This is a genomic window from Pseudomonas sp. FBCC-B35 (assembly GCF_059133755.1).
The window spans coordinates 4,475,515-4,587,528 of the sequence record NZ_CP101439.1; the positions used below are offsets into that span (position 1 = coordinate 4,475,515).

Consider the following 112,014-nt stretch of genomic DNA (forward strand, 5'->3'; position numbering starts at 1 on the left):
GCGCCCACCCGGCCTTTGCCTGGGTCGCCAGCCCGGCGCTGCTCAAGCGCATGGGGGAAAACCTCGACTGGCCAGCCCTGCAACCGGTGCGCAAGGTGTTCTCGTCGGGCGGTGAGTTGCCCGCCGATGCGGCCGAGCGCCTGCACCAGCGTCTCGGCCAATGGCCGGCAGAGATCCTCGGCAGCTCGGAGACCGGCGGGATCGCCTGGCGCCAGGGGCAGCCCTTGTGGCAGCCGTTTGCCGGTGTACAGGTCAGCCAGAATGAACAGGGCGCGCTGTGCATCGCCTCGCCCTACCTCCCTGCGGGGCATGTGGAGCACAGCGCCGACGCTGTCGAATTCTCATCAGATGGGCGCTTTCGCTTGCTGGGGCGACTGGATCGGATCGTCAAACTCGAAGAAAAGCGCATTTCGCTGCCCATGCTCGAACAGGCCTTGTGCACGCATCCATGGGTGTCTGAAGCACGCCTTGGCATGATCGAAAACGGCCGGGCCAGCCTCGGCGCCCTGCTGGTGCCGACCCCCGCAGGCTTGCACGCCCTGCGCAACCAGGGGCGGCGGGCCTTGGTCGAGGCCCTGCGCAGCCACCTGGCAGGCCACTGCGAGGCGCTGGCACTGCCCCGCCGCTGGCGCTTGGTGCAGCACTTGCCGCTCAACAGCCAGGGCAAGCTGACCCAGGTTGCGCTGCAGGCATTGCTGCTGGCGCCTCGCAGCATGGCACCGCATGTGCTGGAGCAGCATCGCGAAGGTGACGAACTCCAGCTCAAGCTCGGCGTGCCCCTGGACCTTGCCTGTTTCCCGGGGCATTTTCCCCGCACGCCCGTGTTGCCCGGTGTGGTCCAGATCGACTGGGCCGTCGCGCTGGCCGCTGAGCTGACCGAGTCGCCGCTGCGCTTTGCAGGCATGGAGGTGCTCAAGTTCCAGCAGTTGGTGCGGCCCGGCGATGAGCTGGCGCTGAGCCTTCGCCTGGACAAGGCCCGCGGTAAGCTTTACTTCGCCTTCGCCTGTGCCGGTCAACCGTGCTCGAGCGGCCGGGTTCTGTTGGAGAACGCCTGTGCATAAGCCCTGCGCGGTGATCCCGGTTTACAACCATGAACAGGCCGTTCCGGCGGTCGTGGACGACTTGCTGCGCGCGGGCCTGCCCTGCGTGCTGGTCGACGATGCCAGCGACGCAGGCTGCGCGCAGGTGCTCGCCCGGCTGGCCCAACAGACGAACGTGTTTCTGGTCACCCTGCCTGTCAACCAGGGCAAGGGCGGTGCAGTCATGGCCGGCCTGCGTGAGGCAGCGAGACTGGGCTTCAGTCATGCGTTGCAGGTCGATGCCGACGGCCAGCACGACCTGGGCGATGTGCAGACGTTTCTGGAACACTCCCGTCATGCCCCCCAGGCACTGGTGTGCGGTTATCCACAGTACGACGCCAGTGTGCCCAAAGGGCGGCTGTACGCGCGCTACCTAACCCACGTCTGGGTGTGGATCAACAGCCTGTCGCTGCAGATTCCCGACTCCATGTGCGGGTTTCGGGTCTATCCGCTGCCAGCCACGCTGGCCCTGATCGACACCGTGCGACTTGGCAAGCGCATGGACTTCGACCCGGAAATTCTCGTGCGCCTGGCCTGGCGCAACCAACCAATGCGCTGGCTGCCGACGCGGGTACATTATCCACAGGATGGCCTGTCGCATTTTCGCCTGGTCCACGACAACGCACTGATTTCCAAGATGCACGCCAAGCTGTTCTTCGGCATGCTGGTGCGCGCACCGGCGATCCTCTGGCGTCGGTGGCGGTCATGAGCGAACCGTCGCAGCACTGGGCCGACCACCAGGAGCGGGGCAGCTTCTGGCTGATGAAGCTGACCGCCGCCCTGGTACGGTTGCTAGGCCGCCGCGTGCTCAGCCCATTGATCCACTTGATCGTCGCCTACTTCTTCCTGTTCGGCCGCCGTGCCCGCCGCAGCGCGTGGCAGTACCAGCAACGCTTGCGCCAGTGGAACGCCGGGCAGACGCCTGCCCCTGGCTCATGGCAGGTCTTTCGTCAGTTCATGGCCTTTGCCGAGGCCCTGCTGGACAAGCTTGACGTGTGGAACGGCAAGCTGCGCATCGAGGATATCGAAATCCACGACCCTGCCGGCCTGCGTCAGCAACTGCGCGGCGCACGCGGGCAGATGCTGGTGGGCGCCCACCTGGGCAACCTGGAAGTCTGCCGGGCCCTGGCCGAAATCGGCGAGCAGGTGACCATGAACGTGCTGGTGCACACCCGCCATGCCGAGCGCTTCAACCGCTTGCTGGGCGAGGCGGGCGCCACCAACCTGCGGCTCATCCAGGTCAGCGAGCTGGACCCTGCGGTGATGCTGCAACTGTCCGAGCGCCTGGAGCGCGGTGAATGGCTGGCCATCGCGGGTGATCGCGTGCCGCTGCATGGCGGGCGTACCGTCGAGGTGGACTTCCTGGGCCACCGCGCCGCCTTCCCGCAGGGCCCCTGGTTGCTGGCGGGCATGCTCGAATGCCCGCTCAACCTGCTGTTCTGCCTCAAGCACGACGGCCGCTACCACGTCACCCTCGAGCCCTTTGCCGAACGCCTGCAATGGCGACGCGGCCAGCGCGATGAAGTCATCGCCCAGTGGGCCGCCCGCTACGCCGATCGCCTGGGGCACTACTGCACGCGCGCGCCCCTGCAGTGGTTCAATTTCTACCCTTTCTGGAAGACCGATGACGATGCAAGCGCATGAACCTGTCACGTTCGGCGAATCGCCGCTGGCTATCGAAGACGTCGTGGCGCTGGCCGAAGGCCGTGCCACGGCACACCTGCAGGGCGATGCCGCCTACCGCGAGCGCATTGCCCGCGGGGCGCGCTTTCTCGACACCCTGCTCGACAAGGAAGGGGTGATCTACGGCGTGACCACCGGCTACGGCGACTCCTGTGTCGTGGCCGTGCCGCTGGAACACGTCGAGGCGCTGCCACGCCACCTCTACACCTTCCACGGTTGCGGCCTCGGCAAGCTGCTGGACGCCTCGGCCACACGCGCAGTGTTGGCTGCACGCCTGCGTTCGCTCAGCCACGGGGTATCCGGTGTTCGCCTGGAACTGCTCGAGCGCCTGCGCGACTTCATTGCCCACGATGTCCTGCCGCTGATCCCCGAAGAGGGTTCGGTAGGCGCCAGTGGTGACCTCACCCCGCTGTCCTACGTGGCCGCGACGCTCTCGGGCGAGCGCGAGGTGATGTTCCAGGGCCAGCGCCGCCTCAGCGCCGACGTGCACCGCGAACTGGGCTGGCAGCCCCTGGTGCTCAGGCCCAAGGAAGCCCTGGCCCTGATGAACGGCACGGCAGTGATGACCGGCCTTGCGTGCCTGGCGTTTGCCCGCGCCGATTATCTTCTGCACTTGGCAACCCGCATCACCGCACTGAACGTGGTTGCCCTGCAAGGCAACCCCGAGCATTTCGACGAACGCCTGTTCGCCGCCAAGCCACACCCTGGCCAGGCGCAGGTCGCCGCCTGGCTGCGCCAGGACTTGGCGATCGACGCACCCCTGCCGCCCTTGCACCGCCTGCAGGACCGCTATTCGCTGCGCTGCGCGCCGCACGTCCTGGGGGTACTGGCCGACAGCCTGGGCTGGTTGCGTGGTTTCATCGAGACCGAGCTCAACAGTGCCAACGACAACCCGATCATCGACGGTGATGCCGAGCGCGTGCTGCACGGTGGGCATTTCTATGGCGGGCACATCGCCTTTGCCATGGACAGCCTGAAAACCCTCGTCGCCAACGTGGCCGACCTGCTCGACCGACAACTCGCGCTGGCGGTGGATGTGCGTTACAACCACGGCCTGCCGAGCAACCTGTCGGGCGCACCGGCCGAGCGCGCCATGATCAACCACGGTTTCAAGGCTGTGCAGATCGGGGCCAGCGCCTGGACTGCCGAAGCGCTCAAGCAGACCATGCCCGCCAGCGTGTTTTCGCGCTCCACCGAATGCCACAACCAGGACAAGGTGAGCATGGGCACCATTGCCGCCCGCGATGCCCTGCGGGTCCTGGAGCTGACCGAGCAAGTCGCCGCCGCTGCGTTGCTGGCCGCCAACCAGGGCGTCTGGCTGCGCAGCCAGCAGCCCCAGGCACACGCGCTGCCCCCTGCGCTGGCGCAGATGCACGAGGCGTTGTTGCAGGAGTTCGCGCCGGTCATCGAAGACCGGGCGCTGGAAGGCGAGCTGCGCCACTGCCTGGTGCGCATCGGCCAACGTCACTGGAGGCTGCATGCGTAATCCTGGCGTTTTCCACGTCGACACCGAAGTCATCGTGCCGTTTTTCGATGTCGACAGCATGCATGTGGTCTGGCATGGCCATTATGTGAAGTACCTGGAAGTGGCGCGGTGCGCCCTGCTCGACCGCCTGGCGCACAACTATGTGCAGATGCAGGCCAGCGGCTATGCATGGCCGGTGATCGACCTGCAGCTGCGCTACATGCGCGGCGCCACGTTCGGTCAGCGCCTGGTGGTGCGGGCCAGCCTGGTGGAATGGGAAAACCGCCTGAAGCTGCATTACCTGATCAGCGACGCCGTGACCGGTGAGCGCATGACCCGTGCCAGTACGGTTCAGGTGGCCGTGCACATCGACAGCGGCGAAATGCAGCTGGTCTCGCCGCAGGTCATGCTCGACGCCGTGCAGCAGGTGTTGTCATGAGTGCTGCGCTAAGACGGCTGGCCTGCGTGCTGGCAACGTTGGCGGTGCTGATCGTCAGCCCCTTGAGCGCAGCCTTTGACCTGGACGCCCTGCAACACCAGCTCAGCGCACCTGCGGTGGTCAAGGGCCCCTTCATTCAGGAAAAACACCTGCGTGCCCTGCCCCAGCCCTTGCTGAGCGAAGGTGAGTTCGTGCTTGCCCGTGATCATGGCCTGCTCTGGATGCTGCATACGCCACTGCGTCAGGACTACCGGATCGATGCCCATGGCATTGCCCGGCGCGACCCGAGCGGCTGGCAAGTGCTGCCGAGCCGCAGCGCCGGTGCGCAGCAAAACCAGCTGTTCTTTGCCGTGCTGCAAGGTGACAGCACTGGGCTGCAGCGTGATTTCGAACTGGCCTTGAGCGGCGATTCAACCCAGTGGCAACTGCGTCTGACCCCACGCTCGTTGCTGCTCAAGCAAATCTTCAGCCGCATCGATATCAGCGGCGGGCGTTTTGTGCAGCGCATCGAGCTGAGCGAGACCCAAGGCGACAGCACCGTGTTGCGCCTGCCTGAAAGCACCGGCGCTGCCGAGCTGAGCGACATGGAGCGCAGTGACTTTGCCGACTGAACGCCAGTTGCCGCGCCTGTTCGTCTGCCTGCTGCTGATCATGCTGGCCGTGGCCGGCTGGCAGTGGCACCGCGGCGCGCCCTTGTCCGCCGACTTGATGGCGCTGGTACCCGGAGCGACCCAGGATCCGCTGGTGCAACAGGCCGAGCAGCGGATGCAGGAACCGCTGAACCGCGAGTTGCTGCTTCTGGTCGGCCACGCTCAGCGTCAACAGGCAGTGGCGCTGGCACAACGGTTGGCGGAACAGTGGCAGGCCACTGGCCTGTTCGAAAAGGTGCAGTGGAGCCTGGACACCGACCTGCAGGCAGTGCGTGATCAGTTGCTCAAAGGTCGCCTGGCCATGCTGCCGTCATCTGACCGGCAACAATTGCAGCAGGAGCCGGACGCCTTCGTGGCGCAGCGCGTCCAGAGCCTGGTCGATCCCTTCGCAGGGTTCAGCCTCGTGCCAGGCCAGGATGACTGGCTAGGCCTGACCGGGCGTATCCAGAATGCCCAGCCCAAGCCCGCGAACGTGGAACTGGACACCGCCAGCGGTGCCTTGATTGCCCAGGCCGAAGGGGATTACTGGGTGCTGGTGCGCGCGCGCACCCTGGGCAATGCCTTCGACATGCACCTGCCCCTGCAGGTCGCGGACTTGCTGGCCCAGGCGCGTGTGCAGGCAAGCGCTGTCGATGCGCAGTTGCTGGCCGCCAGCGGCCTGCTGCACGCGGCCGCCGGCCAGCAGCAAGCCAGCCGGGAGATCACCTGGGTAGGCGGCGGGGCAACGCTGGGCATCTTGCTGTTGCTATTGCTGGCCCTGCGCAGCGTGCGTGCGCTGCTGGCGTTCCTACCCGTGCTGGTCGGCATGCTGTTCGGTTCAGTGGTGTGCGTGGCGGTGTTCGGCCAGATGCACGTCATGACCCTGGTGCTGGGCTCCAGCCTGATCGGCGTCGCGATCGACTACCCACTGCACTACCTGACCAAGAGCTGGAGCCTCAAGCCCTGGCAAAGCTGGACGGCCGTGCGCCTGACCCTGCCAGGCATGAGCCTGAGCCTGGCCACCAGTTGCATCGGCTACCTAGCATTGGCCTTCACCCCGTTCCCGGCGCTGACCCAGATTGCCGTTTTCTCCGCCGCTGGCCTGTTGGGCGCCTACCTCAGTGCGGTGTGCCTGGTCCCGGCCCTGCTGAGCAAGGCGCAGCTGCAACCTGCCGATTGGCCAATGCGTATCGCGCAGGCGCTCACCCGCTGGCGTGAGGCATTGCTGCGCAAAGTGCCGAGCGCAGCGCTGTTGGCCCTGCTGCTGTTGTTCTGCGCCAGCGGCCTCTGGCACCTGCAGACCCACAACGACATCCGCCAATGGGTGGGCACGCCGCCGCAACTGTTGCAGCAAGCCCAGGCAGTGGCACGCATCACCGGTTACCAGCCCACCAGCCAGTTCTACCTGGTGCGGGCTGCCGACCAGCAGCAATTGCTCGAACGCACCCAACAGCTTGGGGCCAAGCTCGATGAGTTGGTCGCGCTGGGCAAACTCAAGGGCTACCTGAGCCTCGGACAGCTGGTCGCAACCCCTGCCGAGCAAGCACAGGTGCGCGAGGCCCTGGCCACGCTAACGGCGCATTGGCAGCCGCTGGTGGCGCTCGGCGTTCCCCAGGCGGCCTTGGCCGCTGAAGTCGCGCAACTGCGCGCACTGCCACTGCAGCGTATCGACGACGTGCTGGCAGGCCCGTTGGGCGAGGCATGGCGGCCCTTGTGGCTGGGCAGCACAGGTGACGGCGTGGCTGGCATCGTCAGCCTGCAAGGTTTGTCTGACGCCGCCCTGTTGCAGTTGCAGGCGCAGGGCCTGCCCGGTGTACAGCTGGTTGATCGTCTTGGCGAGCTGAACCAGTTGTTCGCCGCCACCCAGGTCAGCGCAGCGGAACTCAAACTGCTTTCGTGTGCGTTGATTCTGATGCTGCTGGCAGTGCCTTTCGGGTTGCGGGGTTCTTTGCGCATCGTTGCCCTGCCGCTGTTGGCTGCTCTGTGCAGCCTGGCGAGCCTCGGCTGGCTGGGCGAGCCGTTGACACTGTTCAGCCTGTTCGGATTGCTGCTGGTGACGGCCATCAGCGTCGACTACGCCATCCTCATGCATGAGCGCATCGGCGGCGCCGCGGTGAGCCTGCTCGGAACCTTGCTGGCTGCGTTGACCACATGGCTGTCGTTCGGCCTGCTGGCCCTGTCCAGTACGCCGGCAGTCAGCAACTTCGGCATGGCGGTAAGCCTGGGGCTGGTGTTCAGCTTCCTGCTGGCGCCTTGGGCAGCGCCTCGCGAGGGAGCGCACGACCGCTCATGATGATCGCCGTCTTCTGGGCGCTGGCGCTGGCGCTCTTCACCCTGGCCAGCAGGCTGGGCAAGCGCCTCGGGCTGATCCCGATCGTCAGCCATCTGTTGCTGGCAACACTGGTACTCCCTGCCTTGATGGGTCTGTGGGTAACGCCGCACTGGCAATTGGAGGGCACTGCGTTAATTGCACCAGCATGGGTAAAAGCCCTCTACGGCGGCAGTTTCGCCTTGTTGCTCGGTCATATCCTGATCGACGTGCTGGCGCTGCGCCCGGACCGACAGGCGGTGAAACTTGCCGTGCCCAGCTTCCTGCTGCCGTTCCTCTGCGGTATCGCCTGCGCGATCTGGGTGATAGGCCTGAGCGGGGTCGGTGCACTGGCACTGGGCCTGCTGTTCGCAATCACCGCCATACCGGTGCTCTACCTCTATCTCCAGGCAATCGACTATCCCCCGGCGGCCAGCCGGCGGTTGTTGCAGGCTGCCATCTTGATCGACCTGGCGTGCTGGCTATTGCTAGGTGTGGGCCAAGGCAGCCTCGATCCCGGCACACTGGCCGTGCCGCTGTTGGCGGCGCTGCTGCCATGGCCGTTGCACGCGCTGGGTCTGCGCGCGCCTTCGCTGTATGGCGCGTTGTTCCTGGTGCTGCTGTTCATTGCCGAACACTACAAGCTCAACGCACTGATCCTGGGGGTTGGCTATCTGGCGTGCCTGGCCTGGCTCAAGGTCGCGGCGGCATTGCCACTGCCAGAGGGGTACAACCGCCGCGTGCAACAGGGCCTGGCGGTCCCCATGATCCTGACCTACGGCGTGGTGCAGATCGATGCCCACCAGGCCCTGGGGCAGTTGGACGCGTGGCAGCTGGTCGCCTTGCTGGTGCTTCCGATCGCCAGCAAGTTGCTGGGCAACTGGCTGGGCCTGTGCTGGGCTGCTGCGTCGCCCGGCGCTGCCGGCAAATGGCGCGAAAGCCTGCTGCTGAACATTCGCGGCCTCAGTGAAATCGTTTTTCTCAACCTGCTGCTGTCCCAGCAGTTGATTACCCCAGCGGTGTACTTCGCGCTCATGCTGATGAGCCTGGTCGCCACTCTGATGCCGGCGCTGGCCGGCCTTCATCGCCTTCCGCTCAACACAGAACCCATGGCAAGGAGCCCGCATGCCAACCCTTGAAACCCAACAACGCCAGGTCCTGGTCATCGGCGCCGGGCCTTCCGGTGCCATCGCGGCGGCCTTGCTCAAGCGCAGCGGGCACGACGTGCTGGTGATCGAGCGTCAGCGCTTCCCGCGCTTTTCCATCGGCGAAAGCCTGCTGGCGCACTGCCTGGACTTCGTCGAAGAGGCGGGCATGCTGGATGCCGTGCAGGCGGCAGGTTTCCAATACAAGAATGGTGCTGCCTTCGCATGGGGCGACGAATACACCGCCTTCGACTTCGGGCAGACCTTCACGCCAGGCAAGACCAGCACCTTCCAGGTGCAGCGTGCTCGCTTCGACCAGATACTGGCCGACCAGGCCCAAGCGCAGGGCGTGGAGATCCGCTACGAGCATGAGGTGGTCAGCGCCGACATGGGCGGGCTACAGCCACAGGTGCGTGTGCGCCGGCCTGATGCCAGCGAGTACGTGCTCCAGGCACAGTTCGTCCTGGATGCCAGTGGCTATGGCCGCGTGCTGCCGCGTCTGCTGGACCTTGAAGCCCCGTCCGCCTTCCCAGTGCGCAAGGCGGTCTTCACGCACATCGAAGACCGCATCGACCACCCCGGCTTCGACCGCGACAAGATCCTCATCACCACCCACCCCGAGCACCGTGACATCTGGTTCTGGACCATCCCCTTCAGTGATGGCCGCACCTCGTTGGGGGTAGTGGCTGCCGCTGAGCGCTTTGCCACTGCCCCTGACGACCTCGATGCGTGCCTGAAGCACTTCGTGGCGCAAGCGCCCGCCCTGGCCAAGGTGCTGGCCAATGCAGTCTGGGACACCCCGGCTCGCACCATCGGCGGCTACTCGGCCAACGTGAAAGCCCTGCATGGGCCGGGTTATGCGCTGCTGGGCAATGCCGCAGAGTTCCTCGACCCGGTGTTCTCCTCCGGGGTCACCATCGCCATGCGCTCTGCCAGCATGGCTGCAGGCCTGCTGCATCGCCAACTGCAAGGGGAGGCAGTGGACTGGCAGAGCGCATTTGCCGAGCCGCTGCAGCGTGGCGTCGACACCTTCCGTGTCTACGTGGAGGGCTGGTACGACGGCAGCTTCCAGGATGTGATCTATCACCCCGGCAGCTCACCGGAGATTCGCGCCATGATCAGCTCCATACTGGCCGGGTATGCCTGGGATACACGTAACCCGTTCGTCGCCGAGCCTCGGCGCCGGCTGCGTACCCTGGCTGAACTGTGCGCAAGGGACACCCCATGACCCAGCGCCCGTTCCTGAGCGAGACTTACGTGGAAGAAACCCGCATCGGGTTTCGCTTCCTGAGCAGCCACACCTGGCAGCATCACGTGCTGCGGGTGGCGATCGATGACCTCGCCCGACTCTTCGCAGGCGCCCTTCCCCAGGCGCCGGTTCTGCTCGATGCCGGCTGCGGGCAGGGCAAGTCGTTCAAACACCTGCAACGGGTATTCGCCCCCTCCAGGCTGCTGGGCACCGACGCCGATCCGCACAGCCTCGACCTCAGCGCAGCCGAGGCCAAGCGGCTGGGCATCGAGGTGGAATTGTCTGGCGGTGACTGCGCCAGCCTGCCCTACCCCGATGCCAGCATCGATGTGCTGTTCTGCCATCAGACCTTTCATCACCTGGTCGAACAGGAAAAGGCCCTGGCCGAGTTCTACCGCGTACTCAGACCGGGCGGCTACCTGCTGTTCGCAGAATCCACCCAAGCCTATATCGATACCTGGGTGATTCGCTGGTTCTTCCGTCACCCCATGCACGTGCAGAAAAGTGCCGAAGGTTATCTGCACATGCTGCGCATGCAGGGGTTCGCGTTCGGGTCCGACAACGTGTCCTATCCCTACCTGTGGTGGAGCAGGGCCAAGGACTTCGGCCTGCTGGAGCGTCTGGGCCTGCGCAAGCCACCTCCCGTTGGCGAACGCGATGAAACGCTGGTCAATGTCGTGGCTCGCAAGCCCTTGGAGCACGCATGAAAACCTGGATGGCGCTAGTCCTTTGCCTGATGCTCGGTGCCTGCGCCGCCAGGGCCCCGCTGCCCGCATCCCCCCCGGCGCTTGCCCTGCCGCAGCAACTGCATGTGGAGCGTACCCAGGCCGGTCAGCGCCAGGACTGGCTGCTGGTGATCCAGGACGAGGGTGGCCGCCTGCGCTGGTCGCTGCTCGACCTGCTGGGTATTCCCCAGGCGCGACAAGTGCTGGACGGCCAGCAGTGGCAGGCCGACGGCTTGCTGCCACCCGACCCGGCGGCCCGCGAGTTGTTCGCCGCCGTGCTGTTCGCCCTCACGCCACAGGACCAGTTGGCCCGGTCGTATCCCCAGGCCCGGCAGGAGCAGGGGCAGCGTTGGCTGGGCAAGCGCTGGCGAGTGACCTACCGCACGGCCCACGCCTTCGACTTGCACTTGGACCAAGGCCTGCGCTATGTAGTCGACCCCCTGCCCCGTGAGCACACACCATGACCGCCTACCTCAATGCCCTGGGCCTGATCTGCGCCCTTGGCCATGGCCAGGCCGAGGTCGCCGCACGCCTGTTCGCCGGCGACTGCTCAGGAATGCGGCCGGCCGCAGGCTGGATCCCCGAGCGCCAGCCTCCGGTGGGAGCCGTGATGCAGCCACTGCCAGCCGTCCCCTTGCCGGAGCAGCACAGTCGCAACAACCAGCTGCTGTACGCCGCCGCGTTGCAGATCGAGCCCGCCCTGCGCCAGGCGATCGCACAATACGGCGCCCACCGTGTTGGGGTGGTCCTGGGCACCAGCACTTCGGGCATCGCCGAAGGCAGTGCCGCCATTGGCCACTTCCTGGCGGGCGGCCACTTCCCGGCCGATTATCACTATGACCAGCAAGTGTTGAGCGCGCCGGCCGACTTTCTCGCCGACTGGCTGCAACTCGGCGGCCCGGCCTATGTGATTTCAACCGCGTGTACCTCCAGCGGCCGAGCACTGCTGAGCGCTCGGCGCCTGCTGGACCTGGGCGTGTGCGATGCAATGCTGTGCGGCGGCGTGGATAGCCTCTGTCACCTCACGCTCAATGGGTTCAGCGCTCTGGAAGCGATCAGCGAGCACCGCTGCAATCCGCTCTCGGCCAACCGCGACGGCATCAATATCGGCGAGGCCGCCGCCTTGTTCTTGATGACCCGCACACCCGAAGCGCAAGGCGAGCGCATCGCCTTGCTCGGCGCGGGCGCCAGTTCCGACGCGCACCACATCTCCGCGCCCGACCCAACTGGCGCCGGTGCCTTGCAGTGCATGGGCAAAGCGCTGGACAATGCGGGGCTTGAGCCCGCGCACATCCATTACCTGAACCTGCACGGCACCGCCACGCCCCATAACGACGCCATGGAAAGCCTGGCCGTCGATACCCTGTTCGGCGCCGGCCTGCCCTGCTCATCCAGCAAGCCGATGACGGGCCACACCCTGGGCGCTGCCGGTGCGCTCGAGGCAGCGTTCTGCTGGCTGAGCCTGAGCAGGCACAACCCGTTGGGTTTGCTGCCGCCGCACGTGTGGGACGGTCAGCCCGACCCTGCCCTGCCTGAGCTGACCCTGGTCGACGGCAGCCAGCGCCTGGCAACCCATGGCCCACGCCGACTGATGAGCAACTCGTTCGCCTTCGGCGGCAACAACGTCAGCCTGATTCTTGGAGACACCGCATGATCACCTGGCCCCTGGCCGAGCTGCTGCCCCATGCTGGCGACATGATCCTGATCGATCACATCGAGCATTGTGACGAGGAGCAGATCAGCACCCGCACCACCGTACGGCCCGGCGCACTGTTCAATCGCGCCGATGGCAGCCTGCCGGCCTGGTTCGGCATCGAATTGATGGCCCAGAGCGTGGCCGCCTATGCCGGCTGTCGGGCACGGCGCAATGGGCAAGCCGTCGAGCTGGGTTTCCTGCTCGGTGCCCGCAAGTACTCGTGCGATGTCGAGTCTTTTCCGGCCGGCGCCCAATTGCATGTGCACGCCCAGCGTTCGCTCGAAGACGAGAACGGCATGGGCGTTTTCGAATGTCACCTGCGCGGCCCCGGCATCCACGCCACCGCCCGCCTGAATGTGTACCGCCCGCCGCAAGCGGCCAGCTACCTGGCCGAAGCGGGCCCTGAGGAGCCCCTGTCATGACTGATACCATTCTGGTGACCGGTTCGAGCCGTGGAATCGGCCGCGCCATCGCCCTGCGCTTGGCCCGCTCGGGCTACGACCTGGTGCTGCATTGCCGCAGCGGCCGGGCCGACGCCGACGCGGTGGCCGATCAAGTGCGCGCGTTGGGGCAGCAGGCGCGGGTATTGCAGTTCGACATCGGCGAACGTGCCGCCTGCCGCACAGCGCTCGAAGCCGACGTGGAGGCCCACGGCGCCTATTACGGCGTGGTGTGCAATGCCGGCCTGACCCGCGACGGTGCTTTCCCGGCGCTGACCGACGAGGATTGGGACCAGGTGCTGCGGACCAACCTGGACGGTTTCTACAATGTGCTGCAGCCGCTGACGATGCCCATGATCCGCCGCCGTGCGCCGGGTCGCATCGTCTGCATCACCTCGGTTTCGGGGCTCATCGGCAACCGCGGGCAGGTCAACTACAGCGCTTCGAAGGCGGGTCTGATCGGGGCGGCCAAGGCCCTGGCAATCGAATTGGGCAAGCGGCGCATCACCGTCAACTGCGTAGCGCCCGGGCTGATCGACACCGCCATGCTCGACGAACATGTGCCGGTAGACGAACTGATGAAGATGATCCCTGCCGGGCGCATGGGCACCGCTGAAGAGGTAGCGGGCGCCGTCAACTTCCTCATGTCGCCGGAGGCCAGCTACATTACCCGCCAGGTGCTGGCGGTCAACGGGGGGCTGTGCTGATGCGTCGCGTGGTCGTCACCGGCATGGCCGGCATCACCTCGCTGGGCAACGACTGGGCAACCATTGCCGGTCATTTCGCCAGCCAACGCAGTGGTATCCGCCGCATGGACGAGTGGGACCGCTTCGAGGAAATGAACACGCGCCTGGCAGGGCCCATCGATGATTTCAAGGTCCCGGCGCACTGGACGCGCAAGCAGCTTCGCAGCATGGGCCGGGTGTCCCGCCTGGCCGTTGGCGCCGCCGAACAGGCCCTTGCCGATGCAGGCCTGCTCGGCGACCCGAGCATTCGCGATGGCCGCATGGGCGTGGCCTGCGGCTCGTCCACCGGCAGCACCGACGAGATCAAGGCGTTCGGCAACATGCTGCTCAACTCGGTGGCCGACGGGCTCAATGCCAACTCCTATGTGCGCATGATGCCGCACACGACCGCCGCCAACATCAGCATTTTCTTCGGCCTGACCGGGCGCCTGATCCCCACGTCCAGTGCCTGCACCAGCGGCAGCCAAGGCATCGGTTATGCCTACGAAGCCATCAAGTACGGCCGCTTGCCGATGATGCTGGCCGGCGGTGCCGAAGAGCTGTGCCCGACCGAGGCCATGGTCTTCGATGCGCTCTATGCCACCAGCCTCAAGAACGACACACCGCACCTCAGCCCGCGCCCCTACGACTGCGGCAGGGATGGCCTGGTGATCGGCGAAGGTGCCGGCATGCTGGTGCTCGAAGCGCTTGAGCATGCACAGGCGCGGGGCGCGAAGATTCATGCCGAGATCATCGGTTTCGGCAGCAATGCCGACGGTCAGCACACGACCCGGCCTGAACAGTCGACCATGCGCAGGGCCATGGAGCTGGCGCTCGAAGACGCAGGCCTGGCCCCGGAGGCGATTGGCTATGTGAACGGCCATGGCACCGCCACCGAGCAAGGCGACATCGCCGAAACCCTGGCCACCAGCGGCCTGTTCGGCCCACGCATGCCCATCAGTTCGCAGAAGAGCTTCCTGGGCCATACGCTGGGGGCGTGCGGTGCACTGGAGTCCTGGTTCAGCATCGAGATGATGAACAGCGACCGCTATGTGCACACGCTGAACCTGGACGCGGTAGACCCTCGCTGCGGCGAACTGGATTACCTGCGGGGTGAGTTTCACCATATGAACCATGGGTTTGTGATGAACAACAATTTTGCCTTTGGCGGGGTCAACACATCGCTGATCTTCCGCCGCTGGCCCTGACCCTCGATAGGAGCGCAAGGAATGTCCTCACTGCTACGCGCCGCTGCACTAGGGCTGGTACTGGCCGGCATTGCCGGCTGTACCTCCAAACCGGTGCTCAACCCCTCGGAACAATTGGCTGCTGCCACCCCTTACACCCAGCAGCAGGTCCAGCAGGCGATCCTCAATGCCATCGTCGAGCGTGGCTGGACGGCCCGGTCGGTCGGCGCTTCGGTCATTCAGGCTGACATCACCGTGCGCAATACCTTCTACGCCGCCGTGGACATCCACTACAGCGCCAGCCAGTTCCGCATCGATTATCGCGACAGCCGCGAACTGGGGTATGACGGCGGCAAGATCCACCGTAACTACAACCGCTGGGTCTACAACCTGGACCGCAGCATCGTGCGCCAGCTCAACGCACTGTCCGCCGATCAGCTTCTGCAACGCAGCAACGCCTCATCCAACCACTGACCAAGGAAGAACCCGATGCGCTTGAAAACCCTGACCGCCGCTACCGCCCTGCTGCTGGCTGCCCTGCCCGGCCTGAGCCAGGCCCGCGACACGGCGTTGTACCTGCCGTTCGAAAAGGTGGTGCAGCAGATGCTTGCCGAGAAGAAGCTCGATGGCTCGGTCAAATTCTACCTGGCCGGCGTAAAGCCGCGCGGCAAGGTCACCGTGATCAGCCCTAACTCGGTCACCAACAAGAAAACCAACGCCTTCAACAAGAGTGACGAGGCTGCCTGCGAGTGGGCCCTGCAGTCCGCGTTGCTGACCTTGCAGGACGCTGCCCGCAAGGCCAACGCCAATGCGGTGACGAACATCGCCAGCTACTACAAGCGCAACGAACGCAAGGACGCTTCCACTTACGAATGCCACGCCGGTGCAGTGATTGCCGGTGTTGCACTCAAGGGTGACCTGGCCCGCGTCAACTGATGATCCGCTCTGCTCACCGGTCAGGTTTCACCCCTGAACCTGCCCGGTGAGCAGCTCGGCAAACGCCTGAGCCATCGCTGACCTGCGGGACTGGCGCTGTACCAGCCAGACCGCCGACGTGGCCTGCTCGTCCAGCAAGGTGCGGTACACCACGCCCTCAATGCGCATGCGCTGATAGGACGCCGGCAGCACAGACACCCCAAGCCCCGCCGACACCAGGCCGATGATGGTCATGGCCTCCCCTGCCTCCTGCGCAAAGTGGGGACTGAAACCCGCCTGGCGCGCCAGCTCCAGTAACTGCGCGTACAAACCACTGCCGTAGCTACGCGGAAAGAACACGAAGGGCTCGTGGGCCAACGCTGCCAGGTGCACACCCTGTTCGGCGCCGTTGGCCAGCGCATGAGAGGCGTTGATCACTGCCACCAAGGGCTCACGAAACAGCTCGGTCGCCACCAGGCCGTCTGCCAGCGGCATGGGCCGCATTAGCCCCACTTCGATGGACTCGTCGAATACGCCCTGCGCCACTTCGCGGCTGCTCATTTCCATGAGGTTCAGGTGCACGGCAGGAAAGCGCTGCCGGAATGCATGAATCGCCTTGGGAATTTTCGATGTGAACGGTGCCGAGGAGGTGAAGCCGATCTTCATCTCACCCAGTTCGCCCAACTGTGCGCGCCGGGCGACATCAGCGGCCTTTTCGACCTGCGCCAACACCTGGCGAGCCTCTTCCAGAAACAGTCGCCCGGCCTCGCTGAGCTCGACACGGCGGTTGGTCCGCTCGAACAGCCGCGCCCCGAGTTCTTGCTCGAGCGCCAGAATCTGCTGGCTAAGCGGCGGCTGCGAAATGCCCAGGTGCTGAGCCGCCCGGCCGAAGTGCAATTCTTCGGCAACCGCGACGAAATAGCGTAAATGGCGCAGCTCCATCACCCACCCCTCATAGGTCGTGAAACGTCTTAATTAGGTCGAACAATATATTGGACCTAATTATTAGCCAGCTATATGATTTTTTCACTGCCTCTGAGGTACTTGCCTGTGAAAACCGCTGTAGCCCTTGTAGCGACCAAACCCGAACCCGAGCCCATGACCTCGAACGACGCCTGGATCGAAAAAGGCACGCCGGCCTTCATGAGAACGGTGCTGGCGCTGTTCAGCGGCGGCTTCGCTACCTTTGCCCTGCTTTACTGCGTCCAACCGATGATGCCCTTGCTGTCGAAGGAGTTCGGCATCAACGCTGCACAGAGCAGCCTGGTGCTTTCGGTTTCGACCGGCATGCTGGCGCTCGGTCTGCTGGTCACAGGCCCGATTTCCGACCGCATCGGCCGCAAGCCGGTAATGGTGGCGGCGCTGGGCTGCGCGGCCTTGTCCACGATAGCCAGCGCGGTAATGCCGACCTGGGAGCTGGTCCTGGCAACCCGGGCACTGGTCGGGTTGTCGTTGAGCGGGCTGGCGGCGGTGGCCATGACCTACCTCAGTGAAGAAATCCACCCACAGCACATCGGCCTGGCCATGGGCCTGTACATCGGCGGCAATGCCATCGGCGGCATGTGCGGACGCCTGATCACTGGCGTGCTGATCGATTTCGTCAGCTGGCACGCGGCACTGCTCACCTTGGGAAGCCTGGCGTTGCTGGCGGCGATCGTGTTCTGGAAGGCATTGCCCGAGTCGCGCAACTTCCAGCCCCAGACCCTGAACCCACGCACGCTGGTCAACGGGTTCCTCATGCACTTCAAGGACGCCGGCTTGCCCTGGCTGTTCCTCGAAGCCTTCCTGCTCATGGGCGCCTTCGTCACTCTGTTCAACTACATCGGCTACCGCTTGCTGGCCGAGCCTTATCACATGAACCAAGCCCTGGTGGGTTTGCTGTCGGTCGTCTACCTGTCCGGCATCTACAGTTCGGCCCAGGTGGGCGCACTGGCTGACAGGCTGGGGCGGCGCAAGGTGTTCTGGGCCAGCATCGTGGTCATGGGCGGCGGCTTGCTCATGACCCTGACCCAGCCGCTGTCACTGATCATCCTGGGCATGCTCGTCTTCACCTTCGGCTTCTTCGGGGCTCACTCGGTGGCCAGCAGCTGGATCGGGCGCCGGGCGCTGAAAGCCAAGGGCCAGGCCTCTTCGCTGTATCTGTTCTGCTATTACGCCGGTTCAAGCGTGGCGGGCACGGCGGGCGGGGTGTTCTGGCATCATTGGGGCTGGAATGGTATTGGCCTGTTCATTGGGAGCTTGCTGGCGGTGGCCCTGATGGTGGCGTTGCGCCTGAGCACCTTGGCGCCAAAGGCCGCCTGAAGGCTGGGGGCAGGCCGGTTCACGGCGCGGCGGACTCGCCAAGAACCGGCCTGCCTGCGACAGGAGTGCTGGATCAGTTGATGATCTCGACACGGTCCACGTCCACCTCGCGGCTCATCAAGTGTTTCTCGACTTCACCAGTGAGCTTGACCTTGGTCTTGTCATTGAATGGCGTGGCTGGCAGGTCCTCGTCATCGATCTCGACCGTGATGGTGCCGGTGCTGTCCTTGAATTCGTATTTGTCATCGTTGTCGAGCTTGCGGGTTACGTAGCCCTGCAAGACCACCGGGGTATCGTCTGCGGCCTCGCTGGCAGCGGCCACGGTGGAAATCGACTGCGCGCCAGGGCCGGTGTAGCCACCTGAAGCCAATGCAGCGGTGCTGAACAGGGGGGCAAGGATCAGGGCAAGATAGCGTGCTTTCATGGGGGCGGGTCCTATCTGTGTTGGAGTAGGACCAGCCTAGCGAGCACCGCTGAATTGAAACTTAATGCGACAGCCTTGCTGCATTCAGCCCCAGTCGGGCCATGCAGCGTAATGCGCTGTCACAACCGGTTCACTGGTGATACTGCGCCGACAGCTCGTGCACGGCATTGATGAAGGCGCCCGCGTTTTCAGGGTCGACCTCCGGCGTGATGCCGTGGCCCAGGTTGAACACATGGCCGCTGCCATGGCCGTAGCTGGCCAGGATGCGCGCCACTTCCGCACGAATGGCCTGCGGCCGGGCATACAGGACGGTCGGGTCCATATTGCCCTGCAAGGCGACCTTGTCACCTACCCGGCGACGGGCATCGCCGATGTCGCAGGTCCAGTCCAGCCCCAGGGCATCGGCCCCGGCATCGGCAATGCTTTCCAGCCACAGGCCACCGTTCTTGGTGAACAGGATGACGGGGACTTTGCGCCCGTCATGTTCGCGAATCAGGCCGCTGACGATTCTGCGCATATAGGCCAGGGAGAATTCCTGATAGGCCGCCGACGACAGGTTGCCGCCCCAGGTATCGAAGATCTGCACGGCCTGGGCTCCGGCCAGGATCTGCCCATTGAGGTACGTGGTTACCGACTGCGCCAGTTTGTCCAGCAAGAGGTGCAGTGCCTGTGGGTTGTCGTAGGCCATGGCCTTGGTCTTGCGGAAATCCTTGGAGGAGCCGCCTTCGACCATGTAGGTGGCCAGGGTCCAGGGGCTGCCGGAGAAGCCGATCAGAGGCACGCGGCCATTGAGTTCGCGGCGGATGGTACTGACCGCGTCCATCACATAGCCCAGGTCTTTCTGCGCGTCGGGAACAGGCAGCGCCTCGATGTCGGCCGGGGTGCTGACCACCTTCCGAAAACGCGGACCTTCACCGGTTTCGAAATACAGGCCCAGGCCCATGGCGTCCGGGATGGTGAGGATGTCCGAGAACAGGATCGCCGCATCCAGCGGGTAACGGTCCAGCGGCTGCAGGGTCACTTCGCAGGCGAACTGCGGGTTCTTGCACAGGCTCATGAAGTCGCCGGCCTTGGCGCGGCTGGCGCGGTACTCCGGAAGATAGCGGCCGGCCTGGCGCATCATCCATACCGGGGTGACGTCAACGGGTTGCTTGAGCAGAGCACGCAGGAAACGGTCGTTCTTCAGGGCAGTCATGTCGGCATCCGGAAAAATAGTGGGGGCATTTTCTCAGACACCGACACAAAAGGCACGGTCGGGGCCATGCGTTTTGTTTTTTGCGTGCTTCAGGTCAAGCATTCCTGGGCAAGCCCGGGCGTCTGCCCCAGGCAAATGAGGCCGCCCAGCGACCCCACCTTACCTGCCAGGGCGCTTAGACTTCCAGGTAGTCCAGAATGCCTTCTGCAGCGGTACGCCCTTCGAAAATCGCGGTCACGACCAGGTCCGACCCGCGCACCATGTCGCCACCGGCGAACACTTTTGGGTTGCTGGTCTGATGCTTGAACCTGCTCTTCTCCGGCGCCACGACACGGCCCTGGCTGTCGAGCTGGATATCGTGCTGCTCGAACCAGGAGGCGGGGCTGGGGCGGAAGCCGAACGCGATCACCACCGCATCGGCCGGCAGGATCTCTTCAGAACCCGGGATTGGCTCCGGGCTGCGGCGCCCGCGCGCATCAGGCTCGCCCAGACGGGTCTCGACCACCTTCACGCCCTCCACCTTGTCCTCGCCAACGATGGCGATGGGCTGGCGGTTGTAGAGGAACTTCACCCCTTCTTCCTTGGCGTTCTTCACTTCCTTGCGCGAACCCGGCATGTTGGCTTCGTCGCGGCGGTAGGCACAGGTCACCGTCTGGGCACCCTGGCGAATCGAGGTACGGTTGCAGTCCATGGCCGTGTCGCCACCGCCCAGGACCACGACTTTCTTGCCCTTCATGTCGACGAAATCTTCAGGCGACTTCTCGAAGCCCAGGTTGCGGTTGACGTTGGCGATCAGGAAATCGAGGGCATCGTGCACCCCTGGCAGGTCTTCGCCAGGGAAGCCGCCTTTCATGTAGGTATAGGTACCCATACCCATGAAGACCGCGTCGTACTCGGCCAGCAACTGTTCCATGGTCACGTCCGTGCCCACGTCAGTGTTGAGGCGGAACTCGATACCCATGCCGGTGAAGACTTCGCGGCGATTGCTGAGCACGCTCTTTTCGAGCTTGAACTCAGGGATACCGAAGGTCAGCAAGCCGCCGATTTCAGGATTCTTGTCGAACACCACGGGCGTCACGCCAGCGCGCACCAGCACGTCTGCGCAGCCCAGACCAGCCGGGCCGGCACCGATGATGGCCACGCGCTTGCCGGTAGGCTTGACCCTGGACATGTCCGGGCGCCAGCCCATGGCGAAGGCCGTGTCGGTGATGTACTTCTCCACCGAGCCGATGGTCACGGCGCCGAAACCGTCGTTCAGGGTGCAGGCGCCTTCACACAGACGGTCCTGTGGGCATACGCGCCCACAGACTTCGGGCAAGGTGTTGGTCTGGTGCGACAGCTCGGCGGCCGCCAGGATGTTGCCCTCGGACACCAGCTTCAACCAGTTGGGGATGAAGTTGTGCACAGGGCACTTCCACTCGCAATACGGGTTACCGCAGCCCAGGCAACGGTGCGCCTGTTCAACGGACTGCTGCGGCTTGAAGGGTTCGTAGATTTCCACGAACTCTTTCTTGCGCTGGCGCAGCAATTTTTTCTTCGGGTCCTTGCGGCCCACTTCGATGAACTGGAAGTCGTTGTTCAGACGTTCAGCCATTTTTCAAAACCTCTTAACAGCAGCCGCACGCTACACGCTGCAAGCCGCAAGACGATCACTTGAGCCGGGCAAACCCTGGGCTGCTCCGGTCGAGCGCCCAGGGTTGGTCACGTGCAGCTGTTTACTGCGGGTTGGCGCGGGTGCTGGACAGCAGTTGCTTGAGGTTGGCGGCCTTGGGCTTGACCAACCAGAAACGTCGTACGTAGTCGTCCAGGTTTTCGGAGAGCTCGCGCCCCCACTCGCTGCCGGTTTCATCCACATACTCGGCAAGAACCCGCGCCAGGTGGCTGCGGTAAGCCTCCATCGCTTCACCACTGATGCGCTGGATTTCCACCAGTTCGTGGTTGAGCTTGTCGACGAAGCTGTTGTCCATGTCGAGCACGTAGGCGAAGCCGCCCGTCATGCCAGAGCCGAAGTTGTAACCGGTCTTGCCCAGGACGCAGACGAAGCCGCCGGTCATGTACTCACAGCAGTGATCACCAGTGCCCTCTACCACGGCGTGGGCACCAGAGTTGCGAACAGCGAAGCGCTCGCCCGCCGTACCGGCAGCGAACAGCCTGCCACCGGTGGCGCCGTACAGGCAGGTGTTGCCGACGATTGCGCTGTGCTGGGTTTCGAACGGGCTGCCGGCCGGCGGCACGATGGTGACCTTGCCACCGGTCATGCCTTTACCGACGTAGTCGTTGGCATCACCCTCGAGGTACAGGTTCAGGCCACCGGCGTTCCAGACGCCGAAGCTCTGGCCTGCGGTGCCTTTGAAACGGAACGTGATCGGCGTACCGGCCATGCCCTGGTTGCCGTACAACCGCGCGATCTCACCGGACACACGCGCACCGATGGAACGGTCGCAGTTGCAGATGTCGAGCGCGAACTCGCCACCGGCCTGGTCACGCACCGCCGGCATGGCCATTTCGACCATCTTCTCGGCAAGCTCGCCCTTGTCGAAAGGCGGGTTCCTGTCCACCTCACAGAACTGCGGCTTGTCGGCCGCAATGTGCGAGCTGCCCAACAGCGGGGTCAGGTCCAGGTGGTGCTGACGCTCGGTGTCGCCCGGCAGCACTTCGAGCAGGTCGGTGCGCCCGATCAGCTCCCCAAGGCTGCGTACGCCTAGCCTTGCCAGCCACTCACGGGTTTCCTCGGCAACGAAGGTAAAGAAGTTGACGACCATGTCGACCGTGCCGATGTAGTGATCCTTGCGCAGCTTGTCGTTCTGGGTAGCCACGCCGGTTGCGCAGTTGTTCAGGTGACAGATACGCAGGTACTTGCAACCCAGCGCGATCATTGGCGCAGTGCCGAAGCCGAAGCTCTCGGCCCCCAGGATGGCCGCCTTGATGACGTCCAGGCCGGTTTTCAGGCCGCCGTCGGTCTGCACCCGCACCTTGCCGCGTAAATCGTTGCCACGCAGGGTCTGATGAGTCTCGGCCAGGCCCAGTTCCCATGGCGCGCCCGCATACTTGATCGAGGTCAGTGGCGACGCACCCGTGCCGCCGTCGTAGCCCGAGATGGTGATGAGGTCGGCATAGGCCTTGGCCACGCCAGCGGCGATGGTACCGACACCCGCCTCGGCCACCAGCTTGACCGAAACCAGCGCCTGCGGATTGACCTGCTTGAGGTCATAGATCAGCTGCGCCAAGTCTTCAATCGAGTAGATGTCGTGGTGCGGTGGAGGCGAGATCAGCGTCACGCCCGGTACGGCGTAGCGCAGCTTGGCGATCAGGCCGTTGACCTTGCCGCCGGGCAGCTGACCGCCCTCGCCGGGCTTGGCGCCCTGGGCCACCTTGATCTGCAAGACTTCGGCATTGACCAGGTATTCAGGGGTCACGCCAAAGCGGCCGGTTGCCACCTGCTTGATCTTGGAACTCTTGAGGGTGCCATAGCGCGCCGGGTCTTCTCCGCCTTCGCCGGAGTTGGAGCGCGCGCCCAGGCGGTTCATCGCCTCGGCCAAGGCTTCGTGAGCTTCTGGAGACAGCGCACCCAGCGAGATACCGGCAGAGTCGAAGCGCTTGAGGATGGCGTCGAGCGGTTCGATCTGCTCCAGCGGCAACGGCTGGTCAGCCACTTTGACCTTCAACAGGTCGCGGATCATCGACACCGGGCGCTGGTCGACCAGTGTGGTGTATTCCTTGAACTTGGCGAAGTCGCCCTGCTGCACGGCGGCCTGCAGGGTGTTGACCACGTCGGGGTTGTAGGCGTGGTATTCGCCACCATGGACGAACTTCAGCAAGCCACCTTGCTGAATCGGCTTGCGTACGCTCCAGGCCTCGGCAGCCAACAGCTTCTGGTCACTTTCCAGATCGACGAAGCGCGCACCCTTGATACGGCTCGACACACCCTTGAAGCTCAGCCCGACCACTTCCTCGGCAAGACCGATGGCTTCGAACAACTGAGCGCCCCGGTAGGAGGCGACCGTGGAGATGCCCATCTTCGACAGGATCTTGAGCAGGCCTTTGGAGATGCCCTTGCGGTAGTACTTGAACACCTCGTCCAGATCGCCCAGCACTTCGCCAGTGCGGATCAGGTCGGCCAGCACTTCATAGGCCAGGTACGGGTACACCGCCGAAGCCCCGAAGCCCAGCAGCACGGCGAAGTGGTGCGGGTCACGGGCGGTGGCGGTTTCCACCAGGATGTTGCTGTCGCAACGCAGGCCTTGCTCGGTCAAGCGGTGATGCACTGCACCTACGGCCAGCGAAGCATGTACCGGCAGCTTGCCAGGGGCGATGTGGCGGTCGCTGAGTACCAGTTGCGTCTTGCCCGCGCGCACGGCTTCTTCTGCCTGGTCGGCGATGTTGCGGATAGCCGCTTCCAGCCCAACGGCCTCTTCGTAGTTCAGGTCGATCAGCTGGCGCTCGAAGCCGTCACGCTCCAGGTTCATCAGCGAGCGCCACTTGGCCGGCGAGATGACGGGCGAGCTCAGGATGACGCGCGAGGCATGCTCCGGCGACTCCTGGAAAATGTTGCGCTCGGCGCCTAGGCAGATCTCAAGCGACATCACGATCGCTTCGCGCAGCGGGTCGATCGGCGGGTTGGTGACCTGGGCGAACTGCTGGCGGAAGAAATCGTATGGCGAGCGCACGCGCTGCGACAGCACGGCCATCGGCGTGTCGTCCCCCATCGAACCGACCGCTTCCTGGCCCTGTTCACCCAAGGGGCGCAGCACTTGGTCACGCTCCTCGAAAGTGACCTGGAACATCTTCATGTACTGCTTGAGCTGGTCAGCGTCGTAGCTGGCCACACCCTGGTCGTCGGTCAGGGTCGCCTGAATCCGCGTGGCGTGCTGACGCAGCCAGCGCTTGTACGGGTGGCGGGACTTGAGACGGTCATCGATGGCATCGGTGTCGAGGATCTGTCCGGTTTCGGTGTCCACCGCCAGGATCTGCCCGGGTCCGACGCGGCCTTTGGCCAGTACTTCATCGGGCTGATAGCCCCACACCCCGATTTCCGAGGCAATGGTGATGTAGCCGTTGGTGGTGGTGACCCAACGCGCCGGACGCAGCCCATTGCGATCGAGCAGGCACACTGCGTGGCGACCTTCGGTCATCACGATGCCGGCCGGGCCGTCCCAGGGTTCCATGTGCATGGAGTTGTATTCATAGAAGGCGCGCAGGTCGGCATCCATGGTCTCGACGTTCTGCCAGGCTGGCGGCACCAGCATGCGCACGCCACGGAACAGATCGATACCGCCGGTCACCATCAGTTCGAGCATGTTGTCCATGCTCGACGAGTCTGAGCCGACGCGGTTGACCAGCGGGCCGAGCTCCTCGAGATCGGGGATCTGGTCATTGGCGAACTTGGTACGCCGGGCCATGGCCCAGTTGCGGTTACCTGTGATGGTATTGATTTCGCCGTTATGGGCAAGGAAGCGGAAGGGCTGCGCCAGCGGCCACTTCGGCAGGGTGTTGGTGGAGAAGCGCTGGTGGAACACGCAAATCGCGGTTTGCAGGCGCTCGTCGCTCAGGTCCGGGTAAAACGCAGCCAGGTCCCGCGGCATCATCAAGCCTTTGTAGATGATGGTCTTGTGCGAGAAGCTGCAAATGTAGTGGTCGGCGTCATGGGCATTGGCTACCGACGAACGGCGGCGGGCGCTGAACAGCTTGATGGCCAATTCCTGGTCGCTCAGGCCGTCGCCGCCGATGAACACCTGCTCGATTTGCGGCAAGCGTTCCAGGGCTAGGCGACCCAGCACGCTGGTGTCGATCGGCACCTTGCGCCAGCCCACCAGTTGCAGGCCGGCCGCGCGGATTTCACGGTCCATGTTGGCGCGGGCCGCTTCTGCCTTTATCGGATCCTGGTTGAAGAACACCATGCCGACGGCGTACTGCCTGGGCAGTTCGACGGCAAAATGTTCCTGGGCCATGGCACGCAGGAACTGATCGGGCTTCTGCATCAACAGCCCGCAACCGTCGCCGGTCTTGCCGTCGGCGTTGATACCGCCGCGGTGCGTCATGCAGGTCAATGCCTGCATGGCGGTTTGCAGAAGGTGGTGGCTGGGCTCGCCCGTCATATGGGCGATCAGGCCGAAACCACAGTTGTCCTTGAATTCTTCGGGATGGTACAGACCTGTTTTCATAGACACATTCTCACCAGGTTCACCCCTCAACGGAGGCAAATCTCTTTTTTAACAACCACTTACCATCCACGCCGATCAAACGCCAGCTTTTTTGCGGTGGCCATGGAAAACCATTGTTGCACAGCGACAGCGACACTCACAAATTTTCATGTCTCACCATTGAAAATTTATGTCGCATTTTTGAATGTATTGATGCCGCCAACCATGTGGCAACTTCGCTGGACTCTGAAGCGATTCAGCCAGGACTGCATGGGCGGCTTGTGGCCGGCAGCCCGGGACAGAAAAGCCTGCCGCGCTCAGGCGCAGCAGGCTAGACGAAAACCAGAATTCGCTTGGCTACAGGGCAGCGGGGTGGTGCTGCCCGGAAGGTATCAGCGGGCCGAAGCCAGCTCTTGTTGGACGCTGGCGACGGTACGTGGCCAAGGTTTACCAGCCTGGACCTTCGCTGGCAAGTTCTTGATGGCAGCCACAGCTGCATCGCGGTTGGCGAAGTTACCGTAAGTGACCACGTAAAGCGGTTTGCCCTGCAGGGACTTGCGGAAGTAGCGATAGTCGCCACCTTGGGCTTTCACGAAGGCCTGGGCGGATGCTTCGGAGCTGGTCCCCAGAATCTGCACCACGTAGTTGCCCGGCTTCTGACCGGTGTACCAGCTGCTGTTGCCGCTGCCACCTGACGCTGGTTTTTCAGCAGCTTTCTCGGCGACCTTGGGCGCGGGCTTGGCCACCGCCACCTGGGTAGGTGCAGGCTCAGGCTTGGCCGGCGTGGTTTGCTTGGGCTGTTGCGTGACCACCGGCTTGGGCGTGGAGGTCACCGGCTGGGCAGGCGCCGGCGCTGGGCCAGCAGACACGCCCTGTGGCGGTGCGATGGTGGTTACCGTGGGTGGCGGGTTGCCCGGTTGCAACGCGGTATCACCCGCCGGGCTGCCCTCTTCGCCCTCGCCCATGCCTGCGGCCTGGGCCAACGGTTCACGCATGACCGGTTGCGACTGCCCGCCCAGCGGCAGGGGCTTGGGCTGGGACGAGCCGGAGAACTCGATTGCCGCGCCGGAATTGCCGTCGCCAAGGGGCAACTGGGCCTGGGCTGCGGGTGCATCTTCAGGGGCCTTGTCGCCCTTGCGGGGCATCAACACCGCCGCGGCCACGGCGACGACGACCACGGCGGATAGCGCGAGTACGTGTTTTTTAGGCATCTTGAACCCCATGGCTGGTCGCTTTGCCGTCGAGCGGCTGGCGATCATGGCTTCGATCAGAGTGTCACGGGCAACCTGGTTGATAGTGCCAGGCCACCCATCGGCATTTTCATGGATATCGGCGATCTGCTCCCGGCTGAACACCTCGATACCCCGGCCGGCACCCACCAGGCGCTGTTCGAGATACTCGCGGGTTTCCTCCTCGCTGTACGGCGCAAGTTCGATGATGTGGAAGCGTTCTTCCTCGATATTCAACTCATCGAGCCCTGCGATCAGCGATGGCTCACCGAACAGGAATACATGCGGACGCCCTTCGGGAACGCCTGCCGCCAATTCCAGCAACGCTTGGAGTGCCGACTCGTCCAGTTGTTCCGCATCGTCCACCAGCAGATACACTTCCTGGCCAGTCAGGGCCAGTTGCACCATCTTGGACAGGATGCTCTGGACCTGCGGCTCGGCCACATCCAGGTACTGCGCAATCTGGCCGAGGATACTGGCAGCATCGCCGGCACTGCGGGCCGAAACCACGACGCTCTGCACCGACTGCTTGTTGGTGCTGGCCGCCAGCGCCTGGCGCAGCAAGGTCTTGCCGCTGCCCAGAGGCCCGGTGACCACCAGCATCAGGTGGCTGTAGCGAGCCAGGTGGTGCAGCTGCGCCAGAACCGGCTTGCGCTGGGCGGGAAAGAACTTGAAGCCCGGTACCCGCGGTGCGAACGGGTCATGGCTCAGTTGGTAATGGTCGAGAAAGGCCTCATCGGCGTGCAAACTGGTCATTGCGCTGTCACAACCTCAAAGCTGGGCCACGATCGCGCGGTAATCCGCCGACAGCGTGGCCTGGAGAATCTCATAGGGATAGTCGTCGGTGACCACGGCCTCGCCTAGCTGGCGCAACAGCACCAGGCGCAGACGGCCGTCCAGCACCTTCTTGTCGACCGCCATGTGTTCCATGAAATGCGCTGGGGTCATTTCCTGCGGGGGCACCACCGGCAAGCCTGCCTCCAGCAGCAAGCCAATGCCGCGGTCGCGTTCGGCCTGCGTGATCCAGCCCAGACGCATGGACATTTCCAGCGCCATGGCCGTACCTGCTGCCACGGCTTCGCCATGTAGCCAGACGCCATAGCCCATATGGGTTTCGATGGCATGGCCGAAGGTATGGCCAAGATTGAGCGTGGCGCGAACACCCGACTCGCGCTCGTCAGCCCCTACGACGGCTGCCTTCGCCGCGCACGAGCGGCGGATGGCTTCGGTCAACGCGACGGCGTCGAGGCTGCGCAGCGCCGGCATATTTTCTTCGAGCCAGGCCATGAAAGGTTTGTCACAGATCAAACCGTACTTGATGACTTCGGCCAACCCGGCAGACAGCTCACGCGCTGGCAGGGTCCCGAGGGTCGTGGTGTCGATCACCACGGCGTTGGGCTGGTAGAACGCCCCGACCATGTTCTTGCCCAGTGGGTGATTGATGCCGGTCTTGCCGCCGACCGACGAATCCACCTGCGACAGCAGGGTGGTGGGTACCTGGATGAAATCCACACCGCGCTGATAGCACGCCGCAGCAAAACCGGCCATGTCGCCGATCACGCCGCCACCGAGCGCTACAACGGTGGTGCGCCGATCGTGGCGGGCCGTCAGCAGGCCATCGAAGATCAGCTGCAACGTTTCCCAGTTCTTGTGGGCCTCACCGTCGGGCAGGACCACCGGCAGTACGCTGTAAGCCCCCAGAGTCTTGCTCAGGCGCTCCAGATAGAGCGGCGCCACGGTCTCGTTGGAAACGATGGCAACCTGACGGCCAGCGATATGCGGCGTCAGCCACTCAGGCTGGTCCAGCAGGCCTTCGCCAATGTAGATCGGGTAGCTGCGCTCGCCCAGGTCGACCTTCAGTGTCTGCATGTATCCCCACAATGAGCTGGTGCACGGCGCCTTCGGCAGGCAAGCCACGCGGTATCGTTGAGCCTCGCCTCGGCGCAGGAGGCCGAGAATAGTCCCGGGTTAACGGGGCGGCAACTGCTGCAGGCGCTCGAGAATGTCGATCACCACCATTCGCGGTGGCCGCTCGTCGGTTTGCACCACCAGGTCGGCAATTTCACGGTAGAGCGGGTCTCGGGTTTCGAGCAAGGCGCGCAGGGTCGCCTCCGGGTTGGCGGTACGCAGCAATGGCCGGTTGCGATCCCGAGCGGTGCGGCCGACCTGCTGCTCGACCGAGGCATGCAGGTAGATCACCCGCCCGCCCTGGTGCAGCGCGCGGCGATTGGCCTCGCGCATGACCGCCCCGCCACCGGTGGCAACGACCACGCCATCAAGGCTGCACAATTCGGCAATCATGGCCTGCTCGCGGTCACGGAAACCCGGTTCGCCTTCCTTGTCGAAGATCCACGGAATGTTGGCACCGCACCTCAGTTCGATTTCCTTGTCGGAATCCCTGAATGGCAGGCGCAGCTCTTTGGCCAATAGGCGCCCGATGGTGCTTTTACCAGCACCCATGGGCCCCACAAGTATCAAATTTCGCACAGAATCAACGACTCACGGCAATCGTCTGGTCACTCATGATACGCGGAGTCAGGAAGACCAGCAGCTCGGATTTTTTCTCTTGTAGTACATCGCGTCGAAACAGCCGTCCAACATACGGCAGATCGCCAAAAAATGGCACCTTGTCCACTACATTGTTTTGCGTGGTGGAGTAGACGCCACCGATCACGATAGTCTGCCCGTTCTCGACCCTGACCTTGGCATTGACCTCGTTCTTGCGAATGGGCGGGACGTCATTGAGGGCATTGACGTAGTCAGGTTCGTCCTTGGTCACTCTCACGGTCATGACGACACTGTCATCCGGCGTGATCTGCGGCGTCACCTCCAGTGAAAGCGAGGCTTCGCGAAACGACACGGTTGTCGCGCCGTTCTTGTTGGACTGCTGGTAAGGCACCTCGGTACCTTTGAGTATCCGCGCCGTCTCCTTGTCGGCGGTCACTACCTTGGGCTGGGAGATGATCTCGCCCTCACCGCTCTTTTCCATGGCACTGAGCTCAAGGTCAAGGAGCACGTCGCCGCGCAACAGACCAACGCCAAGGCTGCCGCCGCCCCGCTCGACGCCCAGGTCAACGAACAGGTCCTTGCCCGCTCTCGGTGCGGCGCTGTACAGGTCGCCGCCCCATCTCACCCCCAGGCCTTTCTGGTAGTCGACGTTGGCCTCCACGATACGGGCCTCGATCGCTACCTGACGCACGGGCACATCCAATTGGGCGATCAGTTGCCGAATCTCGGCGAGTCGATTCGCCGGCTGGTGGACCACCAGCGTGTTGGTGCGCTCATCCACGCCCAGGCTGCCCCTGCCGGCAAGAATGCCGTCCTCAGACAGGCTCGCCAGTAACAGCTCGGACAAATCGGCGGCCTTGGCGTAGTGGATACGCATCAGTTCCCGACGCATGGGTTGTGATTGCGTGTCGAGTGGGTTCGAGGTGCCCTCGAACGACTGCGCGCTCAGGGTAGAAAGCGGTGCGATCAGCAGCACGTTGCCTTCGTGGCGTCGACCCAGGCCCTTGCTGCGCAATACCAGGTCGATCGCTTGATCCCAAGGCACATCTTCCAGTCGCAAGGTGACGCTCCCTTGTACGTCGTCGCTGGCGACCAGGTTGATGCCGGCATGATCGGCAAGCACCTGCAGCACGGCGCGTACCTCGACATCCTGAAAATTCAGTGACAGCCGCTTACCCTGGTAAGGGGCCGCCATTGCCGTCAACGGCAGCAGCAGGGTTGCCAATAGCCATTTCCATGTCTTGCTCATCCAGGACCAGGGCCTCCTTGCCCACAGGTGTTGCCATAGAGATAAACGCAACGCGCTCGTGCCATGCACCGTCCATGAACCAGTGTTCGCGGATTTCCACTTGAACCGAATCGATATGCGTAACGACCCCTTGATCGCGCCCGACCCGGTCGCCCAGCCGCACCCGATGAACCTTACCGGCCGCCATTAACAGCGCTTCGTTAGCCTGTGCCCGTGACAGGCTGCCAACCATGCGCACCTGGGACAGCGGCACGCTTGCCAGCCCGCGATCAGGCAGCCGGTCCTGCTGCGGCCTGAACGGATCGACCTGTGGTGCCGCCGCGGGCACGCTTGCCGGCAGCTGGGCCAATGTCTGTGGTTGCAGCGTCGGGACAGTTGCCTGAAAGGCATCGACCTGCAGCCGTAGCTGCACCATGCCAGGCTGCCCGGCGACAGGCTCCAGGCTCATGTCGCCAGTGCGCAGCAGCCGAGCTTGGCCAAGCCACTCCAATAACCATTGCCGCACGCCGGCATACTCGCCTTTGACCCGCAGCTCCAGCGGCACCTGTTGGTACTCACCATGGGGTTGCGCCTCTTGCACCCGCAGCAGCTCGATGAGCAAGCCGTGGGCACGGCCCAACGCCGAGATGTGGTCCACCAGGTCGCTCATGTCCTGGCCGGCGGCCATGTTCCACAGGGCCACCTGCAGGCGTTGCTCAGCCCCTGCCACCGAGGCGCGCAGGCTGTCGAGCGTTGCGCGTTCTCCATTCAAAGCCGATTGCTGCTCATCCAGTGCCTGGGACTTGGCCTGCTCCTGGTCCATTTGCTGCAGCGCTGCGGGCAGGCGTATCGCGCAGCCCAAGGCGAACAGGCAAACGGCCAGCAGCACTGGCGCCATGCGCTTGGCCCGCACGGACTGCCCGAGCAGCGCCGCTCGATCCAAGTGCGCCTGCAGTTTCATGACCAGGACGCAGCGACGCGTGCCGTCAGCAGGAACTGATCGGCACGGGGCAGGCTTTTGATGTGCTTGAGTTGCAGGTCGATCAACATGCCAGAGCGACCCAGGTCCCGCATGAACTGGGCGATCACGGCGCCAGAGGGAGCGAGGCCCGTAATCTGCAGGTGGCTGGCTTCGAGTTGCAGGCCCAACAACTGCACAGTGGTCGGCAGGGCGCGCTCAAGGTCCGTGAACAGCCCCTCCAGGATGCGCTGTTCAGCGCGCAGCGTCTCAAACCGGGCAAGCTGACTCGACGACGTGGCGTACTGGTCCTGTAGCTGCGCCCTCGACGCTGTCGGCTCATTCAGGGCCGCCAATGCCGCCGCACGCTGCCTGTTATCGGTCGTCTGCAACTGGGCCCGTTGACGCGCCAGCTGATCGACCATCGTCACGGCGCACAGGGCCGCCAAGGCGCTTGCCAGCAGCTGGTTGCGAAAGCGCCGAATGGCCGCTTGCCGCTGCCGCTCGCGCCAAGGAAGCAGGTTGAACCTGATCATGCCCGTAACCCACCTGCCGCCAGCGTGCTGGCAAGCAGCATGGGGCCACCGAGACACTCGAGCCCGCCGGGTGCGGGTAACGGCCGGCAACGCACGTTGAGCCGTTCGCTCATCGCGTGCAGGTGCCGAGGGGTCATGCAGGCGCCGCTGGACACCCACAGGTCCGCCGGCAGGCCCTGCGACACGAGCGCCAAGACGACCTGCTCTGGCAGCTCACCCGACAACATGGGTTCAGTCGACGTCCACGCCCATCGTTGGCAGACGCCTTGGCGCTGCCAACGATGCAGGGCGATGTTTTGCAGATCGATCCGCAACACGGCGGATTGATCCGAACAGGCAGGTGGTAACAGCCGGGTAAGGGCAATCGTATCGACCTCGACGGCTTCAAGTTGCAGCCCCGCGTGCCTCGCCACCGATTGCACCAGTGCCAGCGTGCTCTGCCGGCAAGCCGCCACCATCACGTCGACACTGTTCGGCTCATCAGAACAGGGACCCAGCACATGGAAATCCATGGCCAGGTCATCCAGCGCAAAAGGCAGTAGCCGCTCGGCTTCGGCGAGCAACTGCGCTTCGATCTGCTCCTCGCACGCCTGACGCGGCACGCGGCACGGCTTGCAGATCACCTGGTCGGCTGCCAGCGCCATGGCCACTCGCTGCTGGCATACACCGTGACGCTCGAAGGCACGGCGCAGCGCCGCTGCAGCATGTGCTGGCTGAACCATCCAGGTGGTGTCGGCTGGCTGCTGATAGGGTTCCTGTGCCTGGCACAGCACCTCAAAGCGCCGCTTGCGCTTGCGCAACTGAACCACCCGCACCGCATTCTCGACGATTTCAATCCCTGTAAATGAACCGGCATCCTTGCTGAAGCGTCCAAGCATCGCGGCCTCCCTTGCGCTCGATGCTGCCTGGGGCACCCCCTGGACCTGGCCGCCGCCAGACGACGAGCAGCCCGGGCGGTAACCCCGGCGTGGCGAAAAATGCTTATAATGCCCGGCGTTTTCCGGCCCGCCGGGCCTGCGTGCAACCCATTCACAACCTGGACACCGAAAAGCCTTGATACGTCTGCTTAAGTTCTTCTGGTGGTCTTCCGTCGCAGCCATCTGCGCGCTCGTACTCGGTGTGAGCGGCGCGTTTCTGTATCTTAGCCCCAACCTGCCTTCGGTCGATTCGCTCAGAAGCATCCAGTTGCAGATCCCCCTCAAGGTGTTCAGCAGCGACGGCAAGCTGATCGCGGAATTTGGCGAAATGCGCCGCTCCCCGATCCGCTTCTCGGAGATTCCGCCACAGTTCATTCAGGCACTTCTGTCGGCCGAGGACGACAATTTCCTCAACCACTATGGCGTCGACCCCAGCAGCCTGATGCGCGCGGCCACACAGTTGGTCAAGACCGGCCACATCCAGACCGGCGGCAGCACCATCACCATGCAGGTGGCGAAGAACTTCTTCCTGACCAGCGAACGCAGTTTCTCGCGCAAGACCAACGAGATCCTGCTGGCACTGCAGATCGAGCGCGAGCTGACCAAGGACGAAATTCTCGAGCTGTACGTGAACAAGATCTACCTGGGCAACCGTGCGTACGGCATTGATGCCGCCGCCCAGGTTTACTACGGCAAGTCGATCCGTGACGTGAGCCTGGCGCAGATGGCGATGATCGCGGGCCTGCCAAAGGCGCCGTCACGCTTCAACCCGCTGGCCAACCCGGTCCGCGCCAAGGAGCGCCGTGACTGGATCCTGGGCCGCATGTACAAGCTCGGCAAGATCGACGAGGCAAGCTACCAGGCCGCCCTGGCCGAGCCGCTGAACGCCCGCTATCACGTGCCCACCCCTGAGGTGAATGCGCCCTTCGTCGCCGAAATGGCCCGTGCCGAAATGGTCGGCCGCTACGGCAGCGACGCCTACACCGAAGGCTTGCGTGTGACTACCACCGTGCCTAGCGACACGCAGGAAATCGCCAACAAGGCGGTCCTCAAAGGGTTGACCGACTACGACCAACGCCATGGCTACCGCGGCCCCGAGGCACGCTTCCCAGGCCGCACCATGGCAGCCTGGACTCACGAACTGGCCAGGCAGCGCACACTGGGGGGGCTGGAACCGGCAATCGTTACCCGCGTCGAGAAGACCGGCCTCCAGGTGTTGACCCGCAATGGCAAGGAACAAACCGTAGCCTGGGACACGATGAAGTGGGCGCGTCCGTTCATCAACACCAATGCCCAAGGCCGTGCGCCCCAGTCGCCGGCAGACGTTGCCCAAGTCGGCGACCTGGTGCGCCTGCAGCGGCTGGATGACGGGTCGTTCAAATTCAGCCAGGTGCCCAGCGCCCAGAGCGCGCTCGTCACCCTGGACCCTACCAGCGGCGCCATCCGCGCACTGGTCGGCGGTTTCTCGTTCGAGCAGAGCAACTATAACCGTGCCATGCAGGCCAAGCGCCAGCCCGGTTCGAGTTTCAAGCCTTTCATCTACAGCGCAGCGCTCGACAGCGGCTACACCGCCTCCAGCCTGGTCAATGACGCACCCATCGTGTTCGTCGACGAATCGGTGGACAAGGTCTGGCGCCCCAAGAACGATACCAATACGTTCCTCGGCCCGATTCGTATGCGCGAAGCCCTGTACAAGTCGCGCAACCTGGTTTCGATCCGACTGCTGCAGGCCATGGGCATCGACCGCACCATCGACTACATCGCCAAGTTCGGTTTCAACAAGCAGGACCTGCCACGCAACCTGTCGCTGGCACTGGGTACTGCCACACTGACACCGATGGAGATCGCCACCGGCTGGAGTACGTTCGCCAATGGCGGCTACAAGATCTCGCCGTACCTGATCGACCGTATCGAGAGCCGCAATGGCGAGACGCTGTTCACGGCCAATCCGCCACGCGTTCCTCAAGGTTCGGAAGACAATGCCGGGCTGGCCGCTCCCGAGCAGCCCATCAGCACTGGTCAAGTGCCGGGTGAGCCCTCCACTTCGCTCGATCAGGCGCCCGCACCACAAGCCCCGGCAGTGGCCGAGCGCATCATCGACGGCCGTACCACCTATATCCTCACCAGCATGCTGCAGGACGTCATCAAACGCGGTACGGGCCGCCGAGCGCTGGCACTGGGACGCACCGACCTTGCGGGCAAAACCGGTACCACCAACGAATCGAAGGATGCCTGGTTCTCGGGCTACAACGCCGATTACGTGACCACGGTGTGGGTTGGTTTCGATCAGCCCGAAACCCTGGGTCGTCGGGAATACGGTGGCACTGCCGCACTGCCGATCTGGATGGGCTTCATGGGCCCGGCTCTCCAAGGCCGGCCTGAGCACCCGCCCGCGCAGCCTGAAGGCATCCTGAGCCTGAGGGTCGATCCCGTCAGTGGCCGTGCTGCCTCGGCAAGCACGCCCAATGCCTATTTCGAGCTGTTCAAGGCAGAGGACTCGCCACCGTCGGTGGACGAACTGGGTAACGGGACTGCACCGGGTAGCCCGCTTCCAGCCGATGAAGCAACGCCAATGGATCTCTTCTGAGACCTGACCGGTACCCTGACAGGGCTGCAAGGCGGCCCTGGCATTACGGCTCGATGCCGGCGAATTCCCGCTGCCCCTTTGTTCTACAGCCATGAAAAAACCCGGCTGTCATGGCTTGATACTGTCTTGATATCGTTGGGCCGCTTCGCGGCCCTACGTAAACAGCATCAGGCCATGACAGCCGGGTTTGTTGGTGCAGAACGACGATCAGCCGTTGAACACGTCATCAACGTTCTTGAGCGGGTAATGCTTCGGGTACGGCAGCGTAGCGACGCCCGACTCGATAGCAGCCTTGGCCACGGCGTCGGAGACGACAGTAATCAGGCGTGCATCCAGCGGCTTGGGAATGATGTACTCACGACCGAATTCCAGGCCGTCCACGCCGTAGGCTTCGCATACTTCCTTGGGAACCGGCTGCTTGGCCAGGTCTTTCAGCGCGATGGCAGCGGCGATTTTCATTTCTTCGTTGATACGCTTGGCTCGAACGTCCAGCGCGCCGCGGAAGATGAACGGGAAGCCCAGCACGTTGTTGACCTGGTTCGGATAGTCGGAACGACCCGTCGCCATGATCACGTCGTCGCGCGTGGCGTGTGCCAACTCAGGGGCGATCTCAGGATCGGGGTTCGAGCAGGCAAACACGATCGGGTTGGCGGCCATCGACTTCAAGCCTTCAGCGCTCAACAGGTTTGGACCGGACAGGCCCACGAACACGTCAGCGCCTTCAAGGGCATCGGCCAGCGTACGCTTGTCGGTGGCGTGCGCGAACTGTGCCTTGTACTGGTTCAGGTCGTCACGGCCAGCGTGGATGACGCCGCTGCGGTCGATCATGAAGATGTTCTCGACCTTCGCACCCATGCTGACCAGCAGCTTCATGCAGGAAATGGCCGCTGCACCTGCGCCCAGGCAGACGATCTTGGCGTCTTCGAGGGTTTTGCCGGCGATTTCCAAGGCGTTGATCATACCGGCGGCCGTTACGATGGCGGTGCCGTGCTGGTCATCGTGGAAGACCGGAATGTCGCACTGCTCGATCAGGGTGCGTTCGATCTCGAAGCACTCTGGCGCCTTGATGTCTTCGAGGTTGATGCCACCGAAGGTGATCGAAATACGGCGCACGGTATCGATGAAGGCCTGCGGGCTCTCGGACTCGACTTCGATGTCGAACACGTCGATACCGGCGAAACGCTTGAACAGAACACCCTTGCCTTCCATGACAGGCTTGGACGCCAGCGGACCCAGATCGCCAAGACCGAGAATGGCAGTACCATCGGAAATCACTGCAACCAGGTTGCCTTTGCCGGTGTACTTGTAGGCCAGCTCCGGATCACGACCGATCTCGCGCACAGGCTCTGCCACACCTGGGCTGTAGGCCAGGGCGAGGTCACGGGCGGTGGCGGTGGGCTTGGAGAGCTCGACGCTCAGTTTCCCTGGGCGAGGGTGAGCGTGATATTCGAGAGCGGCGGTTTTCAGGTCTGACATGTTGGGCATTCCGCTATTGGCTGTTCTGACGGACCGCCGAGGATACGCAAAGAGTCCAGCCGTCACAAGACTGGCCGGTCACTCGTGTCAAGGCCTCTAGCCTAAGACTTTATGCTACAACCCACGGGGCATGCAGGCTTCAGTGTGTACAATCTGGTGTAGAAATGTCTACATCTTTTATCTTTGCAGGCGGTCGAGCATGCTGACGTCTGTAAGGGTCATCTGCCAGCGTCGCTGACCCGGCGCGTAGGGCACTTTACGTGAATGGCTGCGAATCCAACCCCTGGCCTCGACCTTTTGCCCTTTGAGGTTATCGAAGAAACCCGCGGGCAATGCACGGCGCAGACGAGCGGGTATGTGCAGCGTCATGGCGCTGTCGAGGGTCAATCGAACCCCCGTACGACTGCGTTCGATGGCGGTGACGCGGCCTGACACCAGCGCAAAACCTGGTTTACGCACTGCATGGGCAGGCATCACCGGTGAGCGTTTCCACACACCGACAGCCGCCCGGCGCGCGACTGACTCGGCGCGCTGCTGGCAACCGCTCAGCTCAGTATTGGGTGCAATGGCAATACGGTATGCAAGCCCTTCGCTGAGCAGCTGCGCCTCAAGATTATGCCCTTCACGGCTGTACAAGTTGGCCAGGCTGCGACCGTACCGGTCTTTGCCCTCCTTGCCGCGTACCAAGCCAACGCGCCCGTCACTGGCTTTGATCAATGCTTGCAGGCGTTTGCGGGCAGCCTGGGCAAGAGGCTCATCCGCTTGTCCCTTGCGGCCGATTTCGGGGGCATTGATCCCGATCAGACGCACACTGCGGCCATCGACCAAGCGCACGGTGTCACCATCGACCACATGCCGTACGGCCACCCATTGAGCACGTGACGGCGCCGGGCAGAAAGCCTGCGCCTGGGATACCCAACAAGCGAGCATAAAAAAAGCGCCCACAAGGGGCGCTTTTTTCTGCAACGCTGCGAAACCCGAAGGGTTCGCCATGCGCATCAGCCTTTCTTGGCACCGAACATGCCAAAGCGATCGGCGAACTTCTGTACGCGGCCGCCGGTGTCCAGGACTTTCTGCTTACCGGTGTAGAAAGGGTGGCACAGGTTGCAAACGTCGATCGACAGGGTATCGCCCAGGGTCGAACGGGTTTCGAATTTGTTGCCGCAGCTGCAGGTGACAGCAACTGCTTCGTAGTTCGGATGGATATCAGCTTTCATGGTCACTTCCTCGAGCTGCGTGCCGCCATCCAACACCAATTGTTGAATACCGCACGTAATTAGGCGGCAAATAATACCAGAGCATGGCGCCAGCGCAAGTTGTCGCTTGTACCGACCGTCGTCTGCTAGGCTCGCCAGTTCTGAAACGCCCCCCGAGACCATTAGCGTGCCCGACGTCATCCTGCGCCTTGCCCTGCCCTCCCCGCTGCGCCGCCTGTTCGACTACAAGGCGCCGGTCGGCATGGCGAACCAGACATGGGTGCCAGGCATGCGCCTGCGCGTACCGTTCGGGCGGCGCGAGATGATCGGTGTTCTGGTAGAAGTGTGTGCCGAAAGCGAGGTGCCGGCTGACAAACTCAAGCCAGCCAGCGCCCTGCTCGACCCGGTATCGCCCATTCCGGCGTCGCTGTTCAAGCTGTGCCTATGGACCGCCCAGTACTATCAGCACAGCCTGGGCGACACCTTGAGCTGGGCGCTTCCTACCCTGCTGCGTCAGGGTGAACCTGCCGAGATGCGCCAGGAACGTTTCTGGCATGCAGCGCCGGGCGCTCGCCTTGAAGACCCACGCATCGCACGCGCCCCTCGCCAGCGTGATGCGCTCAAGACCCTGGCTCAGCACCCGCATGGGGTGGCCCACAGCGTGCTGTCGAAGCTCAACCTCAACAAGGACAGCCTTGACCTGCTGCTGGCCAAGGAGCTGGTGTGCGTGGAAATACGCCGCCAACGCCCGGCTGAACGGTGTGAGCACTGGCTGGCGCAGTCGGAGTTGCCACTGAACGAAGAACAGCGTGATGCCTTCGATGCCGTGCTCGGCGGCTTCGGGCAGTTTGGCGCTTTTCTGCTGGCGGGCGTTACAGGAAGCGGCAAGACCGAGGTTTACCTGCAACTGATCCGCGAAACGCTCGAGGCAGGCAAGCAGGCCCTGGTACTGATCCCGGAGATCAACCTGGGGCCACAGACACTGGCGCGTTTCGAGCAGCGCTTCAACGCCCGCATTGCCCTCGTGCACTCGAACGTCAGCGACCGTGAGCGCCTCGATGCCTGGTTGGCCGCGCGTGACGGCGAGGCAGACATCATCATCGGCACCCGCTCGGCGTTGTTCACGCCAATGAAGAACCCAGGCCTGATCATCATCGACGAGGAACACGACGGCTCCTATAAACAGCAGGAGGGCTTGCGCTACCACGCCAGGGATCTGGCGCTGGTGCGCGCGCACCAGGAGAACGTGCCGATCGTGCTTGGCTCGGCCACCCCGTCCCTGGAAACCCTGCACAACGCAGTGAGCGGCCGCTACCGCCTGCTGCACATGACCCAACGCGCAGGCGGTGCACGCGCACCACGCATGTTGCGCCTGGACGTGAAAAGCCTGCCGCTGGACAGCGGCATCAGCGGCCCCTTGCAGCAGGCCATTGGCCAGACCCTGGAGGCGGGACAACAGGTACTGGTGTTCCTCAATCGCCGTGGCTTCGCCCCAACCCTGCTGTGCCACGATTGCGGCTGGCTGTCCGAATGCCCGCGGTGCGATGCGCGCATGACGGTTCACCAGCGCTCCGGCGTGCTGCGTTGCCACCACTGCGGCTACGACGAGCGGCTGCCGCATCACTGCCCTCAATGCAAGCACGTGGACCTGCGCCCTGTCGGGGCCGGCACCGAGCGCGCCGAAGAGCGCCTGAAGGTGTTGTTCCCGGACTATCCCGTGCTGCGCGTGGACCGCGACAGCACTTCGCGCAAGGACGCGATGCACCAACTGTTCACAACCATTCAGCGCGGCCAGCCAAGCCTGCTGGTCGGCACGCAGATGCTCGCCAAAGGGCACCACTTCCCCCGGGTGACGCTGGTTGCCATTCTCGATGCCGATGGCGGTCTGTTTTCCGGTGACTTCCGCGCCAGTGAACGCATGGCCCAGCTGATCGTGCAGGTCGCAGGCCGTGCAGGACGGGCGGAAGAACCCGGCAAGGTCATCATCCAGACGCACTTGGCTGACCACCCTCTGCTGGTTCAACTGACCGAGCAGGGCTATTTTGCCTTTGCCAAGCAGGCGCTCGACGAACGCCGCGCCGCCGGTTTGCCGCCTTTTTCGCACTTGGCCCTGTTGCGCGCCGAAGCGCACAAGCCGGGGCAGGCCGAGGCGTTTCTGGATGAAGCCTGCACGGCAGCCGAGCGCCTGATGGCGCAGCAGCACCTGCCCGGCATCGAGCTGCTTGGCCCGGTACCCGCCCCCATGGAGCGCCGAGCCGGGCGTTTTCGCGCTCAGTTGCTGCTGCAGGCCAGCACCCGCGCGCCCTTGCACCGCCTCATCAGCGCCTGGCTGCTGGTGCTGGAGCAACTGCCGAGCGGGCGCCAGGTGCGCTGGTCGGTAGACGTCGACCCGGTGGATCTTTACTGAGGGCGGTTTCAAGCGCCAAGCCGCGAACGGCAAGGCTGCGGGCGGGCCCAACGGCGGTTTTCAGACGGCTCCATGCCTGGGCACATGCCTGCCAAGGTTGGCAACGCGCGCCCAGCCACGGATAATGCTCAGTTTTTCCACCAGCGCATCCAGGCGCCCGCCGCGCTTGCGGTCGAAAAGAGATTCCTATGAAAGACACCATTCGCCAGCTGATCCAGCAAGCCCTCACCCAACTCGTCAACGACGGTGTGTTGCCTGACGGGCTGTCGCCGGCGATCCAGGTGGAAAACGCCAGGGACAAGACCCACGGCGATTTCGCCAGCAACATTGCCATGATGCTGGCCAAGCCGGCCGGCATGAAGCCACGTGACCTGGCCGAAAAACTGATCCAGGCCCTGCCGGCCAGCGCCGACATCAGCAAGGTCGAGATCGCAGGTCCGGGCTTTCTGAACTTCTTCCAGAACACCGCCGCGTTGGCGGCCCGCCTGGACGCAGCGCTTGACGATCCCCGGCTTGGCGCGCGCAAGGCTGGCCCAGCGCAGACAGTGGTGGTCGACCTGTCGGCGCCCAACCTGGCCAAGGAAATGCACGTCGGCCACCTGCGCTCGACCATCATCGGCGACAGCGTGGCGCGGGTGCTCGAGTTCCTGGGGGATCAAGTGATCCGCCAGAACCATGTAGGCGACTGGGGTACCCAGTTCGGCATGCTGCTGGCCTACCTTGAAGAGAACCCGATCACCAGCGACGAACTCTCCGACCTGGAAAACTTCTACCGTGCGGCCAAGAAGCGCTTCGACGAATCCGAAGCCTTCGCCACGCGCGCGCGGGGGCTGGTGGTCAAGCTGCAGGCGGGCGACCCGGACTGCCTGGCCTTGTGGACACGGTTCAAGGACATCTCGCTGTCGCACTGCCAGAAGACCTACGAACTGCTCAACGTCAAGCTGACCATGGCCGACGTGATGGGCGAAAGCGCCTACAACGATGACCTGGCCAATGTCGTTGCCGAACTCAAGGCCAAAGGCCTGCTGGTCGAAGACCAGGGTGCTCAGTGCGTGTTCCTGGAAGAATTCAAGAACAGCGAGGGCGAACCGCTCCCCGTGATCGTGCAGAAGGCCGATGGTGGCTACCTGTACGCAACCACGGACCTTGCCGCGGTGCGCTACCGCAGCAACGTACTCAAGGCAGATCGCGCCCTGTATTTCGTCGACCAACGCCAGGCGCTGCACTTCAACCAGGTGTTCGAGGTCGCTCGCCGCGCCGGCTTCCTGGGCCACCCCATGCAGATGGAGCACATGGGCTTCGGCACCATGAACGGCGCCGACGGTCGCCCGTTCAAGACGCGTGACGGCGGCACGGTCAAGTTGATCGACCTGCTCAACGAAGCCAAGGACCGTGCGTATGCGCTGGTGAAGGAAAAAAACCCAAGCCTGCCCGAAGAGGACCTGCGTCGCATCGGCGAGGTGGTGGGCATTGGTGCGGTGAAATATGCCGACCTGTCCAAGCACCGTACCAGCGACTACAGCTTCAACTTCGAGCTGATGCTCAACTTCGAAGGCAACACTGCCCCCTACCTGCTTTACGCCTACACCCGCGTGGCCGGTGTGTTCCGCAAGCTGGGCAAGGGCTTTGACGAAGTCGAAGGCACTATCGTGCTGCAAGCGCCTCATGAGCAGGACCTGGCCGCGCGCCTGGCCCAGTTTGGAGAAATTCTCAATAACGTAGCCGACAAGGGTACGCCGCACGTCTTGTGCAGCTACCTGTACGACCTGGCAGGCCTGTTCTCCAGCTTCTACGAAAATTGCCCGATCCTGGCTGCCGAGACGCCCGAGCAGCAACAAAGCCGCCTGCGTCTGGCAGCCCTGACCGGGCGCACCCTCAAGCAAGGTCTGCAACTGCTCGGCCTGGAAACCCTGGAGCGCATGTAAGGTGGCTGCCAAGAAGAAACCTGCTCCCAAACGTGGCGCCAGTCGCCAGACGGCGCCCGCCAAGCAGCCCATGCCCGGCTGGGTATGGCTTGCAGTCGGCCTGACCATCGGTGCGTTCATCGTGTTCCTGATGAAGCTCGAACCCGGTGGCGGCGATATCAAGCGCACCAAGCCCGAGCAGCAGAAAACCGAAAAGACGGTCGAAGCCGGGAAGTCGACCCAGGCCACACCGCAACAGCCGGTAAAGCCCAAGTACGATTTCTACACCTTGCTGCCGGAGTCGGAAGTCATCGTGCCGCCTGAGGCCGTGCCCGAGAAAACGCCACCTGTGCCAGCCCAGCCCGTCACCCCAGTGACCCCGGCAGAGGCCGCCAAGATCGACACCGCACGCGCCCAGGCTGCATTGCTGGGCCAGACGCCACCGCCTGCCCCTCCGGTGATCAAGCCGGCGGCAACCACGCAGTTCTTCCTGCAGGCAGGCTCATTCCGCAAGCAGGCCGATGCGGACAAGGTGCGCGCGCAGATCATCCTGCTGGGGCAGAGCGTGAAAGTTGAGTCCGGTACGGTGAAGGACGAAACCTGGTATCGGGTACTGGTCGGGCCGTTCAGCAACCGCGAGCAGTTGACCGTGGCCCAGAAGCAACTGGCAGGCGCAGGCTTCAGTAACCTGCTGCTGCAACAGCGTCAGACCCGCCAATAGCCTTGGTGCAGCGCGGTTGGCGCGGCCTGTCCAGGCCGCGCCAGAGGGTCTGACGGTCAGCGCTGGCCGGCATTGCGCTCGGACACCTGCCCGTTCAATGTCCAGAAGTCGTACAAGACGCCCACCAAGAACAACCCGCCCGTGCAGAAGTAGATGATGGCGGTGATCCACTTGCCTTGGTAAAGGCGGTGCAGGCCGAAGATGCCCAGGAACGTCAGCAGTATCCAGGCGATGTTGTAGTCGATGCGGCCAGAGTGGAAACGCAGGTCGGCTTCGCGGTCCATGGCCGGGATCAGGAGCAGGTCGATGAGCCAGCCAATGCCCAGCAGCCCGAAGGTGAAGAACCAGATTGTCCCGGTGATGGGCTTGCCGTAGTAGAAACGGTGCGAGCCGGTGAAGCCGAAGATCCACAGCAAATAGCCGATCACCTTGCTGTGGGTGTCATGGAAGGGCGCGCCCTGTTGATAAGTATTCATGCATGGCCCTCGTGGGTTGCTGATTAAATTTTCTAAAAAAAGTTGTGACTTTTTCCGCCAAGGCCGACGGATGGTAAGCGAGAATCGACCAACGGATCAGAATTTGAACAAAAAGCTGTTATAAAGTTGCGCGCCCAACACACAACTATTCATAAGAGCTTCATCTATGCCGCCTTTGATCAAGACATGGCTGACCCTCTGCCTACTATTGCCCCTGGCCGCCCACGCCACCAACCGTGAGCAACGTCTTCCCAACGGCTTTACCGGCTACACCACCAACGCTTCGGTAAAGCGCACGCCTATCAAGCAGACCACCCTGCACGCCCGTCCTGGCAACGCTGCCAGCACCACGCGTGGCAAGACGGTGGCAGCCGCGTCGAGCAAGCAAAGCAGCGATGTGCTCGATCGTGCCGTTAACATGCTCGGCACCCCTTATGTTTGGGGCGGCACCAGCCCGAAAAAAGGGTTCGATTGCAGCGGCCTTGTTCGCTACGCCTTCAACGACGTGGCCGAGGTCAACCTGCCTCGCACCTCCAGCGCCATGGCCAGCGGTCACGGTACCAAGGTCGCCAAGGGCGACCTCAAGCCGGGCGACCTGATCTTCTTCAACATCAAGAGCCGCCGCGTCAACCATGTTGCCATCTACCTGGGCAATGACCGCTTCATTCATGCGCCGCGTCGCGGCAAGCGGGTGAGCATCGATAACCTGAGCAAGCCCTACTGGCAGAAACACTACGTGGTCGCCAAACGCGTACTGCCCAAGGAAAAGCAACAGCTAAGCCTGGCCAAGCGCTAATCGAACCTCATCCCAATCTCGTGCGCCGCCGCTCACTTGCCCACCTTGGGTAATGGGCGGCGGCACGGGTTGCATCACTCGGCGAGCAGCCCGCCCGCTTGAAGTTGCTTCATGGCCCCGGCCAGGGTTTGCATGCCCTCTGCCGCGCCGGTCTGCATCACCGAATGAAGCTGGGCCATGCGCCCTTCGCGGATCAGGTTGCGGGCCGCATCGTTCACCACCAGCACTTCTCGCGCCGCGACCCTGCCCCCGCCCCGCCGGCCGACCAGCACTTGCGCCACAACCACTCGTAGCGAGTCCGCCAGCATCGCGCGCACCCAAGGCTTTTCCTGCGCTGGGAATACCTCCACCACCCGGTCGACAGTGTTCACCGCTGACCGTGTATGAACGGTTGCCAGTACCAGATGACCCGTTTCGGCGGCACGCAGTGCAAGACGAATGGTCTCCAGGTCCCTCAACTCGCCCAGCACGATCACGTCGGGGTCCTGGCGCAATGCGCTAAAGCTGCAGCAATCGCGGCCGATTTCGCGCTGGTTGACCACACCTTGATGGCTGGCATGGACGACCTCGATCGGATCCTCGAGGGTGACGATGTGCAGCGCACGCTCGCGGCCCATCTGATCGAGCAGGGCTGCCAATGTGCTCGTCTTGCCACTGCCCGTCGGCCCGCCTATGAGGACCAGACCGTCACGGTATCGGCCAGTGGTTCGGATGATCTCGCCCAGGCCGAGCGCCTCAGCGCAGGCGATGCGCGCGGGGATCAAGCGGACAGTGAGCGCGGGGCCGTTCATCTGCCTGAACAGGTTCACGCGAAACCGCCCGAGCGCGGGGAGCTCCAGTGCCACGTCCAGGTCGTGACCGGCAGCCCACTGTCGATACGGGTCGGCATCGAGCAACGATTCCATGCTTCGCATCAATTCATCCGGCGTTGCCATCGGTACCGGCAGGCGTTGCAGCACGCCATCCACGCGCATCGCCGGCGCCTGACCTGCAGCCAGGTGCATGTCACTGGCACCTGCCTTCAAGGCAAGCGCCAGCAGGTCTGTCACCTCCATGAGACTCCCCATCTGCCTTCAACCAGGTAAAATGCGGCGAACCTTCAGTTGCCGGCGTCGATCTATGTCCACCCTAGCAGACAACCTTTCCTCGATTCGCGACCGCATCACGCGGGGCGCCCAGGCTGCCGGGCGTGATCCCGCCGACGTCCGGCTGCTGGCTGTCAGCAAAACCAAGCCGGCCGCCGCCATACGCGAACTCCATGCCGCGGGCGTGCATGATTTCGGGGAAAACTACCTACAAGAGGCGCTGACGAAACAACAGCAACTCATCGACCTGCCTCTGACCTGGCACTTCATTGGCCCGATTCAGTCGAACAAGACCAAGGCCATTGCCGAGCATTTCGACTGGGTGCACTCCGTGGATCGCCTGAAAATCGCCCAACGCCTTTCAGAACAGCGCCCAGCTGGCCTGGCGCCGCTCAACATCTGCCTGCAGGTGAACGTCAGCGGTGAAGCCAGCAAGGCCGGTTGCGCACCCGCGCAACTGCCCGCCCTGGTGACGGCCGTGGCTGCCCTGCCTAACCTGCGTTTGCGGGGGCTGATGGCAATCCCCGAACCTACCGATGATCGCAACGACCAGGAAGCCGCCTTCGCCCAGTTGCGTCAGCTACAGGACGCGCTAGGGCTGGGCCTGGACACCCTGTCAATGGGCATGAGCCATGACCTGGAAGCTGCAATTGCTCAAGGCGCGACCTGGGCCCGTATCGGCACCGCCCTGTTTGGTGCCCGCGACTACGGCAACGCTTGATGACATGCTTAACTCACTTTTCCTAACAAGGACCTGACATGAGCAAGACACGTATTGCCTTTATCGGCGCCGGCAACATGGCCGCAAGCCTGATCGGTGGTCTGCGTGCCCAGGGCGTGGAGGCGTCGCACATCCGCGCCAGCGACCCCGGTGCCGAAACCCGTACCCGCCTTCAGGCCGAACAGGGCATCGAAACCTTCGAGCACAACGCACAGGCCATCGAAGGCGCCGATGTAATCGTGCTGGCGGTCAAGCCGCAGGTGATGAAGACCGTGTGCCAGGCCTTGCGCGCCGACCTGAAGGACGGCCAGCTGATCGTGTCCATCGCTGCAGGTATCACCTGCGCCAGCCTGCAGAGCTGGGTGGGCAGCCGCCCAGTGGTGCGTTGCATGCCGAACACGCCGTCGCTGCTGCGCCAGGGTGTCAGTGGCCTGTACGCCACAGCCGAAGTCACGGCCGAGCAGCGCCAGCAGGCCGAGCAACTGTTGTCGGCGGTAGGGACGGCGCTCTGGCTCGAACAGGAACAACAACTGGATGCAGTGACCGCCGTCTCCGGTAGCGGCCCTGCGTATTTCTTCCTGCTGATCGAGGCCATGACGGCGGCTGGCGAAAAACTCGGCCTGCCCCGTGAGACCGCCACCGAGTTGACCTTGCACACGGCGCTGGGCGCCGCCCGCATGGCGGTTGCCAGCGATGTGGATGCCGCCGAATTGCGCCGCCGCGTGACCTCACCTGCCGGCACCACCGAAGCCGCCATCAAATCGTTCCAGGCCAGTGGCTTCGAGGCCATCGTGGAGCAGGCGCTGCGGGCTGCAGCCACGCGCTCTGCAGAACTGGCCGAGCAACTGGGCAAATAAGGAGTTTCAGATGAATGCACTGTCCGGCGCCGCGATCTTCGTGGTGCAAACCCTGGTCAGCCTGTACCTGGTGATCGTCCTGCTGCGCTTTGTGCTGCAACTGGTCAAGGCCAACTTCTACAACCCGCTCAGCCAGTTCACGGTGCGAGCGACCCAGCCGCTGCTCAAGCCGATCCGCCGAATCGTACCCAGCATCGCCGGGCTGGATACCTCGTCGCTGCTGTTGGCCGTGGTCATACAGGCCTTGCTGATGGGGTTCGTGCTGATGGTGACCTACGGTACCTTCGGTGATGTGCTGCACCTGCTGTTGTGGGCCATCATCGGTATCACCTCGCTGTTCCTGAAAATCTTCTGGGTGGCCATGATCGTCATGGTGATCGTTTCCTGGATAGCGCCCAACAGCCACAACCCGGCGGCCGAGCTTGCGTATCAGATCAGCGAGCCGGTGCTGGCGCCGTTCCGCCGTATCGTGCCGAACCTTGGGGGTTTGGATATTTCGCCGATCTTCGCGTTCCTGGCCATCCAGGTCATCCAGTCGTTCGTCATGCCGCCATTGGCCGCCTACGCTGGCATGCCGCAAGAGCTGTGGCGGATGATCTGACCCGACAGCACCCCGGCGACAAGCCTTCGCTTGCCGCTGGGGGTGGTGCTCTTTAGACTTACGCCTCCGTCAAGCGTGAGCAGGGTCGATGTCCACTGTCTTTCCCGAAGATTCCGTCGGTCTGGTCATACCCCAGACCGCCCGGTTCGACGAGCCGCTGGCTCTGGCCTGCGGCCGTTCACTGAACCGCTATGAGCTGGTCTACGAGACCTATGGCACGCTGAACGCCAGCGCGAGCAATGCGGTACTGATTTGCCATGCCCTGTCTGGGCATCACCATGCCGCGGGTTACCACGCTGCCACTGACCGCAAGCCGGGTTGGTGGGACAGCTGCATCGGCCCAGGCAAGCCCATCGACACCAATCGCTTCTTCGTGGTCAGCCTGAACAACCTGGGTGGCTGCAATGGCAGCACCGGGCCGAGCAGCATCAACCCGGCCACTGGCAAGGCCTATGGCGCCGACTTCCCGATCCTGACCGTCGAAGACTGGGTTCACAGCCAGGTCCGCCTGGCAGAGCGCCTGGGCATCGCGCAGTGGGCAGCCGTGGTGGGTGGTAGCTTGGGCGGCATGCAGGCGCTGCAGTGGACCATCAGCTATCCCGAACGCGTGCGCCATTGTGTCGATATCGCCTCGGCGCCCAAGCTGTCCGCGCAGAACATCGCATTCAACGAGGTGGCGCGCCAGGCCATTCTCACCGACCCCGAGTTCCATGGCGGCTCGTTCCAGGACCAGGGCGTCATTCCCAAGCGGGGCCTGATGCTGGCACGCATGGTCGGGCATATCACCTACCTGTCGGATGACTCGATGGGTGAGAAATTCGGCCGCGAGCTCAAGAGTGACAAGCTCAACTACGACTTCCACAGCGTGGAATTCCAGGTCGAAAGCTACCTGCGCTATCAAGGCGAAGAATTCTCCGGGCGCTTCGATGCCAACACGTACCTGCTGATGACCAAGGCCCTGGACTACTTCGACCCGGCTGCGGCTCACAACGGCGATCTGGCCGCGACCCTGGCCCACGTCAAGGCCAGCTACTGCATCATGTCGTTCACTACCGACTGGCGCTTCTCGCCGGCCCGTTCGCGGGAAATCGTCGATGCCCTGATGGCGGCGCGCAAGGACGTCTGCTACCTGGAAATCGACTCGCCCTACGGCCACGATGCCTTCCTGATTCCCACGCCTCGCTACATGCAGGGTTTCTCGAACTACATGAACCGCATTGCCATCTGAGGACAGCATGAGAGCCGATCTGGAAATCATCCACGACTGGATTCCCGCCGGCAGCCGGGTACTGGACCTGGGCTGTGGTACCGGCGAGCTGCTGGCTTCGCTGCGCGACCGCAAGCAGGTCACCGGCTACGGCCTGGAGATCGACGGGGACAACATCGCCGCCTGCGTGGCCAAGGGCGTGAACGTCATCGAGCAGGACCTGGACAAAGGCCTGGGCAATTTCGCCAGCGACAGTTTCGATGTGGTGATCATGACCCAGGCCTTGCAGGCGGTGGAGTACCCCGACCGCATCCTGGACGAAATGCTGCGCGTCGGTCGCCAGTGCATCATCACCTTCCCCAACTTCGGTCACTGGCGCTGCCGGTGGTACCTCGCGACCAAAGGCCGCATGCCCGTCTCGGACTTCATGCCGTACACCTGGTACAACACCCCCAACATCCACTTCTGCACCTTCGCCGATTTCGAAGAGCTGGTTCACGAGCGCAAGGCCAAGGTGCTGGACCGGCTGGCGGTGGACCATATGCACCGCAACGGCCTGGGCGGCCGGCTGTGGCCCAACCTGCTTGGCGAAATCGGTATCTACCGCGTCAGCAGCCCCGGCCTGCAGGCACATCAAGTCGCGGTCTGACCCAGGAGAATCTGCGCCATGCGTCGCCTTGCCCTGCTTTTGATCGGCCTGTGTCTGGCGTTGCCAGTACTGGCAGCCGATACTGCACGCGCTGCTCGCAAAGAAGTATTTGGCGATATCACGGTGCACTACGGCGCGTTCACCTCGAGCATGCTCACCCCGCAGGTCGCAGCGGCCACGGGGCTGGTCCGCAGCCGTCACCAGGGCGTGCTGAGCCTTACCGTACTCAGAGACGGCAAGCCGATTACGGCCGTGGTCAGCGGCGCGGTCAAGGACCTGACCGGGCGCAAGCAGCCCCTGGCCTTCAAGCAGGTGACCGACCACGGCACCGCGTCGTACGTCGCCCAATTCACGATCGAACAACCTGAGACCGTCGTCTTCGAGCTAGGCGTCCAAGCCGGTGGTGTCAGTCACTCCTTCAGCTTCAACCAGGACGTTTTCCCAGGCGAATGATGAATTTCCAGCAACTCGTATTGGCCAGCCATAACGCCGGCAAACTCAAGGAACTGCAGGCGATGCTCGGTCAATCCGTGCAATTGCGATCGATCGGCGAATTCAGCCAGGTCGAGCCGGAAGAAACCGGTCTGTCGTTCGTCGAGAACGCCATCTTGAAGGCCCGCAATGCCGCGCGTATTTCCGGGCTCCCCGCCTTGGCGGACGATTCTGGTCTGGCCGTGGACTGCCTGGGCGGTGCACCGGGCATCTACTCGGCGCGTTATGCCGATGGCCAGGGCGATGCCGCCAACAACGCCAAGTTGCTCGACGCGCTGAAGAACGTGCCGCAGGCCGAGCGCACTGCGCAGTTCGTCTGCGTCTTGGCGCTGGTGCGTCACGCCGATGATCCGCTGCCAATCCTGTGCGAAGGCCTGTGGCAGGGCAGCATCCTGTTCAAGGCGAGCGGCGAACATGGTTTTGGTTACGACCCGCTGTTCTGGGTGCCAGAACGTGATTGCTCAAGCGCCGACCTGACCCCGGCTGACAAGAACCAGATCAGCCACCGTGCCCGCGCCATGGCGCTACTGCGTCAACGTCTGGGCCTGGCATGACCCTGACGTCGCCGCTCATCCAGGCACCCGGCATCAGCCAGCTGCCGCCGTTGGCGTTGTACATCCATATCCCGTGGTGCGTGCGCAAATGCCCCTACTGCGACTTCAATTCCCATGCCGCCGGGCCTGAACTGCCCGAAACGGCCTACGTGGCGGCGCTGCTGACCGACCTTGATCAGGAACTGGCCGCAGTCCAGGGCCGCATCATCACCTCGATCTTCTTCGGTGGTGGCACACCCAGCCTGTTCAGCGCCGATGCCCTGGGCCGGTTGCTGCGCGGCGTCGAGCAACGCATCCCGTTCGCTTCGGACATCGAGATCACCCTGGAAGCCAACCCGGGAACGTTCGAACAGGACAAGTTCAAGGCCTATCGCCAGACCGGCATCAACCGCCTGTCCATTGGCGTGCAGAGTTTCCAACCGGCCAAGCTGCAAGCGCTGGGCCGCATCCATAACGGCGAGGAGGCGATCCGCGCCGCTGGCATGGCAAGGGCCGCAGGCTTCGACAACTTCAACATGGACCTGATGCACGGCTTGCCCGACCAAACGATGGACGACGCCCTGGGCGATCTGCGTCAGGCAATTGAGCTTGGGCCCACGCACCTGTCCTGGTATCAGCTGACGGTAGAACCCAACACCGTATTCTGGAACCAGCCGCCCGAGCTGCCTGAGGACGATATCCTCTGGGACATTCAGGAGGCCGGCCAAGGCCTGATGGCGGCCAACGGGTTTGGCCAGTACGAGGTGTCTGCCTACGCCCAGCCCGAGCGCGCTGCTCGCCACAACCTCAACTACTGGCGCTTCGGGGACTTCATCGGTATCGGTGCCGGCGCCCATGGCAAGCTCACCTACGCCGACGGGCGCATCGTACGCACCTGGAAAACCCGGTTGCCCAAGGACTACCTGAACCTGGCCAAGCCGTTCAAGGCCGGCGAAAAACAGTTGCCCGATGACGAATTGCCCTTCGAGTTCCTGATGAACGCGCTGCGCCTGACCCAGGGTGTGGAAGCGCAGCTGTTCACCGAGCGCACGGGATTGCCGCTCGCACGGCTGGCCCAAGCCCGTCGCCTTGCAGAACAAAGAGGGCTTTTGCAGGTCGAACCGGATCGACTGGTGGCAACGCCCAGGGGCCAACTGTTCCTCAATGACTTGCTGCAGTATTTCTTGACCTAAGGATGACCCATGGATTTGGTACTCGACCTGCTCGCGACGATTTCCCGCTGGAGCCGCAGCAACTTGTCGGAGATTTCTCTGGCGTTGGTAGGCTGTCTGCTGGTGCTGTTCGGGACGGACATCAAGGCCTGGGCTGAACAGCGCCTGGGAGGGCTGACAGGGGCCCTGCGGGTACCGCTGATGGCATTGCTGGTGATGATCGGCAGCGGCGCGGCCTTGATCTACGCCACACCTTGGGTCCTGAAGGGGCTGAGCCAGTTCAACAACTATGCGTTGGCGCCTGTGCTGCTGGTGGTCTTGGCGCTGATCGGTGTGGTAGCGGATCGTCGCGGCTGAAGCTGTAGCAGTCCAGGCGCCTTATGCGCAACGCTTCAGCGTAAGGCCGCCTAGCGGCTCAGCAACCAAAAAAACCGCCCTTTCGAGGCGGTTTTTTGTCTATCAGCACAGCGTACGGTTCATCGCCTCACGCGGTCTTTTCGAATTTCAGGTCCCACACACCATGGCCCAAGCGCTCGCCGCGGCGTTCGAACTTGGTGATCGGCCGCTCGCTTGGGCGCGGCACGTAGGTACCGTCCGCTGCCTGGTTACGATAGCCAGGGGCTGCATTCATCACTTCCAGCATGTACTCGGCATAGGGTTCCCAGTCCGTGGCCATGTGGAACACGCCGCCTGGCTTGAGCTTGCGCCGGACCAACTCGGCGAACTCCAGCTGGACGATGCGACGCTTGTGGTGACGCGCCTTGTGCCAAGGGTCGGGGAAGAACAGCATCAGGCGGTCGAGGCTGTCGTCGGCCACGCAACGATTCAACACTTCGATGGCATCGCAGTCATATACCCGCAGGTTGGTCAGCCCTTGGGTGAGCACGCCGTTGAGCAGTGCTCCTACGCCTGGGCGATGGACCTCGACACCGATGAAGTCCTGCTCAGGTGCAGCGGCCGCCATTTCCAACAGGGAGTGACCCATGCCGAAGCCGATTTCCAGCGTGCGCGGTGCCGAGCGGCCGAAGACCTGGTCATAGTCGACCGGGCTGTCCGCCAGCGGCAGGACGTACAGCGGCCCACCCTGGTCCAGGCCGCGCTGCTGGCCTTCGGTCATGCGCCCGGCACGCATCACGAAGCTCTTGATGCGGCGGTGCGGGCGGGCGTCGCCGTCGGCGGCGTTCGGCAGATCTTGTGAATCAGTCATCAGGGGCTCTTACTTGATCAGACCATCCAGCGGCGAAGAGGCGCTGGCATAGAGTTTCTTGGGCATGCGACCGGCCAGGTATGCCATGCGACCCGCCACGATGGCGTGCTTCATGGCCTCGGCCATCAGTACCGGTTGCTGGGCGTGGGCGATGGCCGAGTTCATCAGTACCGCCTCGCAGCCCATTTCCATTGCGATGGTGGCGTCGGAGGCAGTGCCTACGCCAGCATCCACCAGTACCGGTACCTTGGATTCTTCGAGGATGATCTGCAGGTTGTAAGGATTGCAGATGCCAAGCCCCGTACCGATCAGGCCAGCCAGGGGCATGACGGCGATACAGCCGGCTTCGGCCAGCTGGCGGGCGATGATCGGGTCGTCGCTGGTGTAGACCATCACGTCGAAGCCATCCTTGACGAGCACTTCGGCGGCCTTGAGGGTTTCGATCACGTTGGGGAACAGGGTTTTCTGGTCGGCCAGCACTTCCAGCTTGACCAGGTTGTGCCCATCGAGCAGCTCCCTGGCCAGACGGCAGGTGCGCACCGCCTCGACGGCGTCATAGCAGCCGGCAGTATTGGGCAGAATGGTGTAGCGGTCCGGCGGCAGTACGTCCAGCAGGTTCGGCTCGCCCGGGTTCTGACCAATGTTCGTGCGGCGCACCGCGACAGTCACGATCTCGGCACCCGAGGCCTCGATGGCCTGGCGGGTTTGCTCCATGTCACGGTACTTGCCGGTGCCTACCAGCAGGCGCGACTGGAAGGTGCGCCCGGCCAGGGTGAAGGGCTTGTCGCTGCGAACGTTGCTCATCGTTGTTCCTCGGGAAAAGGTTGCTGGGCCTGCGGTTGGGTTGCCGACAGCGGTCAGCCGCCACCGATGGCGTGCACCACTTCGACCTGGTCGCCATCGCTCAGCGCGGTGGTGTCATGCTGACTGCGCGGCACGATGTCCTGATTCAGCTCAACCGCCACGCGGCGGCCAGCCAGCTCAAGGCGTGCCAGTAGCCCGGCGACGCTTTCGCCAGCAGGCAATTCGTAGGGTTCACCGTTCAGTTGGATACGCATGCTCACGGCCACCATTGTTCTTTGGGGCCCGCATTCTAGCGCCGAAAGGCCGCGCAACCCAAGGCCACCGCACGCCATTAGTCGTTAATGTGGACTGGGCGGTCAGCCCAGTCGCCATGCGGCGAGCCCTAGGCAGAGCCACCCTGCCAGGAAGCACAGGCCGCCGATGGGCGTGATCATGCCCAGCTTGCTGATGCCCGTCAGTGTCAGCAGGTACAGGCTGCCGGAGAACAGCACGATACCCAGCACGAACAGATAACCGGCCCAACCCACCAGCCGGCCAGGCAGATGGACCGCCAGCAATGCCACGCCAAACAGCGCCAGCGCGTGAACCAGTTGGTAGGTGACTCCGGTGTGGAAAATAGCCAGGTAGTCAGCGCTGAGTCGATTTTTCAGGCCGTGGGCTGCAAAGGCGCCCAGGGCCACGCCGGTAAAACCGAAAAAAGCGGCAAGCATCAGGAAGCTGCGAAGCATGGGACGACTCCTCGAATCGGGTCTGTATAATGGCCCTTCCCCAACGTCCGGCCAAGCCACCCTATGCTGCGAAACCTTCTCCGACGTCTTCTGCGCGCTCTGCTCTGGTTTGCCGCCGTGAGTATCGTGCTGGTCCTGGTGTTTCGCTGGGTACCTCCGCCCGGCACGGCGTTGATGCTCGAGCGCAAGGTGCAATCGTGGGTAAGCGGCGAACCGATTGACCTGCAGCGCGAATGGGTGAGTTGGGACCATATCTCCGATGACCTCAAGGTGGCTGTCATTGCCGGTGAAGACCAGAAATTCGCCAGCCACTGGGGCTTCGACATACCCGCCATCCAGGCAGCCCTGGCCTTCAACGAGCGTGGCGGTAACGTGCGCGGCGCCAGCACCCTGACCCAACAGGTGGCCAAGAACCTGTTCCTGTGGCCAGGGCGTAGCTGGCTGCGCAAGGGTCTGGAAGCATGGTTCACTGGCTTGATGGAACTGTTCTGGACCAAGCAGCGCATTCTCGAGGTCTACCTCAACAGTGCCGAGTGGGGCCAAGGGGTATTCGGTGCCCAGGCAGCCGCTCGCTATCACTTTGGCGTGGAAGCCAGTCAACTCAGCCGGCAGCAAGCCGCACAACTGGCCGCCGTGCTGCCCAGCCCCCTCAAGTGGAATGCTGGCAAGCCAAGCACCTACGTGGCCAGCCGCGCGAGCTGGATTCGCCGCCAGATGAGCCAGCTGGGCGGGCCCAGCTACCTGATGCAACTGGACACATCACGCAGGCCCTGAGCCTGTCACCGCATACAGAGCAGGCATGAAAAAGCCGCTGTCCCCTTGCAGGGCAGCGGCTTTTTGTCGAACAGAGAACGATCAGGCAGCGATCAAGGCCTTGACCTTGTTCATCGCGTTCTTCTCCAGCTGGCGAATACGCTCGGCCGACACGCTGTATTTCTCGGCCAGCTCATGCAGGGTGGCTTTCTCTTCGGCCAACCAGCGCTGGTACAGAATATCCCGGCTACGGTCATCCAGGCCCTGCAGGGCTTCATGAAGGTTGCTGGTGGAGTTGTCGCTCCAGTCTGCGTCTTCAAGTTGTACCGCCGGGTCGTAACGGTGGTCTTCCAGGTAATGCGCTGGCGACTGGAAGGCACTGTCGTCGTCGGCTTCGGCCGCCGGATCGAACGCCATGTCGTGACCGCTCAGACGGCTTTCCATCTCGCGTACTTCACGAGGCTCGACCCCCAGGCTTTCGGCAACCCGATGCACTTCGTCGTTGTTCAACCAGGCCAGACGCTTTTTCTGGCTGCGCAGGTTGAAGAACAGCTTGCGCTGGGCCTTGGTGGTCGCCACCTTGACGATGCGCCAGTTGCGCAGGATGAACTCGTGGATTTCGGCCTTGATCCAGTGCACGGCGAACGACACCAGGCGTACGCCCATTTCCGGGTTGAATCGCTTGACGGCCTTCATCAGGCCGACGTTGCCTTCCTGGATCAGGTCGGCCTGGGCCAGCCCATAACCGGCATAGCTGCGGGCGATGTGCACGACGAACCGCAGGTGGGCCATTACCATTTGCCGAGCAGCTTCGAGGTCCTGCTCGTAATAGAGACGCTCAGCCAGATCCCGCTCCTGCTCGACAGTCAGCAGCGGGATGCTGTTGACCGTATGCACGTAGGACTCCAGGTTTGCACCGGGTACCAGGGCATACGCAGGTTGCAACGATGTGGTCATTAAAGAACCTCCGACTTACTGAACTCGCGCTTTTCAGGCGCTGCCTACATAGACCTGGGGCCCAGGTACAAGTTCCAACGGGCGCGCCCAGGCCAATGCTGGCAAATAAAAACTATCGCGGCGCCAGGTCGTTCAAGTGGCGGGCGACTGCAATCCATGCACCGATATACCCCAACAGCACCGCTCCGATCAAGAGCGAAAGACCATCGGAGGCCGGTACGCCACCCAAGGCAAAATCGCTGCCATACAGACCAGAAAGGCTCACCACGGCCTCGTTCAGCCACCCTAGGCCAAACGCCAGGATAGCCCAGGCCAACAGGCCCGCACCCAGGCCGTACAAGGCCCCCATGTACAGGAAAGGCCGGCGTACGTAGGCATCGGTGCCCCCCACCAGCTTGATCACCTCGATCTCGACACGGCGGTTCTCGATATGTAGACGAATTGTGTTACCAATTACTAAGAGCAGCGCGGAAATCAGCATGACGGCCAGCCCGAATACGAACCGGTCCCCAAGCTTGAGGATGGCCGCCAGTCGCTCGACCCATACCAGGTCCAGCTGCGCCACATCGACGCGCGGCAACTCGGACAGGCGCTGACGCAGCGCTTCCAGAGCCGGCTTGTCGACTTCGGTCGGGGTCACCACGACCACGCCGGGCAGTGGGTTGTCGGGCAACTCTCGCAGCGCCTCGCCGAGGCCCGATTGCTGCTGGAACTCCTGCAGTGCCTGCTCGCGACTCACATACTGCGCCTCTGCTACGCCCGGCATGCCCTTGATTTCATCGCGCAACGCCTCGCCGTCACGGCTGTTGGCATCGAGCTTGAGGTACAGGGAGATTTGCGCGGCGCGCTGCCAGGACCCGCCCAATTGCTCGACGTTCTTGAGCAGCAATGACAGCCCCATGGGCATGCTCAGCGCCACGGCCATCACCATGCAGGTGAAGAAGCTGCCAATGGGTTGCTTGCCCAGTCGCCGCAAGCTGTCCGCCAGGCTGGCGCGATGGCTTTCAAGCCAGGCGTGCATAAGGGTACGCAGGTCCGGGCCGTCATCGTCGGCGCCTGCACCACGCTTCTTGGCAGGCTGGGGGTCGGCAGGCTTGGGCGCAACGCGCTCGGAAACTTTTGGTGAACGTGTAGTGCTCATTGTCCGGCCTCCCCGTCGCCGATCAAACGGCCGCGCTGCAAGGTCAACATGCGGTGACGCATGCGCGCGATCAGTGCCAGGTCATGGCTGGCAATCAAGACGGTTGTGCCCAGTCGGTTGATGTCTTCGAAAACACCCATGATCTCTGCGGCCAGGCGCGGGTCGAGGTTGCCGGTTGGCTCGTCGGCCAGCAGCAAGGCTGGCTGGTGCACGATGGCGCGGGCGATACCCACGCGCTGCTGTTGGCCGGTCGACAAGTCGGCAGGGTACAACTCGCCTTTGTCGACCAGAGACACCCGCTCCAGCGCCGAGTCCACGCGCTTGGCGATCTCGGCCTTGGACAAGCCCAGTATCTGCAGGGGCAAGGCAATGTTGTTGAAGACCGTGCGGTCGAACAGCAACTGGTGGTTCTGGAACACCACGCCTATCTGGCGGCGCAGGAACGGGATCTGCGAATTGCTGATCTGACCCAGGTCCTGCCCGGCCAGCATCAGTTTGCCGCTGGTGGGACGCTCCATGGCCAGCAGCAGGCGCAGCAGCGTACTTTTACCTGCACCCGAATGCCCGGTGACGAACAGGAATTCGCCCCGACGCGCCCGGAAACTCAGCTCGTGCAGCCCCACGTGGCCGTTGGGGTAGCGCTTGGCAACCTGTTCGAATCGAATCATGGTCAGTCTCGCTCGGCGAACAGGGCCTTGACGAACGGCTCGGCTTCAAAGGTGCGCAGGTCATCGATCCCCTCACCGACACCGATGAACCGGATAGGCAGCTTGAATTGCTTGGCCAGGGCGAAGATGACACCACCCTTGGCGGTACCGTCGAGCTTGGTGAGCGCAAGACCGGTCAGCTCCACGCTCTGGTGGAAATACTTGGCCTGGCTGATGGCGTTCTGGCCGGTACCGGCGTCGAGCACCAGCAGCACTTCGTGCGGCGCATCGGGATCGAGCTTGCCGATGACGCGGCGGACCTTCTTCAGCTCCTCCATCAGGTTGTCCTTGGTGTGCAGGCGCCCGGCAGTGTCGGCGATCAGCACATCCACGCCCCTGGCCTTGGCTGCCTGCACCGCGTCGAAGATCACCGAGGCGGAGTCGGCGCCAGTGTGCTGCGCGATCACCGGGATGCGGTTACGCTCACCCCACACCTGCAACTGCTCGACCGCTGCGGCCCGGAAGGTATCGCCTGCAGCCAGCATCACTTTCTTGCCTTCCATCTGCAGCTTCTTGGCCAGCTTGCCGATGGTGGTGGTCTTGCCGGCGCCATTGACGCCTACCACCAGGATCACATAAGGCTTGTTCTGCGCCGCCACGACCATCGGCTGCTCGACAGGCCTGAGCAACGCGGCCAGCTCTTCCTGCAAGGACTTGTACAGCGCGTCGGCGTCGGCCAGCTGCTTGCGGGCCACCTTCTGCGTCAGGTTCTGAACGATGGTGGACGTGGCCTCCACGCCGACGTCGGCGGTCAGCAGGCGGGTCTCGATCTCGTCGAGCAAATCGTCATCGATGACTTTCTTGCCCAGGAACAGGCTGGCCATGCCTTCGCCAATGCTGGCGCTGGTCTTGGACAACCCCTGCTTGAGGCGGGCGAAAAAGCCTGCTTTCACAGGCTCGGACTGAGCGGCTTCGACGGACGGGGCAGCCTCGGCCTCGATGTGCAAATCGACCTTGGCCGGCTCTGCAACGGGCTGGACTGCCGGCGCAGGCGCCGGGCGATCCGGAATCACTGGTGGCGCCTTGGCTTGCAGATCGGGCACCAGCGCCACGGGTTCTTCTGCAACCGGCAGCACCAGGTTGCTCACGGGGGCAGGAACTTCCACTTCAGGCACAGCAGCAGGCGTTGGTGCAGGTGCAGGTGCAGGCACGTGTGGTGCAGGGTCGGCGACCGGCGCGGGTGCCACGGGCACAGCGACCTCGGGCAAGGGCGCAGGCGTCACCTGAACTGGGGGTGTCGGCTCCGCAGTCGGCGCTACGGCCGGGGCAGCTTGCTCGGCCAGCGGTGCAGGCCCATCCGTTTGATCGGGTGTCGCTGGCGCGGGCGCTTGGACAGCAGGGGATTTTTCCGTCGGCACGTCCGCTTGCGCAGGTGGCTGCGGCTTCTTGCGGAACCAGCCGAACAGGCCTTTCTTCTCGCCAGCCTCGGCCGGCGCTTTTTTGTCGTCGTTGGAACCAAACATGGAAGACGGCTATCTCAGGGTAGCGATGGCCCGCTAGGGCGCATCAGGAATTCTTTCTACGCAGAACAGACTATCTAGAAGCCGGCTGGTTCATGCGCAACGTTTTGTCTTGATGTCCTGCAGGCCAGAACGGCGACAGGCATGGTCGCCAGGCAACCGGATCAGTATCCTAGCACCTCCTGGCCTGCCGACGCTAAACCCAGCGGGCCGCCGAACAGGTTAAACACCGTATGAATGCTCTAGCCCGCCGCGCCGCTGGCCTGTTGCTCGGCACGCTGTGCCTCCCGCTTGCGGCCTTCGCCGCCGATGTGCAACCCACTCACGAATTCATCCTGGATAACGGCCTCAAAGTGGTCGTGCGCGAAGACCATCGCGCCCCGGTGGTGGTCTCGCAGATCTGGTACAAGGTCGGCTCCAGCTACGAGACGCCTGGCCAGACCGGCCTTTCGCATGCGCTCGAGCACATGATGTTCAAGGGCAGTGCCAAGGTCGGCCCTGGCGAAGCCTCGCGCATCCTGCGGGATCTGGGCGCCGAAGAGAACGCGTTCACCAGCGACGACTACACCGCCTACTATCAGGTGCTGGCGCGCGATCGCTTGCCGGTCGCCTTCGAGCTGGAGGCCGATCGCCTGGCCAGCCTGCGTCTGCCGGCCGACGAGTTCAGCCGTGAAATCGAGGTCATCAAGGAAGAGCGCCGCCTGCGCACCGACGACCAGCCCAATGCCAAGGCGTTCGAGCTGTTTCGTGCCATGGCCTACCCGGCCAGCGGCTACCACACCCCAACCATCGGCTGGATGGCTGACCTGGAGCGCATGAAAGTCGAGGAGCTGCGCCACTGGTACACCTCGTGGTACGCACCCAACAACGCCACGCTCGTGGTGGTGGGCGATGTTACCGCCGACGAAGTCAAGGGCCTGGCCCAGAAGTACTTCGGCGCTATTCCTCGCCGGGACACACCTGCGGCCAAGCTGCCGCTGGAGCTGGCAGAGCCCGGCCAGCGACAGCTGACCCTGCACGTGCGCACCCAGCTGCCGAGCCTGATCTACGGCTTCAACGTACCTGGCCTGCCCACGGCCCAGGACCCTCGCACGGTGCATGCCTTGCGCCTGATCTCGGCCTTGCTCGATGGCGGCTACAGTGCACGCATGCCCGCACGACTGGAGCGCGGGCAGGAGCTGGTGGCCGGGGCCTCGTCCAGCTACAACGCCTTCACGCGCGGCGACAGCCTGTTCCTGATTTCAGCCACGCCCAACGTGCAGAAACAAAAAACCCTGGCAGACGTGGAAAAGGGCATCTGGCAACTGCTGGATGAACTCAAGACCACACCGCCGACGGCAGAAGAGCTCGAGCGCGTGCGCGCCCAGGTCATCGCCGGGCTGGTGTATGACCGCGACTCGATCAGCAGCCAGGCAACCACCATCGGCCAGCTGGAAACCGTCGGCCTGTCCTGGAAGTTGATCGACAGCGAGCTGGACGAACTCAAGCGCGTTACCCCTCAGGACATCCAGCAAGCTGCCCGTACCTATTTCACCCGCGAACGCCTGAGCGTTGCCCATGTTCTGCCCGAGGAGTCCGCTCATGAGTGACCGTCGCTTGCATCGTCCCCACTGGCTGGCTACGGGTATCTGTACCTGGGCATTGACGGCTGCACTGGCCGTACCGGCACTGGCCGAGGACGCTGCCAAGGCTGGCAATGCACAAGCCCGGCAGGCCAACACTTTACAGTCCCTGGCCGAGCTTGACGGCAAGGCGCCCACTACCCGCCAGCTGAACATCCAGCACTGGAATACGGCTGAAGGCGCGCGGGTGCTGTTCGTCGAGGCCCGCGAGCTCCCGATGTTCGACCTGCGCGTGACCTTCGCCGCCGGCAGCAGCCAGGACGGTGACACACCAGGCCTGGCGGCCCTGACCAACGCCATGCTCAACGAAGGCGTAAAGGGCAAGGATGTGACTGCCATCGCCCAAGGCTTCGAGAGTCTTGGGGCGGATTTCGGCAACGGCTCGTACCGCGACATGGCCGTCGCTTCGCTACGTAGCCTCAGTGCCAAGGACAAGCGCGAACCGGCCTTGAAGCTGTTTACCGAGGTCACAGGCAAGCCCACCTTCCCGGACGAGGCGCTCAAACGGCTCAAGAACCAGATGTTGGCCGGCTTCGAGTACGATAAGCAGAACCCCGGCAAGCTTGCAGGCAAGACGCTGTTCACCCACCTGTACGGCGAACACCCTTATGCGCATCCCAGCGATGGGACACCGCAAAACATCACCGGCATTACCCTTGAGCAGTTGCGTGCGTTTCATGCCAAGGCTTACACACCGGGCAATGCCGTCATTGCACTGGTGGGCGACCTGAACCGCAGCGAAGCCGAGGCAATTGCCGCGCAGGTTTCAGCCGGCCTGCCTAAAGGCCCGGCCTTGCCTGCCCCAGCCCAGCCGACAGCGCCCAAGGCAGGCTTCACCCACATCGAGTTTCCGTCCCAACAGACACACCTGATGCTCGCAGAGCTGGGTATCGATCGCCAGGACAAGGATTGGCCAGCCTTGTCACTGGGCAATCAGATCCTCGGTGGCGGCGCGTTCGGCACGCGGCTGATGAGTGAGGTGCGTGAAAAGCGCGGTCTGACCTACGGTGTCTATTCGGCCTTCAGCCCGATGCAAGTGCGCGGCCCGTTCATGATCAACCTGCAAACCCGCGCCGAACTCAGCGAAGGGACATTGAAGCTGGTTCAGGGTATTCTGGCCGACTATCTGCGCAGCGGCCCTACCCAGCAGGAACTGGACGATGCCAAGCGCGAGCTGGCTGGAAGCTTCCCGCTTTCCAATGCGAGCAATGCCAGCATCGTCGGGCAACTGGGCGCCATCGGCTTCTACAACCTGCCATTGAGCTGGCTGGAAGACTTCATGCAGCAGTCCCAGGCCCTGACCGTCGAACAGGTCAAGGACGCCATGAACAAGCATTTGTCCGCCGACAAGCTGGTCATCGTCACAGTCGGTCCGAAGGTGCCGCAGAAGCCACTGCCAGCCCCTACTGATAAACCCTCCGGGCAACCGCTCGGGGTACCGGAGCACTAATGCCAAGATCCAACCCTCCCGCCCGCCAGCAACCGGGCCAGAGCAAGGGCCAGGGCCACCTGCGCATCATCGCGGGCCAATGGCGCAGCCGTCGTCTGGCCGTGCCCGATGGTGAGGGCTTGCGCCCTACACCTGACCGGGTACGCGAGACGGTTTTCAACTGGCTGGCCCCCTATATCGAGGGCGCGCACGTGCTCGACGCCTTCACCGGCAGCGGGGCGTTGGTACTGGAGGCCCTGTCTCGCGGGGCCGAGGATGCCGTGGCACTGGACAGCAATTCTGCCGCCATCGCCAACCTCAAGCACAACCTCGAGATCCTGCGCTGTCCACGGGGGCAGATCCTTCAGACCGATGCCTTGCGCTATCTGCAAGGCCCTGCCAAAAAGCAATTCGACCTGGTATTCCTGGACCCACCTTTTCATCAGCAGTTGCTGGCAGACACCTGCAACCTGCTCGAACAGAACCAGTGGCTGAGCGAGCAAGCGTGGGTATATACCGAGAGCGAAGCGGCTCCGTCGACCTTGCAGCTACCTGCCAACTGGCGACTGCACCGGGAGAAGAAAACCGGACAGGTGCATTACGCACTGTGGCAACGGGGCTAACTATTTAGCGCAGCTGGCGCCCCACGTTGACTGATGCTGCTCGGGTCTCTAGCCATCCGAGCACCTCAGCATGACCGTATCGCTCTCCGCGCCTTCACTGGCCGATGATGTCTCGGCGGCGCTTGCCTCTCTTGCAGGCGCCAGCCCCTCCCCTGTGCAGCATTTCACGCTTGAAAACGGCCTGTCCGTCTACCTGAGACAGCAGAGCCGAAATGCCCTCGCCGCCGTCCAGCTCTGGTACAACGTCGGTACCCGTCACGAGCCAGCAGGGCAGACTAACCTCTCGCACTTGCTTGAACACGTCATCTTCGAAGGCAGCCGCAAGCTTGAGCCTGGGCAGTACGCGAAAGTCGTTGCCCGCCTTGCGGGACAGGCCAATGCCAGTACTCTCCTCGATGCCACCTCTTTCGACATGTTGTTGCCTGCATCGCGCCTGCCCGTTGCGCTCGAACTGTTGGCAGATGCCATGGACACGGCCACATTCGGGTTGCCCGAGTTGGCACGAGGCGCCAAGGCGATCGCTGACGAACGACGCCTGAAAGTAGACGCCCAGCCCATCCAGCAAGCCTACGACCGTCACTTGGCCCTGGCTCACGGCAGCAGCCCGTATGCGACCCCAAGCTTCGGTTCGGCGATAGATCTACAGAACATCGACCTGCCAACGCTGCGGCAGTGGTACACCACCCGCTACCGGCCTAACAACGCCACGCTCGTCGTGGTGGGCAACGTGGAACTGGAAACGTTGAAACAGCAGGTCGAAACGTACTTCGCGCACCTGGAGCGCGGTCAGCTGCCAGACTCGCCTTTTCCCCGCTCAGACGCTCCAATGGCGGAACGCAGCCAGGCCGTTAGCTTGCCCGGCCTTAGCCATGGCCTGCTGATGTCCTTCAACGTCCCCAGTTGTGCCACAGCCAACGATGCACTCACGAGCAAAACCCTCGAGCTGATCTGTGAAGTGCTGGCCGAGGGCTCCAGCGCTTGGCTGTATGCCGAACTTGTCAGGGGACGGGGCCTGCTGACAGGCGTTGCCGCAACCTATGACCCCCTTGTACGTGGCGACACCGTAATCACCTTCTCAGCCTACGTGAACACACTGAATGCGACCCTCGAACAAGCTACTGAAGCGACTTATGAGCAGATAGCACGCTTGCAAACCGAAGCCTTGTCGGCTGAACAGTTGCAGCAGATAAAGCTGCGACTGCTCGCCCGCCAGCTTTTCTCTCTCGACAGCGCAACGGCCCAAGCTTCGCAAATCGGCGCCATGGCCGCGACAGGGCAACCAGCAAGCCTGATCGACGAACATGCGCGCCTGATATCGATCATCGACAGTGCTCAGGTGCAGCAGGTAGCGCGCACTTATCTGGGGCGTGAGCGGCTGACCACCACCTCTCTTCTACCAGGAGCGCAAGCATGAACGACGATCAGATACGCCAACCAGCACCTGTGCTGTGCCAAGGGCCTGCCATCGATACGGCGCGGCAAGCGATGGCAAGGCTGAGCTCGACCCAGCGTGTCGAACTCGACCAGCCTCCTGCACTCCTGGCCACGGCTGAGCGGTGGGAGACGGCGCAAGGCACGAAGGTCAGTTTCATGGCTACGCATGATCGCCCCATGATTGATCTGGTGCTGCGATTCCGGGCAGGTAGCGCACTTGATGGCGATCACCCAGGGCTGGCCGCGCTGACGCTCTACAGCCTTGATCAGGGCACGGCAACCCTGAGCGCGGCGCAATTTGCCGAGCAAATGGCTGCAAGGGGCGCCATCGTGGGACGCTCGTTGAGCGAAGAAAAAGCCACGATCACGCTAAGGTGCCTGAGCACACCCGGTTTGCTGCGAGCAGTTTCGCAAACGCTGGCGCAGATGCTGGCTCGCCCTGCGTTTCGCCCAGAGGACGTTACGAAGATACGTGATCGAATAGCGCTCTACCAAGGCCGGCAAAAACTCAATCCGCTGGCACGCCTGATCAATACAACCACCGGTCATGTCTTCAGCGGCCATCCGTACGCGTCGCACGCCGATGCTGGGATCATCGGCCCCTTGACCACTGACCAAGTGCGGGCTTTTCATGCAAAGGCCTACTCGGCCAATAACCTCGACATAGGGCTGGTCGGCGACCTTAGCCGGGACGACGCAGAGCAACTGGTCAATGACCTGACACGTGATTTGCCGCAGCAGTGGGCAGCGCAGCCGCCGTCCATGCTGGCTGAGCAGTCGCCGCTGTCACACCATATCACGCACCCTGGCAGTGCAACTCAGGCAATGCTGACAGTGGCCGTTCCTGTGCTACCCAGCGACCCGGTCTATGCTGCACTGGAGTTGCTGACCGAGATTCTTGGCGGCAACCACGAAGCGCGCTTGCCTCAGGAACTGCGCCATCTGCGAGGGCTGACCTACACGGTCACCACCAAACTCAGGCACTTGGATGCTGGAACACTGCTGCACATACACTGGGACGTCGCCCCCCAATACCGGGAAGCTTCACATGCACTGGTCGCAGGGATGCTGGACTGCCTGCACACACGTGGGCCAACTCAGGTCGAGTGCGACATGGCCGTCAATCAGATCGCTGCCCGGCTGCACCGCCAACTGGCCGACAGCGCACATCTGGCAGCGACATTGGCCACGCACAGCCATCAGGGCTTGCCCGCCGATTACCTGACCACCCATCTGGACAGGCTTGCTTCATTGACCCCTGCATACCTTCGTGAAGTGGCGCAGGTGTGGTGGCGAAAGGCACCTCAGGTATTCGTCACCCTCGGCCCCGACGCTGAGCAGTCCCCCTTGCCTGCGCCGGAGCCAGCCCAGCGATAGGCGAGCACGGGGTAAGGCGAGTCAGTGAAGGCTGATACAAGCGCTGTTTCATGGCACTCTAGCCGGGCACATCACGAGTTGCCCAGCATGCCAAGTTCCAGCGCCCTGTTTCATCCTGCCAAAGGCCTTTCCAACCCTCACCTGCAAACATTGTGGGGACCGCTGTGGCGCAAGACGCCGACGCTGCAACGCGAGCGCGAACGCATCTGGCTGGCGGACGGGGACTTCATCGACCTTGACTGGCATGGCCCGCACCAGCCCCATGCGCCGCTGGTGCTGGTGCTTCACGGGTTGACGGGGTCATCGGGCTCACCCTATGTCAAAGGCTTGCAACAGGCGCTGCACGCACTGGGCTGGGCGAGCGTCGCGGCGAACTGGCGGGGCTGCTCTGGGGAACCGAACCTGCTGCCCCGCAGCTACCATTCCGGCGCCAGTGAGGACCTGGCTGAGATCGTCAGTCACCTGTGTGCCAAAAGGCCGCTGGCGCCCCTGTACGCGGTGGGCTACTCCCTGGGAGGCAATGTCCTGCTCAAATACCTGGGCGAACAGGGTGACAACAGCCGGTTGCAGGCGGCAGTCGCCGTTTCCGTGCCTTTTCGCCTGGATCAGTGTGCCGATCGTATCGGCCTGGGGTTTTCGAAGGTGTACCAGGCGCATTTCATGCGCGAGATGCTGGCCTATGTGCAGGTCAAGCAGCGCCTGTTCAAAGACCATGGTCACCCAGAACGGCTGGCAATCCTGGAGCAGCTCGGTCCACTGCATGGCTTGCGCACGTTCTGGGATTTCGATGCCAAGGTCACTGCACCGCTGAACGGTTTTCAGGATGTGCACGACTATTATCGCCGCGCTTCAAGTGGCTTCTACCTGAGCCATAACCGTACCCGGACCCTGATCATCCAGGCCAGCGACGACCCCTTCGTCTCGCCTCTGAGCGTGCCGACGGCAGATGAGCTGGCCCCAGGGACCGAGCTTGAGCTGCACGCTCAGGGTGGCCATGTCGGGTTCGTCGACGGCAGCCTGCGAAAACCGGGCTATTACCTGGAGCGCCGAATTCCGCAATGGTTACGCGAAGGCCTGTAGTGGAGGGCCTACTGGTCGCCCGTTGCCACTGCATGCTCAGGGCGGGTGATCCACTCACTCCATGAGCCTGCATACAGTTTGCCGAGCGGGTAACCGGCCAATGCCAGCGCGAACAGGTTATGACACGCCGTTACCCCTGAACCGCAGTACGCAACCAGATGCTCAGGCGCGCGTCCCTGCAGCTGCTGCTCGAAACGTTGCCGGAGTTGCTCGGGCGGAAGAAACCGGCCGTCGCTGCCAAGGTTCTCGGTGAAGGCGGCGCAGCGTGCGCCAGGGATGTGTCCTGCCACTGGGTCGATGGGTTCCATGTCGCCACGAAAACGTGGCAATGCGCGCGCATCCAGCAGGGTCAGGTCTGAGCTGCCCAGGCGCTGAACCAGGCTTTCGGCATCGATCAGCATGACCTCATCGGGCTGGCCGCTGAAGTTGCCTTCGCGCCGGGCCGGGGGATCCAGGCTCAATGGCAGGTGCGCGGCGTGCCAGGCGGTCAGGCCGCCGTCCAGGATTGCAACGCCACTGCGTTTGCCCAGCCAGGCCAGCAGCCACCAGCCTCGCGCCGCATAGGCACCGGTACCGTCGTCGTACAGCACCACGTCGCTCTCGTTATCTACGCCCCATTCGCGCAGGCGCGCTACCAGCTTTTCTGGATCAGGCAGCGGGTGTCGCCCTGTCACACCCTTGCTGACCGGGCCGCTGAAGTCTCGCTCAAGGTCGGCAAAGTGCGCCCCTTCGATGTGACCCAAGGCGTAACTGCGCTGACCGTAATCCACATCCTCAAGGGCGAAACGACAGTCGAGAATGACAAGGCCGGGTGAATCCAGCCGCTCGGCCAACTGCTGCGGGGTGATCAACTGCGCAAGTGACATGACAATCTCCTGATCGATGTAATCCCGGGCCCGGGCGCTAGTGCTCAAGCGCCTGAATGAACGGTACGTGAAACTCGCTGCACAAGGCCTGCACGGCATTGCGCGCAGGCTCGGTGACGAACCCCAGCTCAAGGGCCAGCACCTGATAGACGCCCCGCTTGAACGCTTCTTCACCCAGGTGCGTTGCATGCTCCCGGGTCGTGCTGAGAAAGCGCACCCACGAGGTGAGCACGATCCAGGCATTGATGGTCAGCGACTCCTGCTGCGCGGGGTTCATCGCCAGAATACCCGCCTCGACGAAGCCGCGGTAAATGGCCTTGCCCTGACGCATGCAGCGTGCGGAGAAGCGCCGATAACGGGCTGCCAGCTCAGCATCGCTGCCCAGCAGATGCTCCAGGTCCCGGTGCAGGAAACGGTAGTTCCACATGGCAGCCAGCAGCGCCTGCAAGTAGAACCGCTTGTCCTGCACCGCCAGCGGGCGCCCCTGCGGCGGACGCAGAAAACTGTCTACGTGCGTTTCGTACTGGCTGAACAAAACCGCGATGATCGCCTGCTTGTTGGGGAAGTGGTAATAGAGATTGCCTGGCGAGATGCCCAGGTGCGCCGCGATATGGTTGGTGCTGACGCTGCGTTCGCCCGACTGATTGAACAGCTCAAGGCTGCTCTGAACGATTCTCTCGCGGGTCTTGATGGGCCGGGCCATGTCCAGCATCCTGTCTACGGAGCAGTGAAAACCGCCATGGTACGAGGTATTGCCAAGGCGTTGCACCGTATCAAAGCGCCGTGCCCTCGCACCATTGGCTGGCCCAAAGTATAGTGCCTTGGCCGGCCGCATGACTTGGCCGGGCGCAGTCGCTGCGCTACCATCCGACTCCCCAACGCACTCCAGCCAGGATGACGCGATGAACCGAGTGTTGTACCCGGGTACTTTCGACCCCATTACCAAAGGCCATGGCGATCTGGTCGAGCGCGCCTCGCGGCTGTTCGACACCGTGATCATTGCAGTGGCCGCCAGCCCCAAGAAAAACCCTTTGTTCCCGCTGGAACAACGCGTGGAGCTGGCCCGTGAGGTCACCAGGCACCTGCCCAATGTCGAAGTCATCGGCTTTTCCTCGTTGCTGGCGCATTTTGCCAAGGAGCAAGGTGCCAATGTGTTCCTTCGGGGTTTGCGTGCAGTGTCGGACTTCGAATACGAGTTCCAGCTGGCGAACATGAACCGTCAACTGGCACCCGACGTCGAGAGCCTGTTTCTCACGCCGTCGGAGCGGTACTCGTTCATCTCGTCGACCCTGGTCCGCGAAATAGCCGCACTGGGGGGCGATATCAGCAAATTCGTGCACCCGGCCGTGGCCGATGCGCTGACTGAACGCTTCAAGAAGTAAAGCCGCTGTTCCAGATCGTCGCGCCTGCGTGCACTGCAGGCGCGAATGCGGCACAATTGTGCCCATTGCGTTGAACATGCCCGGGCGCTGAGCCCCGGCCGGAGCCCCCATGTCCCTGATCATCACCGACGATTGCATCAACTGCGACGTCTGCGAACCCGAGTGCCCCAACGAGGCCATCTCCCAAGGCGAAGAGATCTACGTGATCGACCCCAACCTGTGCACCCAGTGCGTGGGTCATTACGACGAGCCGCAGTGCCAGCAGGTCTGCCCGGTCGACTGCATCCCACTGGATGAGGCGCACCCGGAAAGCGAAGAGCAACTGATGGCCAAGTACCTCAAGATCACTGGCAAGGCCTGACGCTGCCGGCCGTCGGCATCCTCGCGCATCGGCCTCTCCATGGCGATCATCCCGAAGCGCGCACGGCCTCAGCGTTGGCAGCGCGGGCAGAACACACTGGCGCGTTGCCCAAGCTTCACATCCCGCAACTCGGTGCCACACACCTTGCAGGGCAAGCCGCCGCGCCCGTAGGCGAACAGTGTCTGCTGGAAGTACCCTGGCTGGCCATCACCGCCGATGAAATCGCGCAGCGTGGTGCCGCCCAGCTCGATGGCGGCCGCCAGCACGCGTTTGATCTCGATGGCCAGCTTCAGGTATCGCGCCCGCGAGATGCCACCGGCCGCTCGGCGCGGATCGATGCCGGCAGCGAACAGTGCTTCGGTCGCATAGATGTTGCCCACCCCAACGACCACGGCGTTGTCCATGATGAAGGGCTTGACCGCCATCGAACGGCCTCGGGACAGCTGGAACAATCGCTCACCGTCAAACAGCTCGGTCAGCGGTTCGGGGCCGAGCCGCAGCAGCAATTGATGGTTGAGCGGGTCTTGGCTCCAGAGCATGGCGCCAAAGCGGCGCGGGTCGGTATAGCGCAGCATCAGACCGGATTCGAGCTCGATGTCCACGTGCTCATGCTTGCCAGCCGGCAAGCCCGCCTCCACCAGCCGTAGATTGCCCGACATGCCCAAGTGGCTGATCAGGGTGCCCACTTCGGCATTGATCAGCAGGTACTTGGCCCGGCGTTCGACCGTGACGATGCGCTGCCCGGAGAGCCGCACGTCCAGGTCTTCCGGGATCGGCCAGCGCAAGCGGCGGTCACGCACGACCACGCGGCTGACGCGCTGACCTTCGACGTGCGGTGCAATACCGCGCCGGGTGGTCTCTACCTCGGGTAACTCAGGCATGTATCAGTGCCCACCTAGTTCTCGGATGTTCTGTTTGAGGTTGTCGAAGTCGTATTCCGACAAGCCTATGTAATCGAGCACCAGCGGCCCCACTACGTTCCATTCCTGATCCACCGACTGGTTGCCCAATACCCGGTAGGAGGCACAGATATGCTCGGCCATCTTGAGCACCGCCAACAGGTTTTTCATCTGGCTCTGGTTGTTGCGGGCGCTGTCATCGCGAAACACCGCCAGCGCGTTGTGGTGGTTGGCGATGGCCCCGGTCAGGTGTTCGGGCAAGCGCCAGGACTTGGCCGTGAAATAGCCGACGACGGCATGATTGGTGTTGAAGGCGCGGTTCTCCGTGTCCACGACGCGGGTCTGCTCGTCGGTTTTTGCATAGGCTTCTTCGAGCACATCCATGTACGTGGGGAAGCGCTTTAGCATCAGCGGAACGCCGCAGTCGTGGAACAAGCCGAGGGTATAGGCTTCGTCGGCAGGCTGAATACCCGTGCGCTTGGCCAGCGTCAGGCAGGTCATCGCCACATCCTGCGCGGTATCCCAGAACCGGTTGAGCGTTACGATGGTTTCATCGCTCATTTCGCCCTTGATCGACTGCGCGTTGATCAAGTTGATGATCGAACGACTACCCAGCAAGTTCACCGCACGCTGGATCGAGCCTATCTTGTTGGACAGGCCAAAGTGCGCCGAGTTGACCAGCTTGAGCAAGGCGCCCGACAACCCAGGGTCCTGTGCGATCAGTTTGGCGATGGTTTCCAGGTCCGGATCAGGCATGTACTGCTCGAACTGCAAATCGACCATGATCTGCGGCTGCGGCGGGATGGTGATGCCTTGCAAGGCTTGCTGGATCTGTTCGGCGGTGAGTTCTTGGGACATGCGTGCACACTCGTATGGGACTGCCAATTCTACCGCGATGCACCCCACAGAACTAACCGCTGGATCAGTGAACTTGAACTTTCACAAGCGCGGACGGGCCTGTTTATCATATTCATCGAGTAAAGGAGCAAGGCCCATGGGTACTGAATTGAACGGCAAGCGCGTGGCCATCCTGGTGACTGATGGCTTCGAACAGGTGGAATTGACAGGCCCGCGTGACGCCCTGCAGCAGGCAGGTGCGCAGGTGCACGTGCTGAGCGAGAAGCAAGGCACGGTGCGCGGCTGGAACCACGACGAGCCCGCGGACGAGTTCAAGGTCGACGGCACCTTCGACAGCGCCAGCGAGCTTTATGATGCCGTGGTCCTGCCAGGCGGCGTACAGAACTCGGACACCATTCGCCTGGTTGAAGGCGCCCAGAAAATCGTCAAAAGCCATGACGCAGCCGGCAAACCGATTGCCGTGATCTGCCACGGCGGCTGGCTGCTGATTTCGAGCGGCTTGACCCAGGGCAAGCGCATGACCAGCTTCAAGACCCTGAAGGATGACCTGCGCAACGCTGGCGCCGAGTGGGTCGACGAAGAAGTGGTGGTTGACGGGAACCTGATCAGCAGCCGGCAGCCCGATGACATCCCTGCCTTCAACAAGGCACTGATCCAGGCCCTGTCGTCCTGACCGCTGGCGCTCAGCAATAAGGCTGGGTAGGGGTTATACTCCCGCTCTTTTTTCCGGAGCGACGTCATGTCCCTGCCCAGTCTTCGCCTTAAAGCCAATGCCGACCGCCGCCTGCGCGCAGGCCACCTGTGGGTCTACAGCAACGAAGTGGACGTTGCCGCCACCCCGCTTCAAGGCTTGCAGGCCGGTCAGCAGGCCGTGCTCGAAGCCGCCAACGGCAAACCACTGGGCATCGTTGCCCTGAGCCCCAACAACCTGATCTGCGCCCGTCTGCTGTCACGCGACGTTAAACTGCCGCTGGACAAATCGCTGCTGGTGCACCGCCTGAACGTGGCCTTGTCCCTGCGCGAGCGCCTGTTCGACAAGCCGTGCTACCGACTTGTCTATGGCGATTCCGATTGGCTGCCGGGGCTGGTCGTCGATCGCTTCTTCGACATTCTGGTGGTGCAACTGGCATCGGCAACCATGGAAGCGCACAAGGATGAGGTCATCGCGGCGCTGGTCCAGGTGCTCAAGCCAAGCGGCATCCTGTTCAAGAACGATTCGGCAGCCCGCGATGCCGAAGGCCTGCAGCGCTATGTGGAAACCGTCTACGGTGAAGTCCCGGATTGGGTACCGCTGGAAGAAAACGGTGTCCGTTTCGAAGCCCCGGTCCGTGAAGGCCAGAAAACCGGCTGGTTCTATGACCACCGCATGAACCGTGCACGCCTGGCCCCCTATGTTCAGGGCAAGCGCGTACTCGACCTGTTCAGCTACATCGGCGGTTGGGGCGTGCAGGCAGGTGCCTTCGGCGCCAGCGAAGTGTTCTGCGTCGATGCCTCGGGCTTTGCCTTGGATGGCGTTGAACGCAACGCCCAGCTCAACGGTATCGGTGACAAGCTGACCTGCATCGAGGGCGACGTCTTCGAAGCCTTGCGCGAACTCAAGGCAGCCGAGGAACGCTTCGACGTGATCATTGCCGACCCGCCCGCCTTCATCAAGCGCAAGAAAGACCTGAAGAACGGCGAGGCTGCCTACCGCAGGCTCAACGAGCAGGCCATGCGCATGCTGAACAAGGACGGCATTCTGGTCAGTGCTTCCTGCTCGATGCACCTACCCGAAGACGACCTGCACAACATCCTGCTGACCAGTGCCCGTCACCTGGACCGCAACATGCAGTTGCTCGAGCGCGGTGGTCAGGGCCCTGACCATCCGGTGCACCCGGCGATTGGTGAAACCCGCTACATCAAGAGCATTACCTGCCGGTTGCTGCCTAACAGTTGACACTATGAACCTCTAAAAAAACCGGCGAAAGCCGGTTTTTTTTGGTGGACTGTTTCAAATGCATCATCCTAAGTAACTTTTCCCACAGCCACATCGGAAGTTTCTCAGCATGAACAAGATTGCACATATTGACCTAACTGCTAGGCTCGAAAGTGTCGCAACCCCGCGACAAACAGGAGAAAACAACAATGAATGAACCTCAATTGGAATTTAAATAACTGAAAATCTCAATCACGTTGTAGTGCCAAAATAATGCGAGAGACCATGGCACAGCCTATGATCCGAGATTGCTAAAAGTGGCGAATAATCGCTTAATACTGGCTGGATCAGAAACAGTCATCGCCATAAGGAAGGCGGGAATATTAGACATCCCTAAATACAGAGATGCATTAGAAAAAGCAGGCCTTACACATGGGTGAAACTGAAAAAAACGCCATTCAACATTCACCCATAGCGTTAACAGGTTTTTTGTTGCTGATCACTATGCTAGGGGTCTTTCCGATTGATGTCATCTTACCTTCGTTCCAACCGATAGCTAAACATCTAGATACGGGTCCTAACAATATCGCGCTATCAGTGGGTTATTTTGTACTGGCCATGGCCTTCTCGCAACTGGTCATCGGCCCACTGTCAGATAAACTTGGAAGGAAACGACTTCTAATTTGGGGACTGTGGGTGGCATCGATCGGTGCTTTAGGATGCCTACTGACCGAGCGATACGCGCTGTTCGTCGCCTTCAGAGTAATCCAGGCTTTAGGGTGCGGCTGCTTTGTTCTCACACAACCGCTTGTACAAGATTTTTTTGATAATACGCGGAGAAACGCTGCCAGGATCGTCCAAATTACCGCAAGCGGATTGTTTATCTCCGTGTCACCGTTGATTGGCAGTTGGCTGCAAAGTCATTTTAGCTGGCAAAGCAGCTTTGTAGTATTTATCGCCTTGACGGGAATGACGTTATTTGCCGCCCAATCGCTACTTGAAAAAGACAGTACTGAATCGTCACACAGCCCCTCTATCGTGCAATCTTACGCTAAACTGATGCTGGATAAACTGTTTATTCGCTACTCCATTCTCGCCGCACTGGGCTTCGCCTGCCACTTCTCCTTCATTGTGGCCTCACCGTTATTGTTTATAAAAATCCTGCATTTCACGCCTTATCAGTTCTCAGTGGCATTCATATTTTATGGCATGGCTTATGTTATAGGGGGTGTGGCCGCAACGCTCATCAACCGTCGTGCAAGTTCGTTAGCACAGCTCTTTTTAGGTGTAGGCCTAATTGCTGTAGCTGGCGCCTTCATCTTCGTATGGCATTGGATTAAACAACCATCAGCCCTGTCCCTGCTGCTTCCGATGGTGCTCAGCACAGCCGGCACATGCCTGTGTCGCTCCGCCGCGACTACCTGCGCTTTGGAGTGCCGACCGAACGAAGCGGGCGCATCCTCCGCCTTACTGAACGCGCTGGTTTTCGCCGTAGGCGCAATCGCCAGCGGCTTCGTAAGTCTCTTGCACGAAAACTTGCCTGTCGGGCTGGGTGCTGTTTTTCTACTTGTCGCTCTCACTTCTCTGTGCCTGATAGGCATGATCCGTAGATTAAGCGATGGAAGCGGGGCTCAGACCTCTTCATGAGCACGCTTAAAGGTAGCGCCTGGAAACTTTATTCCAAATGACAAGTAAGCGTGTTTTGCTTCAAGGCCCACGGCTACGCTTTAAATGGCGTGCCGCTCAACGCAACGCTGAACAGCGTTGGCGGTAAGCTGAGCGGCATCAAGCACGACCTAGTCGGTTGCCTTGTTCAAAGCCCAAGCACCTGGGTCGCGATCCCGAAGTACACCAATACGCCTGCTGCGTCGGCAATCGAGGTGATCAGCGGCCCGCTGGCCGTGGCAGGGTCCAGCTTGAGCCGGCTCAGCAGAAACGGCAGGCTCATGCCGATCAGGCTGCCGACCAGCACGATCACCACCATGCTGCTGGCCACGATCAAGGCGATCTGCGGGCCGCCCCGCAGCAGCCCAAGCGATGCCACGGCCACCGCCATGGTGCAGCCCAGCAGCAGCGCGACACCAAATTCACGGCCCAGCATTCTTCCCCAATCGCTCAGCGTGACCTCGCCTGTGGCCAGACCTCTGACCATGAGAGTAGCCGACTGCGAGCCGGCATTGCCGCCGCTGTCCACCAGCAGTGGCAGAAAGAATACCAGCGCGATGTGCGCGGCAATCGTTTCTTCGAAGGCCGCGATGCCGGCCCCTGAGAACAGGTTGCCGAACACCAGCAGCACCAGCCACAGCACACGCTTGCGGTACAGCAACCCGAGGGTCGCATGCCGCAGGTCACCGATGGTGTTGGTGAGGGAGGCGCCTTTGTGAAAGCTTTCGGTGGTTTGCCGCCGTTGCGTATCGAGCGTAGCGTCTACGGCACAAACAGCGGTGTTTTTATCGATAGGGTTTTGCATGAAGTTCTCCAGGCGCCGACCAGGCGCCTGCAGGCTTCAGCCTCGCAGACTCAAGCCCTAGGCAGCCCTGGCGGCGGCGCGCTCAGTGCCAGATTGCAGTTCATGGTGAACCGGTAACTGGGAAGGTCCATTGAGGGTTATCTCGTCAAGCCGCACATGCGGCGGCCGAATGATAATGGCAAGTCAGGTGCAGGTCAGCCTCACACGGATCGTTTCAGACGGTTCCTACAACTTCGGGTTTTGCCCAAAAACGCCACCTGGGCACATCGTCATGCCTTCCCGGCGCCAGCGGTGTAGAATCGGGCTATTCATCGCCAGTCATCCCCCGGCGGGTTTATGAGCTCTGGCCAAGCACGCGGCGATCCCGCGCGGTCTTCGGCCCCATCCGTGCCAGTGGCAACCGGCCTGCGGTACAGAGGACAAGAGAAGCTCACTCCCCTTTCTGTGACCTGATTAAGCCGCCAGGAGTGTTTCATGCCTGATTATCGTTCCAAGACTTCCACCCACGGCCGCAACATGGCAGGTGCACGCGCCCTGTGGCGTGCCACCGGCATGAAGGACGAAGACTTCAAGAAGCCGATCATCGCCATCGCCAACTCCTTCACCCAGTTCGTGCCGGGCCATGTGCACCTCAAGGACCTGGGCCAGCTGGTCGCTCGCGAGATCGAGCGCGCCGGTGGCGTGGCCAAGGAATTCAACACCATCGCGGTCGATGACGGCATCGCCATGGGCCACGACGGCATGCTGTACTCGCTGCCCAGCCGTGAAATCATCGCCGATGCGGTGGAGTACATGGTCAACGCGCACTGTGCCGATGCCATCGTCTGCATCTCCAACTGCGACAAGATCACCCCCGGCATGCTGATGGCCGCCTTGCGCCTGAACATTCCGGTGATCTTCGTCTCCGGCGGCCCGATGGAAGCTGGCAAGACCAAGCTGGCCAGCCATGGCCTGGACCTGGTCGATGCCATGGTCATCGCCGCCGACAGCACGGCCTCCGACGAAAAGGTCGCCGAATACGAGCGTAGCGCCTGTCCTACCTGCGGCTCGTGCTCGGGCATGTTCACCGCCAACTCGATGAACTGCCTGACCGAGGCGTTGGGCCTGGCCCTGCCGGGCAACGGCTCCACCCTGGCTACCCATTCGGACCGCGAGCAATTGTTCCTGACCGCCGGCCGCACCATCGTCGAGCTGTGCAAGCGTTACTACGGCGAGAACGACGCATCGGTCCTGCCGCGCAGCATCGCCAACTTCAAGGCGTTCGAGAACGCCATGATGCTGGACATCGCCATGGGTGGCTCGACCAATACCATCCTGCACCTGCTGGCGGCGGCGCAGGAAGGCGAAGTGGCGTTCGACCTGCGCGACATCGATCGCCTGTCGCGCAAGGTGCCGCAACTGTGCAAGGTGGCGCCCAACATCCAGAAGTACCACATGGAGGACGTGCACCGCGCTGGCGGTATCTTCAGCATCCTGGGTTCGCTGGCCCGTGGCGGCCTGCTGCACACCGACCTGCCTACCGTGCACAGCCGCAGCATGGAAGAAGCCATCGCCAAGTGGGACATCACCCAGACCGACGACGAAGCAGTCCACACCTTCTTCAAGGCGGGCCCGGCCGGCATCCCGACCCAGACCGCGTTCAGCCAGTCGACGCGTTGGGCAACCCTGGATGACGACCGCGAGAACGGCTGCATCCGCAGCTTCGAGCACGCGTATTCACAAGAGGGTGGCCTGGCCGTGCTGTACGGCAACATCGCCCTGGACGGCTGCGTGGTGAAAACCGCCGGTGTCGACGAATCGATCCACGTGTTCGAAGGCACGGCCAAGATCTTCGAAAGCCAGGATAGCGCCGTGCGTGGCATCCTCGCCGACGAAGTAAAAGCCGGCGACATCGTGATCATCCGCTACGAAGGCCCGAAAGGTGGCCCGGGCATGCAGGAAATGCTCTATCCCACGTCGTACCTCAAGTCCAAGGGCCTGGGCAAAGCGTGCGCCCTGCTCACCGACGGCCGCTTCTCGGGGGGCACCTCGGGCCTGTCCATTGGCCATGCCTCGCCGGAAGCCGCCGCAGGCGGCGCCATCGGCCTGGTACGCGACGGCGACAAGGTCCTGATCGATATACCCAACCGCTCGATCAACCTGCTGGTCAGCGATGACGAGCTGGCCGAGCGCCGCGCCGAGCAGGACAAGAAGGGCTGGAAACCGGCTGAAGTACGCCCGCGCAAGGTGACGACAGCCTTGAAGGCCTACGCCCTGCTGGCGACCAGTGCCGACAAAGGTGCCGTGCGCAACAAGGCGATGCTCGAAGGGCTGTGATACCCGTCCAGCTGTACAAGAACCGGCGCCTTGAGCGCCGGTTTTTTTTGCCGAAACGGCGATGGGGCTTATACAGCATGGAACCACGGCCTGCCTCATTGAATCTGTTCAGGCGTCACGATCACCCAGTTCTTGTCCGCCGTCACCGGCAACCCTTCCTTGGCCTGGGCAGCTGCCTGGCTGGCGATCATCCCCTCGAGCTGCTCCATGTACTTGGGCTTGCGGTTTATCCACAGGTGGATACCGCCCTTGCCTACATCCACGCCATGAAACTGCATGTAGCCATCACTGGTCGGGGTATCGCCGCCCACCAGCACGGGCTTTTTCCATTCATCAATGTAGGTCAGGATCGCCGCTTGCTTGCCCGCCATCCACGTGGCTGGTGTCCACAGGTAAGGGGTCAGTTCAAGCCCTTCGTTAGCCTTGGCATCGTAGTGCCCAGCGCTGATCTGCTTGCGTGCCGTTGTCAATTGTCCCGTGGCGCGATCCTTGAGCAACAGGCTGACTCCAATCACGTTCTGCGGTTTCACGTTGTAGCCGTACTTGGGGTCGGAGGCGACCATGCGCACCAGCTCTTCGGAAGCGGCTGATACCACGTAGACCTCGATGCCGTTCTCCATCAACTTGTTGTACAGCTCGGCCTGGCCCTTGAAGACCTTGGGCGGCTGCACTTCGATGGCCTTGACCTGACCCCCTTCGTAATAGGTGCTGGGCACAGGCTTGCCAGACGCCATGAGTTCATCCACCTGTACTTTCAGTTCCTTGAGGGTGAAGCCGGAAAACACTTGCGCCACCCAGGGGTAGCAGACCATGTCGTCGATCTCGCACAGTCGGTAGTAGTAGCTGAACAGGCTCTCCTTGTGCTCGGCGCTGTCCTTGAAGGGTATGAGTTTCAGCGAAGGGTCCAGCTTGTCGCGGCTCAGCAGCCCTTTGTTCTCCATGAAGGGCAGCAAGGCCTCTTCCAGGTCATAGCGATAGCTGGTGTTGTCCATGTCGAACACCGCGTAGTTACCTTTGTGGGCATTGGCGGTGATCATGCGGTCGAGCTGTTTGGCGGCTTCAGCTGGCCAATGATCAAGCTCGGTAGCGAAGGTTTTCAGGCTCAACAGCAGGGATAGGCCAATGGCAGCGGTTTTGAGCGCAACGTTCATGTACGAATCTCCTGAGACGACTGACAGACGCTAGTCGAGTGAGACCCGTCGGTCACGCTCGATTGCGACCTTTATGCCCCCGTAAACGCCGTGTTCATTGCAATCCGCGACGTCTCGATATTCCATTTACGACTATACAAATTCCATTTGGGTATAAATTCCTTTGTTTTCAGGCTGTTAGCATTTCCACTCGCAATCGCACATAGAGGCGGCGACTCATCCTCTCGTTTCCGGAGCTTTAATGAACCTGCCACTGCTGCTTAACCTGCTGGCGTTCCTGGCCTTGTTGCTGGGGCTGGCGCAGACCCGTCATACCGATTGGAGCCTGGCCAAGAAAGTGCTGCTGGGCCTGGCACTGGGCGTGGGCTTCGGCCTGGTACTGCACACGATCTATGGCGCAGGGCACCCCGTGCTCAAGACCACCATCACCTGGCTGGACCTGGTCGGCAACGGCTACGTAGGCCTGTTGCAGATGATCGTCATGCCGCTGATTTTCGCCTCCATCCTCAGTGCCGTGGCGCGTCTTCACAATGCTTCTTCCCTGGGGCGTATCAGCGTCCTGAGCATCGGCACGCTGCTGCTGACCACGGCGATCGCTGCCCTGATCGGCATCCTGCTGACCAACCTCTTTGGCCTCAGTGCCGAAGGCTTGGTGGCAGGCGCCCAGGAGAGCGCACGCATGCAGGTGATCCACAGCGACTATGCAGGCAAGGTCGCCGACCTCAACATCCCGCAACTGCTGCTCTCGTTCATCCCCAGCAACCCGGTCGGCGACCTGGCGCGGGCCAAGCCGACATCGATCATCAGCGTGGTCATCTTTGCCGTTTTCGTCGGCCTGGCCGCCTTGCAGTTGATCAGGGACGACGCCGAGAAGGGTCAGCGTGCACTGTCGGCCATCGATACCCTGCAAGCCTGGGTAATGCGTCTGGTGCGCGTGGTCATGAAACTCACCCCTTACGGCGTGCTGGCGTTGATGACCAAGGTGGTGGCCAGCTCGAACATGGAAGACATCCTCAAGCTGGGCAGCTTCGTGGTCGTGTCCTACCTGGGCCTGGCGCTGATGTTCGTGGTTCACGCGCTCATCCTGGCGGCAATCGGGGTCAGCCCGCTGCGCTTCTTCCGCAAGGTGTGGCCGGTGCTGACCTTCGCCTTCACCAGCCGTTCGAGCGCTGCCAGTATCCCGCTGAACATCGAGGCCCAGACGCGCCGGCTGGGCGTGCCGCAGTCGATCGCCAGCTTCAGCGCCTCGTTCGGGACCACCATCGGCCAGAATGGCTGTGCCGGGCTCTATCCTGCCATGCTGGCAGTGATGGTCGCGCCAGCGGTTGGCATCGATACCTTCGACCCGCTGTGGATCGCCACCTTGGTGGCCATCGTCACGCTCAGTTCAGCCGGGGTGGCCGGGGTTGGCGGCGGCGCCACCTTCGCCGCGCTGATCGTGCTGCCGGCCATGGGCTTGCCGGTGGAGCTGGTGGCACTGCTGATTTCGGTAGAGCCGTTGATCGACATGGGCCGTACGGCGTTGAACGTGAACGGTTCGATGACGGCAGGCGTGGTAACCAGCCAGCTGCTCAAGGAAACCGACAAGCAGGTACTGGCCGATGATGAACACGCAGAATTGAGCCATACCTGAGTGCAGATGGGGCCGCACAGCGCGGCTCCCTTCCTGGCGCAACAGGCGTTCAGGCCTTGTCCCACACCTCGAAGTGATACAGCGGCTTGCCTTCCTCAGCCTGCGCGTGGCTGGACGTGAGCGTCCACTGCTTGCGATCGAAATCCGGGAACCAGGCATCGCCCAGCGGCGACAGCTCGACCCGCGTCACGTACAGGCGGCTGACGAGCCCTTGCTCCAGCGCCTGCCCGTAGAGCTGCGCACCACCGATCAGCATCAGTTCGTCGACACCTTGCTCGCGCGCCCACTGATCGGCCCGCACCAGCGCCTCTTCCAGTGAAGCGAAAACCTCGGCACCGGCCAGTTCCAGCCCGGGCTGCCTGCTGACCACGATGTTCAACCGCCCAGGCAGCGGCCTTCCCAGCGAGTCCCAGGTCTTGCGGCCCATGATGATGGGCTTGCCCAAGGTGGTGGCCTTGAAGTACTTGAAGTCCCCCGGCAAATGCCAGGGCATGGAATTGTCGATGCCTATCACGCGGTTTTCGGCGCAGGCCACGATCAGGCTCAGGGGCAGTAATGTGTTCATGCCAGCGAGAATAGCACCGCACGGGTGAGTTATGCTGCTGCCACGACCTGTGCAATGGAAGACCCTGTGACTGCACCTTCTTTGCTGGACAAGCGCTGGCTCACCGAGGCGATACGCCTGCGCGAGGAACATGCCGGCCCCCTCGAGGATCAGGAAGCCAACCGCCGTGCTCGCCAGCAAGGCGGCAGCCTGGCCTTGCGCATCGAGACCCGTGCGCTGCTGTTGGCCGAACGCGACGGCATGACCGCCGCGTTGTGGCGCTGGAAGCAAGGGGCGCGCCTGGCGCTGTTGGCGATGCTGGTGATGGCGATGCTCAGTGGCGGGGGCCTGGCGTTGGCCGCCCTGGGTGACGGGCAGCGGCCGGTGAATGTCTTCTGGGCGCTGGGCAGCCTGCTGGGGCTGAACCTGGTCATGCTGCTGGGCTGGCTGATCGGCTTGTTCCTGAGCGGTGAGCACGGCGCGCTGCTGGGGCGGCTTTGGCTGTGGTTGAGCGAACGCTTGGCCCGCGACGCCCGTGCCGCCCACCTGGCGCCGGCCTTGCTAGTGCTGCTGGGACGCCAACGCCTGGGCCGTTGGTTGCTGGGTTTGCTGGTCCACAGCCTGTGGCTGGTGGCCATGCTGAGCGCGGTAGGTGTGCTGCTGACATTGCTGGCCACCCGGCGCTATGGCTTCGTCTGGGAAACCACGTTGTTGGCGGCCGAACCCTTCATCGCCATGACCCAGGCCCTGGGCGCCCTGCCCGCGCTGCTGGGCTTTGCGGTGCCTGACCCGGCCATGATCCGTGCCAGCGGCGACACCGCGCCGGCCCTGGCCATGACGCGCCAGGCATGGGCCAGCTGGCTGCTGGGCGTGGTGTTGGTCTATGGCGTGCTGCCGCGCCTGCTCTTGGCCGGCGTGTGCCTGTGGCGCTGGCGGCAAGGGCGCGAACATTTGGCGCTGGACACGAACCTGCCAGGCTACATGCCGCTGCGCGACAGGCTGATGCCCAACAGCGAGCGCCTGGGCGTCCAAGACGATGCACCCGACACACTGCCGCAGTTCAAGGCCGAGCCGTCACTCATCGAAAATGCCGGCGCACTGCTGGTTGGCGTCGAGCTGGACGATCAGCGTCCCTGGCCGCCGTCATTACCCGCCAACGTCGCCGATGCCGGCGTACTGGACAGCCGGGAGTCGCGGCATCGTCTGCTCGAACAACTGGGGCGTTTTCCACCCGCACGCCTGGCCATTGCCCTTGACCCTGAGCGCTCGCCGGATCGCGGCAGCCTGGCCTTGCTCGCCGAGCTGGCGCGCAATGCCGGAAGTACGCGCATCTGGCTGTTGCCTGCCGCCGCTGATCAGCCTCGCGATGAGCGGCGCCTGAATGACTGGCGTGAAGCCCTGGATCGCCTGGGGCTTCCCTATGCCGACACCCTACCGCTGGCCTGGTTGGAGCACGCTCATGACTGAGCCCTTGAAGCTGGCCGTGGTAGGCCACACCAACGTGGGCAAGACCTCGCTGCTACGCACCCTCACGCGCGACGTCGGTTTCGGGGAGGTCTCGCATCGTCCCAGCACCACACGCCATGTGGAAGGCGCTCGCTTGTCCGTGGACGGGCAGCCTCTGCTGGAGCTCTACGACACACCGGGACTGGAAGACGCAATTGCCCTGCTCGACTACCTCGAACGCCTTGAGCGCCCTGGCGAGCGCCTGGATGGCCCGGCGCGGCTGGAGCGGTTTCTTCAGGGCAGCGAGGCCCGCCAGCGCTTCGAGCAGGAGGCCAAGGTGCTGCGCCAGCTGCTGGCCAGCGACGCCGGGCTCTATGTCATCGACGCCCGCGAGCCGGTGCTGGCCAAGTACCGTGACGAACTCGACGTGCTGGCAAGCTGCGGCAAGCCACTTCTACCGGTGCTCAACTTCGTTTCCAGCCATCCGCATCGCGAACCGCAGTGGCGTGAAGCACTTGCCCGGCTTGGGCTTCATGCATTGGTGAAATTCGACAGCGTGGCCCCGCCAGAAGATGGCGAGCGCCGCCTGTACGAGAGCCTAGCCCTGCTGCTGGAGGAGGCGCGCCCCAGCTTGCAGCGCCTGATCGACGATCAGCAGGCCCAACGGGTAGCTCGTCAGCAAGGCGGCAAGCGTCTGATCGCCGAATTGCTGCTGGACTGCGCCGCTTGTCGGCGCAGCGTGGAAGGTGAACCGTCTGCCCAGGCACAGGCCATCGAGGCGCTTCACCAGGCCGTGCGCCAGCGTGAACAGCGCTGCGTGGAGGCCCTGCTCAAGCTCTATGCGTTCCGGCGCGACGATGCGCACGCCAGTGACCTGCCGTTGCTGGACGGGCGCTGGGGAGACGATCTGTTCAATCCTGAGACCCTGAAGCAGCTTGGGGTGCGGGTAGGCGGCGGAGTGGCGGCAGGCGCGGCGGCCGGTGCCGGGGTGGACCTGCTGGCAGGTGGGCTGACCCTGGGGGTCGCCGCATTGGCCGGGGCCATCGCCGGCGGTGCCCTGCAGACGGCTCGCGGCTATGGCGCGCGCCTGATGGGCAAGCTCAAGGGCAAACGCGAGCTCACCGTCGACGATACCGTCCTGCGCTTGCTGGCCCTACGTCAGCAACAACTGATGGTGGCACTGGACCACCGTGGGCACGCCGCTCAGGACAGTATTCGCCTGGGCCAGCTGGATGAAAAGACCTGGCGTCAGGGCAAGCTGCCCGAACCGCTGGTGCGGGCTCGCGCGCATCCACAATGGTCCACGCTCAATCCCGGTGCTAAACCGAACCAGGCCCAGCGCCAGGAGCAGCTCGAATCGCTGGTGCAGCAGCTCTAGGCCTGGCCTTTGAGTCGGCGGTCACTTGCGCAACAAGCGCAGGCCGTTGAACACCACCAGCAGGCTAACGCCCATGTCGGCGAATACGGCCATCCACATGGTGGCCAGCCCGGCGAACGTTATGCCCAGGAAGATCGCCTTGATCGCCAAGGCCAGCACGATGTTTTGCTTGAGGATCGCTGCGGTATGCCGCGACAGCCTGATGAACGCAGGGATCTTGCGCAAGTCGTCGTCCATCAGCGCCACATCGGCCGTTTCGATGGCGGTATCGGTGCCAGCCGCCGCCATGGCGAAGCCGATTTCGGCCCGGGCCAGCGCTGGTGCGTCGTTGATGCCGTCCCCGACCATGCCAACGCGATGACCTTGGTCGTACAGCGCCTGGATACTACTGAGCTTGTCGGCTGGCAGAAGGTTACCTTCGGCCCGATCAATGCCTACTGTACGCGCGATAGCCGCAGCGGTGTGCGGGTTGTCGCCGGTCAGCATGGCCGTCTGGATGCCCAGCGCATGAAGCTCGGCAATGGCTTGCCGGCTGCTTTCCTTGACGGTATCGGCCACTGCAAACAATGCCAGGGGGCCTGATGCGTTGAGCAGCAACACCACTGTCTTGCCCTGCTGTTCCAAGGCATCCAGCTGGGCCTCCAGTTCTGGTGAACACAATCCCAGCTCCTCGACCAGACGATGGTTGCCCAGATGCAACACCTCACCCTCGAGGTTGCCACGCACGCCACGGCCCGCCAGCGCGGTGAAATCCCGGACCTCAAGGTGGGGCAGGTCGTTGTCCTGGCCGAACTGGGCTATCGCTCGGGACACGGGGTGATCGGAGCGTGCACCCAGGCTCGATGCCAGGGCCTGCGCACGATGCTCGAACGCCGGTTGCAGGGCTTTGAAGTCTGTCTGGACCGGCTTGCCGTGGGTGATCGTGCCGGTCTTGTCCAGGGCCAGGAAGTCCAGGTGGCGCCCGCCCTCGAGGTACACCCCGCCCTTGATCAGGATGCCTTTGCGCGCTGCCGCCGCCAGGCCACTGACGATGGTGACGGGGGTCGAGATCACCAGTGCACAGGGGCATGCCACTACCAGCAGCACAAGCGCGCGATACACCCAGTCGAACCACGTGCCGTTCAGCAGGAGCGGCGGGATGATCGCCACGGCCAACGCCAGGGCCAGCACTGCCGGCGTATAGATCCGCGAAAACCGGTCGACGAAGCGCTGGGTTGGCGCCCGCGCCCCTTGCGCCTGCTCGACGGCCTTGATGATGCGCGCCAGCGTGGACTGACCAGCTACTGCGGTGGCTTGGATTTCCAGTGCGCCTGCCTGGTTGATGGTACCGGCGAAGACCTTGTCGCCCTGGACCTTCTCCACCGGCAGGCTTTCACCCGTGATCGGTGACTGATCGACGCTGGACTGCCCGCTGATCACTTGGCCATCGAGCCCGATCCGCTCGCCTGGCCGTACTCGCATCGTTGCGCCGACAGCGACTTCACGCACGTCCACTTCGCGCCACTGGCCATCGGCCTGTTGCACGGTTGCCATGTCCGGCGCCAGCTGCATGAGCCCGCCAATGGCATTGCGTGCACGGTCCAGCGAGCGGGCCTCGATCAGTTCGGCCACGGTAAAGAGCACCATCACCATGGCTGCTTCCGGCCATTGGCCGATCAGCAGCGCACCGGTGACCGCGATGCTCATCAGGGCATTGATGTTGAGGTTTCGGTTTTTTAGCGCGATCCAGCCTTTCTTGTAGGTACCCAGACCACAACCCAGGATCGCCGCCAGTGCCAGCGCGGCCACCACCCACTGCGGTGCGAGCTGGGCGAAGTGCACGACTTCGGCGCCCAGGGCTGCCAGACCGGACAGCGCAAGTGGCCACCAAGCCTGTCTGGGCGGCGGCGCTGGCGCGGCAGCGCTATCGGCATCCCCCACGAGCGGCTCGGCTTTCATCCCCAGGCTGTCGATGGCCCGTTCGATGTCGGACGTGCCATCGAGCGTGTGCCTGACCCCAAGAACGCGGCTGATGAGGTTGAACTCCAGGGCCTCGATGCCGGCCATCTTACCCAGCTTGTCCTGGATCAGCGTCTGCTCGGTCGGGCAATCCATGGCTTCGATCCGAAAACGGCTGAGCAGAGCCTGCTTGCTGGGCCGGGACGTCAACTGCACATGAGCAGGCGCCGCCTGCGTGCTGCAACAGGCATGACCCTGATCGCCATGGCCCACGCCGTCATGGGCATGGTCATGATTGTGCTCATGATGATGCGAGTGTTCGGGGCTGACAGACTTGTTCATGGGTCATCCTTATTGAGCCTGTTGCCAAGTGAACACCCTGTAGCCACTATAGGGTCAAGCGAATGCCTGGAGTTTCCAACATGAAGATCGGCGACCTTGCCAAGGCGACGGACTGCGCTGTCGAGACCATTCGTTATTACGAACGCGAGAAGCTTCTGCCAGAGCCTGCGCGCAGCGAGGGCAACTACCGGATGTATACGCAAGCGCATGTCGAGCGCCTGACATTCATCCGCAACTGCCGCACGCTGGACATGACGCTGGATGAAATCCGCAGCCTGCTGCAGCTGCGTGACAGCCCCCAGGCCTCGTGCGGCAGCGTGAATGCCTTGATCGACGAGCATATCGAGCACGTCCAGGCCCGGCTCGATGGATTGGTGGCGTTACAGGCGCAACTGATGGATTTGCGAAGACGGTGTAGCGAAGAAGGCGCGCAATGCGCGATTTTGCAGCAGCTGGAAACCAACGGCGCGGTGACGGTGCCGGATATCGAGCATTCACATGTTGGACGTAGCCATGGGCATTAGTGGGCGTGACCAGCCTGTCGGTCACCCTGCCAGAACAACTGTCTTGCGCCGCATCTGAAGGCTAGCGAATTTCGGGGCGGCCTTGCCGGGGCGCCGGCAAGACCGCTCCCGGGATCGTTCACCGGGGGTATGAAGGCGCCACCTTCAAACCGCCATCGGAGCCGTCATCGGGGCATGATGTTCATACCCTTCGAGCCAGAAATCACTCGGCTCGATCTGTTCAAGCCACTGCGGCTCGTACTTGCCCGTCTCGGCGAACGCCGGCACCCGATCGCTGATCACCAGCTTCGGCGCTTCCAGCGGCTCGCGCTTGAGCTGCTCGTTGAGCATGTCCAGATGGTTCTCGTACACATGGGCATCGCCGATGAAATAGGTGAACCAGCGCGGGGTATAGCCGGTCAGCCGACCGAACAGCGCCAGCAATGCCGCCCCTTCGGTGAGGTTGAATGGCGTACCCAGGCCAAGATCGTTGGAACGGATATAAAGCGTCAGCGAGAGCTCGCGCGTTGTCACGTTGGGGTGGAACTGGTACAGCAGATGGCAAGGCGGCAAGGCCATTTCATCGAGCTGGGCGCAGTTCCAGCCATGGAACAGGATGCGCCGGCTGCCAGGGTCGTTTGCGATGGTGTCCAGGCACTGACGGACCTGATCGATGGCTTTGTACAGGATGACAAACGCCACGCCATCCTCTTCATCCTCGGCAATCTGCCGGAACCCGGCCTGCTCCGCCATCTCGATCGCGGCTCGATTGCTCAGGGGGATGCGCTTGTAGCCCGGCCACTGCCGCCACTGGACCCCGTAGATTTCGCCCAGGTCGTCATGGCCCTGGCGGAACGGGTTGGCCAACCACTGGGCGTTTTCGTTGGCGTTCTGGTCCCAGACCTTGCAACCCAACTCACGGAATTGGCCGGCATTGCGAACCCCGCGCAGGAAACCTACCATTTCGCCGATCGCCGACTTGAACGCCAGCTTGCGCGTGGTGATGGCGGGGAACCCCTTCTGCAGGTCGAAGCGCAGCATCGCCCCTGGCAGGCTGATGGTGCGGATGCCGGTACGGTTTTCCTGCAACGTGCCGTTTTCGATAACGTCGCGGACCAGGTCCAGATACTGTTTCATGGCTTACCTGTAGCTAGACGGCAGGGGGATCGCCCCTGCCGGGAGAGTGATCAGGCGGGTGTCGCCGTAGGCTTGCGATTATAAGCCCACCAGATGAGCGCAAGGCCAGCCACGATCATGGGGATGCACAGAATCTGACCCATGGTCAGCCATCCCCAGGCCAGGTAACCGAGCTGGGCATCCGGAACTCTCACGAACTCGACGATGAAACGGAAAATACCGTAGAACAACGCGAACATTCCGGAAACGGCCATGGTGGGCCGAGGTTTGCGCGAGTACAGCCAGAGAATCACGAACAGTGCCACGCCTTCGAGGGCGAACTGATACAGCTGCGACGGGTGGCGCGGCAACTGGGCCGGGTCGCTGAACGGTGGGAAGACCATCGCCCATGGCACATCGGTCGGCTTGCCCCACAGCTCGGCATTGATGAAATTGCCGATACGCCCGGCACCCAGGCCGATCGGCACCAGCGGGGCGACGAAGTCCATGAGTTCGAAGAACGACTTGTTGTGGCGCTTGCCGAACCACAATGCAGCGAGCATCACGCCAATGAAACCGCCGTGGAACGACATGCCGCCTTTCCAGACCTCGAAGATCAGCGTCGGGTTGGCCAGGTACGCGTGCAGGTCGTAGAACAGCACATAGCCCAGCCGCCCTCCCACGATCACCCCCATCGACAACCAGAAGACCAGGTCGGAGAGCTTTTCGCGGCTCCAGGTAGGGTCGAACCGGTTGAGGCGGCGGGTGGCCAGCAACCAGGCCCCGCCAATGCCGATCAGGTACATCAGGCCGTACCAATGGATTTTAAGCGGTCCGATGGCCAGTGCCACGGGGTCTATCTGCGGGTAAGGCAGCATTTAACATCCTCTCGATTCAAATCAGAAAGCTCAGGCCTACACAGAACAACAGGGCCGCAAACAGGCGCTTCAACAGGCGCGGTGACAGTCTGTGAGCCAACCGCGCCCCGTAACGTGCGAAAAACATGCTGGTCACGGCGATGCCGACCATCGCCGGCAGGTAGACGTAACCCACGCTGTGCGGCGGCAACTGGGGTTCATGCCAGCCCAGCACCATGAACCCCACTGCACTGGCGATCGCAATGGGCAGGCCACACGCTGACGACGTTGCCACGGCCTGCTGCATGGGCAGGCTGCGCCAGGTCAGGAAGGGCACGGTCAGCGAGCCGCCGCCGATGCCAAAAATGGCCGAGGCCCAGCCGATCACGCCCCCCGCTGCCACCCGTGCAGCCTTGCCGGGCACACCGCGGCTGGCCTTGGGCTTGAGGTCCAGTGCCATCTGCGCGGCAATCACCAAGGCAAAGACGCCGATGATCTTCTGCAGCATGGGCCCCTGGATCAGCGACGCCGTCTTGGCCCCGACACCGGCACCCAGCAGGATCCCCAGGGTCATCCAGGCAAAGATCGGCCATTGCACCGCGCCTTTGCGGTGATGCTCGAGCACGGCGTTGATGGAGGTGAAGACGATGGAGGCCAGGGAGGTGCCTACCGCAAGGTGCGTCAACACCGAAGCGTCAAAGCCCTGCAACGTGAAGCTGACCACGAGCACAGGCACGATGATGATGCCCCCGCCCACGCCAAACAGGCCAGCCAGCACCCCCGCACATGCACCCAAGACCAGATAGAGCACGAATTCCATTCGGCTTCCCCGAGAAATCAATCCGGCATGGTAACGGAAGCTGGGTTCGCGGCTCTAGTGAAGTCTGTGTCAGGTTGGATCTGCCGCGCTGCCTGGGTACAGTGGAAGAAAACACAGGACCGGAAAAATGTGCCTGATCGTGTTCGCCTGGCGGCCAGGGCATGCCCTGCCGTTGATCGTGGCAGCCAACCGTGATGAATTCTATGCCCGCCCTACCCTGGCGTTGGCACCGTGGGAAGACGCACCGCAGGTGTACGCGGGCAGAGACCTGGAGGCTGGCGGGACTTGGCTGGGAGTCGGCCCACAGGGAAGGTTCGCCGCGTTGACCAATATCCGGGACCCCAGACAGCCACTGGGATCGCATTCGCGTGGCGAGTTGGTGGCCGCTTTTCTGAAGGGTGAGCAAACCGTAGAAACTTATCTGAATCAGGTGGCAAGCCGAGCCGACCAGTATTCAGGCTTCAACCTGCTCATTGGCGATCACCATGCTCTGGGGTACGTCAATGCCAGGGAAGCAGTGCCACGTCTGCTTGAGGCGGGCGTGTACGGGCTTTCCAATGCGCAGCTTGATACCCCGTGGCCGAAGCTGGTCAAGGCGCGCAGCCGCCTGGCGGAGTTGTTGGAAAAACCAGCCCCTGACCGACTATTGGGACTGTTGGCAGATGACGAGCCTGTGGTCGACGCCCTGTTGCCGGAAACAGGCGTGGGCCTGGCCACCGAGAAACTGTTGTCGAGCGCGTTCATCGCCAGTCAGCACTACGGCACACGCGCCAGTACCGTGCTGATTGTCGATAATCAAGGCCAAAGGCAGTTCATCGAACGCAGCTTCGGCCCGTTCGGATCCCTTCTCGGGGAGGTGAAACTCTCGGTTTGATCACCCAGGCCGACCTTGTATGCAGGTCAACTCACTAGGCGCCGGTACACATGGCGCTCAGAGCGGCTTGTTGGCCCCGGGCCCGATCATTCGTGCAAGCCCCAGGTTCTTCAGCGCCAGCTGCAGCGAGCTGTGGATGACCTGCGGGTTGTCATGGCTCAGCGCCTCTTGCAGCAGCTCTTTAGCCTTGCTCATGTTCACCTGGCGCAGCATCCACTTCACCTTCGGCAGGTTGGTGGCGTTCATCGACAGGCTGTCGAAGCCCATGGCCATGAGCAGGATGGCAGCTGCCGGGTCGCCCGCCATTTCGCCGCAGATACTTACCGGTTTGCCTTCGGCATGAGCATCGCGGACCACGGTGTTGACCGCCTGCAGCACGGCTGGATGCAGGTAATCGTAGAGGTCGGCTACCCGAGGATTGTTACGGTCCACAGCCAGCAGGTACTGGGTCAGGTCATTGGACCCCACTGACAGGAAGTCCACCTGTCGCGCCAGTTCACGGGTCTGGTACACCGCGGCCGGGATTTCCACCATCACGCCCACCGGCGGCATCGGTACATCGGTGCCTTCGTCGCGCACCTCGCCCCAGGCACGGTGAATCAGGTGCAGCGCTTCCTCGAGTTCTTGAACGCCGGAAATCATCGGCAGCAGAATCCGCAGGTTGTTCAAGCCTTCGCTGGCCTTGAGCATGGCCCGCGTCTGCACCAGGAAAATCTCGGGATGATCGAGCGTGACGCGAATGCCACGCCAGCCCAGGAAGGGGTTTTCTTCCTTGATCGGAAAGTAGGACAGCGCCTTGTCGCCGCCGATGTCCAGTGTGCGCATGGTCACGGGCAGTGGATGGAAAGCCGCCAGCTGTTCGCGGTAAATCGCCAACTGCTCTTTTTCGCTGGGGAAGCGCTGGTTGATCATGAACGGCACTTCGGTGCGGTACAGGCCTACCCCTTCGGCGCCACGCTGCTGGGCGCGAGCGACATCGGCCAGTAGGCCGGTATTGACCCACAGCGGCATGCGGTGGCCGTCAGGGGTCACGCAGGGCAGCTCGCGCAAGGCGTCCAGGCCCTGTGCCAGCTGGCGCTCTTCCTCGACCACGTCGCTGTACTGTTTGCGCAGCACATCGCTTGGGTTGGTAAAGACCTCCCCTTTGTAGCCATCGACGATCAGCTCGATGCCATCGACCTTCGAATAAGGCAGGTCGACCAGGCCCATCACGGTCGGAATACCCATGGCGCGGGCCAGAATGGCCACGTGCGAGTTGCCCGAGCCCAATACCGAGACCAGGCCCACCAGCTTGCCTTCGGGCACTTCGCCCAGCATGGCCGGGGTCAGCTCTTCGCTGACCAGAATGGTGTTGTCGGCATACACCAGCGACTGCGAGCGGGCCTGTTGCAGGTAGGCGAGCAAGCGTCGGCCCAGGTCCTTGACGTCGGAGGCCCGCTCGCGCAGGTAATCGTCGTCCATCAGTTCGAAGCGGTTGACGTGCTCGCCCACCACCTGGCGCAGGGCGCCCTGCGCCCATTGGCCGGTCTTGATGACCTCCCGCACCTCGCCGCCCAGGGCAGCGTCCTCGAGCATCATCAGGTAGACATCGAACAACGCCCGCTCTTCGGGGCGCAGTTGGGTGGCCAGCTTGGCCGACAGCTTGCGCATGTCGGCGCGCACACCTTCGAGGGCCGCATGGAACAGGTGCAGTTCGGCGTCGATGTCCTCGACCGTCTTGTCCGGGACCACTTCCAGGTCGGCCGGTGGCAGCATCACCACCGCCCGCCCTACGGCAGCACCAGGCGAGCCAGGCACACCAACGAACCGCGCCTCCTGAATACCCTTGCCCTGGCGACCCAGGCCGCGAATCGAGCCAGTGGCCTCGGCATGGGCGATCACCCCCGCCAATTGCGCACTCATGGTCACCAGGAAGGCCTCTTCGCCTTCGTCGAACTGGCGACGCTCGCGCTGCTGAATGACCAGGACCCCCACCACGCGGCGGTGGTGGATGATCGGGGCGCCCAGGAAGGAAGCGAAGCGTTCCTCGCCGGTCTCGGCGAAGTACCTGTAACGCGGGTGTGCGGCGGCATCTTCGAGGTTCAGGGGTTCTTCGCGGGTGCCCACCAGCCCGACCAGGCCTTCGTTGGGGGCCATGCTGACCTTGCCGATCGAACGCTTGTTCAGCCCCTCGGTGGCCATCAATACGAACCGGTTGGTTTCCGGGTCCAGCAGGTAGACCGAACAGACCTGGCTGGCCATGGCCTCTTTGACACGCAAGACAATGATCCCCAACGCCGACTTGAGATCTTTGGCGGAGTTTACTTCCTGGACGATCTTGCGCAGCGTATTGAGCATGGCTCGGGGTCGAACTCCGTCGTCAGTCGCGCGTCAGAAGACGCGGTGCTAGCTCTTTCAGGGCGCGCCGATAGACCTCGCGCTTGAATGTCACAACCTGGCCCAGCGGGTACCAGTAGCTCACCCAGCGCCAGCCATCGAACTCCGGCTTGCCGGTCAGGTCCATACGCACCCGTTGTTCATTGCTGATCAGACGCAGCAGGAACCACTTCTGTTTCTGGCCGATGCACAACGGTTGGCTGTGGGTGCGCACCAGTCGCTGGGGTAAACGATAACGCAACCAACCACGGGTGCAGGCAAGAATTTCCACATCATCGCGTTCAAGGCCAACTTCTTCGTTCAGCTCGCGGTACAGGGCGTCTTCTGGCGTCTCGTCAGGGTTGATACCGCCCTGTGGAAATTGCCAGGCATCCTGGTTGATCCGTCGAGCCCATAGCACCTGCCCGGCATCATTCGTGAGAATGATCCCGACATTGGGGCGAAAACCATCCGGGTCGATCACGGCAGCAACCTCGCAAACGCATGTCACCGCATTGTTCCACAAAGCCTGCGAGCGCAGCAACGCGCCTGCGGTGCTTATATACCGTCAGCGCTATGCAAGTCTGTGAACCAGGCTTTGCCGACAGGCAATCGGTGGATACCTTGGCGAGGATCAGACGGGCTTGGCGCCCATCAATCCGGCGATGGCCAGCAGGCACACGGCACTGAACACGGCCAACGCCAGTGTTAGCCGAGCACCCTGTGCAGGTGTCCTGCGCAGCCGATTCAGGCGCACCACAAGCCATACCCAGGCCAACGCGCCCACGGTATACAGCGCACTCGACGCCAGTAGCCAGGTCTGACCCAGCGGCCAACCCACCAGGTGCACCAGCCACCAACCGGTGAACGGCATGCTGATCAGGCTGATACCCATCACCAACCAGACGAAGACCAGAGGCCGCTGCATCAACCTGCCATACACCGTCCCGCCACCCTGCCGGCGGGCGCGCATCGTCCAGATCGCCAAGCCCAGAGCACCCAGCAACAACAATGCGGTGCCGATCACGTGCAAGGCTTTGAGGGTGTTGAGGTGTTCCATGTCACTCGTCCTGGGCTGGTTGCGTTACAGGGGGCTGCGAGCGAGCAAGGCCGCCAGGCTGCGCCGCCTGTTCACTGCGAAGCGGCGCCCCCCGTGGGTAAGAGCTTAGCCGTTCAGCCAAGGAACAACGTGTAGGCCGGGTTCTGGGTTTCATCCCAGTAGGGGTAGCCAATCTGCGCCAGCGCGGCCGGCACCAGGTGGCGCTCGTCCTCAGGGACCTGCAGCCCCGCCACCACACGGCCATCTGCCGCGCCATGGTTACGGTAGTGGAACATCGAGATGTTCCAGCGCCCGCCCAGCTTGTCGAGGAAGTTGAACAGTGCCCCTGGCCGCTCGGGGAATTCGAAACGCAGCACCATTTCATCGCTCGCCCCGGCCGAGTGCCCGCCCACCATGTGGCGAATGTGCAATTTGGCCAGCTCATTGTCGGTAAGGTCCGTGACCGGGAAGCCCTGGTCGATCAACTGCTGCACCAATGCCGCGCGGGGGTCGTTTTCCGGATGGGTCTGCACGCCCACGAAGATGTGCGCTTCATCGGAGGTGTGTTTGCGGTAGTTGAATTCGGTGATCTGGCGCTTGCCCACCGCTTCGCAGAAGGCCTTGAAGCTACCGGGGCGCTCCGGGATGGTGACCGCGATGATAGCTTCGCGCTTTTCACCCAGCTCTGCCCGCTCCGCGACATGGCGCAGGCGGTCGAAATTGACGTTCGCCCCGGAATCGATGGCGACGAGGGTCTGGCCGCTGACCCCGTACATCTCCACGTAACGCTTGATACCCGCCACCCCCAGTGCCCCCGCAGGCTCGGTGATCGAACGGGTATCGTCGTAGATGTCCTTGATCGCCGCGCAGATTTCGTCGGTGCTGACGGTGATGACTTCGTCCACGTACTGGCGGCAGATGTCGAAGGTATGCTGGCCAATCTGGGCCACCGCCACGCCGTCGGCAAACAACCCTACCTGCGGCAGCACCACCCGCTCACCAGCGGCCATGGCGGCCTGCAGGCAATTGGAATCGTCCGGTTCAACGCCAATCACCTTGATTTCCGGGCGCAGGTACTTCACGTAGGCAGCGATGCCGGCGATCAGACCGCCGCCGCCGACCGGCACGAAAATGGCGTCCAGCCGACCAGGGTGCTGGCGCAGGATTTCCATGGCCACGGTGCCCTGGCCCGCGATGGTGTGCGGATCATCGTAGGGATGGATGTAGACGAAGCCTTTTTCATCGACCAGTTTCAGCGAATACGCCAATGCCTCGGGGAACGAGTCACCGTGAAGAACCACTTTGCCGCCGCGCGAGCGCACACCTTCGATCTTGATCTCAGGTGTGGTCTTGGGCATCACGATGGTGGCCTTGATGCCCATTTCCCGCGCAGCAAGGGCCAGCCCCTGGGCATGGTTGCCTGCCGACGCGGTGACCACACCGCGAGCCAGCTCTTCTGCGGTCAACTGCGCCAGCTTGTTGTAGGCCCCGCGGATCTTGAACGAGAACACCGGCTGCAGGTCCTCGCGCTTGAGCAGAATCTGGTTGCCCAGGCGTTTGCTCAACTGCCCGGCGCTGTGCAAGGGGGTTTCGACGGCAACGTCATAGACGCGCGAGGTGAGGATCTTCTTGACGTACTGTTCGAGCATCGGGAAAGCATCACTGGCCGCGGGACAAGGGCTCGGAGTCTACCCCAGCGTTATGTCGGACGACCACAGCCAAGCCGCGCTTGCCGTTATACTGGTCGCCTTTACATCCGCCCTGCCCCCTCTCGGAGCCCGCATGACCCAGGACCAACTCAAACAGGCCGTTGCCCAGGCTGCCGTCGACTTCATTCTGCCCAAGCTCGATGACAAAAGCGTCGTTGGCGTTGGCACCGGTTCGACCGCCAATTTCTTCATCGACGCCCTGGCGCAGCACAAGACGGCCTTCGACGGCGCGGTCGCCAGCTCCGAAGCCACGGCCCAGCGTCTCAAGGGGCATGGCATCCCGGTCTACGAGCTCAACAGCGTCAGCGGGCTGGAGTTCTATGTGGACGGCGCCGATGAAAGCGACGAGCACCTGAACCTGATCAAGGGGGGTGGCGCGGCCCTGACTCGGGAAAAGATCGTTGCCGCCGTGGCCAAGACATTCATCTGCATCGCCGATGGCAGCAAGCTGGTACCGGTTCTGGGCAACTTCCCGTTGCCGGTGGAGGTGATCCCGATGGCGCGCAGCCACGTCGCTCGCCAGTTGGTCAAGCTGGGCGGTGACCCGGTCTACCGTGAGGGCGTGGTCACGGACAACGGCAACGTGATCCTCGACGTGTATAACCTGCAGATCACCAACCCGGTGGAGCTGGAAGCCCAGATCAATGCCATCGTGGGCGTGGTCACCAATGGCCTGTTCGCCGCACGGCCTGCCGACCTGCTGCTGTTGGGCACTGCCGACGGCGTGAAGAGCCTGAAGGCCGAGTAACCATACAAGCCGGCATGCCCGGGTACGGTTGCGCCGTCCGGGGCTTGCCGAGCGCCGATATGGTCATGGCGCCGGCTGCTTGAATACGTAGAACAGGTTCGGCTCACTGACCATGTAAATGGTCCCGGTCTCGTCCATCGCAATGCCCTCCGCCTGCGGGACTGTCGCTTTGAGCCCCTGGAACCCCTTGCGCAATGACAAGGTGCTCAGTGGCCGCCCTTGCACATCCAGCTCCAGGACCAGGCGTGATTCATCCGACAGCGCCAGCAGGTGCCCACTGCGCTCGTCGAACTGCAGGCTCGACAGGTCGCGCACGAACAGGCGCGAATCGCGCTTTCGGTCCTGGACAACGTTCACGGCATAGGGTTGTTGCGGATCGTCATGAGGAAACCCGTGCACTTCATAGATGAGCATCGGGTCGCGCTCCTTGGCCACGAACAGCCGCTTGCCCACCGAGTCGAAGGCCAGCCCCTCGAAACCCTTGTTACCGTTGAGGCCGATGCCCAAGGTCAATTGCTCGGCCTGAGTAGCGTCCAGGGACAAGGTGTCGTCGGTGAGCCGCACACGGATCAGCCGCTGCTGGCGCTCGTCGGTAATCACGTAGCTGTTGGGACCGATGTACTCCACCGCCTCGGGATCACCGAAACCGTGCAACGCGATGCGCCGCAGGATTCGCCCGTCCAGCGACAGCTCGATCAGCTCCGAGCGGGCGTTGGTCACGGTGAACAGGCTCTTGCGGTCAGGGTCGTAGGTCAGCGCCGAGACATCGTCATCCAGCCCTTCGATCGGCCGCCCTTCGACCACCACCTGATAGCGATTCAAGCCAATGCTTTGCTCCGCCGGCTGCCACCACGTGGTGAGGTTGAACCAGGCACGTTCGAACAGACGAAATTCCTGCCCGACCCAGCCCAGCAACAGCAGACCTAGAACGACAGGAACCAGTGACAGACGCAGATAACGGTGCATGAAGGCAGACTCGACGAAGGATGGCGAATCTAACCACAAACAACTGAAATAAAGCTTAATGCCATCATGTAAATAGCAGAAAAACCTAGCCTTTGGTAAAGCGGTAGAACAATGCCGGTTCGCTGACCATGTACAGGGTGCCCTGGTCATCCATTGCCACACCTTCGGCCCGAGGAATGGTGTGCTGCAGGCCATTGAAGCCCCCCAGCAACGTCATGAAGCTGACCTGCTCACCCTGCTCGTCCAGTTCCAGCAGCATGTTGGAGTCGGCAGACAGCGCCAGCAGGTGCCCCGTTCGCGGGTCAATGCCCAACGCCGACAGGTTTCGCAGGTCGAGCGAATCACTGGGCAGCGGCGTTTTCTCGCCCGTCAGTTGGCCTTGCCCATTGGACTTCCATTCGTAAAGGCGCGGCGGCCGCTCCTCGCCGATGACCAGCCGCTGCTTCGACGCATCCCACACCACGGCCTCATAGCCCTTGTTTCCGTTTGGCGACTCCCCTAGGTCGTGGCTGAGGAAGTCCGCATGGTTGAGCACGGTAGTGGTGGCATCGACTTTCACCACCGTCAGGTCATGCAGCCGCTCGTCCGTGATTGCCAGGTAGCCGCCGTCCATGACCGTGACGCCTTCCGGGTTTGCCCAGCCATTAAGGGGAATGTTGCGCAGTACGTCGCCGTCCAGGTTCAGCTCGGTGAGGAAGGGTTGCTTGCCCATGACGGCGAATAGCGTACGCGTACTGGGGTTGTACGCGAGGTCCGATGCCTCGTAGTCGGCCATTGCCGGCAAGGGCTTGGCATCGATATCCACCGTGTAGTCCGGCAGCCACACGCTTTCACTGCGCTCGGCCGTGCTTTCGAAACCTTCCTTGATCCACAATGCTGCCCGATCGTCCCAATGCATGGCGAAGGCCACGCCATAGGTAATCACCACGCCCACGGCCAAGCCGAACGGCCAGCGCAGGTAGAACGGGCGCTTGAAGGAGGCAGGGGCGTTTGATTGCATCGAGGCGTCCTGGGGAAAGAAGCAAAGGTCTGCGCATTATCCAGAAGACGTGTGAAAAAACAGTCAACCCGCCCGGGCATTCGCAGATGACGCGGAGGTGGGCCGCCTGACCGCTGCCGTGGCCAAGGCGGATCATCCGCGAAAAGCCGAGTGGGTAGCGGCTTAGAGCACCCGGCTCTCGAAGCGGCTAATCCCTGGCAGCTCCAGAACCACGTCATCGCCCACGTTGAAGGGGCCTACGCCTGCTGGGGTGCCGGTCAGGATGACGTCGCCGGCCTGCAGCGAAAACTGCGCAGCCATGTGCTGGATCATCGGCACGATCGGGTTGAGCATCATTGCACTGGAGCCGTCCTGGCGGACTTCGCCGTTTACCGTCAGGCGCACCGGGATGGCCGTGATGTCTTCGAAGCTGGCGGCAGACACGAAGGGCGGCAACACGCAGGCGCCGTCGAAACACTTGGCCAACTCCCAAGGCAAGCCCTTTTCCTTGAGCTTGGCCTGCACGTCCCGCAGGGTCAGGTCCAAGGCCGGCGCGAAGCCGGAAATGGCATCGAGCACCTCTTCCTGGCTCGGCCGCGTGGACAGTGACTTGCCCAGCAATACCGCGATTTCCACCTCGTAATGCACCGACCCGCGGTCGGCAGGAATCTTGAACCCGCCCTCGGCCGGCACCACGCAACTGCCCGGTTTGATGAACAGGAGGGGTTCGGTCGGAATGGGATTGTCCAGCTCCTTGGCATGTTCGGCGTAGTTACGCCCGATGCATACCACCTTGCCCAGTGGAAAATGAATGCGCGTGCCGTCTGCATACTGGTGCTGGTAGTTCATGGCCACTCCTCTGGATACCGCTTTTTATTCAGGTGCGAAGATCTTACCCGGATTCATGATGCCCGCAGGGTCGAACACCGCCTTGATCGCCTTCATGCAGGCGATTTCTTCAGGGGAACGGCTGTAGCCCAGGTAGTCGCGCTTGGTCATGCCCACACCGTGCTCGGCGGAGATCGAACCGTCGTAGCGCTGGACGATCTCGAACACCCACTTATTGACCTCGGTGCAGGATGCGAAGAAGTCATCCTTGCTCATGTGCTCGGGTTTGAGGATGTTCAGGTGCAGGTTGCCGTCGCCGATATGCCCGTACCAGATCACCTCGTAGTGCGGGTAATGCGCCTGGACGACGGCGTCGATGTCGCGCAGGAAGGCCGGCACTTTCGAGACGGTCACGGAAATGTCGTTTTTATACGGCGTCCAGTGCGAAATGGTTTCGGACAGGTATTCGCGTAGCTTCCACAAATTCTTCAGCTGCGTCTGGCTCTGGCTCATCACGCCATCGAGCACCCAACCTTGCTCGACACAGTGTTCGAAGGTGGCCAAGGCTTCGTTGGCCACCGCTTCGGTGCCGGCCTCGAACTCCAGCAAGGCATAGAACGGGCATGGCGTTTCGAAGGGCGCAGGCACGTCACCGCGCGCCAGGATCTTGGCCAGGCCCTTGTCGGAGAAAAACTCGAACGCCGTCAGGTCCAATTTGCCCTGAAACGCGTGAAGTACCGGCATGATCGAGTCGAAATCAGGTGTGCCCAACACCATGGCGGTGAGGTTGCGCGGTGCACGGTCCAGGCGCAGGGTGGCCTCGACCACGAACCCCAGCGTACCTTCGGCGCCAATGAACAGCTGGCGCAGGTCGTAGCCGGTGGCGTTCTTGATCAGGCCCTTGTTCAATTCCAGCAACTCGCCGCTGCCGGTGACCACCTTGAGGCCCGCGACCCAGTTGCGGGTCATGCCGTAGCGGATCACCTTGATGCCACCGGCATTGGTACCGATGTTGCCGCCTATCTGGCTGGAGCCACTGGAGGCAAAGTCCACTGGGTAATACAGGCCCTGCTCCTCGGCGAACGCCTGCACCTGCTGGGTAATGACCCCTGGCTGGCAGACCACGGTGCGGTCGAAGGCGTTGAAATCCAGGATGCGGTTCATGTAATCGAAGGCGACGACCACCTCCCCGCTGGCGGCCACGGCGCCCGCGGACAATCCGGTACGCCCCCCGGAAGGCACGAGCGCCACACGATGGGCATTGGCCCAGCGCACGATGGCCTGCACCTGTTCGATCGTCCGGGGCAGGACGATGGCGCTGGGCGCAGGCGGGTAATGGCGCGTCCAGTCCTTGCCATAGGCTTGCAGGGACTCGGGGTCGGTCAACACCTTGCCGGGGTCGACCAGGGTCATCAACTCATCCAATGCAGCGGGCTGGGTCATCGCCTGAACTCTCGCTTTATTCATGGTCACCCTGAGCACTCTTCACCTGTCGGGATAAGCTCAGATTGTGTCGCGTATGCTAGCATAGCGCCCCCGCTGTTCATGCTAGAGCTGCCCACGGGCGCCTGGCATCACCCTCGCCACTTTTCTCCGGGATACAGGTTTACGCAGATGAGCAAGACTTCTCTCGACAAGAGCAAGATCCGGTTCCTTCTTCTTGAAGGTGTACACCAGAACGCGGTCGATACCCTGACGGCTGCCGGCTACACCAACATCGAATACCTCACTGGTTCGTTGCCCGAAGCAGAGTTGAAGGAAAAGATCGCCGACGCCCATTTCATCGGCATCCGCTCACGCACCCAGTTGACCGAAGAAATCTTCGACTGCGCCAAGAAACTGGTCGCCGTCGGTTGCTTCTGCATCGGTACCAACCAGGTTGACCTGGAAGCGGCCCGTCAGCGCGGTATCGCGGTGTTCAACGCGCCGTACTCCAACACCCGTTCGGTAGCCGAGCTGGTACTGGCCGAAGCCATTCTGCTGCTGCGCGGCATTCCGGAAAAAAATGCCTCGTGCCATCGTGGCGGCTGGATCAAGAGCGCAGCCAACTCCTTCGAGATTCGCGGCAAGAAACTGGGCATCGTCGGTTACGGCTCCATCGGTACCCAACTGTCTGTACTGGCCGAAAGCCTGGGCATGCAGGTGTACTTCTTCGATCCGCTGACCAAGCTGCCGCTGGGCAATGCTGTCCAGGTGACCAACCTGCACGAATTGCTCGGCTTGGCCGATATCGTCTCGCTGCATGTGCCTGAGCTGCCATCCACCCAGTGGATGATCGGCGAGAAGGAAATCCGAGCGATGAAGAAGGGCTCCATCCTGATCAACGCTGCCCGCGGTACCGTGGTCGAACTTGATCACCTGGCCGCAGCCATCAAGGATAAGCACCTGATCGGCGCTGCCATCGACGTGTTCCCGGTCGAGCCACGCTCCAACGATGAAGAGTTCGAAAGCCCGCTGCGCGGCCTGGACAACGTGATCCTGACGCCGCACATCGGCGGTTCCACTGCCGAGGCTCAGGCCAACATCGGCCTGGAAGTGGCCGAAAAGCTGGTCAAGTACAGCGACAACGGCACCTCCGTGTCGTCGGTCAACTTCCCGGAAGTGGCCCTGCCTGCTCACCCTGGCAAGCACCGCCTGCTGCACATCCACGAAAACATCCCGGGTGTTCTCAGCGAAATCAACAAGGTATTTGCCGAAAACGGCATTAACATCTCGGGTCAGTTCCTGCAGACCAACGAGAAAGTGGGCTATGTGGTGATCGACGTCGACGCCGAATACTCGGACCTTGCGCAGGAGAAGCTGCAACAGGTCAAGGGCACCATCCGCTCGCGCGTACTGTTCTAACACGCGGCCAGCGTGAATCGAGGGAGGCCCAGGTGGCCTCCCTTTTCGTTATGGGGCCACCACAGCGGCGGACGGGGAGCACAAAAAAACCAGGCTGCACGTCAAACGATGCCGCGACTTCAGGGTCATAGGCTGCGCTCGACCATGGCGAGGAATAAAGCCGTGGCGACGGTTATTCATTCGCTAAACGAAAAGGGGCATTCATGCGTTCGACCATAGGGGTACTGCTGGCAGTACTGATCAGCCCATTGGCTCAGGCAGAGCTGATGGACGAAATCGCCGATCGCGGTGAACTGCGCATCGCTGTGCAGAGTGACAACGCACCATACGCCTTCAAGCAGGATGACCACCTGACAGGGTTCGATGTGGAGTTCGGCCAGGCCCTGGCCTCGGAGCTCGACCTGCGCGTGGAGTTCGTCGAAGCACCCGAGGCGCAAACCCTGCCCGGCGTTGAAAGTGGTAAATACGACATCGCGTTGCTGCCTGTCACGGCAATACCGCAAGGCGATAGCCCGCTCGACACCAGCCAGCCTTTTGGCAAGCAACAGCTGGTGGTGCCGTTCCAGAAGGACAACCCAGCCTTCGAAAGCGCCGTGAACAACGCGCTGCAACGCCTGAAGGACAGCGGGCGTACGGCCGAACTGGAACACAAGTGGCTTGCCGACGAGCAGCAGGCCGCAGCGACTCGGTAGCGTGCCGCAGTCAACCGTGGCAGGTGCTGATCAGCATGCTCGCCCGCTCAGAAGGGATCATTGCCACGGCGCCTGAACCAGCCAGTCAATGACAGGCGCTCGCGACCGGCCGGCAGCACCTCATGAGGGACTTCGCCGGACAGGAAGACCACCAGGCACCCCGCGACGGGCTGAACATCGTGCTCCACCCCATCGGCCAGGAACATGCGCAACTGTCCCCCGTCTGCGGGCGTCCAGTCTTCGTTCAGGTAGAACACGGCCGAAACCATGCGCCGGTCGTCATCGCGAAAACGGTCCAGATGCCGTTTGTAGAACGCGCCGGGTGGGTAAAGCGCAAAGTGGCATTCGAAGTCTTCCAGGCCCAGGAAGAGCCCTTGGTTGATTGCCAGGCGCAGTTGGTCCATGGCTGCCAGGTACTGGTCGCAGGCGTGCGCCTGGCCTGGATCGATCCACTGGATCTGATCCCCACGGATGGCCTCGCGCACCTCTTGGGAAGGCCCCCGTCCAATCCCTGCGGGGTTGAGCTCCCCTTCGGCATAACGGCGTCGGCATTCGTTTGCCAGCGCGCCGACCAGGTCCGCCGGCAGAAACAGTGCCTGCTGGGACCAGCCATGGGTGGCCAAATCGTCGACGACGGCCGCAAGCATTGGGTGTTGGGGGGAAATGTGCATGGCGCATCATATCCATTCGCCCCGTCGGCGCACAGCGCCACTTGGCTGAGAAGCGCGTGGATATCTCGACAAACCGGCGCTGCCCCACAGACAATAGCCCTCTGCCGACAGGAGTCCTGAATGCGCCGTCTGTTTTCCCTGATTCTGCTGATGAGCTGCACGTTGCCTGTCTGGGCAGATAGCCTGGATCAGCTGTACAAGACCGCTGGCTGGCCCGAGCAACGCGCCCATTTCACCGACGCCTTGAACGCCGCCCAGCAGCGCTACCGCAACAGCTTGCCACCTGCCGTTTACCAGGCGCTGGTGAGCAACAGCAACCAGCGCTTCCAGGCCCAGGCCGTGGACCGCCGTGCACTGGCGCAACTGCGCTCGGCACTGCCCAATCCATCACCGGCGCTGGCCTTTTTCCAGTCGCCGCTAGGGCGCAAGATCGTCGCGGCCGAATTGCGGGCTACCCGCAAGGATGAGTTGGCCAAGAACGCCGATGGGCTCCCGAAGATTCAGGCCAGCGATGATCGCATGCTGATCATTGGGCACCTGGCCCAGGCGCTACCCGCCCGTGAGGCAGGGGCCGAGGTGAGCCTTGCCATTGCCGGCATGGCTGCCGACAGCCTGAGCTCGATGATTCCGGGGTTGTTGGGCGGTGGGCAGGCCCAAGGTCTGCTCGACGGCCAGCGCCAACGCCTTATGAAGCAGATCGGCCAGGACCTGAACAACACCCTGCTGTATGTATACCGTGACCTCACGGACGCAGAACTCGAAGCGTTTGCAACCTTTGCCGAATCCAACGACGGCAAAGCCTACTATCGAGCTGCGCTGGCAGCCATTCGCGCCGGCCTGGCGGTTGGCCAAAGTACCGGCGAGCTGAATTGATCAACCCAAGTGCTGGTCGATGAAGTCGAAATAGCGCTGTCGAATGGCAGGCAGTTCGTTGGCAAGATGATGTCGGGCCCCGGGTAGCATCATGACCTGCGGCTGCGCGAACTTAGCCCTCAGCACCTGAAGGTTGTAAGGCCAGTCGACCGTGCCATCGGCCTCTCCTTGCACAATCAAGGGCTGCCGGGTACTGACGGGCGCCGCCTCGATGCGTGTGATCCAATCGATCAGTGCGCCAACCCATGCCGTTGGTAATCGCCTGGGCTGAAGCGGATCAGCTTCAAGAAACGGTAGAAACGCAGGGTCTGTGCTGTTTTCGGTGAAACGCCGCTCGATGCCGTTCACGAAGTGGCGCAACACGTGATAGCTGAGCTTCGACCAGCGCCAGGCACAGGGGCGTACCAATGGGGCAAGCAGCAATACCTGCCCATCGATGGGGCTTGTCTGTGGGTTGTGCAGCAGGTGATCCACGGCAATGGCCCCACCTGTGCTCTGCCCGCACAGGTGCCATGGATGAGGCAGCTGCAAGCTGCGCGTCTGTTCGAACAGGCACTCAAGTACCTGCTGGTAGATCGCGAAATCATCGATGCTGGCGCGTTCGCCGCTAGACAGGCCGTGGCCGGGTAAATCGCAGCTGACAACGGCATAACCGCGCTTCAATGCCCATGCCACCAGATGCCTGTACAAGCCCATGTGGTCGTAGTACCCGTGCAACAGCAGCAAGGTAGCCTTGGGCTGCTGTGGACACCACACCTGCGCAACCACCTCGAATCCGGCAACCGCAAACTGCCCAAGCCAGCTGTGGACAGGCAGATCGAGCCCATAGAAGCGTTGGTAGGCCTTCGCATGGGTGCACAGCGGCTTACGCGCATTCAGCGGGGCCAGGCTTGTGCGCAGGAGGTCTGGATGGAAGCTTGCAGGCATTTTGGTGGGTCCGGCGTGAAGCAAGTATTGACCTGAGATATTCAGCTCATCGACGCGCCGTGGCAAGCTGGCCGTACCAGCAACCCACCTCCCACTGCCCGTGGGAGCAGCAATCGGCCTTTCATGAACCTGCGAACTCTCAAATGGCTGAGCATGATGCTCGGCGTCGTGGCCGGGACGGTCATCATCTGGCAGGCGTACACGACCTTCCAGGTCCGCTATTTACGCCCGTTCGACAACCAGGCCACGTTGTTCGACGGCTCGCACTTACAGCTACCTACCGAACTGGCCGGCCCCGGACCCGTGCGGGTCGTGCATTTCTGGGACCCAGCCTGCCCGTGTAACGTTGGCAACCAACAGCACCTGGCCGACCTGATGAAGCAGTTCACGAACCGGGGCGTCAGCTTTCACGTCTTGCACAAACCCGGCACACGGGGCTATCTGCCGGACGACCTTGCTGCGCTGGAACCACTAAGCAACCTGCCTGGCAGTGAACATATGCCAGCGTCGCCCGCGGTAGCCATCTGGGATCGCCAAGGGCACCTGGCCTACTTCGGCCCGTACAGCGAAGGCGCGGTATGCAACGCTGCCAACAGCTTCATCGAGCCCATACTCACCGCGCTGCTCGACGGCCGCCCTGTCAGCGCCTCCAACACCCTGGCGATCGGCTGTTACTGCCCCTGGGCAGACTGATGTATGCGAGCAGGGTTGCCCACCACCGTCGCCCCTGCCGGAACATCCCGGGTAACGACACTGCCTGCGCCGACCACTGCATCATCACCGATGCACACCCCTGGAAGAATGATGGCACCGCCACCAATCCACACGTTATTGCCAATGCTGACCGGCCGCCCACTCTCAAGGCCCGTGCGCCGCAGCTGCGGGTCGAGCGGGTGGTCGGCCGTGTAGATCTGCACATTGGGGCCGATCTGGCAGTCCTCGCCGATGTGCACAGGCAGTACGTCAAGGATCACGCAATTGAAGTTCATGAACGTATTGCGGCCCACGCTGATGTTGTATCCATAGTCGCAATAGAAAGGGGCACGCAGCACCACACCCTCACCCGCATGGCCGAGGTGCCCTGCCAGCAATGCATGCCGCGCCTGGGCCGTCAGCTCCACGTTGTTGTTGTAGCGGTGCATCCAGTGTTTGTTGGCCGCCTGTTCGGCTTGCAACTCGGGGCACGTGGCGTGATACAGCTCGCCTGTCAGCATTTTCTGTTTTTCGCTTTTGGACATGGAAACTCCTGGCGGCTCGTTATGCTACTGATCGTCAGACCTCACGATGAACCAGACTTCCCAACGCGTCGCATGAAAGCGGCGTGCTGCTCAACCCCGCAGCGGCTGTGCAGCGCGCTATCAGAACCCGCCGATGGCAACGCGTTTGCCAAAGGATACGTTCTGGTGTGCATCCACTAATCAGACAAGCGCATGTAACGAGCAGGCCTACGCGCTTACTGCATGCATTTTTTCTCAAGAGAAATGACCTATGCATAAAAGATTCATGGAAATCGATGGCGCACGGCTGAGCTACATCGACCAGGGCCAAGGTTTTCCAGTGCTCCTTGGCCACAGCTATTTGTGGTCAGCTGACATGTGGAGTGAGCAGCTCGACGCGCTGTCCCGGCATTTTCGAGTCATCATTCCAGAGCTCTGGGGGCACGGCGACTCCGATGCTCCGCCGGTTACGACCAGAACCACCTCTGATCTGGCGCGTCAGCACATTCAATTGCTCGACAAGCTGGGGATTGAACGCTGCCACCTGGTGGGGCTATCGGTCGGGGGGATGTGGGGGGCACTGCTGGCCGCCGAGCATCCCGAGCGGGTTGACCGCCTGGTGCTGATGGATACCTACCTGGGCGCAGAGCCGGACGCCACCAAACGCAAGTATTTCGCCTTGTTGGATGCTGCGTCTGCCGCAGGTGCGTTCGACGATGAGCTGCTGGACGTCATCGTACCCATCTTCTTTCATCCCGGCGGCCATACAGTGCCAGCACTGCGTGAACGGTTTCGAGCAACATTGAAGGCCACGTCCGCCAACACTATCCGCGACAGCTATGACCCAATGGGCCGCATCATATTCGGCCGACCGGACGCACTGGCGCAATTAGGGGGCCTTTGTAGCGAACGAACCATCGTGGTGTGTGGCGACCAGGACATCCCCAGGCCACCGGCTGAAGCCAACGAGATGGCGCAGATCATCAATTGCCTGGCCGCTCAGATCCCCGTTGCGGGGCATATCTCGTGCCTGGAAAACCCTGAGGTGGTGAACCAGTTTCTCTTGAATTGGCTACCGCGACACTGCTGAAGCCTGCTGGCCTGTTTCAAGCAGCTGACCATTCTTGCAACGCGGTAACCTGAGCCCAATAGGGTTGGGCTCAGGTGGAGACGCCCTCAGGTCGCGATTGGAAACGACCCGAAGGCAGCCGGTGCATCAGAATGCAGGCAGCACGGCACCTTGGTATTTCTTGGCGATGAATGCCTTCACTTCAGGGCTGGTCAAGGCTTTGGCCAGCTTCTGAATGGCATCGCTGTCCTTGTTGTCAGGACGCGCCACGAGGAAGTTGACGTAAGGCGAGTCGCTGCCTTCGATGACCAAGGCATCCTTGGCAGGATTCAGGCCGGCTTCCAGCGCGTAGTTGGTATTGATCATGTCCAGGTCGACCTGATCCAGCACGCGCGGCAACATGGCCGACTCCAGCTCGCGAAACTTCAGGTTTTTCGGGTTCTCGGCGATGTCTTTCGGGGTGGCCAGGGCGTTCTTCGGGTCCTTGAGGGTGATCAGCCCCGCCTTCTGCAAGAGCAGCAGTGCGCGGCCGCTGTTGCTGCCCTCGTTAGGAATGGCAACGGTTGAGCCTTCCTTGAGCTCATCCAGGCTTTTGACCTTCTTCGAGTAGCCACCAAACGGCTCGACATGCACGCCGATCACGGTCTCAAGGTGCGTACCCTTGCCCTCGTTGAAGCTCTGCAGGTACGGGAGGGTCTGGAAGTAGTTGGCATCCAGACGCTTCTGATCAACCTGCACGTTGGGTTGCACGTAGTCGGTGAATACCTTGATCTGCAAGTCGACACCTTCTTTGGCCAACGTCGGCTTGATCAGCTCCAAGATCTCGGCATGGGGCACCGGCGTTGCGGCAACCACCAGTTTTTCGGCGGCGGCGACCAGGCCGCTAAAGGACAGGGCGGCAGCCAGGGCAGTGGTCAGCAGGGTCTTCTTCATGGTGATCCTTGTTCTGCATCTGAGCCATCGAAGATGGCAAATGGGGCGCCCAACGCAATGCGATGACGGGCGTGAAGCGGACAATACCGATAATTTTTATTCCCGAACAATATCTTTTATTTCGTTGCTTATTCCAAAACCAAAATGCCACCAGCGTGTTTGCTTATGAGCTGCCTCTAGCGTGGAACGTCGGGCAGGTCCAGGTCTTCGGGCAGGATTTCCGGCCCATCACTGACCAGCAGGGCGAAGTGGATGACGTTTTCCAGCTCACGGGTATTGCCGGTCCAAGGATGCTGCTCGAGCAGGCTCTGTGCAGCCTCGCTTATCAACGGCACGGGCCGCTGCAAACGCCCGCTGTAGATGCCAACGAAGTATTCCGCCAACGCAAGGATGTCCCCCGGCCGCTCGCGCAGCGGCGGCAATTCAAGGGCGCCCTCGCGCAAATATTGATACAACCGCTCGCTGAAGCGCCCTGCCTTCACCACCCGCGCCAGGTCAATGCTCGTGGCCGCCACCAGTCGTACATCCACCGGCTGCGCCTGGTGTGCGCCTACGCGGGTGACTTCGCGGTTTTCCAGTGCTGCCAGCAGCTTGGCCTGAATGGCCTGTGGCAAGTCGGCGATCTCGTCCAGGTAAAGCGTGCCGCCGTTGGCCGATCCGAACCAGCCAGCGCGGCTGCTGGCAGTGCCGCCATGGCTACCGGCGCTATAACCGAACAGCTCTGCATCGGCATAGGTTGGGCTGATGGCGGCGCAGTTGACCGACACGAACAGGCCGGTGCGGTCGCTGGCGCGGTGAATCTGGCGGGCCAGCAACTCCTTGCCGGTGCCGGTTTCGCCTCGGATCAGCACCGGCAGCGGCAGCGGCGCCAGGTGCTCCAGCTCCGTGCGCAATCGCTGGGAACGCGGGTCGATGAAGACCAGCGCCTTGGCGCGAATGCTCAGCGGGCTCTTGTCGAGTTCGGGGAATGTCAGCAATGGCTGGCCGAAGGGGTTCTGATACGTCATGACGAGCTCCCGCCCCTGGCCTGCGGCGGCCGGGCGTGTGACGGATGGAAACGGACGCCGTTCAGGCGCGGCGCAGCGCGCGTTGTTCGATGCGGCCTTGCAGGCGATACAGGTAGGCGAACCCCTGCTCCCAGCATTCATGGCCGGATTTCACGTTGATGTGGCCGGCGCCGGTCAGAAGCCCTGCTTCTGCACCCCACTGCTGGGCCATGTGCAAGGCGCGCGGGACGCTGACAGCGGGATCGTTGTCCGAGCTGACCACCTGACTCGGAAAGGGAAGCGGCGCCTGCGGGATGGGCGAAAAATTGCGCAGCGCCGGCGCGCACCCTGGTCGCTCGACATCCGCCGGCGCCACCAACAAGGCGCCACGCACGCGACCGAGCAGAGCGGCAGCGGCCTGTTCGGCCCAATGCGCCACCGTGATGCAGCCCAGGCTATGGGCAATCAGGATCACCGGGCCGGGCTCGGCGGCGATGGCGGTATCCAGCGCCTTCACCCAGTCCTGGCAGAGCGGTGTCAGCCAATCGCGCTGCTCCACGCGTGCGCTGTTGGGCAGCGTACGCTGCCAGTGGCTTTGCCAATGATTGTCCGGCGATCCCTGCCAGCCTGGGATGATCAGGTAGCGAACTGATTCGTTACGCATGAAGTGGGTCTCCAGTAGCTTGCGTGCTTGGAAACCCAGTATAAGGCGGCCTATATATACTTAAAGGAATAAAAAGAAATTTGTTTATAACCTTTAAGTAAATAACCAGCCGACGTGACCTTGCGACGCCGCGTTATTCCCATCAACCGTACTGCCTCAAATGGCTGGCAGTTTCTGCCAGACCTTCGGCCGGAAGAACAACGTTTCGCCCCTTGCCAGCCCTGTCAGACTGTCGTGGTCCTTGACCACCTCAGCTTCGATCAGCTCGCTTTGGCCCTCGACTTTCAAGGTCACCCGCGTGGTGGCACCCAACGGGCGAATATCCCGAACTTCGGCGGCATGGTGGCCCTCGGTTTCATGACGCGACAACGACACTTCATGGGGCCGGAACAGCACATGCTGACCCTCGCTCAAGGCCAGGCGGTTGGAATCCCCCAGGAAGTGGTAGACGAAATCATTGGCGGGTTGTTCGTACACTTCGCCCGGCGAGCCGATCTGCTCGATCACGCCCTTGTTCATGACCACGATCCGGTCAGCCACTTCCATGGCCTCTTCCTGGTCATGGGTCACGAATACCGAGGTCAGGTTGATATCTTCGTGCAAGCGGGCCAGCCAGCGGCGCAGCTCCTTTCGCACCTTGGCGTCCAGTGCGCCGAAGGGTTCGTCCAGCAGCAGCACCTTGGGCTCCACGGCCAGCGCGCGGGCAAGGGCGATACGCTGACGCTGACCACCGGACAATTGCTCCGGGTAGCGATCGGACAGCCAGTCGAGCTGCACCATGTTCAGCAGCTCGTGCACTTTATGGGCAATGCTGCTTTCGCTCGGGCGCTCACTCTTGGGCTTCATGCGCAGGCCGAAGGCGACGTTGTCGAATACGGTCATGTGCCTGAACAGCGCGTAGTGCTGGAATACGAATCCGACGTTGCGATCACGAACGTCATGGCCAGATACGTCCTCGCCATGGAATACGATATTGCCCTGATCAGGTGTTTCCAGGCCGGCGATGATGCGCAGCAGCGTGGTCTTGCCGCAGCCGGATGGGCCCAGCAGCGCTACCAGCTCACCGCTGTTGATGTCCAGGTTGATACCATCGAGCGCCTGGAAACTGTTGAAACGCTTGCTGACGTTACGAACTTCGATCGACATGAATCATTCCTCCGCAGCGCTATGGCGCAGACGGTTAATACGGTTCTCGCTCCACTGCTTGAGCAGCAGGATGAAGAGCGCCAGGATCAGCAACAGGCTGGCCACGCTGAAGGCCGCCACGTGGTTGTACTCGTTGTAGAGAATTTCCACGTGTAGCGGCAGCGTGTTGGTCACGCCACGAATATGGCCGGAAACGACCGACACCGCGCCGAATTCGCCCATCGCCCGCGCTGTACACAACACCACGCCATAGATAAGGCCCCACTTGATGTTCGGCAGCGTCACATGCCAGAACATCTGCCAGCCATTGGCACCGAGCAACCGGGCAGCTTCTTCTTCCTGGGTGCCTTGTTCCTGCATCAGCGGAATCAGCTCG

The 112,014-nt window shown here is 62.6% G+C and carries 108 protein-coding genes (2 of these 108 cut by a window edge); 56 read left to right on the forward strand and 52 right to left on the reverse strand.

The annotated features are described in order from the left end of the window. The 17 genes in view from NMB38_RS20390 to NMB38_RS20470 are tightly spaced (at most 21 nt apart) and all read left to right on the forward strand, a layout consistent with a single transcriptional unit that may run on beyond the window. Positions 1-1,061 carry the 3' portion of an ApeI family dehydratase gene (locus tag NMB38_RS20390; RefSeq protein WP_049695326.1) on the forward strand. The gene continues 619 nt to the left of window position 1, outside the view, so 1,061 of the gene's 1,680 nt are visible here — the last part of the coding sequence; the start codon falls outside the window, past its left edge; the stop codon is at positions 1,059-1,061. Continuing rightward, positions 1,054-1,788, forward strand: coding sequence for a glycosyltransferase family 2 protein (locus tag NMB38_RS20395; RefSeq protein WP_059183560.1), 735 nt, complete (start codon positions 1,054-1,056; stop codon positions 1,786-1,788). The genes NMB38_RS20390 and NMB38_RS20395 overlap by 8 nt, the downstream gene beginning before the upstream one ends. After that, positions 1,785-2,723 (forward strand): lysophospholipid acyltransferase family protein, encoded by a 939-nt coding sequence (locus NMB38_RS20400; protein ID WP_049695324.1) that lies wholly within the window; start codon positions 1,785-1,787, stop codon positions 2,721-2,723. The genes NMB38_RS20395 and NMB38_RS20400 overlap by 4 nt, the downstream gene beginning before the upstream one ends. Further along, positions 2,704-4,248, forward strand: coding sequence for an HAL/PAL/TAL family ammonia-lyase (locus NMB38_RS20405; RefSeq protein WP_371259655.1), 1,545 nt, complete (start codon positions 2,704-2,706; stop codon positions 4,246-4,248). Before NMB38_RS20400 ends, NMB38_RS20405 begins: the two co-directional genes overlap by 20 nt. Beyond that, positions 4,241-4,666, forward strand: coding sequence for an acyl-CoA thioesterase (locus NMB38_RS20410; protein ID WP_110606392.1), 426 nt, complete (start codon positions 4,241-4,243; stop codon positions 4,664-4,666). The genes NMB38_RS20405 and NMB38_RS20410 overlap by 8 nt, the downstream gene beginning before the upstream one ends. Beyond that, a complete protein-coding gene (locus NMB38_RS20415; protein WP_033694883.1) occupies positions 4,663-5,277 on the forward strand; it encodes an outer membrane lipoprotein carrier protein LolA in 615 nt (204 codons plus the stop codon). The genes NMB38_RS20410 and NMB38_RS20415 overlap by 4 nt, the downstream gene beginning before the upstream one ends. After that, complete coding sequence (locus tag NMB38_RS20420; RefSeq protein ID WP_490805790.1) at positions 5,267-7,588, forward strand: MMPL family transporter; 2,322 nt, start codon at positions 5,267-5,269, stop codon at positions 7,586-7,588. The genes NMB38_RS20415 and NMB38_RS20420 overlap by 11 nt, the downstream gene beginning before the upstream one ends. After that, the gene (locus NMB38_RS20425) at positions 7,585-8,742 is read left to right on the forward strand and encodes a cation:proton antiporter (RefSeq protein WP_028686675.1); all 1,158 of its coding nucleotides are present in this window, start codon (positions 7,585-7,587) and stop codon (positions 8,740-8,742) included. The genes NMB38_RS20420 and NMB38_RS20425 overlap by 4 nt, the downstream gene beginning before the upstream one ends. Then, on the forward strand, positions 8,729-9,976 hold the full coding sequence (locus tag NMB38_RS20430; protein WP_028686676.1) for an NAD(P)/FAD-dependent oxidoreductase: 1,248 nt from the start codon (positions 8,729-8,731) through the stop codon (positions 9,974-9,976). Before NMB38_RS20425 ends, NMB38_RS20430 begins: the two co-directional genes overlap by 14 nt. Beyond that, on the forward strand, positions 9,973-10,704 hold the full coding sequence (locus tag NMB38_RS20435; RefSeq protein WP_028686677.1) for a class I SAM-dependent methyltransferase: 732 nt from the start codon (positions 9,973-9,975) through the stop codon (positions 10,702-10,704). The genes NMB38_RS20430 and NMB38_RS20435 overlap by 4 nt, the downstream gene beginning before the upstream one ends. Beyond that, positions 10,701-11,186, forward strand: coding sequence for a hypothetical protein (locus NMB38_RS20440; protein WP_088522835.1), 486 nt, complete (start codon positions 10,701-10,703; stop codon positions 11,184-11,186). The genes NMB38_RS20435 and NMB38_RS20440 overlap by 4 nt, the downstream gene beginning before the upstream one ends. After that, complete coding sequence (locus NMB38_RS20445) at positions 11,183-12,376, forward strand: beta-ketoacyl-[acyl-carrier-protein] synthase family protein (RefSeq protein ID WP_490805779.1); 1,194 nt, start codon at positions 11,183-11,185, stop codon at positions 12,374-12,376. The genes NMB38_RS20440 and NMB38_RS20445 overlap by 4 nt, the downstream gene beginning before the upstream one ends. Next, the gene (locus tag NMB38_RS20450; protein WP_027913522.1) at positions 12,373-12,840 is read left to right on the forward strand and encodes a hotdog family protein; all 468 of its coding nucleotides are present in this window, start codon (positions 12,373-12,375) and stop codon (positions 12,838-12,840) included. The genes NMB38_RS20445 and NMB38_RS20450 overlap by 4 nt, the downstream gene beginning before the upstream one ends. Next, positions 12,837-13,565: a 3-oxoacyl-ACP reductase FabG gene (gene fabG, locus NMB38_RS20455; RefSeq protein ID WP_027913521.1), complete on the forward strand. Its 729-nt coding sequence runs from the start codon at positions 12,837-12,839 to the stop codon at positions 13,563-13,565. Before NMB38_RS20450 ends, fabG begins: the two co-directional genes overlap by 4 nt. Next, a complete protein-coding gene (locus tag NMB38_RS20460) occupies positions 13,565-14,791 on the forward strand; it encodes a beta-ketoacyl-ACP synthase (RefSeq protein WP_280077584.1) in 1,227 nt (408 codons plus the stop codon). The genes fabG and NMB38_RS20460 overlap by 1 nt, the downstream gene beginning before the upstream one ends. Before the next feature lie 21 nt (positions 14,792-14,812). Next, positions 14,813-15,244, forward strand: coding sequence for a hypothetical protein (locus NMB38_RS20465; protein ID WP_490805780.1), 432 nt, complete (start codon positions 14,813-14,815; stop codon positions 15,242-15,244). Between the two features lie 15 nt (positions 15,245-15,259). Continuing rightward, a complete protein-coding gene (locus NMB38_RS20470; protein ID WP_027913518.1) occupies positions 15,260-15,706 on the forward strand; it encodes a hypothetical protein in 447 nt (148 codons plus the stop codon). Between the two features lie 27 nt (positions 15,707-15,733). Here the strand turns inward: NMB38_RS20470 and NMB38_RS20475 are convergent, their stop codons facing one another. Further along, a complete protein-coding gene (locus NMB38_RS20475) occupies positions 15,734-16,627 on the reverse strand; it encodes a LysR family transcriptional regulator (protein WP_027913517.1) in 894 nt (297 codons plus the stop codon). 156 nt (positions 16,628-16,783) lie between these two features. On the opposite strand from NMB38_RS20475, the gene NMB38_RS20480 reads away from it, so the two are divergent. Continuing rightward, entirely contained in the window at positions 16,784-17,986 is a 1,203-nt protein-coding gene (locus tag NMB38_RS20480; RefSeq protein ID WP_372237577.1) for an MFS transporter, read from the forward strand. Positions 17,987-18,059: 73 nt separating this feature from the next. On the opposite strand, the gene NMB38_RS20485 is transcribed toward NMB38_RS20480, so the two are convergent. The 11 genes from NMB38_RS20485 to pilM form a co-directional block, all read right to left on the reverse strand. Beyond that, a complete protein-coding gene (locus NMB38_RS20485) occupies positions 18,060-18,410 on the reverse strand; it encodes a YgiW/YdeI family stress tolerance OB fold protein (RefSeq protein ID WP_023532560.1) in 351 nt (116 codons plus the stop codon). Positions 18,411-18,540: 130 nt separating this feature from the next. After that, positions 18,541-19,605 (reverse strand): uroporphyrinogen decarboxylase, encoded by a 1,065-nt coding sequence (hemE, locus tag NMB38_RS20490; RefSeq protein WP_027913515.1) that lies wholly within the window; start codon positions 19,603-19,605, stop codon positions 18,541-18,543. Positions 19,606-19,780: 175 nt separating this feature from the next. Then, positions 19,781-21,199 (reverse strand): FAD-dependent oxidoreductase, encoded by a 1,419-nt coding sequence (locus NMB38_RS20495; protein ID WP_028686680.1) that lies wholly within the window; start codon positions 21,197-21,199, stop codon positions 19,781-19,783. 121 nt (positions 21,200-21,320) lie between these two features. Further along, a complete protein-coding gene (gene gltB / locus NMB38_RS20500) occupies positions 21,321-25,766 on the reverse strand; it encodes a glutamate synthase large subunit (protein ID WP_027913513.1) in 4,446 nt (1,481 codons plus the stop codon). A gap of 371 nt (positions 25,767-26,137) precedes the next feature. Continuing rightward, positions 26,138-27,730, reverse strand: coding sequence for an SPOR domain-containing protein (locus NMB38_RS20505; protein WP_490805781.1), 1,593 nt, complete (start codon positions 27,728-27,730; stop codon positions 26,138-26,140). Between the two features lie 15 nt (positions 27,731-27,745). Beyond that, complete coding sequence (gene aroB, locus NMB38_RS20510; RefSeq protein ID WP_110606388.1) at positions 27,746-28,843, reverse strand: 3-dehydroquinate synthase; 1,098 nt, start codon at positions 28,841-28,843, stop codon at positions 27,746-27,748. 99 nt (positions 28,844-28,942) lie between these two features. Beyond that, a complete protein-coding gene (gene aroK, locus NMB38_RS20515) occupies positions 28,943-29,461 on the reverse strand; it encodes a shikimate kinase AroK (protein WP_027913510.1) in 519 nt (172 codons plus the stop codon). Positions 29,462-29,465: 4 nt separating this feature from the next. After that, the gene (locus tag NMB38_RS20520; RefSeq protein WP_490805782.1) at positions 29,466-30,731 is read right to left on the reverse strand and encodes a type IV pilus secretin PilQ; all 1,266 of its coding nucleotides are present in this window, start codon (positions 30,729-30,731) and stop codon (positions 29,466-29,468) included. Then, on the reverse strand, positions 30,655-31,671 hold the full coding sequence (locus NMB38_RS20525) for a pilus assembly protein PilP (protein ID WP_088522832.1): 1,017 nt from the start codon (positions 31,669-31,671) through the stop codon (positions 30,655-30,657). Before NMB38_RS20525 ends, NMB38_RS20520 begins: the two co-directional genes overlap by 77 nt. Next, positions 31,668-32,204, reverse strand: a complete 537-nt coding sequence (locus NMB38_RS20530; RefSeq protein ID WP_027913508.1) for a PilN domain-containing protein — start codon at positions 32,202-32,204, stop codon at positions 31,668-31,670. The genes NMB38_RS20525 and NMB38_RS20530 overlap by 4 nt, the downstream gene beginning before the upstream one ends. Then, a complete protein-coding gene (pilM, locus tag NMB38_RS20535; protein WP_125921870.1) occupies positions 32,201-33,082 on the reverse strand; it encodes a type IV pilus biogenesis protein PilM in 882 nt (293 codons plus the stop codon). The genes NMB38_RS20530 and pilM overlap by 4 nt, the downstream gene beginning before the upstream one ends. 175 nt (positions 33,083-33,257) lie before the next feature. Here pilM and NMB38_RS20540 point away from each other — a divergent pair, with 175 nt between their 5' ends. After that, positions 33,258-35,708, forward strand: coding sequence for a penicillin-binding protein 1A (locus tag NMB38_RS20540; protein WP_494354859.1), 2,451 nt, complete (start codon positions 33,258-33,260; stop codon positions 35,706-35,708). Between the two features lie 207 nt (positions 35,709-35,915). Here the strand turns inward: NMB38_RS20540 and NMB38_RS20545 are convergent, their stop codons facing one another. The 3 genes from NMB38_RS20545 to rpmE all read right to left on the reverse strand — a co-directional run bounded on the left by NMB38_RS20545 (position 35,916) and on the right by rpmE (position 38,401). Continuing rightward, positions 35,916-37,184 carry a malic enzyme-like NAD(P)-binding protein gene (locus NMB38_RS20545; protein ID WP_023532374.1) on the reverse strand — a complete coding sequence of 423 codons (1,269 nt, stop codon included), beginning with the start codon at positions 37,182-37,184 and terminating at the stop codon, positions 35,916-35,918. Positions 37,185-37,361: 177 nt separating this feature from the next. Next, positions 37,362-38,183, reverse strand: a complete 822-nt coding sequence (locus NMB38_RS20550; RefSeq protein ID WP_125921872.1) for a thermonuclease family protein — start codon at positions 38,181-38,183, stop codon at positions 37,362-37,364. Further along, positions 38,183-38,401: a 50S ribosomal protein L31 gene (gene rpmE, locus NMB38_RS20555; protein WP_023532368.1), complete on the reverse strand. Its 219-nt coding sequence runs from the start codon at positions 38,399-38,401 to the stop codon at positions 38,183-38,185. Before rpmE ends, NMB38_RS20550 begins: the two co-directional genes overlap by 1 nt. 166 nt (positions 38,402-38,567) lie before the next feature. Between rpmE and NMB38_RS20560 the strand changes: the two genes are divergently transcribed. The 3 genes from NMB38_RS20560 (at position 38,568) to NMB38_RS20570 (ending at position 43,412) form a co-directional block, all read left to right on the forward strand. Continuing rightward, complete coding sequence (locus tag NMB38_RS20560) at positions 38,568-40,787, forward strand: primosomal protein N' (RefSeq protein WP_281211476.1); 2,220 nt, start codon at positions 38,568-38,570, stop codon at positions 40,785-40,787. Positions 40,788-40,975: 188 nt separating this feature from the next. Further along, on the forward strand, positions 40,976-42,712 hold the full coding sequence (argS, locus tag NMB38_RS20565; RefSeq protein ID WP_088522830.1) for an arginine--tRNA ligase: 1,737 nt from the start codon (positions 40,976-40,978) through the stop codon (positions 42,710-42,712). A gap of 1 nt (position 42,713) precedes the next feature. Further along, the gene (locus tag NMB38_RS20570; protein ID WP_023532748.1) at positions 42,714-43,412 is read left to right on the forward strand and encodes an SPOR domain-containing protein; all 699 of its coding nucleotides are present in this window, start codon (positions 42,714-42,716) and stop codon (positions 43,410-43,412) included. A gap of 56 nt (positions 43,413-43,468) precedes the next feature. Here NMB38_RS20570 and NMB38_RS20575 read toward each other — a convergent pair whose 3' ends face one another. Continuing rightward, positions 43,469-43,888 (reverse strand): NINE protein, encoded by a 420-nt coding sequence (locus NMB38_RS20575; RefSeq protein WP_490805783.1) that lies wholly within the window; start codon positions 43,886-43,888, stop codon positions 43,469-43,471. Between the two features lie 166 nt (positions 43,889-44,054). Between NMB38_RS20575 and NMB38_RS20580 the strand changes: the two genes are divergently transcribed. Next, the gene (locus NMB38_RS20580) at positions 44,055-44,684 is read left to right on the forward strand and encodes a C40 family peptidase (protein WP_140174940.1); all 630 of its coding nucleotides are present in this window, start codon (positions 44,055-44,057) and stop codon (positions 44,682-44,684) included. Between the two features lie 74 nt (positions 44,685-44,758). Here NMB38_RS20580 and NMB38_RS20585 read toward each other — a convergent pair whose 3' ends face one another. Beyond that, positions 44,759-45,739 (reverse strand): type IV pilus twitching motility protein PilT, encoded by a 981-nt coding sequence (locus NMB38_RS20585; protein ID WP_494354860.1) that lies wholly within the window; start codon positions 45,737-45,739, stop codon positions 44,759-44,761. 64 nt (positions 45,740-45,803) lie between these two features. Here NMB38_RS20585 and NMB38_RS20590 point away from each other — a divergent pair, with 64 nt between their 5' ends. The 9 genes from NMB38_RS20590 to NMB38_RS20630 all read left to right on the forward strand — a co-directional run bounded on the left by NMB38_RS20590 (position 45,804) and on the right by NMB38_RS20630 (position 52,358). Then, positions 45,804-46,490 carry a YggS family pyridoxal phosphate-dependent enzyme gene (locus tag NMB38_RS20590; RefSeq protein WP_111475148.1) on the forward strand — a complete coding sequence of 229 codons (687 nt, stop codon included), beginning with the start codon at positions 45,804-45,806 and terminating at the stop codon, positions 46,488-46,490. Positions 46,491-46,528: 38 nt separating this feature from the next. Further along, complete coding sequence (proC, locus tag NMB38_RS20595) at positions 46,529-47,347, forward strand: pyrroline-5-carboxylate reductase (RefSeq protein ID WP_027913499.1); 819 nt, start codon at positions 46,529-46,531, stop codon at positions 47,345-47,347. Between the two features lie 10 nt (positions 47,348-47,357). Next, complete coding sequence (locus NMB38_RS20600; RefSeq protein WP_023532686.1) at positions 47,358-47,948, forward strand: YggT family protein; 591 nt, start codon at positions 47,358-47,360, stop codon at positions 47,946-47,948. Between the two features lie 88 nt (positions 47,949-48,036). After that, positions 48,037-49,176: a homoserine O-succinyltransferase MetX gene (gene metX / locus NMB38_RS20605; protein ID WP_028686690.1), complete on the forward strand. Its 1,140-nt coding sequence runs from the start codon at positions 48,037-48,039 to the stop codon at positions 49,174-49,176. A gap of 7 nt (positions 49,177-49,183) precedes the next feature. Beyond that, positions 49,184-49,804, forward strand: coding sequence for a methionine biosynthesis protein MetW (gene metW / locus NMB38_RS20610; protein WP_023532733.1), 621 nt, complete (start codon positions 49,184-49,186; stop codon positions 49,802-49,804). A gap of 18 nt (positions 49,805-49,822) precedes the next feature. Then, positions 49,823-50,257 carry a DUF4426 domain-containing protein gene (locus NMB38_RS20615; protein ID WP_027913497.1) on the forward strand — a complete coding sequence of 145 codons (435 nt, stop codon included), beginning with the start codon at positions 49,823-49,825 and terminating at the stop codon, positions 50,255-50,257. Further along, positions 50,254-50,850 (forward strand): RdgB/HAM1 family non-canonical purine NTP pyrophosphatase, encoded by a 597-nt coding sequence (gene rdgB / locus NMB38_RS20620; RefSeq protein WP_027913496.1) that lies wholly within the window; start codon positions 50,254-50,256, stop codon positions 50,848-50,850. Before NMB38_RS20615 ends, rdgB begins: the two co-directional genes overlap by 4 nt. Continuing rightward, positions 50,847-52,022, forward strand: a complete 1,176-nt coding sequence (hemW, locus tag NMB38_RS20625) for a radical SAM family heme chaperone HemW (protein ID WP_490805784.1) — start codon at positions 50,847-50,849, stop codon at positions 52,020-52,022. Before rdgB ends, hemW begins: the two co-directional genes overlap by 4 nt. A gap of 9 nt (positions 52,023-52,031) precedes the next feature. Further along, positions 52,032-52,358, forward strand: coding sequence for a DUF3392 domain-containing protein (locus NMB38_RS20630; protein WP_023532330.1), 327 nt, complete (start codon positions 52,032-52,034; stop codon positions 52,356-52,358). A gap of 127 nt (positions 52,359-52,485) precedes the next feature. Here the strand turns inward: NMB38_RS20630 and trmB are convergent, their stop codons facing one another. The 4 genes from trmB to NMB38_RS20650 form a co-directional block, all read right to left on the reverse strand. After that, the gene (gene trmB, locus NMB38_RS20635) at positions 52,486-53,208 is read right to left on the reverse strand and encodes a tRNA (guanosine(46)-N7)-methyltransferase TrmB (protein WP_028686691.1); all 723 of its coding nucleotides are present in this window, start codon (positions 53,206-53,208) and stop codon (positions 52,486-52,488) included. 9 nt (positions 53,209-53,217) lie between these two features. After that, positions 53,218-54,012, reverse strand: a complete 795-nt coding sequence (locus NMB38_RS20640; protein WP_023532295.1) for a thiazole synthase — start codon at positions 54,010-54,012, stop codon at positions 53,218-53,220. Positions 54,013-54,065: 53 nt separating this feature from the next. Further along, complete coding sequence (gene thiS / locus NMB38_RS20645; RefSeq protein WP_033728350.1) at positions 54,066-54,266, reverse strand: sulfur carrier protein ThiS; 201 nt, start codon at positions 54,264-54,266, stop codon at positions 54,066-54,068. A 102-nt stretch (positions 54,267-54,368) separates the two neighbouring features. Further along, the gene (locus NMB38_RS20650) at positions 54,369-54,740 is read right to left on the reverse strand and encodes a DUF423 domain-containing protein (protein ID WP_027913492.1); all 372 of its coding nucleotides are present in this window, start codon (positions 54,738-54,740) and stop codon (positions 54,369-54,371) included. Positions 54,741-54,803: 63 nt separating this feature from the next. Here NMB38_RS20650 and mtgA point away from each other — a divergent pair, with 63 nt between their 5' ends. Continuing rightward, complete coding sequence (gene mtgA / locus NMB38_RS20655) at positions 54,804-55,514, forward strand: monofunctional biosynthetic peptidoglycan transglycosylase (protein WP_027913491.1); 711 nt, start codon at positions 54,804-54,806, stop codon at positions 55,512-55,514. An 81-nt stretch (positions 55,515-55,595) separates the two neighbouring features. Here the strand turns inward: mtgA and rpoH are convergent, their stop codons facing one another. The 4 genes from rpoH to ftsY all read right to left on the reverse strand — a co-directional run bounded on the left by rpoH (position 55,596) and on the right by ftsY (position 59,761). Next, positions 55,596-56,450, reverse strand: coding sequence for an RNA polymerase sigma factor RpoH (gene rpoH, locus NMB38_RS20660; RefSeq protein ID WP_023532728.1), 855 nt, complete (start codon positions 56,448-56,450; stop codon positions 55,596-55,598). A 112-nt stretch (positions 56,451-56,562) separates the two neighbouring features. Then, positions 56,563-57,591 (reverse strand): permease-like cell division protein FtsX, encoded by a 1,029-nt coding sequence (gene ftsX, locus NMB38_RS20665; RefSeq protein WP_494354861.1) that lies wholly within the window; start codon positions 57,589-57,591, stop codon positions 56,563-56,565. Then, positions 57,588-58,259 carry a cell division ATP-binding protein FtsE gene (ftsE, locus tag NMB38_RS20670; protein WP_023532835.1) on the reverse strand — a complete coding sequence of 224 codons (672 nt, stop codon included), beginning with the start codon at positions 58,257-58,259 and terminating at the stop codon, positions 57,588-57,590. The genes ftsX and ftsE overlap by 4 nt, the downstream gene beginning before the upstream one ends. A 2-nt stretch (positions 58,260-58,261) precedes the next feature. Then, positions 58,262-59,761: a signal recognition particle-docking protein FtsY gene (gene ftsY / locus NMB38_RS20675; protein ID WP_049695318.1), complete on the reverse strand. Its 1,500-nt coding sequence runs from the start codon at positions 59,759-59,761 to the stop codon at positions 58,262-58,264. Positions 59,762-59,991: 230 nt separating this feature from the next. On the opposite strand from ftsY, the gene NMB38_RS20680 reads away from it, so the two are divergent. The 6 genes from NMB38_RS20680 to NMB38_RS20705 all read left to right on the forward strand — a co-directional run bounded on the left by NMB38_RS20680 (position 59,992) and on the right by NMB38_RS20705 (position 67,323). Further along, positions 59,992-61,347 carry a M16 family metallopeptidase gene (locus tag NMB38_RS20680; RefSeq protein ID WP_027913488.1) on the forward strand — a complete coding sequence of 452 codons (1,356 nt, stop codon included), beginning with the start codon at positions 59,992-59,994 and terminating at the stop codon, positions 61,345-61,347. After that, positions 61,340-62,830, forward strand: coding sequence for a M16 family metallopeptidase (locus tag NMB38_RS20685; RefSeq protein ID WP_490805786.1), 1,491 nt, complete (start codon positions 61,340-61,342; stop codon positions 62,828-62,830). Before NMB38_RS20680 ends, NMB38_RS20685 begins: the two co-directional genes overlap by 8 nt. Beyond that, positions 62,830-63,432 carry a 16S rRNA (guanine(966)-N(2))-methyltransferase RsmD gene (rsmD, locus tag NMB38_RS20690; protein ID WP_027913486.1) on the forward strand — a complete coding sequence of 201 codons (603 nt, stop codon included), beginning with the start codon at positions 62,830-62,832 and terminating at the stop codon, positions 63,430-63,432. Before NMB38_RS20685 ends, rsmD begins: the two co-directional genes overlap by 1 nt. A 70-nt stretch (positions 63,433-63,502) precedes the next feature. After that, positions 63,503-64,846, forward strand: a complete 1,344-nt coding sequence (locus tag NMB38_RS20695; protein ID WP_049695317.1) for a M16 family metallopeptidase — start codon at positions 63,503-63,505, stop codon at positions 64,844-64,846. Next, a complete protein-coding gene (locus tag NMB38_RS20700; RefSeq protein WP_049695316.1) occupies positions 64,843-66,243 on the forward strand; it encodes a M16 family metallopeptidase in 1,401 nt (466 codons plus the stop codon). Before NMB38_RS20695 ends, NMB38_RS20700 begins: the two co-directional genes overlap by 4 nt. A gap of 87 nt (positions 66,244-66,330) precedes the next feature. Beyond that, a complete protein-coding gene (locus tag NMB38_RS20705; protein WP_028686698.1) occupies positions 66,331-67,323 on the forward strand; it encodes a hydrolase in 993 nt (330 codons plus the stop codon). Between the two features lie 8 nt (positions 67,324-67,331). On the opposite strand, the gene NMB38_RS20710 is transcribed toward NMB38_RS20705, so the two are convergent. Continuing rightward, positions 67,332-68,189, reverse strand: coding sequence for a sulfurtransferase (locus tag NMB38_RS20710; protein ID WP_490805787.1), 858 nt, complete (start codon positions 68,187-68,189; stop codon positions 67,332-67,334). 37 nt (positions 68,190-68,226) lie between these two features. Next, the gene (locus tag NMB38_RS20715; RefSeq protein WP_027913481.1) at positions 68,227-68,892 is read right to left on the reverse strand and encodes a TetR/AcrR family transcriptional regulator; all 666 of its coding nucleotides are present in this window, start codon (positions 68,890-68,892) and stop codon (positions 68,227-68,229) included. A 199-nt stretch (positions 68,893-69,091) separates the two neighbouring features. On the opposite strand from NMB38_RS20715, the gene coaD reads away from it, so the two are divergent. Both coaD and NMB38_RS20725 read left to right on the forward strand, forming a co-directional pair. Continuing rightward, positions 69,092-69,571 (forward strand): pantetheine-phosphate adenylyltransferase, encoded by a 480-nt coding sequence (coaD, locus tag NMB38_RS20720; RefSeq protein ID WP_023532462.1) that lies wholly within the window; start codon positions 69,092-69,094, stop codon positions 69,569-69,571. A gap of 109 nt (positions 69,572-69,680) precedes the next feature. After that, the gene (locus NMB38_RS20725) at positions 69,681-69,932 is read left to right on the forward strand and encodes a YfhL family 4Fe-4S dicluster ferredoxin (RefSeq protein WP_023532594.1); all 252 of its coding nucleotides are present in this window, start codon (positions 69,681-69,683) and stop codon (positions 69,930-69,932) included. A gap of 68 nt (positions 69,933-70,000) precedes the next feature. Here NMB38_RS20725 and mutM read toward each other — a convergent pair whose 3' ends face one another. Both mutM and NMB38_RS20735 read right to left on the reverse strand, forming a co-directional pair. Continuing rightward, positions 70,001-70,813 carry a bifunctional DNA-formamidopyrimidine glycosylase/DNA-(apurinic or apyrimidinic site) lyase gene (mutM, locus tag NMB38_RS20730; protein ID WP_027913480.1) on the reverse strand — a complete coding sequence of 271 codons (813 nt, stop codon included), beginning with the start codon at positions 70,811-70,813 and terminating at the stop codon, positions 70,001-70,003. Positions 70,814-70,816: 3 nt separating this feature from the next. Next, positions 70,817-71,635 (reverse strand): HDOD domain-containing protein, encoded by an 819-nt coding sequence (locus tag NMB38_RS20735; RefSeq protein WP_173645904.1) that lies wholly within the window; start codon positions 71,633-71,635, stop codon positions 70,817-70,819. Positions 71,636-71,825: 190 nt separating this feature from the next. On the opposite strand from NMB38_RS20735, the gene NMB38_RS20740 reads away from it, so the two are divergent. From NMB38_RS20740 to NMB38_RS20750, 3 genes are all read left to right on the forward strand, one after another. After that, positions 71,826-72,362, forward strand: coding sequence for a type 1 glutamine amidotransferase domain-containing protein (locus NMB38_RS20740; RefSeq protein WP_027913479.1), 537 nt, complete (start codon positions 71,826-71,828; stop codon positions 72,360-72,362). Positions 72,363-72,428: 66 nt separating this feature from the next. Beyond that, a complete protein-coding gene (locus NMB38_RS20745; protein ID WP_027913478.1) occupies positions 72,429-73,625 on the forward strand; it encodes a class I SAM-dependent rRNA methyltransferase in 1,197 nt (398 codons plus the stop codon). A 411-nt stretch (positions 73,626-74,036) separates the two neighbouring features. Further along, a complete protein-coding gene (locus NMB38_RS20750) occupies positions 74,037-75,251 on the forward strand; it encodes an MFS transporter (RefSeq protein ID WP_494354862.1) in 1,215 nt (404 codons plus the stop codon). Positions 75,252-75,417: 166 nt separating this feature from the next. Here NMB38_RS20750 and NMB38_RS20755 read toward each other — a convergent pair whose 3' ends face one another. Further along, positions 75,418-76,074 carry a magnesium transporter gene (locus NMB38_RS20755; protein ID WP_080992803.1) on the reverse strand — a complete coding sequence of 219 codons (657 nt, stop codon included), beginning with the start codon at positions 76,072-76,074 and terminating at the stop codon, positions 75,418-75,420. 474 nt (positions 76,075-76,548) lie between these two features. On the opposite strand from NMB38_RS20755, the gene ilvD reads away from it, so the two are divergent. Continuing rightward, complete coding sequence (gene ilvD / locus NMB38_RS20760) at positions 76,549-78,390, forward strand: dihydroxy-acid dehydratase (RefSeq protein ID WP_457273446.1); 1,842 nt, start codon at positions 76,549-76,551, stop codon at positions 78,388-78,390. Between the two features lie 95 nt (positions 78,391-78,485). On the opposite strand, the gene NMB38_RS20765 is transcribed toward ilvD, so the two are convergent. Beyond that, entirely contained in the window at positions 78,486-79,541 is a 1,056-nt protein-coding gene (locus NMB38_RS20765; protein WP_028686703.1) for an HAD family hydrolase, read from the reverse strand. 241 nt (positions 79,542-79,782) lie between these two features. Between NMB38_RS20765 and NMB38_RS20770 the strand changes: the two genes are divergently transcribed. Next, positions 79,783-81,174, forward strand: a complete 1,392-nt coding sequence (locus NMB38_RS20770; RefSeq protein ID WP_023532302.1) for an L-cystine transporter — start codon at positions 79,783-79,785, stop codon at positions 81,172-81,174. Between the two features lie 49 nt (positions 81,175-81,223). On the opposite strand, the gene NMB38_RS20775 is transcribed toward NMB38_RS20770, so the two are convergent. Then, positions 81,224-81,739 (reverse strand): dihydrofolate reductase, encoded by a 516-nt coding sequence (locus tag NMB38_RS20775; protein WP_104926611.1) that lies wholly within the window; start codon positions 81,737-81,739, stop codon positions 81,224-81,226. A 54-nt stretch (positions 81,740-81,793) separates the two neighbouring features. On the opposite strand from NMB38_RS20775, the gene NMB38_RS20780 reads away from it, so the two are divergent. Next, positions 81,794-83,185 carry a DUF2868 domain-containing protein gene (locus NMB38_RS20780; RefSeq protein ID WP_490805789.1) on the forward strand — a complete coding sequence of 464 codons (1,392 nt, stop codon included), beginning with the start codon at positions 81,794-81,796 and terminating at the stop codon, positions 83,183-83,185. Next, positions 83,178-84,542, forward strand: coding sequence for a GTPase/DUF3482 domain-containing protein (locus tag NMB38_RS20785; RefSeq protein WP_028686706.1), 1,365 nt, complete (start codon positions 83,178-83,180; stop codon positions 84,540-84,542). The genes NMB38_RS20780 and NMB38_RS20785 overlap by 8 nt, the downstream gene beginning before the upstream one ends. Before the next feature lie 21 nt (positions 84,543-84,563). On the opposite strand, the gene NMB38_RS20790 is transcribed toward NMB38_RS20785, so the two are convergent. Beyond that, on the reverse strand, positions 84,564-86,822 hold the full coding sequence (locus NMB38_RS20790) for a heavy metal translocating P-type ATPase (protein ID WP_028686707.1): 2,259 nt from the start codon (positions 86,820-86,822) through the stop codon (positions 84,564-84,566). 80 nt (positions 86,823-86,902) lie between these two features. Here NMB38_RS20790 and cadR point away from each other — a divergent pair, with 80 nt between their 5' ends. Then, positions 86,903-87,346: a Cd(II)/Pb(II)-responsive transcriptional regulator gene (cadR, locus tag NMB38_RS20795; protein ID WP_027913469.1), complete on the forward strand. Its 444-nt coding sequence runs from the start codon at positions 86,903-86,905 to the stop codon at positions 87,344-87,346. A 144-nt stretch (positions 87,347-87,490) separates the two neighbouring features. Here the strand turns inward: cadR and NMB38_RS20800 are convergent, their stop codons facing one another. Genes NMB38_RS20800 through NMB38_RS20810 form a run of 3 tightly spaced genes read right to left on the reverse strand, consistent with a single transcriptional unit; the run spans position 87,491 to position 90,118 of the window. Further along, complete coding sequence (locus tag NMB38_RS20800; RefSeq protein ID WP_236165493.1) at positions 87,491-88,462, reverse strand: thymidylate synthase; 972 nt, start codon at positions 88,460-88,462, stop codon at positions 87,491-87,493. A gap of 50 nt (positions 88,463-88,512) precedes the next feature. Beyond that, positions 88,513-89,319, reverse strand: a complete 807-nt coding sequence (gene lgt / locus NMB38_RS20805) for a prolipoprotein diacylglyceryl transferase (protein WP_027913467.1) — start codon at positions 89,317-89,319, stop codon at positions 88,513-88,515. 16 nt (positions 89,320-89,335) lie between these two features. After that, positions 89,336-90,118: a sulfite exporter TauE/SafE family protein gene (locus NMB38_RS20810; protein WP_028686735.1), complete on the reverse strand. Its 783-nt coding sequence runs from the start codon at positions 90,116-90,118 to the stop codon at positions 89,336-89,338. Between the two features lie 127 nt (positions 90,119-90,245). Here NMB38_RS20810 and NMB38_RS20815 point away from each other — a divergent pair, with 127 nt between their 5' ends. After that, entirely contained in the window at positions 90,246-90,992 is a 747-nt protein-coding gene (locus tag NMB38_RS20815; RefSeq protein WP_059183552.1) for an NRDE family protein, read from the forward strand. Positions 90,993-91,049: 57 nt separating this feature from the next. Here the strand turns inward: NMB38_RS20815 and ptsP are convergent, their stop codons facing one another. The 4 genes from ptsP to ilvA all read right to left on the reverse strand — a co-directional run bounded on the left by ptsP (position 91,050) and on the right by ilvA (position 96,035). Next, positions 91,050-93,329 (reverse strand): phosphoenolpyruvate--protein phosphotransferase, encoded by a 2,280-nt coding sequence (gene ptsP / locus NMB38_RS20820; RefSeq protein WP_027913464.1) that lies wholly within the window; start codon positions 93,327-93,329, stop codon positions 91,050-91,052. 22 nt (positions 93,330-93,351) lie between these two features. After that, the gene (locus NMB38_RS20825; RefSeq protein WP_023532670.1) at positions 93,352-93,831 is read right to left on the reverse strand and encodes an RNA pyrophosphohydrolase; all 480 of its coding nucleotides are present in this window, start codon (positions 93,829-93,831) and stop codon (positions 93,352-93,354) included. A 150-nt stretch (positions 93,832-93,981) separates the two neighbouring features. Next, entirely contained in the window at positions 93,982-94,407 is a 426-nt protein-coding gene (locus tag NMB38_RS20830; RefSeq protein WP_059183551.1) for a DUF2269 family protein, read from the reverse strand. A 113-nt stretch (positions 94,408-94,520) separates the two neighbouring features. Beyond that, positions 94,521-96,035 (reverse strand): threonine ammonia-lyase, biosynthetic, encoded by a 1,515-nt coding sequence (gene ilvA, locus NMB38_RS20835; protein ID WP_027913462.1) that lies wholly within the window; start codon positions 96,033-96,035, stop codon positions 94,521-94,523. 133 nt (positions 96,036-96,168) lie between these two features. On the opposite strand from ilvA, the gene rpiA reads away from it, so the two are divergent. Then, positions 96,169-96,843: a ribose-5-phosphate isomerase RpiA gene (gene rpiA / locus NMB38_RS20840; RefSeq protein ID WP_059183550.1), complete on the forward strand. Its 675-nt coding sequence runs from the start codon at positions 96,169-96,171 to the stop codon at positions 96,841-96,843. 63 nt (positions 96,844-96,906) lie between these two features. Here the strand turns inward: rpiA and NMB38_RS20845 are convergent, their stop codons facing one another. From NMB38_RS20845 to NMB38_RS20860, 4 genes are all read right to left on the reverse strand, one after another. Beyond that, a complete protein-coding gene (locus NMB38_RS20845; RefSeq protein ID WP_027913461.1) occupies positions 96,907-97,809 on the reverse strand; it encodes an SdiA-regulated domain-containing protein in 903 nt (300 codons plus the stop codon). Between the two features lie 85 nt (positions 97,810-97,894). Then, positions 97,895-98,809 carry an SdiA-regulated domain-containing protein gene (locus tag NMB38_RS20850; protein WP_027913460.1) on the reverse strand — a complete coding sequence of 305 codons (915 nt, stop codon included), beginning with the start codon at positions 98,807-98,809 and terminating at the stop codon, positions 97,895-97,897. A gap of 162 nt (positions 98,810-98,971) precedes the next feature. Continuing rightward, positions 98,972-99,637, reverse strand: a complete 666-nt coding sequence (locus NMB38_RS20855; RefSeq protein WP_027913459.1) for a fumarylacetoacetate hydrolase family protein — start codon at positions 99,635-99,637, stop codon at positions 98,972-98,974. A 24-nt stretch (positions 99,638-99,661) separates the two neighbouring features. Further along, positions 99,662-101,059: an FAD-binding oxidoreductase gene (locus NMB38_RS20860; protein ID WP_059183549.1), complete on the reverse strand. Its 1,398-nt coding sequence runs from the start codon at positions 101,057-101,059 to the stop codon at positions 99,662-99,664. Between the two features lie 171 nt (positions 101,060-101,230). On the opposite strand from NMB38_RS20860, the gene serA reads away from it, so the two are divergent. Continuing rightward, positions 101,231-102,460, forward strand: a complete 1,230-nt coding sequence (gene serA, locus NMB38_RS20865) for a phosphoglycerate dehydrogenase (protein ID WP_023532441.1) — start codon at positions 101,231-101,233, stop codon at positions 102,458-102,460. A 203-nt stretch (positions 102,461-102,663) separates the two neighbouring features. Next, positions 102,664-103,152 carry a substrate-binding periplasmic protein gene (locus NMB38_RS20870; RefSeq protein ID WP_027913457.1) on the forward strand — a complete coding sequence of 163 codons (489 nt, stop codon included), beginning with the start codon at positions 102,664-102,666 and terminating at the stop codon, positions 103,150-103,152. 47 nt (positions 103,153-103,199) lie between these two features. Here the strand turns inward: NMB38_RS20870 and NMB38_RS20875 are convergent, their stop codons facing one another. Further along, positions 103,200-103,823: a 2OG-Fe(II) oxygenase gene (locus NMB38_RS20875; protein ID WP_059183548.1), complete on the reverse strand. Its 624-nt coding sequence runs from the start codon at positions 103,821-103,823 to the stop codon at positions 103,200-103,202. Between the two features lie 120 nt (positions 103,824-103,943). On the opposite strand from NMB38_RS20875, the gene NMB38_RS20880 reads away from it, so the two are divergent. After that, positions 103,944-104,696: a DUF2059 domain-containing protein gene (locus tag NMB38_RS20880; RefSeq protein WP_027913455.1), complete on the forward strand. Its 753-nt coding sequence runs from the start codon at positions 103,944-103,946 to the stop codon at positions 104,694-104,696. On the opposite strand, the gene bipL is transcribed toward NMB38_RS20880, so the two are convergent. Next, on the reverse strand, positions 104,697-105,623 hold the full coding sequence (gene bipL, locus NMB38_RS20885; RefSeq protein ID WP_027913454.1) for a phospholipase BipL: 927 nt from the start codon (positions 105,621-105,623) through the stop codon (positions 104,697-104,699). 123 nt (positions 105,624-105,746) lie between these two features. On the opposite strand from bipL, the gene NMB38_RS20890 reads away from it, so the two are divergent. Then, the gene (locus tag NMB38_RS20890) at positions 105,747-106,316 is read left to right on the forward strand and encodes a DUF6436 domain-containing protein (protein ID WP_027913453.1); all 570 of its coding nucleotides are present in this window, start codon (positions 105,747-105,749) and stop codon (positions 106,314-106,316) included. Here the strand turns inward: NMB38_RS20890 and NMB38_RS20895 are convergent. Further along, positions 106,295-106,861 (reverse strand): sugar O-acetyltransferase, encoded by a 567-nt coding sequence (locus NMB38_RS20895; protein WP_027913452.1) that lies wholly within the window; start codon positions 106,859-106,861, stop codon positions 106,295-106,297. The two genes, NMB38_RS20890 and NMB38_RS20895, sit on opposite strands and share 22 nt — an antisense overlap. A gap of 250 nt (positions 106,862-107,111) precedes the next feature. Here NMB38_RS20895 and NMB38_RS20900 point away from each other — a divergent pair, with 250 nt between their 5' ends. Next, positions 107,112-107,930, forward strand: coding sequence for an alpha/beta fold hydrolase (locus tag NMB38_RS20900; protein WP_027913451.1), 819 nt, complete (start codon positions 107,112-107,114; stop codon positions 107,928-107,930). A gap of 126 nt (positions 107,931-108,056) precedes the next feature. Here NMB38_RS20900 and NMB38_RS20905 read toward each other — a convergent pair whose 3' ends face one another. From NMB38_RS20905 to cysW, 5 genes are all read right to left on the reverse strand, one after another. Then, positions 108,057-108,842: a MetQ/NlpA family ABC transporter substrate-binding protein gene (locus tag NMB38_RS20905; protein ID WP_027913450.1), complete on the reverse strand. Its 786-nt coding sequence runs from the start codon at positions 108,840-108,842 to the stop codon at positions 108,057-108,059. Between the two features lie 176 nt (positions 108,843-109,018). Then, positions 109,019-109,849, reverse strand: a complete 831-nt coding sequence (locus NMB38_RS20910) for a sigma 54-interacting transcriptional regulator (RefSeq protein ID WP_027913449.1) — start codon at positions 109,847-109,849, stop codon at positions 109,019-109,021. A gap of 61 nt (positions 109,850-109,910) precedes the next feature. Further along, positions 109,911-110,492 (reverse strand): alpha/beta hydrolase, encoded by a 582-nt coding sequence (locus tag NMB38_RS20915; protein WP_027913448.1) that lies wholly within the window; start codon positions 110,490-110,492, stop codon positions 109,911-109,913. Between the two features lie 156 nt (positions 110,493-110,648). Then, on the reverse strand, positions 110,649-111,638 hold the full coding sequence (locus tag NMB38_RS20920; protein ID WP_027913447.1) for a sulfate/molybdate ABC transporter ATP-binding protein: 990 nt from the start codon (positions 111,636-111,638) through the stop codon (positions 110,649-110,651). Between the two features lie 3 nt (positions 111,639-111,641). Next, positions 111,642-112,014: the final stretch of a sulfate ABC transporter permease subunit CysW gene (cysW, locus tag NMB38_RS20925; RefSeq protein WP_023532630.1), read on the reverse strand. Its footprint extends 500 nt past the window's final position; only the last 373 of its 873 coding nucleotides appear in the window; its start codon lies beyond the right edge, outside the window; the stop codon is at positions 111,642-111,644.

What these genes read in the sequence shown, in the direction of transcription:
- NMB38_RS20400 (WP_049695324.1), top strand. Translation starts at nt 1,785, where the DNA reads ATGAGCGAACCGTCGCAGCACTGGGCCGACCACCAGGAGCGGGGCAGC.
- NMB38_RS20405 (WP_371259655.1), top strand. Translation starts at nt 2,704, where the DNA reads ATGACGATGCAAGCGCATGAACCTGTCACGTTCGGCGAATCGCCGCTG.
- NMB38_RS20410 (WP_110606392.1), top strand. Translation starts at nt 4,241, where the DNA reads ATGCGTAATCCTGGCGTTTTCCACGTCGACACCGAAGTCATCGTGCCG.
- NMB38_RS20415 (WP_033694883.1), top strand. Translation starts at nt 4,663, where the DNA reads ATGAGTGCTGCGCTAAGACGGCTGGCCTGCGTGCTGGCAACGTTGGCG.
- NMB38_RS20425 (WP_028686675.1), top strand. Translation starts at nt 7,585, where the DNA reads ATGATGATCGCCGTCTTCTGGGCGCTGGCGCTGGCGCTCTTCACCCTG.
- NMB38_RS20430 (WP_028686676.1), top strand. Translation starts at nt 8,729, where the DNA reads ATGCCAACCCTTGAAACCCAACAACGCCAGGTCCTGGTCATCGGCGCC.
- NMB38_RS20435 (WP_028686677.1), top strand. Translation starts at nt 9,973, where the DNA reads ATGACCCAGCGCCCGTTCCTGAGCGAGACTTACGTGGAAGAAACCCGC.
- NMB38_RS20440 (WP_088522835.1), top strand. Translation starts at nt 10,701, where the DNA reads ATGAAAACCTGGATGGCGCTAGTCCTTTGCCTGATGCTCGGTGCCTGC.
- NMB38_RS20445 (WP_490805779.1), top strand. Translation starts at nt 11,183, where the DNA reads ATGACCGCCTACCTCAATGCCCTGGGCCTGATCTGCGCCCTTGGCCAT.
- NMB38_RS20450 (WP_027913522.1), top strand. Translation starts at nt 12,373, where the DNA reads ATGATCACCTGGCCCCTGGCCGAGCTGCTGCCCCATGCTGGCGACATG.
- fabG (WP_027913521.1), top strand. Translation starts at nt 12,837, where the DNA reads ATGACTGATACCATTCTGGTGACCGGTTCGAGCCGTGGAATCGGCCGC.
- NMB38_RS20460 (WP_280077584.1), top strand. Translation starts at nt 13,565, where the DNA reads ATGCGTCGCGTGGTCGTCACCGGCATGGCCGGCATCACCTCGCTGGGC.
- NMB38_RS20465 (WP_490805780.1), top strand. Translation starts at nt 14,813, where the DNA reads ATGTCCTCACTGCTACGCGCCGCTGCACTAGGGCTGGTACTGGCCGGC.
- NMB38_RS20470 (WP_027913518.1), top strand. Translation starts at nt 15,260, where the DNA reads ATGCGCTTGAAAACCCTGACCGCCGCTACCGCCCTGCTGCTGGCTGCC.
- NMB38_RS20475 (WP_027913517.1), bottom strand. Translation starts at nt 16,627, where the DNA reads ATGGAGCTGCGCCATTTACGCTATTTCGTCGCGGTTGCCGAAGAATTG.
- NMB38_RS20480 (WP_372237577.1), top strand. Translation starts at nt 16,784, where the DNA reads ATGACCTCGAACGACGCCTGGATCGAAAAAGGCACGCCGGCCTTCATG.
- NMB38_RS20485 (WP_023532560.1), bottom strand. Translation starts at nt 18,410, where the DNA reads ATGAAAGCACGCTATCTTGCCCTGATCCTTGCCCCCCTGTTCAGCACC.
- hemE (WP_027913515.1), bottom strand. Translation starts at nt 19,605, where the DNA reads ATGACTGCCCTGAAGAACGACCGTTTCCTGCGTGCTCTGCTCAAGCAA.
- NMB38_RS20495 (WP_028686680.1), bottom strand. Translation starts at nt 21,199, where the DNA reads ATGGCTGAACGTCTGAACAACGACTTCCAGTTCATCGAAGTGGGCCGC.
- gltB (WP_027913513.1), bottom strand. Translation starts at nt 25,766, where the DNA reads ATGAAAACAGGTCTGTACCATCCCGAAGAATTCAAGGACAACTGTGGT.
- NMB38_RS20505 (WP_490805781.1), bottom strand. Translation starts at nt 27,730, where the DNA reads ATGACCAGTTTGCACGCCGATGAGGCCTTTCTCGACCATTACCAACTG.
- aroB (WP_110606388.1), bottom strand. Translation starts at nt 28,843, where the DNA reads ATGCAGACACTGAAGGTCGACCTGGGCGAGCGCAGCTACCCGATCTAC.
- NMB38_RS20520 (WP_490805782.1), bottom strand. Translation starts at nt 30,731, where the DNA reads ATGAGCAAGACATGGAAATGGCTATTGGCAACCCTGCTGCTGCCGTTG.
- NMB38_RS20525 (WP_088522832.1), bottom strand. Translation starts at nt 31,671, where the DNA reads ATGAAACTGCAGGCGCACTTGGATCGAGCGGCGCTGCTCGGGCAGTCC.
- NMB38_RS20530 (WP_027913508.1), bottom strand. Translation starts at nt 32,204, where the DNA reads ATGATCAGGTTCAACCTGCTTCCTTGGCGCGAGCGGCAGCGGCAAGCG.
- pilM (WP_125921870.1), bottom strand. Translation starts at nt 33,082, where the DNA reads ATGCTTGGACGCTTCAGCAAGGATGCCGGTTCATTTACAGGGATTGAA.
- NMB38_RS20545 (WP_023532374.1), bottom strand. Translation starts at nt 37,184, where the DNA reads ATGTCAGACCTGAAAACCGCCGCTCTCGAATATCACGCTCACCCTCGC.
- NMB38_RS20550 (WP_125921872.1), bottom strand. Translation starts at nt 38,183, where the DNA reads ATGCGCATGGCGAACCCTTCGGGTTTCGCAGCGTTGCAGAAAAAAGCG.
- rpmE (WP_023532368.1), bottom strand. Translation starts at nt 38,401, where the DNA reads ATGAAAGCTGATATCCATCCGAACTACGAAGCAGTTGCTGTCACCTGC.
- argS (WP_088522830.1), top strand. Translation starts at nt 40,976, where the DNA reads ATGAAAGACACCATTCGCCAGCTGATCCAGCAAGCCCTCACCCAACTC.
- NMB38_RS20575 (WP_490805783.1), bottom strand. Translation starts at nt 43,888, where the DNA reads ATGAATACTTATCAACAGGGCGCGCCCTTCCATGACACCCACAGCAAG.
- NMB38_RS20580 (WP_140174940.1), top strand. Translation starts at nt 44,055, where the DNA reads ATGCCGCCTTTGATCAAGACATGGCTGACCCTCTGCCTACTATTGCCC.
- NMB38_RS20585 (WP_494354860.1), bottom strand. Translation starts at nt 45,739, where the DNA reads ATGGAGGTGACAGACCTGCTGGCGCTTGCCTTGAAGGCAGGTGCCAGT.
- NMB38_RS20590 (WP_111475148.1), top strand. Translation starts at nt 45,804, where the DNA reads ATGTCCACCCTAGCAGACAACCTTTCCTCGATTCGCGACCGCATCACG.
- proC (WP_027913499.1), top strand. Translation starts at nt 46,529, where the DNA reads ATGAGCAAGACACGTATTGCCTTTATCGGCGCCGGCAACATGGCCGCA.
- NMB38_RS20600 (WP_023532686.1), top strand. Translation starts at nt 47,358, where the DNA reads ATGAATGCACTGTCCGGCGCCGCGATCTTCGTGGTGCAAACCCTGGTC.
- metX (WP_028686690.1), top strand. Translation starts at nt 48,037, where the DNA reads ATGTCCACTGTCTTTCCCGAAGATTCCGTCGGTCTGGTCATACCCCAG.
- metW (WP_023532733.1), top strand. Translation starts at nt 49,184, where the DNA reads ATGAGAGCCGATCTGGAAATCATCCACGACTGGATTCCCGCCGGCAGC.
- NMB38_RS20615 (WP_027913497.1), top strand. Translation starts at nt 49,823, where the DNA reads ATGCGTCGCCTTGCCCTGCTTTTGATCGGCCTGTGTCTGGCGTTGCCA.
- rdgB (WP_027913496.1), top strand. Translation starts at nt 50,254, where the DNA reads ATGATGAATTTCCAGCAACTCGTATTGGCCAGCCATAACGCCGGCAAA.
- hemW (WP_490805784.1), top strand. Translation starts at nt 50,847, where the DNA reads ATGACCCTGACGTCGCCGCTCATCCAGGCACCCGGCATCAGCCAGCTG.
- NMB38_RS20630 (WP_023532330.1), top strand. Translation starts at nt 52,032, where the DNA reads ATGGATTTGGTACTCGACCTGCTCGCGACGATTTCCCGCTGGAGCCGC.
- trmB (WP_028686691.1), bottom strand. Translation starts at nt 53,208, where the DNA reads ATGACTGATTCACAAGATCTGCCGAACGCCGCCGACGGCGACGCCCGC.
- NMB38_RS20640 (WP_023532295.1), bottom strand. Translation starts at nt 54,012, where the DNA reads ATGAGCAACGTTCGCAGCGACAAGCCCTTCACCCTGGCCGGGCGCACC.
- thiS (WP_033728350.1), bottom strand. Translation starts at nt 54,266, where the DNA reads ATGCGTATCCAACTGAACGGTGAACCCTACGAATTGCCTGCTGGCGAA.
- NMB38_RS20650 (WP_027913492.1), bottom strand. Translation starts at nt 54,740, where the DNA reads ATGCTTCGCAGCTTCCTGATGCTTGCCGCTTTTTTCGGTTTTACCGGC.
- mtgA (WP_027913491.1), top strand. Translation starts at nt 54,804, where the DNA reads ATGCTGCGAAACCTTCTCCGACGTCTTCTGCGCGCTCTGCTCTGGTTT.
- rpoH (WP_023532728.1), bottom strand. Translation starts at nt 56,450, where the DNA reads ATGACCACATCGTTGCAACCTGCGTATGCCCTGGTACCCGGTGCAAAC.
- ftsX (WP_494354861.1), bottom strand. Translation starts at nt 57,591, where the DNA reads ATGAGCACTACACGTTCACCAAAAGTTTCCGAGCGCGTTGCGCCCAAG.
- ftsE (WP_023532835.1), bottom strand. Translation starts at nt 58,259, where the DNA reads ATGATTCGATTCGAACAGGTTGCCAAGCGCTACCCCAACGGCCACGTG.
- ftsY (WP_049695318.1), bottom strand. Translation starts at nt 59,761, where the DNA reads ATGTTTGGTTCCAACGACGACAAAAAAGCGCCGGCCGAGGCTGGCGAG.
- NMB38_RS20680 (WP_027913488.1), top strand. Translation starts at nt 59,992, where the DNA reads ATGAATGCTCTAGCCCGCCGCGCCGCTGGCCTGTTGCTCGGCACGCTG.
- NMB38_RS20685 (WP_490805786.1), top strand. Translation starts at nt 61,340, where the DNA reads ATGAGTGACCGTCGCTTGCATCGTCCCCACTGGCTGGCTACGGGTATC.
- rsmD (WP_027913486.1), top strand. Translation starts at nt 62,830, where the DNA reads ATGCCAAGATCCAACCCTCCCGCCCGCCAGCAACCGGGCCAGAGCAAG.
- NMB38_RS20695 (WP_049695317.1), top strand. Translation starts at nt 63,503, where the DNA reads ATGACCGTATCGCTCTCCGCGCCTTCACTGGCCGATGATGTCTCGGCG.
- NMB38_RS20700 (WP_049695316.1), top strand. Translation starts at nt 64,843, where the DNA reads ATGAACGACGATCAGATACGCCAACCAGCACCTGTGCTGTGCCAAGGG.
- NMB38_RS20705 (WP_028686698.1), top strand. Translation starts at nt 66,331, where the DNA reads ATGCCAAGTTCCAGCGCCCTGTTTCATCCTGCCAAAGGCCTTTCCAAC.
- NMB38_RS20710 (WP_490805787.1), bottom strand. Translation starts at nt 68,189, where the DNA reads ATGTCACTTGCGCAGTTGATCACCCCGCAGCAGTTGGCCGAGCGGCTG.
- NMB38_RS20715 (WP_027913481.1), bottom strand. Translation starts at nt 68,892, where the DNA reads ATGGCCCGGCCCATCAAGACCCGCGAGAGAATCGTTCAGAGCAGCCTT.
- coaD (WP_023532462.1), top strand. Translation starts at nt 69,092, where the DNA reads ATGAACCGAGTGTTGTACCCGGGTACTTTCGACCCCATTACCAAAGGC.
- NMB38_RS20725 (WP_023532594.1), top strand. Translation starts at nt 69,681, where the DNA reads ATGTCCCTGATCATCACCGACGATTGCATCAACTGCGACGTCTGCGAA.
- mutM (WP_027913480.1), bottom strand. Translation starts at nt 70,813, where the DNA reads ATGCCTGAGTTACCCGAGGTAGAGACCACCCGGCGCGGTATTGCACCG.
- NMB38_RS20740 (WP_027913479.1), top strand. Translation starts at nt 71,826, where the DNA reads ATGGGTACTGAATTGAACGGCAAGCGCGTGGCCATCCTGGTGACTGAT.
- NMB38_RS20745 (WP_027913478.1), top strand. Translation starts at nt 72,429, where the DNA reads ATGTCCCTGCCCAGTCTTCGCCTTAAAGCCAATGCCGACCGCCGCCTG.
- NMB38_RS20750 (WP_494354862.1), top strand. Translation starts at nt 74,037, where the DNA reads ATGGGTGAAACTGAAAAAAACGCCATTCAACATTCACCCATAGCGTTA.
- NMB38_RS20755 (WP_080992803.1), bottom strand. Translation starts at nt 76,074, where the DNA reads ATGCAAAACCCTATCGATAAAAACACCGCTGTTTGTGCCGTAGACGCT.
- ilvD (WP_457273446.1), top strand. Translation starts at nt 76,549, where the DNA reads ATGCCTGATTATCGTTCCAAGACTTCCACCCACGGCCGCAACATGGCA.
- NMB38_RS20765 (WP_028686703.1), bottom strand. Translation starts at nt 79,541, where the DNA reads ATGAACGTTGCGCTCAAAACCGCTGCCATTGGCCTATCCCTGCTGTTG.
- NMB38_RS20770 (WP_023532302.1), top strand. Translation starts at nt 79,783, where the DNA reads ATGAACCTGCCACTGCTGCTTAACCTGCTGGCGTTCCTGGCCTTGTTG.
- NMB38_RS20775 (WP_104926611.1), bottom strand. Translation starts at nt 81,739, where the DNA reads ATGAACACATTACTGCCCCTGAGCCTGATCGTGGCCTGCGCCGAAAAC.
- NMB38_RS20780 (WP_490805789.1), top strand. Translation starts at nt 81,794, where the DNA reads ATGGAAGACCCTGTGACTGCACCTTCTTTGCTGGACAAGCGCTGGCTC.
- NMB38_RS20785 (WP_028686706.1), top strand. Translation starts at nt 83,178, where the DNA reads ATGACTGAGCCCTTGAAGCTGGCCGTGGTAGGCCACACCAACGTGGGC.
- NMB38_RS20790 (WP_028686707.1), bottom strand. Translation starts at nt 86,822, where the DNA reads ATGAACAAGTCTGTCAGCCCCGAACACTCGCATCATCATGAGCACAAT.
- cadR (WP_027913469.1), top strand. Translation starts at nt 86,903, where the DNA reads ATGAAGATCGGCGACCTTGCCAAGGCGACGGACTGCGCTGTCGAGACC.
- NMB38_RS20800 (WP_236165493.1), bottom strand. Translation starts at nt 88,462, where the DNA reads ATGAAACAGTATCTGGACCTGGTCCGCGACGTTATCGAAAACGGCACG.
- lgt (WP_027913467.1), bottom strand. Translation starts at nt 89,319, where the DNA reads ATGCTGCCTTACCCGCAGATAGACCCCGTGGCACTGGCCATCGGACCG.
- NMB38_RS20810 (WP_028686735.1), bottom strand. Translation starts at nt 90,118, where the DNA reads ATGGAATTCGTGCTCTATCTGGTCTTGGGTGCATGTGCGGGGGTGCTG.
- NMB38_RS20815 (WP_059183552.1), top strand. Translation starts at nt 90,246, where the DNA reads ATGTGCCTGATCGTGTTCGCCTGGCGGCCAGGGCATGCCCTGCCGTTG.
- ptsP (WP_027913464.1), bottom strand. Translation starts at nt 93,329, where the DNA reads ATGCTCAATACGCTGCGCAAGATCGTCCAGGAAGTAAACTCCGCCAAA.
- NMB38_RS20830 (WP_059183551.1), bottom strand. Translation starts at nt 94,407, where the DNA reads ATGGAACACCTCAACACCCTCAAAGCCTTGCACGTGATCGGCACCGCA.
- ilvA (WP_027913462.1), bottom strand. Translation starts at nt 96,035, where the DNA reads ATGCTCGAACAGTACGTCAAGAAGATCCTCACCTCGCGCGTCTATGAC.
- rpiA (WP_059183550.1), top strand. Translation starts at nt 96,169, where the DNA reads ATGACCCAGGACCAACTCAAACAGGCCGTTGCCCAGGCTGCCGTCGAC.
- NMB38_RS20845 (WP_027913461.1), bottom strand. Translation starts at nt 97,809, where the DNA reads ATGCACCGTTATCTGCGTCTGTCACTGGTTCCTGTCGTTCTAGGTCTG.
- NMB38_RS20850 (WP_027913460.1), bottom strand. Translation starts at nt 98,809, where the DNA reads ATGCAATCAAACGCCCCTGCCTCCTTCAAGCGCCCGTTCTACCTGCGC.
- NMB38_RS20855 (WP_027913459.1), bottom strand. Translation starts at nt 99,637, where the DNA reads ATGAACTACCAGCACCAGTATGCAGACGGCACGCGCATTCATTTTCCA.
- NMB38_RS20860 (WP_059183549.1), bottom strand. Translation starts at nt 101,059, where the DNA reads ATGACCCAGCCCGCTGCATTGGATGAGTTGATGACCCTGGTCGACCCC.
- serA (WP_023532441.1), top strand. Translation starts at nt 101,231, where the DNA reads ATGAGCAAGACTTCTCTCGACAAGAGCAAGATCCGGTTCCTTCTTCTT.
- NMB38_RS20870 (WP_027913457.1), top strand. Translation starts at nt 102,664, where the DNA reads ATGCGTTCGACCATAGGGGTACTGCTGGCAGTACTGATCAGCCCATTG.
- NMB38_RS20875 (WP_059183548.1), bottom strand. Translation starts at nt 103,823, where the DNA reads ATGCACATTTCCCCCCAACACCCAATGCTTGCGGCCGTCGTCGACGAT.
- NMB38_RS20880 (WP_027913455.1), top strand. Translation starts at nt 103,944, where the DNA reads ATGCGCCGTCTGTTTTCCCTGATTCTGCTGATGAGCTGCACGTTGCCT.
- bipL (WP_027913454.1), bottom strand. Translation starts at nt 105,623, where the DNA reads ATGCCTGCAAGCTTCCATCCAGACCTCCTGCGCACAAGCCTGGCCCCG.
- NMB38_RS20890 (WP_027913453.1), top strand. Translation starts at nt 105,747, where the DNA reads ATGAACCTGCGAACTCTCAAATGGCTGAGCATGATGCTCGGCGTCGTG.
- NMB38_RS20895 (WP_027913452.1), bottom strand. Translation starts at nt 106,861, where the DNA reads ATGTCCAAAAGCGAAAAACAGAAAATGCTGACAGGCGAGCTGTATCAC.
- NMB38_RS20900 (WP_027913451.1), top strand. Translation starts at nt 107,112, where the DNA reads ATGCATAAAAGATTCATGGAAATCGATGGCGCACGGCTGAGCTACATC.
- NMB38_RS20905 (WP_027913450.1), bottom strand. Translation starts at nt 108,842, where the DNA reads ATGAAGAAGACCCTGCTGACCACTGCCCTGGCTGCCGCCCTGTCCTTT.
- NMB38_RS20910 (WP_027913449.1), bottom strand. Translation starts at nt 109,849, where the DNA reads ATGACGTATCAGAACCCCTTCGGCCAGCCATTGCTGACATTCCCCGAA.
- NMB38_RS20915 (WP_027913448.1), bottom strand. Translation starts at nt 110,492, where the DNA reads ATGCGTAACGAATCAGTTCGCTACCTGATCATCCCAGGCTGGCAGGGA.
- NMB38_RS20920 (WP_027913447.1), bottom strand. Translation starts at nt 111,638, where the DNA reads ATGTCGATCGAAGTTCGTAACGTCAGCAAGCGTTTCAACAGTTTCCAG.